This window comes from Mesorhizobium sp. YR577, from assembly GCF_900116595.1.
GTDB lineage: Bacteria > Pseudomonadota > Alphaproteobacteria > Rhizobiales > Rhizobiaceae > Mesorhizobium_M.
Window position 1 is genome coordinate 1 of record NZ_FPBI01000017.1, and the last position, 115343, is coordinate 115343.

Consider the following 115343-nt stretch of genomic DNA (forward strand, 5'->3'; position numbering starts at 1 on the left):
CGCTTTCAACCGGTGCGCCGCGCTTCGCCACGAGGTCGCCCACGCTAGGAAATGATATCACAACCGGAAAGAAAGCGCTTGTCGATCTCATCCGTATGTGAGGTCAATCGCCTTTGTGCATCCGGCCATGAGCCGAGTTGGCGCAGGCTATCCGGATTGGCTGAGCTCTCGATGCAATTCGTTGTGCGAGAAAGGAGCTACTCCATGGCGTCGATTCCAAGCCTGGTATCTCGGAAAATTTGGAATTGCCGCTAGGGCTATGGATCGCCGGCGGTGATCCATGCGCAATCCCAAAACCATTGCGTTTGGGCAACCATTGGGCGTGTCCGGCGTACTGCGGTTTGTAGGCGTGGGCTTCGGCCAGAGTTTGCAGCCATGGAATGTCCCAGCACTTCTCCACGCTGCAAGAAGTCCTTGATCAAACGCGGCATCCTCGGATGGGCTGATCGGAGGCAAAGAGCACGGGACTTTTTTGTATATCGAAAAGCAAGCCATGGGTGCGAGGAGCACCCATGGCCCAATTGGCCCGCTTGGGAGGTCGACGCGGCGATCTCAGCGATTGAGGTCGATCAGAATCTTCAGATGCTTGCCTGCTGGGTCGAGGAGGGCATCAAAGCCCTCCGTAATAACCTCGTCGAGAGAGACGATTTTCGTCACGACCTTGCGGGCCGGAATTTGGCCAGAGGCGATGAGTCGCATAACGCGGGGCCATATCTGACCCGGATAAGCCCAGGAACCCCTCAGGTCGATGTCCTTGTAGACGACATTGAACCAGTTGATTGGCGCCTCACCAGGATGCAGGCCGACCTGCACAACGATGCCGCGCTTGCGCACCGCATCGACACATGCCTGCAAGGCTTGCGTATTTCCCACACACTCAAGCGCGACGTCACAGCCCACCCCTCCTTCGGTCGCGGCGCGCACTACGTCACCGACCGACTCTTCCTTCGGGTTGATAGTCACGAGATCGGCAATGATGCTCTTCGCGATCTTGAGGCGGGTCGAGTTCGGGTCGGAGACGAAGAGTTGGACTGCACCGGCGGCACGGGCGGCAAGTAGCGTCAGGAGACCGATCGGGCCGGCGCCGGTCACCAGAACAGAATCGCCCTGCTTCACTCCTCCGCGGTCACATGCGTAAACCGCGACAGCTGTCGGTTCCACGAGGGCTGCATCCTCATCTGCCAGCTCCTCCGGAACTGCGTAAACGTTGTACCCTTTCAGAAGGGCCTTCTCCGCCATCCCGCCACTGATCCAGCTCAAACCGGCAAGGGCCATCATGTCCGACAGCTGGAAATTGCCGCGGTCCGTATAGTAGTCACCGCCTCGCGGCGTGATGAACGGCTGAACGGAAACACGGTCGCCTTCGCGCACATGCTTCACCTCCCGGCCAACTTTTCTGACGACGCCGCCGAACTCATGCCCGAGTACCTGCGGGCCATGCGCGCCCGTGAACGGATGCGGTTCCTTTGGCACGAAGATCGGCCCATAGGCGTATTCGTGGAGGTCAGTACCGCAAATCCCTGTAAAGCGGTTCTCGATCACTACTTCGTCCGCAGCCGGCTCTGTGGGGTTGTCGATGTCCTCTACCAGCAGCTTCTTCGCCGCATGGAATCGCAAAGCCTTCATTTGAGTTCCTCCCGTTAAGCTTATGTTGTTCTGCGTACCTGATCAGCAATTTTTCCACTCGGGTAGGCGCGTTGCACACCGGTGCGGGCATATGCTGCCGAAGGTCCTCGCTTCATAGGGCTCGGCTTGCCGAGGCAACAACTGTCTCTTGTGAGACAGTTTCGCACCCATCCCATGACGCGCTTGATCCAGTGGCATGACTCGGTCTGACGGGGAATCTTGTAGATCTAAAGTCGGCGACGAATTTCGTTCGCACGATAACGGGAGTAAATCGGAGGACATTTCGTATGATTGTGGAGGACTTCAATTCGCAGTCGCTTCTCGACCGCTTCCGGATGAGCATGCGTGCGACAGCGGCAAGCGTTTCCCTGGTCACTTCACGTGATGCGGACGGACATTACCACGGAATGGCGGTTACTAGCTGGGCGTCGATTTCCATGGATCCACCATCAATGCTGGTGGCTATAAATCGGTCAGCTTCCGTCCACGCCGTCGTATCGATGAGTCGACGCTTCAGCCTTAATCTGATGGGTGAGGTGCATGGCGACATCCTGGAGCGGTTTTCCCGCAGTGATATGCGCGAGGACCGTTTTACCGCCGAACACTGGCGCGAGGCCAGAGGCGGTCTACCAGTACTGCGTAATGCGCTCGCCTCCCAGTTGTGTACGGTCGAAGCCACGCACGATTATGGGACCCATACAATCTTCATTGGGCGCGTGGTCGACGTGATCCTGACCGACATTGCCGGCATGGCTGCGCCTCTTATCTGGATGAACGGTTCGCGCGCCACTCTCTCTAGACGCTGCGAAGCGTGACCAGCCTTGACCTACAACTCCAACCTTAAACCGCCCGCCCGGCGCAGAACAACACAGGGAGAACCATCTTGAAACTCGGTACATTTGCGATGCCTCTTCATCCGGCCAGCAGACCGCTGGTCGACATCATCAAGGAAAACACGGAAAAGATCATCCTTGCCGACCAACTCGGCTTCGAGGAAGCGTGGATCGGCGAGCATTTCTCTTGCGTCACCGAGCCGGTCACGTCGCCGATGATGTTTCTTGCCTCGCTCATCCCGCAGACGAAGAACATTAAGTTCGGTACCGGAGTGATTGCTCTTCCGAACCATCATCCTGCTATAGTGGCTGGCGAAGCAGCCCTGTTCGATCACATGTCGCAGGGACGTTTCATCTTTGGCGTCGGGCCCGGCGGACTCGCGTCGGACATGGAGCTTTTCGATAATCTTGATGCCGATGTTCGCAACGAACGCATGGCCGAATCCATCTCGACCATCCTCAAGATCTGGTCGCAGGATCCGCCCTACGACATCCCGGGAAAGCACTGGCCGATCAAGATTACGGACATGATCATTCCAGAGCTCGGTGTCGGCTATATGGGCAAGCCGTTCCAGAAGCCGCATCCACCAATAGCCCTTTCGTCGATGTCACCAGACAGTGGCAGCGTTGCATACGCCGCCAAGCGTGGCTGGATTCCGGTCACGGCGAACTTCACACCCGAGAGCACCGTAATCGGACACTGGAAGAAATACGTGGAAGGTTGTGAGGCCGCAGGACGCGAGCCCACCGGCAAAGACTGGACCGTTGCTCGTAACATTCTCATCGGCGAGAGCGATGCACAGGCGGAGGACTGGCTGCTCGATCCGAAGGGATCGAACTACTTTTACTTCGACTATCTGTGGGAGGTGTTGAAGCGCGCCGACTACACGATCGTCGCAAAGCCAGACATCAACATGAAGGACGAGGACGTCACGGTCGAGGACATCATCAAGGCGTCCGTGATCTACGGTTCGTCCAAGACGGTGGCGGAGAAGATCAACAGTCTGCGCGAACGATCCGGACAGTTCGGCACGTTGCTCATGGCCGCGCTCGACGGCAGTGGCGACAATCTTGAGCGTGAGCGTCAATCAATGCGTCGCCTCGCTCAGGAGGTTAGGCCGCTCTTGGCTGCCTAAGATCCACCATCGGCTGGGAGGTTCTAAAACTATGATCGGTGACTTCACTCCGGTAGTCGAACTGCCCTCCCTTCTCTCGACGCCGGGGGAAGGGAGAGTTCGACGGGCCATTTCTATTATCGCCGATGGTGGCATGGTTGTCGTCGTGGATGATGATACACGCGAAAACGAAGGTGATCTGATAGCCGCGGCGGGATGCATAAGCCCGGAGATGATAGCTTTCATGGTGAACCATTCAACCGGGATTGTGTGCGCAGCGATGGGAAACGATCGCGCTGATGCCTTGCTTTTGCCCCCGATGACGGCCAATAATGATGATCCACAGGGCACAGCATTCACTGTGTCCTGTGACGCAAAGAGTTGCGGTACCGGCGTGTCGGCAAGCGATCGCACCTTGACGCTTCGCGTCTTGGCTTCGGAACAGCCGGACCCTGCGGCTTTGCGCCGGCCGGGTCACATCTTTCCGCTAAGGGCTCGCAACGGTGGTGTGATGACCCGAGATGGGCACACAGAGGCAGCATTCGACTTGGCTCGCCTTGCAGGACAGGTTCCCATTGGCGTCCTTTGCGAACTGGTCAATTCCGATGGATCGATGATGCGTGGACTGCAAATCGATCGCTTTGCTCATCGTTTTAGGTTGCTCAAGATATCGGTAGCCGAGTTGATTGCATGGCGCCGGGAACATGACAGTTCAGCCGAGACGAACGTCATTTCCAGGACTGCGGTCGAGGAACTACAGACTTAGGCGTGGGCCCAGGAAAGCATTTCTGACCGATGGCTGTGGTGAATGCATACGATGCGCGGGATGAATCTCATTTGAGACAGCGAATTGGATCGTCTTGTCTCAACTGAGCCATAGGTCCCGCAGTCGGCACGTGACTATTGTAGTTCACTCGAACCTTTAAGCGGGTTCATTCAGGCAGATGCACAGCAGTCATGCAAACCAACGCCTCCTGCATACCTCACTTCCAACGGAATGAGTCCGAATTCGGCGAGAAGCTGCGAAAGGGACTTCGCGCTTCGGCGATCAGCGTTTCATTGCTCACGACAAGGGACAATGAAGGTGGATACCACGGATTGGCGGTGACCAATGCGGCGCCGTTTTCCACGGCTATGCCTACTATGATGGTCGCGGTCAGCCAATCGGCATCTTCGTATGCGACGATCCAGGACAGCCGCCTCTATTGTTTGAATCATATCACCAGCAATGATATGGCGATACTTGATCGCTTCTGCCGTAGTGACATGAGGTCGACGCGGTTCTCATCAAACGCTTGGCAACGCGGACTTCACGACCTTCCCTACCTCGAAACCGCAACGAGTAGCTTCTTCTGTAGCGTCATCGGCGCCCACGACTATGGGGATCATACAGTTTTTGTCGGACGGATCGAGGGTATCTGGCTCCGAGAACATAGTGAGGAGGATTTCGACCCAGTCATCTGGATCAACGGCGCGCCAAGGCGTTTGGCTGAGCGGGAATACGCATAAGTCGGCCTAGGGGCGACCGATTACAAGCAAAGACCCTTGATTGCTTTGGGAGGAGCAAGATGTGGAATTACAAAACGGACATAAATCCAGGGCGCGACCCTGTGATGGAGGAGATTGCACGACTAAGCCACTCTAGGGGACTTGACCAGAAAGTGACGCTCCCAACGGTCGTCGTCGATTCCTGGAAGCGCTGTCTGGCCGATTATCAGTTGGCTCCCGACCGTGTGCCGCGCGCAACAGTGCTTACGCACTCAGAAATGCACGATCTCTCCGATACCTATGGGGATCTGTTGTCCATAGCTGGTCCGGAAGTCGAGAAGCTGTTTCTGCGGCTTATTGACAGCGAGTATTTGGTCTCTCTCGCCTCGCCTCAGGGCGTCATGATGCTCTTCAGGTGCGACTATCAATTTCTGGGGGATATGTCGAACTTCGGCGTGCTGCCGGGATCCGTCTGGACGGAGGAGCGACAGGGGACGAACGGGGTCGGTACCGGCCTTCGCGTTGGAAAGCCTGTGACGATAGTCGGCACGCAACACTACGGTGCCGCAATCCAGTCGCTGACATGCCTCACTGCGCCGGTGCTTGGCAAATTCGGCGCAGTGGAGAGCATTCTTAACGTTACGACACCTCGTTCTGGCGACGACCGAACCAATCGCGTTGTCCAGGACATCGTCGAACGCACGGCCCGACGCATTGAGAACCGGTATTTCGACCGCCTTCATATGCGCAACCTTGTTCTCAGGTTGTCGCGGGACCGCGACTGCGCCGATATTGCGGAAGAAGGGCGCTTGGCGATCAACGAGGAGGGCATCGTGACCGCCACTACCTCATATGCGTCGACGCTCACCGGACAAACTGCTGAAGAATTGATCGGACTGTCGGCGGAAGAAGTGTTCGAACTTAAGGGGGGCTTCGCCCCCGTTCAGCCCAAGCGGCCGATCCAACTCCACATGAATGGTAGTGCGATTCACGCTACCGTGATACAGCCGCCAAGCCATTCGGAACGAATTCGTGCGATTAGTCCGACGGTCTCCGCGCGCGATTCAGACTTCACGCCGCCGCCGATTGTCGGTCGAAGCGATCAAACGTCTGAAGAGTTGCGGCTCGATCCGATGACCTTGATGGCGCTTGAGCGAGCTCAGAAGCTACTGGGAGCCGGGCTTCCGCTTGTTGTGGAAGGCGAGACCGGCACCGGCAAGACTACCTTTGCGCACATGGCTGCGCGTCGAAGATTCGGCAACGACTGCGTCATTTTCGTAGTCGACTGCGCCGCACCATCAGGGATGTCGATTGGGTCGCTTGCCGCGCATTCAATTGCTTCGATCGCATCCGGTGCCCTGATCCTCGATCGCCTGGATGAGCTGGACGTCAACGGTCAGGCGGAGTTGTTGTCAGTTATTGAAGACGATCGTCAGTTTGCCCAGCGACAGGTCAGCTTGATTTCGGTGACATCCGTCAATCTAGATCAATTGGCGCGGGAAGGCAGGTTGCGGACTGCGCTCCTCCATCGCCTAAAGGGCGGTTCAATCGAGCTCCAGCCGCTCAGAACATCTCCCGACCTGAATGGAGTGGTTATAGACCTCTTGGAGTTAGAGGCCTCTAAAGGCGGAAGCGCAGCAGTCCGGCTTGAAGAAGAGGCGCGATTGGTTCTGATGCACTATCACTGGCCAGGCAACGTCCGAGAACTCAGGCACGCACTGAGACACGCAGTAGCACTGGCCGATAGCAGAACCATAGGACTCGATCATCTCCCCGTCGATATTGTTTCGGAGATTGGACGAAAGGATCTTACAGCACGGTCGCAGGCTGAAGCGTCACGGATTGAAGCGGCACTGAGGTACAATGGAGGTAATGTCTCCCTGACCGCTCGACATCTTGGTGTATCCAGGGCGACCCTTTACCGAAAAATCCAAATCCAAAAGATGCGCGAAGAAGTATAGTGAACTGGAGCATCGAGTTGAACTCGACCGTGTATCTTCGGGTCCGCCGTAGCGTGGCAGAAACCCTCTGTTCGATATCGACCCCGAGGCGTTCCATTCACCGCTCAATGCCATGTCGCAACGCCTTCGAAAGGCCCGCTACAGATCGAGAACAAGCAACGGTTCTCTGGATCGCGAAACGCAGAGACACATGCGGTCGTTCGCGGCTTTTTCGCCGTCGGTCAGGAATTCGTCTCGATGGTCCGGCACGCCTTGCAATACGGTAGCAAGACAGGTGCCGCATATTCCCATCTCGCAGGATGTCTCCACCAGCACTCCTGCTCGACCCAGCGCTTGAAGGATGCTCTCTTCCGCTTCGACGCGTACGGTAGACCCGGTTTTGGTCAAGAAGACATCGAATGCACCATCGCCAGCGCTCGGCGTCGATGCTGAGAAATGCTCGACATGGACCGCAGCCGCCGGCCAGCCGCTAATTCCGGCGGCAATCTGCGCTCCGGAAATGAAAGCCGCCGGGCCGCAGATATAGCATTGCGCTCCAGCGGGCGGTCGGCTCAGGATATCCCGAAGCCGTTTTTCCGATTGGAGATGATCGAGACTAAGATGGAAGCTGGTGCTGCGATCCAGGGGCTCATTGCCAAGCAACTCGCGGAAAGCAACATGCTCCATCGAACGGGCGAAGCAATGAAGTTTGAAGGAACGCCCCGTCGCAACCAGATGCCGGGCCATCGACAATAGCGGGGTGATGCCGATACCTCCGGCGATAAGGACATCATGTGAGGAGCCTTCGATAAGGCTGAAATTGTCCCTCGGCGCGCCGATCTCGAGCATATCGCCGGTCGCGAGGGCGTGCATGGCAGCTGAGCCGCCGCGCGAGACCGCCTCAAGTTTGACCGCCAGAAGATAGACACTGGTAGTGCCAGGACCATTGCAAAGTGAATATTGCCGCGTCAGGCCCGACGGCAAGTGAATATCGACATGCGCTCCAGCGACAACCGCAGGCAGAGGTGAACCATCGATGCTTTCAAGCTCGAAAGAGCGTATCTCGGCGGTTTCCTTGCGAACCGACCGGACGCGGATGGGAATGCGGTTCATCCTTTGCTCCTCCTCCGCTCATTCTGCCGCGACAGCCATCGCCTGTCGCTCTGCCGTGATCTTCTTCTCCATGACGCGACGCCAACGGACGACACCGACATCGGTTTCCAGCATCACTGGCTTGAGCGCATCCGTCGAAGCCATCCGGATGTTTCGAAACTGAGCCCGGATCATCGGCTCGTCCTGCTGTTCGAAGGCAAAGCGCCGCAGGTCGGAAATCTTCTGGCGCGTCTCCTCTGTCTCCGAGCCGGAGCGGATGTTCCAGCGCGTAGCCGCAAAGTGATAGTGCGTGGTGGTGTCCGTTTCTGGCGTCAGGATATGAGTACCGAAATAACCGGTCCCCTCCTCCTTCGGGCAACCCGGAACGGTCACGCCAACGTCGAGCAGTAGGCAGCTCGGCAAATTCCAGCGGAAGTCGGTCCAGCAATCGACCGGCGCTCCATCCTGTCTGAACAGCATGTCGAACATACCAGGTGGCGGCACGCTGTGCGCATAGCGGATCACATTGATGGTATCGCCATCCTGTGTGATCGTCGTCGGCGCCGCGATCATCGGCTCATTGCCGAGAATGCCGTCATGCAGGAAACTGGTGTGGCTGCAGTCGAGCAGATTATCGACGATCAGATCATAAGGTACATCCATCACCATGTGATCGCGTCGGCTGATGCTCAATCCTTCGCTGGTGTCGTCAAGCTTGCTGAAATCGGGGACAAGCGAGGAATCCGCCGCCTGCTCGCCCATCCATATCCATATACCCGAGTGCCGCTCTACCAACGGATAGGCGCGAACCTTGGCCGCAGCAGGGATTTTGCCCGACGGATGTGGGTTGCGGACACAAACGCCGCCACCGTCGAATTCCAGGCCGTGGTAGCCACACACCACCCGGTCACCTTGAAGGCGGCCCATCGACAGGGGTGCGAAGCGATGCGGACAGCGATCATCCAGAGCCTTCACGGCGCCATCGGAGCTTCTGAACATGACCAGAGGCCGGTTCAGGATTACACGGGGAAACAGCTCGCCGGATTTGATATCGGCAGACCAGGCGGCGAAGTACCAGGTATTGAGAAGATATTCCATCAAAGCACCTTTTGGATGATATCGGCTGGCCACGGTGGCGGAACGGGCGGCCAGCACAGTGCAGGGCAGATGTGTCTCAGCTCGCGCCGGGCATCTTGCAATTTGCGACGTAAGGATCTTCGCCGCGCTCCAATGCCAGGCTGGGCTTGCTCATATGCCACTTGCCGTCCGGGCCGGCTTCGACCTCGAGCGCATAATAATTGTCGAGCGGCATGTGATTGCGGCCGAAGGTGAGCTTGCCACGCACTGACTTGAAGTTGGCTGCCTCAAGGGCGGCACGCAGACCGGCCTTGTTGTTCAGATCGCCTCCGACCGCCTCGACCGCGGACTTTATCAAGGGGATGACGTCGTAAGCGGCAGCTGCATAGTTGGATGGATCCCGACCATACTTCTTGCGGAATGCCGCGACGAAGACCCGGTTTTCCGGCGTATCGAGATCCGGGTACCAATAGTCGACCAGAACAGAACCGAGCGCGCCAGCCGCATTGCCTTTCTGAAGTGCCGGCAGTGCAATCTGGTCGAGCGTATAGACGCTGTAGAGATTCACCTTGTCCTTGAGGCCGGATTGTTCAAACTGGGTCATGAAGGCAGTCGCACGGCCGGGATAGAAGGCGAATAAGGCCTCGGCGCCGCTGGCCGCAACCTTGCTGAACTCGGCGGAGAAGTCGAGTTGGGGGTCGTCACCCCATTTGGTGAAATCCTGCCCGACGACCTCGCCCTTGAAGACGCTTTGCAGCCCCTTCACGACATCCTGCCCCGCAGCATAGTTCGGGGCCATGGTGTAAACCGTTTTTACACCGCGTCTATTCAATTCCTCACCGAGAGCCATGGACATCACATCGCCCTGGCCGCGCATGGTGTAGAAGTTGGGGTCACACAGCTTGCCGGCCATATCTGATGGTGCGGCGTTGGTGCTGATGACGATGGCCCCGGCATCGAGTGCGCTTTTGCGCGATGCCAGCAGGACATGCGACCAGATGTAACCAGTGATGAAGTCGACCTTGTCCTGCCGAACCAACTTCTCTGTCTTCTGTCGTCCTACATCCGGTTTCAGAGTGTCGTCCTCTACGATCAGTTCGATCGGCCGGCCAGCGATCTTGCCTCCCGCCTGCTCGATCGACAGATTTATCGCGTCCTGCACGTCGCGGCCGATGACGGCGGCAGGCGTTGTCAGTGTTGTGACCAGACCAATTTTGACGGGTTCTTCGGCCTGAGCAAGGCGCGAAAATGCAAGCAAGACGGCTGCAGCCGTCGCGCAAATACGGATCATGATTTTCTCCTCCCGGCCGGATTATAGGGGGCCGGCGACACCCTCCGGACCCTCCCGTCCGGATACAAATAAACATACCGCCTAGTCGGTATGTTTACAATAAAAAGATTCAAAACTATTCCCGTTTCGAGAGATTGAATGATTGACTGCAGGTTTGACAGCGCAGACAGACAAGGATGCTATATTCCCGCGGGACATCCTGCGCAGATGCGAGGGTCTGTTCCGGGAAAGCATACAGGATCGCATGCAGAAAAAGACACGACGGACCCAGGCAGAACGAAGCGCCAGCACGCGCGAGAAGATTCTTCAGGCCACCATCGATCTTCTGGTGGAACTTGGGAACGCGCGACTGACAACGGCGCTCGTCGATGAGCGTGCAGGTGTTTCGAGCGGTGCCAGGGCTCACCATTTCCGCAGCAAGGCTGATCTTGTGGTCGCTGCGACGAGCCATACCTATGAGCGCGCCGGCGAGCTTGGCCGGCAACGCGCTTTGTCCGCTCGTACTTCGCTTGAACCGCTGCGTGAATTTACGAAAGACTGCCTGTCGATCTATTTCGATTGGCCCTTCATTGCGGCCCTCGAAGTGGTGATGACGGCACGCAGCGATGAAGCCCTGATGACGCGGCTTCGCCCTGTTCTCGAACAATTCCACTCCGGCATGAAGGCGACATGGCTGGAAGCCTTGGTTGCCGCAGGCTACGAAACCGAACAGGCGGAAGAGGATCTCGCGCTGACCCTCAATCTCATTCGCGGAATGGCGGTCAACAAAATGTGGAAGAACGACGAGTCCACCTACACCGCTCTGCTCGATACCTGGTGCGCGGGTCGCGCAGCCGCCCGGCCAACTGCGCCTAAGATCGTTGCTCGAAAATCGTGACCTGGGACGACACGCCTTCTTAGGTTGGCGCAACATCGCCAACGACTACACGCTGAGGTACCCCTTGACGATAGCCTCATCCTGTTGCACGCGTTGCGCATTTCCAGACCAGACCACCCTTCCCTTTTCCACCACATAGAAAGTGTCTACTAGCGAGAGCAGCCGCTTAAGATGCTTGTCGATAACTACGATCGACTGGCCGAGTCCGCGCAACCGGGCGAGGCAACTCCAGATCTGGTCGCGCACTACGGGAGCCAGTCCCTCAGTTGCCTCGTCGAGAATCAGAAGCCGCGGATTTGTCATCAGTGCGCGACCGATCGCGAGCATCTGCTGTTCACCGCCGGACAGGAGGTTGGCATAGGATCCGGTTCGCTCCAGCAAGGCGGGGAAAAGCTCGTATACGCGGTCCGCGGTCCAGGCTTCGGTTTCGTTCCGCCGATTGGCTGCAGCGACCTTGAGATTTTCATGAACGGTAAGATTGGGAAAGACTTGGCGGCCCTCCGGAACAAGACCAAATCCGAGCCGGGCGACCCGCGCCGCCGACAATCCGTCAAGCCTTTGCCCGTCGAACTCGACTGTGCCATCCCACGCCGGCAATAGGCCCATCAGTGTTCGCACCGTGGTCGTCTTGCCCATGCCATTGCGGCCTAGCAGGCACACGACCTCGCCCGCGCCCACGTCGAACGACATATCGAAGAGAATTCGGCTCTTGTCATAACCACTCGTCAGGTTGCGCACTTTTAGCATCATGCGTCCTCCCCAAGATAGGCTTCTCGCACGCGGGCATCACTGCGCACCGTTTCGGGCGCGCCAACCGCAATCACTTCTCCGCGCACCAGCACCGTGACACGGTCAGCGAGTTCAAACACCGCCTCCATGTCATGCTCGACCAGCAGCACTGTCGTCCTTCCCTTGAGGCTCGCGAGGAAGCGTGTCATTGACCGGCTCTCTTCCGAGCCGAGCCCGGCCATGGGTTCGTCCAGCAGCAGCAGGGTCGGGTCGCCAACCAAGGCGATCGCAAGCTCCAGCATGCGCTGTTCACCATGGCTAAGATCGGCCACTTTACGCGACGTGTCGGCCTTCTCCATGCCGATGCGAGCCAGCGCCTCCGTCGCGCGTGCCGTCAAGTCGGCGTTTCGGTCCACCCGTCGCCAGAAACGGTAGGCGTGTCCATCCTTGGCAAGCAGCGCGAGGATCACGTTCTCCCCAACACTCAGGTCGCGCACCAGCGTGGTTATCTGGAAGGAGCGAGCCATTCCATGTCGCGCACGTTCGTAAACCGGGCGATGCGTGACGTCTCGCCCGTCGACAAGGATAGTACCGGAGCTGGGAGATATCTCGCCAAAGAGCTGGCTGATCAGTGTCGTTTTGCCGGCGCCATTCGGTCCGATAACCGCATGCAGTTCGCCTTTGAGCAATGTCATCGAGACATCACGTGTTGCATGAAGGCCGCCGAAATGCTTCTGGAGATTGCGAACTTCGAGGGCTGCGTTCATGCTCGCCTCCCACGGCTCAAAAACCCGACAAGGCCGCCCTTCGCGAAAAGCACGACAGCGATGAGGAACAGGCCGAACCAGAAGTGCCAATAGACGGTGAAGCCTCCGAGAAACTCCTCGATCAAGAGGAAAAGGAGTGCACCGACCACCGGACCGGAAACGGTTCCCACGCCGCCAACGATGATCATGAAGATCAGTTCGGCGGAACTCGTCCAGCTCATCGCGTCAGGCGTCACGAAACTGGTAAAGTTGGCGTCCAGAAAGCCGGCGATGCCGCAGACGACACCTGCTATGATATAAGCCACGAGGCGATAGCGATAAGGATTGAACCCGACAGCAGCCACGCGCCGTTCGTTGCCCTTTGCCGCCTGAAGCAGCAAGCCAAAATCGGAACTGCGGACGCGCGCAAATCCGAACATCACTACTGCCAGCACGACCAGAACGACGTAAAAGAGCGTGGTCTTATCCGACAGATCAAACGGAGCAGGGAAAGCGCTAGCGTAGTTGATAGTCAGCCCGTCGTCGCCTCCAAACTGGCGCAAACCGAGCATGGTGAAATAGAGCATCTGCGCGAAAGCCAGCGTGATCATGATGAAATGAACACCGCGTGTGCGTAGCGCAATGAGCCCGGCGATCAGGGCAAAGGCCGCACTCAAACCGACGGCGGCGAAGAGATGCAGCCAGCCGTTATCGATATCGAAATCGGCGAGGATGCCGACCGAATAGGCCCCGATCCCGAGAAAGGCTGCATGGCCAAGGCTGATGAGACCGCCAAGGCCAATGATGAAGTTCAGGCTCACCGCGGCAATGGCAAGGATCATCGCGCGCAGAAGCACATCGAGCCAGAATACGTGGCCGAAGGTCGATAGCAAGAATGGCGCAGCAGCAAGCAACACGAGAATTACAACGCCTGCGAGAACGTCTCGATCGATCGGTTTTCCTCTTGTCGCGGCGATCGCCGGACCGGATGGAACGGCCTGGACGCGTGAGGTTGTCTCGGCCATCAGATCACCTGTTCGCCGGCGGGAAAAGGCCCGAGGGCCGGAAGATCAGCACCAGTGTCATGGTGAGATAGATCAGGATGGAAGCCAGTGCTGGACCGGCAGAAGAGGCCACATCAGGCGAGAACAAGGCGCTCATCAGCGTCGGCAGATACGCCCTGCCGAGCGTGTCGATCAGCCCAACCGCCAAGGCGGCAATGAAGGCACCACTGATCGAGCCGATGCCACCCACGATTATGACCACAAGAGCGAGGATGACGACCTGATTGCCCATGCCTATGGAAGCGCCTGTGATGGGCGCCACCATAATACCAGCGATACCCGCCAGCACTGCGCCGATAGCGAATACCAGCGCAAACACCATGCGTGTTTCGATTCCGAGCGCCCGAGCCATCTCCTCGTTGGAAGCCGAGGCGCGTACCATCATGCCGACCCTTGTGCGTGCAATTACTTGCCAAAGTGCGAGAGCCACAATGGCGCCAATGCAGACCACAAAGAGACGGTATGTCGGCAGTGTCACGCCGCCGAGCGAGAGTTGGCCGCCAAGCCAGCCGGGCAAAGGGACCGAAAGCCCTTCCGGTCCCCAGAGATACTTCACGCCAGTGTCAAAGCACAGGATCAGGCCGAAGGTGGCAAGGACCTGATCGAGATGATCGCGCTTGTAGAGATGCCGCGCGATTGACCATTCGATCGCCAGCCCCACGATGAGCGTAACCGGGATAGCCACGATCAGGCCAAGAATAAAGGAGTCCAGTGCAATCGCGACAGTGGCGCTAACGTAGGCGCCGATCATGTAGAAGACGCCATGTGCGAGATTGATGAAGTCCATGATCCCGAAGACCAGCGACAGACCGGCCGCGAGAAGGAAAAGAATCAGGCCGAGTTGAACGCCGTTCAGTATCTGGTTGACGAACAGGATGGTATTCATTGCACTGCACTTGCCTCCCGTATCATGAGCGCCCTTCCCCTTCAGCCGTCGTTGCGGCAGGCGTCAACATACGGATCGGTCAGTCCGTCCATCTCGAGCCCGTCCGAGCGCAGGCTCCATACTCCCTGACTGTCGGCTGCAACTTCCAGGCTGCGGTAGCGGTCGATCGGAAAATGGTTGCGGCCAAGTGCGTAGCGACCGCGCACTGAATCGTAATCGGCCTTGACAAGAGCGGCGCGTACGGCATCCGTGGCCGAGATGTCCCCGCCGGCCTGCTCGACAGCAGCCTTCAGGTAGGGAATGAGATCATAAGCGGCAGCGGCGTAGTTGGATGGAATTCGGCCGTACTTGGCTTTGAAATCGGCAACGAAGCGCTTGTTGGCTTCCGTGTCGATATCAGGCGACCAGTAGTCGACCGTGCCTGTTCCAAGCACCGCATCCACCTTGGCCTCCTGAAGTTGGGGCAGCGCGATCTGATCCATCGTGTAGACGCTGTAGAGCTTGACCTTTTTGGCCAGTCCGGATTGCTCGAACTGACGCGCGAAAGCGGACGCCCGTCCGGGATAGAAAGCAAACAGTGCGTCGGCGCCGGATGCTGCAACCTTGGCAAACTCGGCGGAGAAATCGAGCTGCGGGTCGTCGCCCCATTTGGTGAAGTCGCGGCCCACCACTTCGCCGGCAAAGGTCCGCTCGACGCCGGCAGCCATATCGGTGCCGGCTGCATAGTTCGGAGCCATGACATAGAGGCGCTTGATCCCGCGTTCATTCATCACCTTGCCAAGCGCGATCGGCACCATGTCGTTCTGTCCGCGCAGCGAGAAGAAATTCGGATTGCACAGCTTGCCGGCCAGATCCGATGGACCAGCATTTGTACTGATGAGGAGTTTGCCGGAATTGAGAACGGTCTTGCGCGCCGCAAGTAGCACATTCGACCAGATGAAGCCTGCAACCACGTCGACATTGTCTTGTCGGATCAGCTTCTCCGCCTTCTGGCGACCGAGCTCGGGCTTGAGGCCATCATCCTCAAACAGAAGTTCGATCGGGTGACCAGCGATCGTGCCACCCACGTGATCGACGGCAAGCTTGACCGCATCCACCATGTCGTTGCCGATTGCGGCGGCCGGCGTCGTCAGCGTCGTAATGAAGCCTATCTTGATTGGCTCCGCCGCCTGAGCCGAGAATGTGAAGAATGTTGCCGCAAGTGCGGCTGCCATACGTTTCATATCTTCCTCCCGTTTTGTAGTTGTCAGGCGCGGACTGTCTCGCTGCCCAACTGATTGTCTGGTGTTGCGTGCTTGAAAGCCTCGATCTTGGTTAGGGCAGTTCCGGCAATCCTGATGCGGTAGGAACGTCGAGCTGCAGCGAAATTGTGCAGGATGAGCCGGCTCATGCGGCGCTCCGTGCCCGTCTTCCCGCAGAGGGGCCTGCGACGATGTCTATGGCGATCTCACCGAGACCATCGATGCCCCCTGTCACCTTGTCTCCGGCAACGATGGCGCCGACTCCGGCGGGTGTGCCCGTCATGATGATGTCGCCCCGCTTTAGCGACATCGAGCGCGACAGGATCGATATGATCTCAGGCACATTCCAGATCAGCTCAGACAGGTCCGCGCTTTGTCTGACCTTGCCGTTGACCGCGAGCCATATCCGGCCGCTGTCGGGATGGCCGACAGTGGCAACCGGGCGCAACGGTGCGCACGGGGCCGAGAGATCGAACGCCTTGCCCCAGTCCCACGGCCTCCCCTTGTCGCGTGCCTCCAACTGCAGGTCGCGCCGCGTGAGGTCGATGCCAACGCCATAGCCCCAGACATGATCAAGCGCAGCTGCCGCGGGAATGTCGCTGCCGTCACGTCCGATCGCAACCACAAGCTCGATCTCGTAGTGAAAGTCGCGGGTCTCCGGCGGATAGGGAATGGCGCTTCCGGTGTCCACAACCGCATCAGCCGGCTTGGTAAAGAAGAATGGCGCCTCGCGGTCCGGATCCTTGCCCATCTCGCGCGCGTGCGCCGCGTAGTTGCGACCGACGCAGAAAATGCGCCGAAGCGGGAAGCGGACTACCTCATTGTCGATAGCAAGGGATGCCGGCGCCGCCGGCTCGAAAACAAAGTTATTCATTGCGCTGCTCCTAGTATGACGCGCTGTCTGAGAGATCGATTTTGCGAAGCTGCTGCCGGTCTATCTTGCCGGTGCCGGTTTTTGGGAGTTCGTCGAGGAAAACGATGCTCCTCGGGTATTTGTAGGGAAGCAACGTCTTCTTGACATATTGCTTGAGGGTGTCTGCCATGTCTGCCGGCTGGCTGTCTTCATCGGGCACGACAAAGGCCTGCAGCGTCATCCGTCTGTCAGGCAGTTCGACAGCCATAACGGCGCATTCCCGGACGAGCGGATGATCGGCCAGGCACAGTTCCACTTCGAGCGGATAGACCCATTGACCAGACACTTTCACGAACTCGTCGGCCCTGCCGAGGAAGAAGTAGAAGCCGTCGCGGTCGCGTCGCATGCGATCGGACGTGTATATCCAACCATCGGCGCGCATCGTCTCGGTAGTCTTGTCAGGGCGGTTCCAATAGCAAGGCGCGTTGGAGTCGCCCCGTACCCAAAGTATCCCCTCCTCGCCGTCGGCAACTTCTCGCCCATCAGGATCGCGCAGGGAAATCTCATATCCCGGCACGCGTCGCCCGGCGGCCCCGGCTTTGCGCGCCTCTTTGGTGTTCGAGAGGTAGATGTGAAGCACCTCGGTCGAGCCGAGCCCCTCCACGATGTCATGTCCCGAAAGTGCTCGCCAAGCGTCAGCCACCTCGCCTGCCAGCACCTCTGCCGCCGAAAGGCACAGCGTCACGCTGGACAGGTCCGCAGCCATAGCTTCAGGCGCGTTGATAAGTGACGTATAAAGCGTCGGAAGGCCGAAGAAATGTGTCGGGCGATAATCCCGTATAGCGTCGAAAATCGGCTTCGGTTTTGGTTGACCGGGCACCAATATGCTGGTCGCCCCGACCGAAAACGGGAAAGTGAGTGAATTCCCGAGGCCATAGGCGAAGAATATCTTCGGCACCGAAAAGCAGATGTCATTGGGCGAAATTCCAAGCACATGCCGGCCGAAGGACTGCGCCGTATAGGCCATATCGTGCTGGAGGTGGACGATCCCTTTCGGACGCCCAGTCGACCCTGATGAATATTGCCAGAAAGCCATGTCGTCACGGCCCGTCGGCGCTGCATCGAGTGCGGAGGCCATGTGCTGCAGGAAGGCTGCAGATTTGATCGCAGGGACCGGACAATTTTCGGGCGTCTCGCCATTCACGATGACGATCTGCTCAAGCGATGTTCCCGCGCAGGCAATCTGATCAAAGCGCATGGCGAAGGCAGCGTCGGCTACGGCGATCCTCGCTTTTGAATCAGTCAGATAGAAATTCAGGAGATCAGCCGGCGTCAGCGTATTGATCAATAGTGGAACCAGCCCTGCCCGGAGCGCGCCGAAAAGAACAGCCGGATAGGCGGGACTATCGTCAAGAAACAGCAGCACCCTGTCGCCCTGGACCAACCCTGCGTCGAGCAGAGCGTTGCCGAACCGGCAGGCATCGGCGCAAAGTTCAGCGTATGTCCGCGAACCAGCAGGCCCGATCACTGCAGGGTGATGACCCCTGCCCCGCTCGAGATTGTCAAACAGGATAGCACTCGCATTGTAGCGCTCAGGAACAGAAAACCCGATTTCAGCGGCACCTGAAGTATCCCGCGGGACAAGGTCTTCAACCGGTCGCTCCGGCCATTCGTGACCGGTTGCTTGGACGTTCATCGAACCCTCCTTCATTCCGCCGCCGAGCGCGGACGCGCATCGCCGTAGCGGGCCATGAACCCAGGCGACATCGCCCGCAGACGATCATCATCGATCCGTCCGGAGCGCGTGATGTAGCTGTAGGCGAGATCGAGCGGCGAAAGCCGCATGTGCTCCGGGACATTCGCATACCAAGCTGCACTCTCGCGCGCCGCCCGTGCCAGCTTCTCCACGATCGGTCGCCGCTGCGCCTCGTAGTGCAGACAAGCGTCGCGGATGTCATCGGGATAAGCCTCGAGCGCCATAGCAAGTGCCAGCGAATCCTCCATCGCAAGTCGCGTCCCGGAGCCGATAGAATAATGCGCCGTGTGCAGCGCATCGCCGATCAAGACCATGTTGCCGTGAGACCAGCGGTTGCTCCACAGCCAAGGGAAGTTGCGCCAGTTCGATTTGTTGGCGACCAGCGAATGACCATCGAGCGTTTCGGCGAAGATCTGCTCGCAACGAGTCTTTGCGTCGTCCGCCCCCAGCCTGTCGAAGCCGGCCTTCAGCCAACTGGCGCGGTCGCACTCGACGATGAAGGTGCTCATTGCCGGCGAATAGCGATAGTGATGGGCGTTGAAGGTTCCGAACTCCGTCTCGACGAAGGTTTGCGTTAAGGTTTCGAAGTGCTTGGTCGTTCCGAACCATACGAATTTCTCGTCGAGATAGGACAGTGTTGTCTGGAAGTCGCCCTCGAAGGTCCGTCGTATCAGGGAATTCACCCCATCGGCTGCGACGATGAGATCGCATTCAGGAATATCCTCCACGGAGCGAAGCGTCGTGTTGAAGCGCATGTTCACGCCAACTCCGCGCGCCCGCTCCTGAAGCAGCAGCAAGAGTTCGAGCCGCCCGATGGCGGAGAAAGCCACACCGTCCAGAGCAACCCGCTCGCCGCGGTGAACGAGCGTGATGTCCGACCATGTCTCCATGCGTGCGGTGATGAGGTCGGCGGTTTCGGCGTCCTCGGCCCTCAGGAAATCCATGGCGCGGGCGGAGAAGACGACGCCGAAACCAAAGGTCGCACCTTCGGCGTTCTGTTCGAACACCGTGACTGTGTCTGCCGGATGCCGCGATTTCCAAAGATAGGCGAAATACAAGCCGCTCGGCCCACCACCGACGACGACGACCCGTTTCATACGCATCCTCCCAACGCGATTGTCTGAATGCAATCTATATATTTTTGCGTATAGTGCAATAGATTTTACAGTATGTAATTACGCTATACAATTTACCGGGCAGTTTTTCGTGGAGTGAGGCCAACAGCAACGGCCACCGCAGCGCTCGGCCGAAGCGACTTCGTCAATCAGGCCGTCACACGAGCTTGTGGATTCTAGGCCGTGGATCTGTAATTTGCAGAGCTTGGCGGTGTTTCCCTTGAGGGTTTCAAGGGTCTGTCCGCACTGATGGCTGCAAGCAGCGATCGTGCTGTATCGGGTTTCACAAGGCCGAACGTTGCATTGACTCGAAGCGGGCTTTCTGGCCCATCCGGTAACCTTCGCAGAGCGCTCGTCCCTGCGTTCCCTCTCGGGACACCGCTCTCGGATCAGCTTTCCGGCTTCACCGCTGGCAATCAGATTCTATCTCATCTCATGCTTCGAACAAAGTGCCGTCGCGCAGCATGGCGTGCATGATGACGGCATGCCAAGCTCAACCCGCGTGGCGTGCGCGTCGTATAGCGGTGAGCGCTGGACGGACGGATTGAGACAGCATGTGTGGTTCATTCGCCGTTAGCGACGGTGTCACTATGGGCGGCCATGCGAACGAAATCGAAATGGTCGCCCTGGCCCAGGGATCAAGATAGCGGGTGTCGCACTCACTGTTGATGACGGGTGGGTTGTCTCACGTCGTAGGCGCCCGCGAGCGCGACGATCGTCGCGGCGAGCGGCTCGGCCAGATCGTTGGCGAGCGAGGCGTCACCTTGGAAACGCCGGAGAGTTTCGCTGCTGCATCGGGCGCGGCCTTGGCGCCGGAGCCAGCGACCAGCACATGCACGTCGCTTCCCTGATGCTCGGCGATTTTCGCGGCGGCTGTCAGCGTCTTGGCGGTCTGGTCGGATACGTTGGTGATGTCGTGTTCTGCCAAAAGAAGAATAGTCATATCGTGATCTCCTTGAATTTCGCCGCTCAAAGCACGCCTGCGGACTTGAGGCTGGCGACCAGCTCCTCGACCGACTTGACCTTGACGCCGGCCTTTCGGCCCAACGGCTCTTCGGTCTTCAGCACCTTCAGCCTCGGAGCGGTGTCGACACTGAAGTCGGCCGGGCTCTTCTTCTCGAACGGCTTCTTCTTCGCCTTCATGATGTTCGGCAGCGAGGCGTAGCGTGGTTCGTTGAGGCGCAGGTCCGTGGTGACCACTGCGGGGAGTTTGACGTCGATCGTCTGCAGGCCGCCGTCGACTTCGCGCGTGACGGTCGCCCGACCCTCGCCAATTTCGATCCTGGAGGCGAAGGTCGCCTGTCCCGAGCCAAGGAGAGCGGCGAGCATCTGCCCGGTCTGGTTGCTATCGTCATCGATGGCCTGCTTGCCGAGGATGATCAGACCCGGCTGTTCGGCGTCCACGATGCCTTTGAGGGTCTTGGCCACGGCCAACGGCTCGACGACGTCATCGGTTTCCACGAGGATGGCGCGATCGGCGCCCATGGCGAGCGCGGTGCGCAGCGTCTCCTCGGCCTTGGCCGGAGCGATGGAGACGACGACGACTTCCCCGGCCTTGCCGGTCTCCTTCAGGCGCAGGGCCTCTTCGACGGCGATTTCGTCGAACGGGTTTATCGACATCTTGACGTTGGCGAGGTCGACACCCGAACCGTCCGGCTTGACCCGGACCTTGACGTTGTAGTCGACGACGCGTTTGACTGCGACGAGCAGCTTCATGAGCTTTTCCTTCCACTGCTGTTCACGGCGACATCTGGCCGCCGCGTGAGTTGATCATCCGCGAGTCGCGGGAACGCGTTCGTTCGGCAGCAGCTTCGACACCGTGCCGACAATGCCTTCGCGGAAAATCAGGACGCAGACGATGAAGGTCGCTCCCTGAATGGCCATGACCCACGAGCCGCTCTCGGCGAGATAGGTCTGCATGGCGACGATCATGAAGGCGCCGACGACGGGTCCGAAGGTCGTGCCGAGGCCTCCGATGAGGGTCATCAGGACGACCTCGCCCGACATCGTCCAGTGAACGTCGGTCAGCGAGGCGAGCTGGAACACCAGAGCCTTTGTCGAACCGGCAAGGCCGGCAATCGCGGCCGAAAGGACGAAGGCGAGAAGCTTGTAGCGATTGGCGTCGTAGCCGAGCGAAACGGCCCGGTTCTCATTGTCACAAATGGCCTTCAGCGTTTGTCCGAAGGGGGATTCGACGGCGCGGTGAAGAATGGCGAAGCCGATCAGGAATACTGCAACCACGAAACCATACATCGCCATCGTGTTGTTGAGGTCGATGACGCCGAAGAGGAAGCCGCGCGGTATCCCCTGCATGCCGTTTTCGCCGCCTGTGACCGGCGCCTGCACGGCAAAGAAATAGACCATCTGCGCCAGCGCCAGCGTGACCATGGCGAAGTAGATCCCATGGCGACGGATCGCCAGGGCGCCGACCACCAGACCGAGAAGGGCTCCGCCGGCAGTGCCGACGAGAACGCTGAGTTCCGGAGTGAGGCCGAGATCGCGCGCCGCATAGCCGCACAGATAGGCGGCCGATCCGAAAAAGGCGGCGTGCCCGAAGGATAGAAGCCCGCCATAGCCGATCAACAGATTGAAGGCGCAGGCAAAGAGCGCGAAGCACAAAGCCTTCATCAGGAAGACGGGATAGACGATGTAAGGCGCGACCGTAAGGACGATCGCCGCGACGACGAAGAGCGCGATCCTGCGGCTGAGGCCGCTATTTGCCTGACGGGGCACAGTGAGCGTGTTGACGGTGTTCATGCGGCCCTCCCGAACAGGCCAGTGGGCTTGAAGAGCAGCACGATGGCCATGACGACGAAGATGACGGTGTTGGACGCCTCGGGGTAAAAGACCTTGGTCAGCCCCTCGATCAGGCCAAGGCCGAAGCCAGCGACGATCGCGCCGACGATCGAGCCCATGCCGCCGATGACGACGACCGCGAAGACGATGATGATGATGTTGGAGCCCATGACCGGGCTGACCTGATAGATCGGCGCGGCCATGACACCGGCGAGCGCGGCAAGGCCAACACCGAACGCATAGGTCAGGGTGATCATCAGCGGCACGTTGATGCCGAAGGCCTGGACCAGCTTGGGGTTCTCGGTCGCGGCGCGCAGATAGGAGCCGAGCCGTGTCTTCTCGATCAGGAACCAGGTGGCGATGCAGATCACAATGGACGCGACCAGTACCCAGGCCCGATAGTTCGGCAGGAAGATGAAGCCGAGATTTTGCACGCCCTGCAGCTGATCCGGGATGGGGTAGGCAAGGCCCGAGATGCCGAACTGGTTGCGGAACACGCCTTCGATCAGGAGCGCCGTGCCGAACGTCAGAAGCAGGCCGTAGATGTGGTCGAGCTTGTAGATGCGGCGGAGCATATGTTGCTCCATCACGACAGCCAGCACGCCGACGATGAAGGGGGCGAGGATCAACGCACCCCAGTAATTGACGCCCAGATAGTTTAACAGGACCCATGCAGCGAAGGCGCCGAGCATGTAGAGCGCGCCATGCGCGAAGTTGATGATGTTGAGCAGGCCGAAGATTATCGCAAGACCTAGGCTTAGCAGCGCGTAGAACGAGCCGTTGATCAGGCCGATCAGGACCTGGCCGAAAAGCGCCTGCAGGGGAATGCCGAAGAGTGTCGTCATCCTGGCCTCCTACACGCCGAGGAAGGAGTGCAGGCGGTCTGCAACACCCGGATTGTTGAGGTCTTCCTTCGCCACCATGTCGACGACGCGGCCGTTTTCGATCACGTAGTGCCGATCGGCGATGCGACTGGCGAAGGGAAAGTTCTGCTCGACCAGCAGGATCGTGAAGCCGCGCTCCTTGAGGAGTCCGATCGCTATGCCGATCTGCTCGATGATGACCGGGGCAAGCCCCTCGGTCACTTCGTCGAGCAGGAGGAAATCGGCGCCGGTGCGCAGGATACGCGCCATGGCGAGCATCTGCTGTTCGCCGCCGGAGAGCTTGGTGCCCTGGCTGCCGGCGCGTTCCTTCAGGTTGGGGAAGAGGGTGTAGATCTCGTCCACCGTCATGCCGCCGGGTTTGATCGGCGGCGGCAGCAGCAGGTTCTCCGTGACGTCGAGGCTGGAAAAGATGCCGCGCTCCTCGGGCACGTAGCCGATGCCGAACCGGGCGATCTTGTGCGGGGGAAGCCTCGACAGGTCCGCGCCGTCGAAACGGATCTCGCCGCGACGCTCGACCAGGCCCATGATGGCGCGCAGCGTCGACGTCTTGCCCGCGCCGTTGCGCCCGAGCAGCGTCACGAGTTCGCCGCGCTCGACGTGGAGATCGATGCCATGCAGGACGTGGCTGTCGCCGTAGAAGGCGTTGAGCCCCTCGACACGCAATCGCTTTTCGCGATGAGGATCAAGCATGGACGCCTCCTATATAGGCTTCCCGAACGGCCGGGTTCTGGGAGACCGAGGCGTAATCGCCCTCCGCCAGGATGCTGCCGCGTGTCAGCACGGTGATGGTGTCGGAGAGATCGGAGACCACATCGAGATTGTGCTCGACCATCAGCACGGTGCGGCCTTCCGAGACACGGCGCACCAGCTCGGCGACACGGCAGATATCCTCGTGGCCAAGGCCCGCCATCGGCTCGTCGAGCAGCAGCAGTTCCGGATCGAGGGCGAGCGTGGTGGCAAGCTCGAGCACGCGCCGGCGTCCGTAGGATAGATCCCCGGCCAGCGTGTCGCGATTGGCTTCGAGGCCCACCCATTCGATGAGTTCATCCGCCCTTGCATGGAGCGGATAGAGCGAGCGCTTCGGCTTCCAGAAATGAAACGACGTGCCCAGTTTGCGCTGTAGCGCGACGCGCACATTCTCGATGACGGTCAGATGCGAAAAGATCGACGATATCTGAAACGAGCGGACCATGCCGAGCCGGGCCATCGCGGCCGGCCCGGTGCGGGTGACATCATGTCCGTTGAAAATGATTGAGCCTGCCGTCGGGGTGAGGAACTTCGTCAACAGATTGAAACAGGTCGTCTTGCCCGCGCCGTTCGGACCGATCAGCGCATGGATCGTATGGCGCCTGACATTCAGATCGACCTTGCGCACCGCGACGAAACCAAGGAATTCCATGGTCAGTCCGCGCGTCTCAAGAATGTTGTCTGTGTCTCCTCCCGGCTCGCGGGTTTTCATCTGCTCCATGGTCCTCCCCCAGGATTATTGTCGTTGTTTCAGACGCGCTCGATGATCATGGCGATGCCCTGCCCGACCCCGATGCACATGGTGCAGAGCGCGTAGCGGCCGCCGGTCGCCTCGAGCTGGTGGAGCGCGGTGGTCAGAAGCCGGGCGCCCGACATGCCAAGCGGATGGCCGAGCGCGATGGCGCCGCCATTCGGATTGACGTGCTCCGCGTCCTCGGACAGGCCGAGATCGCGGAGCACCGCGATGCCTTGGGAGGCGAAGGCTTCGTTCAGCTCGATCACATCCATCTGCGCCAGCGACAGCCTTGTCAGTGCAAGCACCTTGCGGGTTGCCGGTGCTGGGCCGATGCCAATGATGCGAGGAGCGACACCGGCCGTGGCCATGCCGACGATGCGGGCACGCGGCTTGAGGCCGTGCTTGATCGCCGCAAACTCTGTTGCGAGCAGTAGCGCGCAGGCGCCATCATTGACGCCGGAGGCGTTACCCGCGGTGACGGTGCCGTCCGGCCGCACCACGCCCTTCAGCTTCGCGAGCTGCTCGAGGGTGGTGTCGGGCCGCGGATGCTCGTCGGTGTCGATGACTTTGGGATCGCCCTTCTTCTGCGGAATCGTGACCGGCACGATCTCCCGGGCGAAACGTCCGGACGCGATCGCCTTGCCGGCGCGGGTCTGGCTGCGCAGCGCGAAGGCGTCCTGGTCCTCGCGCGAAATCTGAAAGTCCTGAGCGACATTCTCGGCCGTTTCCGGCATCGAATCGACGCCGTGCAGGGCCTTCATCGCGGCGTTGACGAAACGCCAGCCGATGGTGGTGTCCTCGACCTTCGCTGCGCGCGAGAAGGCGCTGTCGGCCTTGCCCATCACGAAGGGCGCGCGCGACATGCTCTCGACGCCGCCGGCAATCATCAACTCCGTCTCGCCGGACTTGATGGCGCGCGCGGCCGTGCCCACCGCATCCATGCCGGACCCGCAAAGCCGGTTGACGGTGGAGCCGGGAATTTCGACCGGCAGCTTGGCAAGGAGTGCAGCCATGCGCGCGACATTGCGGTTGTCCTCGCCGGCCTGGTTGGCGCATCCGAGGATCACATCGTCAATGGCCGCCCAGTCGACGCCGCCGTTTCGCGCAATGAGGGCGGCGATCGGGATCGCCGCAAGATCGTCGGCGCGAACGGAAGACAAGGCGCCGGCATAGCGGCCGACGGGCGTGCGGATGGCGTCGCAGATAAAAGCTTCGATCATGGTCTCAGGCCGCGGACGGCCTCCTCCTCGACGGCCCGAAGGCCGGGTTCAGTTTGAGGACGCCGTGGCATCCGGTTTCTTGGTCAGGGCCTGTCGAGCCTGGACGCGCCGGCGCAGGACTTGCGAGGCGCGGTAGCGGTCATCGCCATAGGCCGCCTGCAGCGCTTCGAGCGTCGCCAGGATGCGCGCCGGCCCGACCGCGTCGGCCCAGTCGAGCGGTCCGCGCGGATAGTTCACGCCGAGCGTCATCGCCCGGTCGATGTCGGTCGGAGAAGCGACACCCTGAAGGACGGCCTCGGCCGCTTCGTTGGCGAGCATCGCCAGCGTGCGCAGAACGACGAGGCCCGGGGCATCGTCGACAACCGACACTGCCTTGCCGAGCGACTGGAACAGCCCTGCCGCGGCCGCTGCAGCTCCTTCCAGGCCCTGGTCCGGCAGGGCGATCGCTATCCGCGACGCCGCGTGATAGTCGAGTGCAAGGTCGAACAGGACGAGGTCCGATGGCTCGCCTGCGCGAACGCGCGCCGTGGCCGTGCGCCCGTCGCTGAGCGCAAGCCTTGCGCCATAGATGCGGATGTAGCCGCCACCCTCCTGCCGGGTGACCTGGACTCCCGACTTCTGCAAGGCCTCGACGATCGGTTCGGCTGGGCCGAGGTCGCCCTCGACGCTGACGAGATCGGCATCGGGGCCTTGTTCAGCCGTGGCGGGTGCTGGCTTCTTCGCTTCAGGCCGATAGTCGTAGAAACCGCGACCGGTCTTCCGACCGAGCCAGCCTGCGGCAACAAGTTCCTGCTGGGTCAGAGAAGGACGGAAACGAGGATCGCCAAAATAGGCGTCGAAGACGGAGCGGGTGACGGCGGAGTTCACGTCATGGCCGATCAGGTCCATGAGTTCGAACGGTCCCATGCGGAAGCCGCCGGCGTCGCGCATAATGGCGTCGATGGTCGCGACATCGGCCGCGCCTTCCTCGAGCAGGCGCAAGCCCTCTGCATAGAACGGGCGCGCGACGCGATTGACGATGAAGCCGGGTGTCGAGGTGGCGTGGACCGGCTCCTTCTTCCAGGCGCGTGCGGTCTCGAACAGGATGTCGAGGACGGCACGGCTGGACGCCAGGCCGGAAACGATCTCCACGAGCTTCATGATCGGCGCCGGGTTGAAGAAATGCAGGCCGGCGACTCTTTCCGGTCGCTTCAGGCCCGCGGCGATCGCCGTCACCGACAGGGAGGAGGTGTTGGTGGCGAGGATCGCGTCTGCTGCGACGATCTCCTCCAGCGAAGCGAAGACGCTCCGCTTCACGTCGAGATTCTCGATGATCGCCTCGACGACAAGACGGGCGTCCTTAAGCGCGTCGAGTGAGGGCGCCACGACGAGGCGCCCGGCGATAGCCTCACGTTCTTGCGCTCCCAGCCGCCCCTTCTCGACCAGCTTGTCGAGACCCGCGAGCACCCCGGCCCGGCCCTTTTCGGCCGCCCCTTCCTTGGCGTCGAACAGCCGCACCAGGTGGCCCGCCTGGGCCGCGACCTGGGCAATCCCCGCGCCCATCGCGCCCGCGCCGATCACGGTAACAACGTCTGTCTTGGAAAGCGCGCTCATACCTGCGTCCTACCGATTGCGATCGACGCCCGGCCGCCTGTCCTGCCGCCGGCAACGAAATTGAGGGCTTCGGGAATGGCTTCGAAGGGGAACTGGCGAGCGATCCGCGGCTTGAGCAGGCCCTGCCGCCAGAGATCGAACAGTTCCGCCTGAGCCGCCTTCAGGCGGTCCGGCGCGCGACGGCGGTACTGGCTGAGGTCAAGCCCGAGAATTCCGATGTTCTTCAGGAGCAGGTAGTTGACCTTGACCGTCGGAATGTCGCCCGCCGCAAAGCCGATCACCACCAGACGCCCGCTCCACGCGGTTGCCCGCAGCGCAGCGGAGAGAAATTCCCCGCCGATCGGGTCGAGCACGACGTCGGCGCCCTGACCGTCGGTCGCCTCCAGAACCTGCGAACGCACGGCCTCGCGCAAATCCGGTCCCGAGAGGTCGATGGCGGCGTCCGCACCGGCGTCGAGAATGGCCTGCCGGTCGGCATCCGATCGGAAAGCTCCGAGCACCCGGGTCGCACCCAGCGCCCGGGCGATCTGGACGGCGGCGAGACCGACCGCGCCCCCGGCGCCTCCGACAAGCACGGTCTCGCCGCGCCTGAACCCGCCGCGCTCGACCAACGCGAAGTAAGCCGTGAGATAGGCACCGCACAGCAGGGCTGCCTGATCGAGCGGAACATCGTCAGGAACAGCGTAGAATTCGCCGACCTTGGCGATGGCCTGTTCGGCAAATCCACCATTCAGGACGTACGCGGCGAGGCGATCGCCGGCCTTGCAGCCGGTCACGCCGGCCCCGATGCTCCGGACCGTGCCGGCGAACTCCATGCCCGGCGTAAACGGAGCCGGTGGAATGTTCTGGTAGCGGCCGGAAACGACGAGCGTATCCACGAAGCCGACGCCCGCGGCCTCTACATCGACGACGATCTCATCCTGCCCCGGAACGAGGTCCGGCAGGTCTTCTATCTTCATGTCGTTGGGAGAACCAAGCTCCCATACACGGTAACTGCGCATGAGAACCCCCTAATTGGCCCATATATACAGGTGAGAATTTCCGAGAACGGGCGCGGGGCCCGGCTCTCCGTTGCTGCGAAACTGCGGAGCGATGGGAACCGGCAGCGCCGGAAGCTCGATTTCGCCGTTACCGGGCCCGCGATCAAACAATCCGCGGGCCTGGACATGGATGTCGGCGACGGCCTCTTCGAGGGTCGCCACGACCGAGCAGCAAACGTCGCGGCCTGCAAAGGCTGACTGCCACTCTGCTGCGGTTTTGCGTCGAACGATGTCCGCTATCGCCTCCATCGTATCGTTCATGGGGGCGTCTGGCGCGACGAGGTTCTCGGGAAGGGCGATGACCTTCGTGAATTCCGACCAGAATTTGTCCTCGATCGGAGCGGCCGCGATGAACCTGTCGTCGGCCGTACGAAAGATCTGGTAGCGGGGGGAGCCGCCGGTGACGAGATCGCTGCCGCTGGCAGGCCAGCCGCGCCCGGCAAATCCTGCGCTGAGACCCCAGGAAAGATAGGCGAACAAGTTCTCTGTCATCGCGATGTCGATGTGCGAGCCCTGGCCCGTCACATCACGCTGACGCAGCGCCAACAGGATGTTGATCATGGCCGGGAGAGCACCGCCGGCGATGTCGCCTGCGAGAAATGGCGGGAGTATTGGGGCGCCGTCATTTCCGTGCGACAGGCCAAGCAGACCGGCCTCAGCCTGGAAGTTCACGTCGTGACCGGCTTTTTGCGCTTTCGGCCCCGTCTGGCCCCAGCCGGTGATGGAGCAATAGATAAGGCGAGGATTGACCTTGCGCAGCTCATCATAGCCGAGACCGAGCCGCTCCATCACCCCGGGTCTGAACTGTTCGAGAAGCACGTCCGCCTTCTCGATCAGGGGCCGGAGCCTTTCCTTTGCGTCCGGCGATTTCAGATCGAGTGCGATCGATTCTTTTCCACGGTTGAGCATGGCAAAGAGGAGGCTTTCGCCGTCGATCACCGGTTCGTAGGAACGCATCGCGTCGCCACCATCCGGCCGTTCGATCTTGATGACGCGCGCCCCCGCCTGCGCCAGCATCAGGCTCGCCAACGGCCCGGGAAGGAGCGTGGAGAAATCAAGGACAAAAAGGTCGTTGAGTGGCGGCATTCGGTTCCCTCGAAAGCAAGCTGCCGATCAATTGTCGGCAAACTTCGGTGAGCGCTTTTCGATGAAAGCGGTGATGCCCTCCTGGGCGTCGCCGGACTGGAACGCGAGGGTCGAGATTTCCGCCTCGATCTTCAGCCCCTCATGGAGCGGCGTCGAAAGGGCGCGCTTCACAGCTTCGCGGGCATAGGACAGTGCCACGAGGCTGAAGCCGGAGAATTCTCGGGCAAAGGCGAATGCATCCGCCAACCGGTTCTCCTCGCTGACAAGGCGATGCACGAGGCCGATCGCCTGCGCCTCCTCCGCCCGAACCGTGCGGCCGGTCATGATCATTTCGAGCGCCCTTGCCTCGCCGACGACGCGCGGCAGCCGCTGGGTGCCGCCGTAGCCCGGCATCAGCCCGAGCTTGATTTCCGGAAGTGCTACCGCCGCGCGCGGCGTCGCCAGCCGGAAGGTCGAGGCAAGCGCCAGCTCCAGACCGCCGCCGAAGGCGTAGCCGTTGATGAGCGCGACCGAAGGGATACGTAGCGCGTCGAGCTTGGCGAAGGTCGCTTGGCCACGCTCGGCCTTGCGCTTCTTCGCGATAAGATCGATCCCGACCATCTCCTTGACATCGGCGCCGGCGCAAAATGCTTTTTCCCCGGCGCCGGTGATGATGAGCGCGCGCACATTCATCTCGCCTGCTTTGTCGATCGCCTCGGAAATCTCTCCGATCGTCTCGGCGTTCAGCGCATTGAGCGCCTCGGGACGATTGAGAGTGAGTACGGCGAATTCTTCCTGTTGCGTGAGTTCGACGGCCATGTGGTCCTCGCTGTTCGTTTGATTTCAGTTGGCCGCTTTGAGCAGTTCGCGGGCGATGACGAGCTGCTGGATCTGCGTTGTGCCTTCGAAGATGCGGAAGAGGCGGACGTCGCGGTAGAAGCGCTCGACCGGATATTCGGCCATGTAGCCGGCGCCGCCGAATATCTGCACGGCTCGGTCTGCGACGCGTCCAACCATCTCGGATGCGAACATTTTCGCACAGGCGGCCTGCCGGGTGACGTTCTCGCCGCGGTCGCGCCGCGCCGCCGCATCGAGGATCATGCAGCGCGCTGCGTAAGTATCGGCCTCACTGTCGGCCAGCATCGCCTGGATGAGCTGGAACTCGGCGATCGGCTGGCCGAACTGCTTGCGATCCTTCGCATAGGCGACCGATTCCTGGATCAGGCGATCGGCGATGCCGGCGCAAAGAGCCGCGATGTGAAGGCGCCCCTTGTCGAGCACCTTCATGGCGGTGCGAAAACCGTTGCCTTCCTGGTTGCCGAGCAACGCTGTGGCAGGCACGCGGCAGTCCTCGAAGATTACGTCACAGGTCAGTGCGCCGCGCTGACCCATTTTCTTGTCCGGCTGGCCGAGCTTAATGCCGGGCGTCCCCGCTTCGACGAGGAAACAAGAGATGGAATCGGCTTTGCGTTCCGGCGCGGTGCGCGCCATCACGCTGAACAGGCCGGCTGTCTGGGCGTTGGTGATGTAGCGCTTGGTGCCGTTCAGGATGTAGTGGTCGCCGTCCTTGCGCGCCGTGGTGCGCAGCGCCATCGCATCCGAGCCGGCGTCGGGCTCGGTCAGCGCGAAGGAGCCGATCAGGTCGCCGGACGCGAGTGCGGGAAGATATTTCTCTTTCTGCTCCTGCGATCCCGCGATGACGATCGACTGCGAACCGATGCCGATATTGGTGCCGGCGACGGAGCGGAAAGCGGGCGAGGCGCGCCCGAGTTCGAACACGACGCGGACCTCCTCCTCCATCGACAGGCCGAGACCGCCGAAATCTTCGGCGATCGAGATGCCAAAAAGTCCGAGCTCCTTCATTTCCCGAACGACGTCGTCGGGGATCGCATTCGTCTCGACGACCTCGACCTCGCGCGGGATCAGCCGCTCCGTCACGAGGCGGCTTACGGTCTCCAGGAGCAGATTGAAGGTGTCAGTATCCAGGGCCATCGGAGCCCTCCTTCCAAAATAAAAATCGACTTAGCGCGCGATGAGGTCGCGGCTGATGACCTGTCTTTGGATCTGGTTGGTGCCCTCCCAGATCTGGGTAATCTTCGCTTCCCGCATCAGGCGCTCGACACGGTTGCCGCGGACATAGCCGTGCCCTCCGAACACCTGGACGGCGTCCGTCGTCATCCGCATGGCGAGATCGGACGCCTTGACCTTGATCGTCGAGGCTTCGACGCTGATGTCGGAGACCCCCTGGTCGACCAGGCTGCCGACGTGATCGAGAAGGACACGGGCGGAGAGCAACTCGATGGCGAGATCGGCCAGCATGAAGGCGATCGCCTGATGGCCGATGATTTTCTTGCCGCCCTGCTGGCGCTCGTTCGCATAGGCGACGGCGTCGTTGAAGGCGGCCGACGCGATGCCGAGCGCCTGAGCCGCGACGCTCGGGCGCGACTTGTTGAGAACGTTGAGCATGATCTTCATGCCGTCGCCGGGATTGCCGAGAAGGTTGGCGCGCGGAATACGGCAGTCGGTGAAGGCGAGTTCGGCGGTGGAGGAAGCATTCACGCCCATCTTCGCTTCCAGACGAACCGTCTCGAAGCCGGGCGTGCCCTTCTCGATGATCACCGCCGAGACACCCTTGCCAGAGTCTTCGAGCTCGCTCCACTTGCCGAAGAGCAAGAGCACGTCGGCGACGTCGCCGGTGGTGATGAAGATCTTGCCGCCATTGACGACGATATCGTCGCCGTCAGGCTGGAATCGGGTACGGATGTTCGAGCCGTCGGAGCCGGCATGCGGCTCGGTGATGGCCATGGCGCCCAGCCCACCTTCGGCGATAATCGGCAGAAAGCGCTGCTTTTGTTCCTCCGTGCCGAATTCGAGGATCGGTTTGACGACGGCGCCGGTCGTCCCGAAAATGATCCCGGTCGATGCGCATGCCTCGGAGATGATCCGGACGATCTCGATGAAGCAGCGATAGCTGACCGGCGAGCCACCATACTCTTCGGGAACGAAGATACCGTTCAGACCGACTTCCTTGAAGACCCCGAAGTTCTCCCAGGGGAATTCCTTGTGCTCGTCGAGCCTGTCGGCGTTGGGCGCGAGCACTTCGGTGGCAAGCCGGGATACCTGCTCGATGACCATCGATTCTTCAGCAGACCAGTTTCGCGTCTGCTCGAAATGGGTGAACAGCTTCATATTCCAAAATCCAATCGTCGTTTGGGAATGCAGTCAGCACCGCCCGCGCCTCGACTGCGCGGGCGGCATTGCGCCCGCGTTCAGCGCAGCAAGGGGCATTCGCTCTCGGCGACGGGACGGAACGCCTGGTCGGCCGGGATCGTTGCGAGTTGCTTGTAGAGGTCCCAGGGGCCTTTCGACTCTTCGGGCTTCTTCACCTCGAAGAGGAACATGTTGTGCAGCTTCCGCCCGTCCTTGCGGATCGTGCCCTTCCCGAAGGCCTCGTCTTCCGTCGGAAGTTCTTCCATCTTGGCAACGACGGCCTTGCCATCGGCTTTCGACCCGGTGGCGGCGAGCGCCTTGAGGTAGTGGAGCGTCGACGCATAGGCGCCGGCATGGACCTGGCTCGGCATCTTTCCGCCGGCGCGCTCGGCGAAGCGCTTGGAGAAAGCGCGGGTGTTGTCGTTGAGATCCCAATAGAACGCTTCGGTAACAACGAGACCTTGCGAGGCCTTGATGCCGAGGCTGTGGACGTCGGTGATGAAAACAAGGAGACCGGCGAGCCTGATGCCGCTCGAGGTGAGGCCGAATTCGGCCGCCTGCTTCACGGCATTTATCGTGTCCGCTCCGGCATTGGCGAGGCCGATGACATTGGCGCCGGAAGACTGCGCCTGCAGCAAGAAGGAGGAAAAATCGGGGGTATTGATCGGATGGCGGGCTGCGCCCAGCACCTTGCCGCCGGCCGCTTGCACAAACCGGGAGGTGTCGCGCTCCATGGCGTGGCCGAACGCATAGTCGGCCGTTAGGAAGAACCATTTGTCGCCGCCGGAGCGGGCGAGCGCGTCACCGGTCCCCTTGCTCAGCGCGTAAGTATCATAGGTCCACTGGACGGTGTTCGTTGAACACGCCTTGTTGGTGATGTCGGAGCTTGCCGGGCCGGACGCGAGAAAGACCTTGTTGCTGTCGCTTGCCAACTTGACGACCGCTAGCGCAACGGCAGAACTCGCCGCATCGACGACGGCGGCGACGCCATCCTGGTCGAACCATTTGCGGACGACTGCCGAGCCTACGTCGGGCTTGTTCTGGTGGTCAGCGGAAATCACCTCGATCTTGAAATCGGGATGCGTCTTCTGGAATTCCTCCGCCGCCATCTGAGTGGCGATGACCGAACCCTTTCCCGACAGGTCGGCGTAAGGGCCGCTCAGATCGGTCAAGACGCCTAGCTTGACAGTCGTTTCGGCCCAGGCAGGGCCGTGACACGACATGAGTGCGCACGCGAGCAAAAGACCTTTCAGTTTCATTGCATTTCCTCCCTGGAAAAGCGCCACGTTGGGCCGCGATCGGCAGCCTATCGAAACGCGGCAGATAATGTCAATATGTTGATTGATTTTTGCTACGCGCCGATCGCTCAATTCAAAGCGCAAGACCGATGGAAATGCCTCGACAGGTCTTGTGTTGCCGTTAATTCGTGATCTTTTATCGCACTTTCACCGACCGGGCGCTCACGCATCGCGTGCGATCTAAAGCAAACATGTTGATATAAATTGGCAAATTTTCAGGGCGAGCGACTCCGTTGCTGCGCGACGGCGCGTCGCGTCAGGCAACAGCGCTCAACCTGTCAGGCGCCGAACCTCAAAGAACCCTGCGAGCGCTGGCGCGTGCGCACGGCAAGGTTTGATCGCTCCCATCGGCATGAGCGCGATGAACGCCCATCGATGGGCGGCCGGGTTTCGTTAAAACCCGACCGACGGCGCGCGTCATATGCCGAGATAGGCGCGCTGAACTTCCGGGCTCTTCGCCATTTCGGCGGCGGCGTCTTCGGCAACGATCGAGCCGCCTTCGAGAATGTAGGCATGATCCGCGATCGCCAGCGCAGTCTCGGCATTTTGCTCGACCAGCAGGATGTTGACTCCGGTTTCCGAGATCTGGCGGATGAGATCGGCGATCCGGTCGACAACCGCCGGCGCCAGCCCGATGGTCGGCTCGTCGAGGAGCAGGATGCGTGGAGCGCTCATGAGCGCCCGCGCCACTGCGATCATCTGCTGCTGTCCACCGCTGAAGGTTCCGGCGGGTGTCGACAGGCGATCGCGCAGTTCCGGAAAGAGCTCCAGCACGCGATCGAAGTCGCGCTTGACGGCAACCGAGTCGGAGCGGGCAAATGCCCCAAGCTCGAGGTTCTCGAGCAGCGTCATTTCACCGAAGAGCCGACGGCCCTCCGGAACAACGGACAGGCCCTTGGCGACCAGTCTGTCCGGCGGCAAGCCGGTGACATCCTCACCGAAGAGGTGCACCTTCCCCGATGTCGGTCGGACCAGCCCGCAGATCGTCTTGATCAGCGTCGACTTACCGGCGCCGTTGGCGCCGACGATCGTGACGACCTGCCCCTCTCGAACGGCCAGGTCAACGTTGACGATCGCGGGCACGACGCCGTAGCTCGCCGAGAGTTTGGATACCGATAGCGGCGTCGCGTCAGTGGTCATGGCGGTGCCCCAGGTAAGCGTCGATGACTTGTCTGTCGGCGCGGATCTGCGCGGGCGAGCCGGTCGCAAGATGCTGGCCATGGTGGAGGACGGTGATGCGGTCGCAGACCTTCATCACCGCCTTCATATTGTGCTCGACGAGCAGGACCGAGCTGCCGAACTCGTCACGGACGCGCTGCAGGACGGTGAGCGTGTTCGTCACCTCCGTCTGGTTGAGACCTGTCAGCGGCTCGTCGAGGCAGAGCAGCCGGGGCCGCGGGGCAAGGGCGATGCCAATTGACACGAGCCGCTGCAGGCCATGCGGGAGTGTCCCGGCCTCTTCCGAAAGATAGGCCGTCAGGCCGAGCATGGCAGCCGTCTCCTCCATCCTTTGCCGCCTTGCGGCGGCGTCCGAGACCCAGTGGATGGTGCCGAGCAGGATGTTGTCGCGAACTGTCATGCTGCGCATGAGACTGCCGTGCTGGAAGGTTCGCACGAGCCCCTTGCGACTGATCGTGAGCGGCGAGCGGCCGGTACAGTTCTCGCCGAAGACATAGAGATCACCAGCAGTCGGTTTGTAGAAACCGCTGATGAGATTGAACGTGGTGCTCTTGCCGGCCCCGTTCGGGCCGATGAGGCCGAGGATTTCGCGGGGGCGGATTTCGAGATCGAGCCCCGATACGGCGACCAGGCCGCCGAAGCGCTTGGTCAGTCCTTGCGTTTTCAGGATGGGTTGATCAGCGGTTTGCATACTGGCCCTCCTTCCTGGCGAGCTGCGGCAAACGCGGGCGGGTTGCCAGTCGACGGTAGAGGCCGACGATGCCCTTTGGCAGCAAAAGGACGGCAAGCACGATTGAAGCGCCGTAGAAGATATGCTCCTGACCGCCGAGGCCGAGCGCATAGCTGCCCAGAACGACTAGGAGGACCGTGCCGACGAGCGGACCAACGATGCTATCTTCTCCGCCCACTTTCACATAGGCAAGTGCGAACGCAGCAACGAGGAAGCTGAAGTCGCCGGGGCTGATGACGTTGTTGACGAAGGCGTGCAGCCCGCCGGCAATGCCGGCTGCGAAGGACGCTATGGCGAAGCAGGCGATCTTGCAGACCAGAATGTTGAGGCCGACGCTTCTCGCAATGTTCTCATTCTCGCGAATAGCGACCAGGATTCTGCCGAAGTCGGATCGCTCGATGATGTGGAACGCCAGGATCAGCACCCCGGAAATCGCCATCACGACGGTCGGCATCCACGCGTCGAGCGCGACCGGCGGAAAGATGCCGATCATGCCCGACGTTCCCCCGAGCGTGTCGCTCTTGGAATAGAGGATGCGGACGGCTTCGGTGAAGGCGAAGCCGATCAGCATGAAGTACGGGCCCCTGTTCCGGAGCGTCACCAACCCGAAGATGATGCTGCAGGCACAGGCAAGAAGACCGCCGAGTGCGAGGGCAACCAGGAACGGCCATCCGAGAATGGTCGTCGCCGCACCGGCACTGTAGGCGCCTATTCCGAAGAATGCGGCGGTCGCAAAGTTCAGCTCGCCAATCAGCATCACAAAGCGGAGGCTGACTGCGGTCAGCGCGGCAACGGCGATGAGGTTGACGACGCTGGCGATATACGGGTCGCGCACGAACAGCGTCGCCGCAACCGCGAGAGTGATCCCGGCGAGCCAGTGGGGTAATTTCAGATCATCCATGGCCGAGCAGTCCTTTCGGCCGCACCAGCAGGACGGCAATGACGAGAACGAAGATGGCGATGAGCGCGGAAGACGGGTCGAAGTAGAAGCCGCCGAGCGTCTCGATAGCGGCCACGAAAAGGCCGCCGAGGATAGCGCCGGGCACGCTGCCCAGACCGCCGACGATCACCGCGATGAAGCCCTTGATCAGATAATCGGCGCCGATCACCGGAGAGACGATCGAGACCGGCGCAATGAGGACGCCAGCAACAGCGGCAAGCGCTGTCGCGATCATGAAGCCGGCGAGCGCCATGCGATTGTAGGGCACGCCCTGCAGCATCGCCGCTTCGTGGTCGATGGACGCAGCCCGCAAGGCCTTGCCGAGCTTGGTGCGCGTCAAGGCCCAATAGAGCGCTCCGGTGATCGCGACGGCGGCGACGCACAGCGCGATGCGCTGGACGGTGACCGTTGCGCCGAGAATGACGACCGTGCCCGGAAGAACTTCCGGGACCGGCCGGACCGCCCCGCCGAAGACCTTCAGGAGCACACCATCGAGCAGCAGGACGAGGCCGATCGAGAGAATGAAGGATCCGACCATGTCCCGCTGGTAGAAGCGGAAGCCGAACACATAGGTGAGCAATCCAAGAGCCATCGCGGCGAGGATCGCGGCCAGGCCCGCCAGAAGATAGGCAGGGAGGACCGGCAGGCCGCTAGCGACCAGCCAGGGCATCGTATAGGCGACGATCAGCGCGGCGACGGCGAAGAGGTGGCCGTGCGCGAAGTTGACGATACGCATGACGCCGAAGATCAGCGTCAGACCGAGCGAGAAAAGAATGTAGACGGCGCCGATCTGCAGGCTCGTCAGGATAAGCTGTGTTGTTGTCTGCATCGCGAGGCAACCTCTCCCAGGGAGTGTGGATCAGTTGCCGGAGGCGGGAATGCGGCTCAGTTCAACGAGCTTCCCATCCTGGACCTGGGTGATGACGACCGGAAGCTGCATCTGCTGCTTCGAGCCGTAGTCCTTCATCCCTCCAAAACCGATCTCACCACCGTAGAACGTCCGGAAAGTGAGGTCGGGCAGAACCTTGGCGACCTCGCGCGGATCGATGCTCTGGGCCTTTTCGATGCCGGCCTTGATGGCGTAGACGGCGTCATAGGAGCCGATCTGGATCGCATTGATGGATTCACCGAGGACCGCCCGGGCTTCTTCGTTGACCTTCTTCTGATGATCGAAAACGCTCGGCCCTTCGAACGGGATCGCAGCGCCCATGTAGACGCCCTCTGCGGCGCGACCGGCCGTGGCCTGCAGGGCGTCGATGCCGGAACCAACCGGCATGACCTTCACGCCCTTCCAGCCGAGCACCTCGAGTTCACGCAGCAGCGCGCCGGCATCTGCAGGCGGCGTCGGGCCGACATCGATGATATCCGGGTTCAGCGAGGCAATACGTGCAGCCGTCGGCTGGAATTCGGTCGTGCCGCGTTCATAGAAGTCGCTGCCGACCACCTTGACGCCGACATCCTTCCAGGCCTTGTCCGCCACAACGGCCGTGTCGCGGCCCGTCGCATCGTTGGGATTGAACAGCAGGACCGTCTTTGCGTTGGGGTGCTTGCCGCTGACGAATTTCGACAGCGGCGGCAGAAGCTCGATCGGCGTATTGATCTGGGTGAAGGTCAGAGGGAATTTCGGTCCCTTGACGCTGGTGCCCCAGGCGGTCGTGAAGAGGACTACGCCCTGTCGCTCGGAGAGTGACTGCAGTGCCTGGACAGGAGCGGTGCCGATGCTTCCGCCGATGTATTTGACACCGTCACGGTTGAGCAGCGTCTGGGCAACGCGCGTTCCTTCGGCGGCGTTGTACTTATTGTCGTAGGACAGGCATTCGAAATTGTAAGTCTTGCCGCCGACCTTGGCGCCGCCGGCGGCGGCGATTTCCTGGGCAGCTTTCTTGCACAGGAAGTCGGAGCCCTTGCCCCAAAGCGCGGCAGCCCCCGACATCGGAACCGTCAGTCCGAGTTTGATGGTTTCCTGGGCCAATGCTGCCGGTGCTGCGGCAATCAGGCCTAGCGTAGAACCGAAAGCGAGTGATTTCACTACAGTAGCAATCGACATTCCATTTCCTCCGTTATCGATGGGCAGTTCCGGGGGCTGTCGTGGCTTTGCCCCTTCTTTCTCCCGGGCCGCCCAACGCCATCCCTGGCTGGCGCGATCCGGTTTCTGTTCGCTGACCAATGGGCGCGACTGCTCCTCCGCAGCCTGTCCACGGCTCCGCCTGCTTGCTCTTCGTGCGATGAGGAACGGCAATACCTTTGGCGTCGGCCATCAGCCGGGTTCGTCCCCGGGATGGCGCGGCGCTCAGGATGCTCGAAAATCTGACGATACGGGGCCGCTCTGGCCCTGCGACGGCACGCGTTCGCGAGCCCGAACGGATTTCACCCGTTTCATGCTGTTCCTCCCTCGGCATCCACGTTGGGACACTGTGCGAGACTATGAAGAAGGCGAAATGAATGTCAATATGTTGATTGATAGTTTTTTATTGACATCGCGATTGATTGTGCAGTGCGAAAACAAAGCCGGCGAAATCCCCGCTACCTGCGGGATTTGCACGGTATTTCTCGGCTGGAATCAAAATGTCTGCCTAGCGGTTCGGCACAAACTGAGCAAACATATTGACATATTGCCTCACCCTCGGTACGTCTTTCGTCACGATAGGTTCTGATCCGAACAGAACGTGGATTTCGGGAGGAAATGGTCCATGGGCGAGGCTCACTCCGCGCTCTTCAACCCTGTGCGCGTCGGCGCCGCAACATTGCCAAATCGGGTCGTGATGGGTTCGATGCATACGGGGCTGGAATGCCACCCCGAGCGCTTCAACGAGCTCGCCCGCTTCTACGCCGAACGCGCCAAGGGCGGCGTCGGCCTCATCGTCACCGGCGGTTTCGCGCCGACTTTCGCCGGGCGCATGAAGGACGAGCCGGGCACTTTCGAGCTCGAGAGCCAGGTCGAGGATCATCGCAAGATTGCCGATGCGGTTCACGCCGCCGGCGGAAGCATCCTGCTGCAGATCCTGCATGCGGGGCGCTACGGGTATCATCCCGCGATCGTCGCCCCCTCCGCGATCAAGTCGCCGATCAATCGCGACAGCCCGCGTGAGCTTTCGGCATCCGAGATCGAAGAGACGATTTCGGCCTACGCCAATACCGCCCGGCTTGCCATCGCGGCCGGTTATGACGGCGTCGAGATCATGGGTTCGGAAGGTTACCTGATCAGCCAGTTCCTCGCGACGCGCACCAACGCACGCGAAGACGAATGGGGTGGATCGCTCGAAAACCGCGCCCGGTTTCCGCTGTCTGTCGTCAGGGCGGTACGCGCAGCACTCGGTGACAAGGCCATCCTGTCCTACCGCATCTCTGCGCTGGAACTGATCGAAGGCGGCTTGAGCGATGACGAGACGGTCTGGCTCGCCGGCGAAGTCGAGAAAGCCGGCGCCGACTGTCTGTCGACGGGGATCGGCTGGCATGAATCGACGGTTCCCACCATTGCCGGCGTCGTTCCTCATGCCGCTTTCGCGGAAGCGACGCGACGCATCAAGGCGGCAGTTCGGATTCCCGTAACGGCGAGCAACCGCATCAACCTGCCCGAGGATGCCGAACGCCTGATCGCAGACGGCTCGGCCGACCTGATTTCGATGGCGCGGCCATTCCTGGCCGACGCTGCCTTCGTCAACAAGGTGAAGGAAGGTCACCCCGACCTGATCAACATTTGCATCGCCTGCAACCAGGCTTGCCTCGATCATTACTTCACCGACCAGGTGATCAGTTGCCTTGTCAATCCGCGCGCCGCGCGGGAAGGCGAGTTCTCTGATCTTCCCGCGGAACGGTCGAAGCGGATCGCCGTCGTCGGCGGTGGCGTCGCGGGGATTTCCGCAGCGCTAGAGGCCGGCCGGCGGGGACACGACGTCACGCTCTATGAGGCGGCGCCGGAAATTGGCGGGCAGTTCGTGCTGGCCGCGCGTGTTCCGGGCAAGGAAGATTACGGCCGGGCGATCGAAAGCTTCAAGCGTCAACTCGATGATGCCGGCGTCCACATCCGCACGGGGCAGCGCGTCAGCATCGACGCGCTCGGGCGCGAGAACTTCGATGACGTCATCGCCTCGACAGGAGTAGCCCCTCGCCTTCTCGACATTCCAGGCGGGGACGATCCGCGTGTCGTCGGTTACACCACCATCCTCGACGGATCGGTGAAGGCCGGAGAACGGGTCATCGTCATCGGCGCCGGCGGCATCGGTCATGATGTGGCGCTCTTCGTCGGGCTTGGCGACGATCACGAGCAACAGTCCGTCGATGCGTTCGAAGAGCGGTGGGGCTTCAAGGGAAAGCCGCGCCCTCACCTGTCACGACGCACTGTAACGATGCTCAAGCGCTCTCCGGGTTCCTTTGGCCGCACGCTCGGCAAGAGCACCGGCTGGATCCTGCGCAAGGAGTTGAAGGATCTCGGCGTCCGCCAGATCGGCGATGCGAAATATCTGAAGATCGATGCGGAGGGGCTTCACATCGAGGTCGAGGGCAAGGTGGAGGTGCTTGCTTTCGATACGCTCGTGGTCTGCGCCGGGCAGGAATCGGTCCGCGGCCTGGCCGATGAATTGGAGGCGCGTGGGCAGGCCGTGCATGTCATCGGCGGCGCCAAGCTCGCCGGCGAGCTCGATGCGAAGCGGGCAATCTACGAAGGCGCCCTGGTCGGGAACCAGGTCTGACCCCCGTCGAAACGCGGCGGCAGGATTTCGTCGGGCGGGGAACAGCAGCCGTGCTCCACCCCCGACGCTGAAGAAAGTGAAACTTTCAGGAGGAAAATGTGACACTGAATCTCGACGCGGATTTCCTAAAGCGACGGCCAGCCAACTACCGTCCCCTCACGCCGCTGAATTTTCTTTTGCGCGCGGCCGACGTGTTTCCGGACCGCGTGGCGATCATCCACGGCGACGAGCGCTACACCTGGCGCGAATACGCTCATCGCTGCAAGCAGCTCGCTTCGGCGCTCATGCGCACCGGTATTCGTAAGGGCGACGCGGTCGCGATCCTCTCGCCGAACACGCCGGCCATGCTTGAAGCCCATTTCGGCGTGCCCATGTCTGGCGGTCTCCTCAACACGCTGAACATCCGGCTCGACGCGGCCGCGATAGCCTTCATCCTCGAGCATTGCGAGGCCAAGGTCTTCCTCGTCGACAAGCAGTTCAGCAGCGTCGCCGGTGAGGCCCTTGCTCTGATGAAGAGCAAGCCGGTGGTCGTCGATATCGAGGACACGCTTGCCGAGGGCGGCGAGCGCATCGGCTACTACACCTATGAGGAATTTCTGAAGCGTGGTCACGCCGAGGAACCGACCTATTGGCCGGAAGACGAATTCGAAGCGCTGTCTCTGAACTACACCTCGGGCACCACAGGCAATCCCAAGGGCGTGCTCTATCATCACCGCGGCGCCTACCTCATCTCCCTCGGACAGCTTCTGCACCATAAGATGGATGCGGACTCCGTCTACCTGTGGACGCTGCCGATGTTTCACTGCAACGGCTGGTGCTTCTCCTGGGCGATCGCGGCCGTTGGCGGTACGCATGTCTGCCTGCGCAAGGTCGTTCCGGAAGACATCTTCGCGGCGATCGAAACCCACGGCGTGACGCATCTGTGCGGTGCGCCGACGGTGCTCGGCATGCTGATCGACAGCGGAAAAGCCGCAGGCCGGAAGCTGGATCGGCCTGTTGCGGTGATGACGGCAGGTGCTGCCCCGCCAGCCGCCGTGATCAAGGAGACCGAGGCTCTCGGCTTCGTCGTCCGTCACGTCTATGGCTCGACGGAGCTTCACAGCGTCACGACGCTTTGCGACTGGCACCGCGAGTGGGACGACCTGCCGGTCGATGAGCGATCGAAGAAGATGGCGCGTCAGGGCGTGAGGACCGCTGTGACCGACGCCATGATGGTGGCCGATCCCGTCACTCTGGAGCCCGTCCCGCACAATGGCGCGGCGATCGGTGAGGTCCTTTTCCGCGGCAGCTTCGGCATGAAGGGTTATCTCAAGAACCCCGAAGCCACCGAGGAGGCCTTTGCAGGTGGCTGGTATCACACCGGCGACCTCGCTGTGGTCCACGAAGACGGCTACATCGAGATCAAGGACCGAACCAAGGACATCATCATTTCCGGCGGCGAGAACATCTCGTCGATCGAGATCGAGGATGTGCTGTTCCAGCATCCGGTCGTCTCCTATGCCGCGGTCGTTGCCATGGCCAACGACCGCTGGGGTGAGCGCCCTTGCGCTTTCGTCGAACTCAAGCCCGGCAGTTCAAACCAGACGACCGAAAAGGAGCTGCTCGATTTTTGTCGCGCGCGTCTCGCCAAATACAAGGTGCCCGATCGCGTGATCTTTGGGCCGATCGAAAGAACGGCCACCGGGAAGGTGCAGAAATTCAGGCTGCGCCATCTCGTCCAGGAAACCGAAAAGAGCGCGTGACGCTCAAGAGTGGAGATTTTACATGAGAGGTTTGAAGGAGCGCGTCGCGGTCGTGACCGGCGCTGCGGGCGGTATCGGTCGCGCCATCTGCGAGCGGTTCGTCGATGAGCGCGTCAAGCTCGTCGCGGCCGACGTCAACGAGGCATCGCTTGCCGGGTTCGCCGAAGAGCTTCGCGCGCGCGGCGGGGATGTGCTGCCGCTGGCATTCGACATCACTGGTTACGAGGCCGTCGAGGCGGCCGTCGGCAAAGCGGTCGCCCATTTCGGCAAGATCGACATCTTGGTCAACAATGCTGGCTGGGATATTGCAAAGCCCTTCCTCGAAACCGAGCCCGAGCTGTGGGACAAGATCATCGCGATCAACCTGCGCGGTCCGCTCAACCTGCACAAGGCGGTGCTGCCGCATCTGATCGCCGCCGGCGGCGGCAAGGTCATCAACATCGCATCGGATGCCGGGCGCGTCGGCTCGTCGGGAGAATCCGTCTATGCCGCGTGCAAGGGCGGTTTGATTGCGTTCTCCAAGACCGTGGCGCGGGAGTGCGCGCGTGACAACGTCCGCGTCAACGTCGTGTGCCCCGGCCCGACCGACACTGCGCTGCTACGCTCCTTCGTCGGCGAGGGTGAATACGGGCAGAAGATCTACGACAAGCTTCAGAAGGCGATCCCGCTGAAGCGGCTCGGCCAGCCGGACGATATTCCGGGCATGATCGCCTTCTTCGCCAGCAGCGATGCGGATTTCATCACCGGCCAGGTCATCAGCGTGTCTGGTGGCCTGACGATGCACGGTTAAGGAGCGCGAGATGGATTACCAGGATATCACCTACGAGGTCCGCGAGGCCGCGGCCTGGATCACGATCAACCGGCCGGAAAAGTACAACGCCTTCCGGGGTCAGACCTGCGAAGAGCTGATCCATGCCATCAACAAGGCTGGCTGGGACAAGGAGATCGCAGCAATCGTCCTGACAGGCGCCGGCGCAAAGGCGTTCTGCACCGGCGGCGACCAGTCCGCTCATGACGGCGCCTATGACGGGCGCGGCACGATCGGTCTGCCGGTCGAGGAACTGCAGAGCCTGATCCGCGATGTGCCGAAGCCCGTGATTGCGCGCGTCAACGGCTTTGCGATCGGCGGCGGCAACGTGCTGGTCACCTGCTGCGATCTAGCCATCGCCTCGTCGACGGCCGTCTTCGGACAGGTCGGGCCCAAGGTCGGCTCCGTGGATCCGGGCTTCGGGACCGCACTTCTCGCCCGCGTCGTCGGCGAGAAGAAGGCGCGCGAGATCTGGATGCTGTGCCGTCGCTACCCGGCGGACCAGGCTCTTCAGATGGGTCTCGTCAACGCCGTCGTCCCTCCGGAAGAGCTCGACCAGGAGGTCGACCGTTGGTGCGCCGAGATCGCGGCGCTCAGCCCGACCGCGATCGCGATCGCCAAGAAGTCCTTCAACCTGGACTCCGAGTCGATCCGCGGGATTTCCGGGATGGGGATGCAGGCGCTCAGCCTGTTCTACCAGACCGAGGAATCGAGGGAGGGCGTGAAGGCTTTCCTCGAGAAGCGCGCCCCCAAGTTCCGCTGACGGGGCACACGGCCATCTGCCTCATTCAACGCGATGCAGGAAGGGTAATCGGCATGCAAACGATCGATATCGAGGGATCGTCGATCGAGTACGCCTGGTTCAGCCCCAAGGCCAAGGAGAGCGATCGGCCGCGACAGCCGCCGATCGTTTTCCTGCATCACGGCTTTGGTTGCGTTGCGGATTGGAAGGGCTTTCCGCAGAAGGTGTCGGACACCACGGGCCATCCTGCACTGGTCTATTCCCGCCTGGGATGCGGCGGCTCGTCGCCATCTCCCAAGCCTCATGACGGAAACTATCTTCACGAGGAGGCGCGGCAATTGCTGCCGCGCCTCCTCGATGCGCTCGGTGTCGACCAATGCCATCTTTATGGCCATAGCGATGGTGCGACGATCGCGCTCCTGTTCGCATCGGCGTTTCCTTGTCGGTCAATATCGGCCGTCGTCGAGGCGCCGCACGTCTTTGCGGAGCAGGTCACGCTCGATGGCGTTGCTGCGATGACCGAGCGGCTCGAGGTGGATCCGTCGCTGAGGCAGAAGCTCGCCCGCTATCACAGCGACCCTGTTGCCGCCTTCCAGGGATGGGCGCGCCCATGGTCGCTTCCGCAATTCCGCAACTGGACGATTGTCGGCGAACTTGACAAAATCAGCCTACCGTTGCTTGTGATTCAAGGCTCCGCTGATCCATTTGGCACAATGGAACATGCGCGCTTGATTGCCAGGTATGCTGGGCGGGCGGTGTCGATTCTGGAGCTCCCTGCGAGCGGCCACAATCCTCATATTGATGCTGAACAGCTCACCCTCGATGCGGTGGCCGAGTTCCTGCATGGTGTGGAGAATGATGCAGAATGCAGCGCTCGGCAAGACTTGTAGGATGTTCAAGCAGGTTTCTGCAGCTTCAGGTCTCGGATATAGTGGAAGACAGACGTTGTGAGCAATACAGATTTAAAGACCAGAAGGGCGCCGACGCTCCCACGGTATGATCTCGATGGAGTATCGAAACACGAAATGGCTGGACCGCACCGCACATCTGCTCCCGTTCGTCGTCGTCGACAGGCAAATGATCAGGCGGAGCCCATCGATCATGTCGCGCCGCAGCGGTCTTCGACGCGCAACGCCGGAAACGACCAGCTCAACAACCGCTTGTTCTTCCGGCTCTTCCAGCTGGGCAACGAATTGCAGCGGAAGTCGGTACAGCAACTCGGCATCACCACGGTGCAGTGGGCCCTCCTCGGCGCCCTCTCCCAGGGGAAGTTCGCGGACGGCATCCCGTTCGGGCAGCTCGGTGACTACCTCGTCGTGACGCGGCAGAATCTCGACAGTATGATCAAGCGACTCGAGCGGGATGGCCTTGTGCAGCGTGCAGCGGGTTACCGGCAACGGGGACAAGCGCGCTCGCCTCGTCCAGCTTACACCGTGTGGACAGAATTACTGGAACGAGACGCTTCAACGGATCTATCAGTTTTACGACCAGGCGACGTCCCACTTCTCGTTCGACGATCGCGTGGCATTTGTCCACTATATCAATCAGCTTCAGAAGGATCTCGGCAGTGTCGATCAGCCGCCGGAAGAGGTCCCCAAGCGAAACGGCAGCTGATCACCTGTCAATTGCGCAGGTCCCGATCCTATTGAATGAGAGGCTGCGGCACGGCCGCAGCCAGCCAGTGCGGTCAGCCCGACGCGGCCTGCAATCAGCGAAACCAATAATCTAAGCGGAGGAATTCGAATGGCAAAAGGCTACTGGATTGCATTGGTCGATATCGACGATATCGAGGCCTACAAGGCTTACGTGACGGCGAACGCGATCCCGTTCAGGAAATACGGCGCTCGCTTCATTGTGCGCGGCGGCGCTGCGAACAATGTCGAAGGAACGGTGCGATCCCGCACGGTGGTCATCGAATTCCCTGACTATCAAAGCGCGCTCGACTGCTACCACTCGCCCGATTACGCGCAAGCCAAGGCTCTCCGCGTCGACGTTTCAAAGGCGGATATCGTGGTTGCCGAAGGCTATGACGGTCCGCAGCCGGACCCGACCACGTCGACGCAGTAATGTCATCGGTTCAAGAGTAGCTTGGCCGAGGACGGCCAAGGCTCAATCGGCTCTCCCATGGAGAGAGCCGATTATTCGTTTTGCTATTGAGGCCCACTCACAAGGTGCCCCGCCGAAGATGGATACCACATGTTCGAATCGTGTACGGCGCGCTCTGAAGGCTGTCGTCATTCGACATCCGCTTGCGTTGCCAAGGGATGCCGCGCCGGTAGTGCCACCATCAGGCCCCATGAACCTCCATCGGAAGAGAAGGGTCCGCTGCCCATTCTTCGAGGGACGCGTCATAGACCGCAACATCCTGCTCGCCGAGCAAAGTCAGGGCCAGCGCATCGGCACAGGCAGCAATTCCTCCGCCGCAATACATCACCTTGCGGCCGGGGCGTAAAAGAACCTCCGAGAGCCGTTGCTGAAGAGCGGGAATTGATAGGAAGCGGCCGGAAGCAGGATCGACGAGGGAGGATGCGGGCACATTCAGGCTTCCGGGGATTCTGCCTGGACGGGCGTAGCTTTTGGTTTCTGTCGCTTTGAAGTCGCTCGCATCGAGGGCGTTGACGAGGCAGGCGCCGCCCTGTTCCACGAGGAGCCGCACTTCGCTCTTCCCGACAAAGAGTTCCGGCCGATCCCGCGGCACGAAGGCCGGAGCGGTGACTTTCTGAGACGGTTCGGCAGTCGTCGGCCGGCCTTCTGTGGTCCGGGCAGCAAATCCGTCGTCCAGAACGGCTGCCTGATCAAGCCCGTAGGAGCGCATCACCCACCAGAGACGAGACGCCCATACACCCGATGCGCGGTCATATATCACCACACGCGTCTCTGAGCCGATTCCCAGTCGCTGGACGGATGACGTGAATAGCGTAATGTCAGGCTGCGGAAAGCGACCGACGGGCGCCGAAAATTTCGATATCAGATCAGCGTAATGGGACCCGGGAATATCATGAGCCTCCCGGCTGTTCCCGACTGTCCACTTGCCACCGGCTACCGACTACCGACTACCGACTACCGACTACCGACTACCGACTACCGACTACCGAAGGTGGAGATATCAGGACGGTTGCGTCAAGGACGCCTGATTTCGGGATCATTGAGATGTCGGGCCAGCCACTCGGTGGAAACAAGCGGGGTGGGGTTCGTATTTTCCATGTTAATTCACGTCGCGTCCGTGTTTTGGTTTATCGGAGTGGTTTCGGCATTCGCTCGCGGGCTGTGGGAAAACATTTATCCACCTTTCAGCGGGAATAGATTGCCCGGCATGTGTCCTGGGGAAAGCGTCCGCCACCGGACATTCCCTCGAAAGCTGTGTTCGTAAAAGCAACGACCGTGAGCTCTTCACTCGGATCGGCAAACCAGGAACGACCATAGGCCCCGCCCCAACGCCAGGTCCCCTCGGATTCCGGAGTTCCGGCGATCGTTGGATCAAGCAGAACCGAAAAGTCTAAACCGTGACCCCAGCCCGGCCATCCGACGACTGGAAGCGCACCGATCTGGTTGCTGCTCATGTCGCGAACGCTCTCGGACGAGAGGATAGGTTCACCACCGAGGCGCAGAGTTTCCAGAAGTCGCACCGTATCGCCGGCGGTGCCAACCATACCCGCGCCCCCCGAAGGAAACGCGTCCTTGTCGAAAGTGCGGGCTGGTGACATCGCGACTTCCCCCAGGCCCGGCATTGTCGGGATCAGGTCATCTTCTTCCATCCGTCGCGGGCGCCGTTGACTGTCGGCATAGGCGATCGCCAATCGCTCGGGATCGTTCACGGTGAAGCCGGTGTCTGCGAGGTTCAATGGTTGTGTCACCAGAGCTTGAACCGCTTCAACCAGACTGGCGCCCGTCACCTTCTCGATCACGGCGCCGACAACATCGATAGACAGTGAATAGTTCCAGGCCGTGCCCGGTTCGAACAGCAGGGGAACCGAAGCCAGCCGGCGGATATTCTTTTCAAGTGTCAGGCTGCGGATTTCGGTGAATCGGGACAGCCATTTCAGCAACTCGCGGACACGCGTTTCGCTAAGTCGCGGACAGCGGGTTCGATCGAATTCCGCCTGCCTGGTTGCTGTTAGGAGTGATTGATTTCGTCTATTTCGACGCCGGTCAAGTGCGTTGGTTATGCGGTGGGCGTTGTGAACAATACGGTCTAAGATCGCATCAGCCAAAGTGGCCTCGCCGATCATCTCATGCCAGGCGGCCACGGTAATGGGCGACCGTCTTTGGCGACGCCAAAATGACGACCGCGCTGCTCGACCGCCTGACCCACCGTTGCCATATCCTGGAAACAGGAAACGACAGCTTCCGCTTCAAAGCCAGTTCGGCAGCCGCGGCACAAAAGAGAGGAGAAAAAGCCAATCCCTTGACCAAACCCTGATCAGAAAACCATACTCAGAGGTGGCTCACTTCTCGGTGGAAAAGCTGGCTCAGTTCCGCGTGGAAACCAACAAGAGGGCTTCAAAAAGCACTGCAGATTGACCACCAAGCCAGACGCGCTCTTCCGCCTAAAAGACCCGATGGCTATAGTCGGCGCCTGTTTCTACTCGGTGACAATCTCTGCGCTTCAAATACGTCACTTAAACAGGGAAGATCCATGTCTTCTTGATATTTTGCTACGGCAATTCAGCTTTCACGCGCTCAATTTCCTTGATACGAGCGAGATGGTCCATCTGGAAGGCTCGGTAGCTGGCAATATCAGCAACCGCTATACGCAACAACAGATCCGCGTCCCCTGCCATCAGATGGCATTCCGTCACTTCTGGGAGCTGCTGTATTGCGGACGCGACCCGTTCGATCGTTTCGCTGCGCTGATCTTTCAGCCAACGCAGGCGAAAACGGTCAGACCGGCACCGACCTTTTGCGCGTCGAGCAGCGCGGCATATCGTTCTATCACGCCCGCTTCCTCGAGCAATCGAATACGGCGATGGCACGGAGAGGCAGACAGTCCGACCTCACGCCGAGTCTTTCATCACAGGGTGGGAGCCCTGCGATAGGCCGATCAGCGACACACGTCGAGCTAGGCCGCGTGGATCGGCAAATCCTTGCGCGGCTGCAAGTGAATGGACGCATCAATTACGGGGAGCTGGAGCGAGCTCATATCGGCAACTCGGATGTCAATTTGATTTTCTGCATCGGGATCTCCGTCTTGACGCTTTGGACACCCTTGATCCGCGTGAGGTGGTTGATCTGGAACTGGCGATAATCATCAAGGTCGGCGGCAACAATGCGCAGGATAAAATCACAGTCGCCAGCCATCAGATGGCATTCAACGATCTGAGGCAGACGCTTAATCTCATCCGTGAAGTGGTCCACGGTATCAGCATCCTGGCTGGTCAGCCATATCCGTGCGAATACTGTCAGGCCCATACCGATCTTGGACGCATTGAGAAGCGCGACATAGCGCTCAATGATGCCCGCCTCCTCAAGCAACTTCACGCGGCGCAGACACGGGGACGGTGAGAGTCCGACCAATTCGGCGAGCTCGGTGTTTTGAATCCGGCCATCCTTTTGCAGCTCCCTGAGTATTCGCCGATCGACATCATCCAATTTGCTCAAGGTTCCCTCCTGCCGTACGCGAGGCATTGAATATCACGAATTCCACAATTCACTTATTCCAATGCCAAAATCAGTCCAAATTTGAGCATAATAGCCACCAAATGCCAAGCGACCTCATGTACGATTTAGTCAAGAGCGCGTTAAGAGTCGCCGAGGAGGGAACTGGTAATGGGAAATAATGGCATATTGACTTTCGATGTAGAGAAGCATCCGTATCCGGTCTCCACGGCGGAGCGGGATGTCTTGTTGCAGAATCCTGGATTCGGCAGGATTTTCACCGATCACATGGTGACAATCAGATACTCGGCAGCAAAGGGGTGGCATCACTGGAAGATCGAACCCCGCAAGGCGCTCGATCTTGATCCTGCGACCATCGCGCTCCATTACGCTCCTGAGATTTTTGAGGGGCTCAAGGCCTACCGCCTGCCCGATGGCGTCGAGGAAGACGACCTGTGCGCAACCCTCCCTCTGCCCTTCGGCCTGGGCGGCAAGGCTTGCTGCGTAGTTGCCGCCACATTTGGCCGCGCCAGTCCCGCCGGGCGCCGCGCGTGTGAAATTCTCCGAAACCCAAAGCGTGACGGCCGCAGCGCCACCTTTGAAATACGATGCGACAGGCGAGGCGATGACGCAGAACAGATATTCGGTGGCCGGCTTTGTCTCCAGAGCGACCTCGGTACCGATCATGAACGGTCGGAGATAAAGCGAAGCTCCCTCCGCGGACGGTATCCAGTCGCGGTCGATCCGAACCAGCCCGCGACAGGACTCCACGAAGAACTCTTCAGGCAGCGCCGCCATCGCGAGGCGGTCAGCGGAATTGCGGAAACGGCGTGCATTCGCGTCAGGGCGGAACAACGTCGCCCCGCCGTCGAGCGGCGCTGGGTGGAAGAGCTTGGCGGCATGAACATCTTTTTCGTGTTCGACGACGGCTCGCTTCAGACACCGCCGCCGACTGGAACGATCCTGCCGGGCATCACCCGCGACTCTCTTATTACGCTCGCCCGTGGCATGGGTCTGACGGTGCGGGAAGAGGCGTATGCGATCGACCAGTGGCAGGATGATGCTCGAAGCGGTGGGGTGACGGAAGCCTTCGCGTGCGGGACGGCCGCCGTAGTCACGCCGATCGGCAAGGTCAAGGGTCGCAGCCACGACTTCACGATCGCAGACGGCAATCCTGGCCTGATCACCCAGCGCCTCAAGGCGGCCCTGACCGATATCCAGTTCGGTCGCGCCCCCGACCCCCATAGCTGGCTCGACCGGCTGTTCTGAGCAGGCTTGGCCGCATCACTCCGATGCGCCTTGAGCATTCCGCAGGTCCGAAAACCGTCCAGCAAGCACCGATCTTTTGAGAGCTGCGGACGGTCAGCGTTTCGACATTTCGACAGTACCGAACACAGCAAAAAGAGGGAAGTCATGACACAAGAGGCCGTTGCTCTCCGAGAGAACCCTACGCAGAACAAGATCAAGGCTGCGCTCGACGATGCCTTTACGCGCACCGACGGACGAATTTTCCTTGGCGGTGTACAGGCTCTCGTCCGGTTGCCGATCATCCAGATTCAAAACGATCGTGTCCGCGGTCTCAACACCGCGGGATTCATCTCAGGCTATCGCGGCTCTCCCCTCGGGTCCTACGACGCCGCGCTGATGAAGGCGAAGAAATATCTCGATCCGTACGAGATCGTCGTTCGGCCGGCCGTTAACGAGGAGCTGGGGGCAACCGCGATCTGGGGCACGCAGCAACTGCACCTTTCTCCCGGTGCGAAGAAGGATGGCGTGTTCGGTATCTGGTATGGGAAGGGCCCGGGTGTCGATCGCTGCGCCGACGTCTTCAAGCACGGTAATGCGGCAGGCACGTCGAAGCATGGCGGTATCCTCTGTCTCGCCGGTGACGATCATGGCGGCAAGTCCTCACCTCTGCCGCATCAGAGTGACCAGGCGCTCATGGCGGCCATGATGCCGGTGCTCATTCCCTCGGGTCCTGACGAAATCGTCACCATGGGCCTGCTCGGCATCGGCATGTCGCGCTATTCGGGCGCCTGGGTTGGCATGAAGGTGATCGCCGACACCGTCGAGGCGAATGCCGTCGTCGACCTCGACGGGGAACGTCGCGAACTGATCCTGCCGACCGATTTCGAGATGCCGGCTGACGGTCTGAACCTGCGCTGGCCTGACGACCGCGTCAGCCAGGACCGCAGACTGCATCTTTACAAGCTGGACGCTGCGACGGCCTTCGGAAGGGCGAATGGGGTGGACCGGGTGACGCTCCAGTCGCCGCGCACGCGCCTCGGTATCGTCGCCTCGGGCAAGGCGCATGAAGAAGCGCTCGACGCGCTGACGCTGCTCGGCATCGACCGCGAGCTTGCCGCCAGGATCGGAATCTCCGTTCTGAAGATCGGCATGGCCTGGCCGCTCGATCCGGTGATGGTCGAGCGCTTTGTGCCGGGCGCCGAAGAAATCCTCGTCGTCGAGGAGCGTCGCGAGATCATCGAACATCAGATCAAGCAGCAGCTCTTCAATCAACGACGCGACACCTGGCCACGCGTGGTCGGCAAGACCAACGAGAAGGGCGAACTGCTGCTGCCGCGATACGGCGATCTCTCGGTCGAATTGATCGCGAGGACAATCGCCGCACGGCTTGAGATGATGGAAATCCCCGACGACATCATCGGTCGTATCCGCTCCCGCGCGGATGCCCTTTCCGGCCGCCGCAAGGACATGGCGCAATATGAGGCGCCGGTCTCTCGCCTGCCCTATTTCTGCGCCGGCTGCCCACACAACACCTCGACAAAGGTCCCCGAAGGAAGCCGCGGTCTCGCGGGCATCGGCTGTCACTGGATGGTCCAGTGGATGGACAGAAGCACCGAAACCTTCACCCATATGGGTTCGGAGGGCGTAACCTGGGTCGGCGCCTCTCCCTTCACCGACGAGAAGCACATCTTCGTCAATCTCGGCGACGGCACCTATTTCCATAGCGGCATTCTGGCGATCCGGCAGGCGGTCTCGGCGAACGCCAACGTCACCTACAAGATCCTGTTCAACGACGCCGTGGCCATGACCGGCGGTCAGGCGTTCGATGGGACTCTGAACGTACCGACGCTCTCGCATCAGGTGGCCGCCGAAGGTGTAAAAGAGATCTACCTCGTCTCCTCGAACCCGGAGGCGTTCGACAAGAACACCCTTGCGCCCGGTACCGTCGTCAAGCACCGCGACGAGTTGGATGCCGTGCAAAAGCACCTTCGCGAGGTGCCGGGATGCACCGTCATCATCTATGACCAGGGCTGTGCCACAGAGGTGCGCCGCAAGCGGGCAAGGGGCAAACTGCCCAAGCCGCAGGAGCTCCCATTCATCAACTCTGCAGTTTGCGAGGGATGCGGTGACTGCTCGGTGCAGAGCAATTGCGTTGCCATCGAGCCGCTCGAGACCGAGATGGGCCGCAAGCGCGAGATCAACCAGTCCGTCTGCAACGTCGATCTGTCCTGCCTCAAGGGTTTCTGCCCGTCTTTTGTTACGGTTGAAGGCGCAAGCCCGAAAAAGCCCGGCAGCACGAAAGGACCGGACGCGATTTTGCCGGAACCCATTATGCGAGCCGTGTCCCGTGAGCCGTTCAACATTGTTGTGACCGGTGTTGGTGGAACCGGCGTTCTGACGGTGGGCCATATTCTTGGCATGGCGGCGCATATCGACGGCTCCGCCTCCATGGTTCTCGACATGGCTGGCCTGGCGCAGAAGGGTGGCGCCGTCACCAACCATGTACGGATCTCGTCGGACGTGGAGGCAGTTCGCTCGCCACGCGTCGCAACCGGCGAGGCGGATCTTCTGATCGCCCCCGATATCGTTGTCGCGACCGCGGCGACGTCGATCGAGCTCTTCGACGAGACGCGCGCCTATGGCGTGGTCAATTCCCATGTCACCCCTGTTGCCGGCTTCATCGCCAACCGCGATTTCGACTTCCGTCAGCACCTGATGGTGAAGCGCCTGAGCGAGCGGCTGCACACGCCTGATTTCGTGGACTTCCAGCAGTTCGCCATGAAGACGCTGGGGAATGCGATCGCGGTGAATATGATGATGGTCGGCTATGCCTGGCAGAAAGGCGCCCTGCCGATCACGGAGGTGTCGATCCGTGACGCAATCACGCTGAATGGCGTCCAGGTCGACTTCAATCTTGCCGCCTTCGAATGGGGTCGCTTCGCGGCCGCCTATCCCGACCGCGTACAGGAAATGCTGACCGAAGGACGAAAAAAGCCTGTCGCCGAAATGAGCCTCGACGAGATCCTCGATCACCGCACGCGGCATCTGACAGGGTACCAGAATGCGAAGCTCGCCGCGAAATATCGTGAGCGGGTCGAGCGGATCCGTGCCGCGGAGCGCACCGTCTCCGACTCCGACCGCCTTATGAAGGCGGTGGCGATCCACTACGCCAACGTCCTTGCCTACAAGGACGAGTATGAGGTTGCCCGGCTTTACACCGCGCCCGAATTCCGCCGCGAGCTCGAGCAGACTTTCGACGGCAGGCCGACGCTCAAGTTCCATCTCTCGCCGCCGCTGCTCGCCCGCAAGGACCCGAACACGGGACGCCCCAAGAAAATCACGTTCGGTCCCTGGGCACTGTCCCTGTTCGGCGTGCTGGCGAAGGCCAAGTCGCTGAGGGGAACCCCGTTCGACGTGTTCGGCTACTCGACCGAGCGCAAGCATGAGCGCGAGCTCATCGCCCGCTACGAGGAGGCGCTGGATATGATCGCCGCTGGCCTCAAAAAGGAAAACCATGCTCAAGCGATCGCGCTCGCATCGGCACCGAGCGCCGTGCGCGGCTTCGGTCCGGTGAAGGAGCAGGGCTTCGAGAAGCTAAACAAGGATTGGCCGGATCTTCTGGCGAAGTTCCGCGAACCGCCGACCAGGTCCAACAGCGGCAAGCAAGACCTCGAAGCAATGTCGGCCTGATCAAGCGGCTCCGGGAGAGAATTGCCATGTCCAGATTGGCCCTGAAATCCAGCGACGGCATCGTTTTGCCGCCGTCCTTTTGCGCCTGGCTGTCAAAGACGAACGACCTGACAAGCCGTTTTGTCGCAGCTGGGCGCATCCCAGGCTTGATCAACATCGCCGGCGGCCTGCCGGCGCCGGAGACCTTCCCGAGTGCCGAGCTCGCGGAACTCGCTCGCGAGGTGATCCACGACTACCCTCACGAATGTCTCGGCTACGGCCCGACCGATGGCCTGCCCGAACTGCGAGACGCCATCGCCGCCCGGTTCAGCTCGGATGAACTGCATCTGCGCCGTGAGAATGTCCTGATCACCGCGAGCGGGACCCAGAGCCTCGACGTCATCGGCAAGACGCTGATCGAGCCCGGCGGCATCATTGCCGCTCAGTTCCCAAGCTATGTCGGTGCAATGGATGCCTGGCGGCCGCGTGAGCCGCATTATCGCGACGTGGTGTTCGCAGAAGGCGAAGACGATCTGGTGGCGTCTTTCGCCGGTGCGCAATTCGCCTACACCGTACCGAACTTCTCGAACCCGACCGGCAAGCTGGTGGATCTTCCTACGCGCGAGGCCATCGTCGATGCAGCCGAACGAACGGGCGTATGGCTGGTCGAAGACGATCCCTACGGGACCCTTCTTTATGACGGAGAACCACTGCCGACCCTGATCGAGCTTTCAGCGCGGCGGTCGCGAGGCGAGATTTACGATGGTCCGGTCATCTACATGGGCAGCTTCTCGAAGGAGCTGGTTCCCGGCCTGCGTATCGCCTGGATCATTGCGGCGCCGGAGGTGGTCCGTGCGCTCACAACCGCCAAACAGGGGACGGATCTCTGCTCGAGCGGCCTCACTCAGCGTATCGGGCTTGCCGCGATGCAGAACGGGCTGATCGAGCGCATGCGACCAGGTATCGTCGAGCTTTACCGAGAGCGTCGTGACGCCCTCTGCGCAGCCATGACCGAACACCTCGCCCAGTGGTTCGAATGGGAGGTGCCAGTTGGCGGCATGTTCGTATGGGCGACAGCGCGCGACGCCTGGATCGACACCGACCGGCTCGTCGGGGGCGGAATGGAGGCGGGCGTGCTCGTCGGCCCGAGCAGCGTGTTCGATCCGTGGGGCAAGAATCGTCACGCCATCCGTCTGAACTTCACGCTGAACCCACGCGACAAGCTCGCGGAAGGCGTTCGACGCCTCGCGGACGCTGTTCGGAGCATGGGAGAACAGCGGTAACGCGCACGCGCGGTCGGATGACCCAACAACCAGAAAAGCATCTCGCGCCCACACCGCGCGTCAATCCGAGAGAGGAAAAATCGTGGCCAAAGTCGTCGCCATTCACCGCGTTGGCGGTCCAGAGGTTCTATCCTACGAAGACGTCGAAGTGGGAGCGCCGGGACCGGACGAACTGCGGATCAAGCAGTCTCAGTGCGGCGTGAACTTCATCGATACCTACTTTCGCTCCGGTCTTTATCCAAAGCCCCTGCCCTTCATCATCGGACAGGAAGCGGTGGGGGAAATCGTGGAGCTTGGTTCAAACGTGTCCGGGTTCGCCGTCGGCGACAGGGTAACCTACTGGACGATGGAAGGCGGTGGATACGCTTCCGAACGGCTGATTTCGTCGGACATGGCCATCCGGGTGCCGGACTGGGTGAGTGACCAGGTTGCCGCAGCGCTGACGATGAAGGGCCTCACCGCCCAGATGCTTCTCCGACAGACTTACAAGGTAGGGCCGGGCACGGTCATGCTGGTTCATGCCGCCGCCGGCGGCGTCGGCACGATCCTGTCGCAATGGGGCGCATATCTCGGCGCGACTGTCATCGGAACGGTGGGATCTGAGGAGAAGATGCAGGTCGCCCGTGACAATGGCTGCGCCGAAGTGATCGATTATTCACGCGAAAACTTCGCACAGCGCGTCAGGGAAATCAACGGGGGTGAGCTTTGTGACGTCGTCTATGACGGTGTCGGCAAGACGACGGCGATCGGCTCGCTCGACAGCCTGAAGCCGCGCGGCATGTTCGTCAGTTACGGCAACGCTTCGGGGCCGGTTGAGAATTTCAGCATGCTTGAGCTGGCCAAACGCGGCTCGCTTTTCGCGACCCGGCCGATGATGCCTGACTATGCATCGACGCCGGCCAAGCGCGACGCGATGGTCGAAGAGTTCTTCGCGCTTCTGAAGGAAGGCGCAATCCTTCCCCCGCCGATCAAGGAGTTCGCCCTGAAGGACGCCGCCCAGGCGCATCGTGAGCTCGAGGGTCGTGCGGCGGGTTGTCTCGTCCTCGTCCCGTGAAAGCCAGGTAGAAAACGGCCATAACGGCGGAAGCGTCATCTTCAAAATCGAAGGAGGACATCAATGGCAAAAGGATATTGGATCGGTATGGTCGACGTCGACGACCCAGAGGCCTACAAGGCCTATGTCGCGGAGACCGCCAACACGTACAAGAAATATGGCGCCCGCTTCGTCGTTCGCGGCGGAACCGCGACGACGGTCGAGGGTAAAGCAAGATCCCGGATCGTCGTTGTCGAGTTCGCCAACTATGAGACGGCGCTGGCTGCGCGTAACTCTCCAGAATATGCAAAAGCCAAAGCGTTGCGGGAAAACATCTCGCAGGCGGATGTCGTCGTTGTCGAAGGCTATGAAGGCCCACAGCCGGACGACGTCTAGCAACAGCATCATCAGCGTATTCCCGCACGCGTGGCGAACATTCGCTGCCTTTCCGACAAGCCTTGTCCCGGCCCCTGAAATGATAGGTTGCGGGACAGAATCCCCTTTGCTGTCACCTTCAAAAGTCTGCGAATAGCCTAAGTCTCAGGGGAGAGCTCTGTGGATCACAATTGCCTGTTTTGCCGGATAGCTACGGGTGAAATAGCCTGTCATACCGTTTACGAGGACGAGAATGTCCTCGCCTTCCTGGACATTCATGCGATCCGGCAGGGTCACACTCTCATTATTCCGCGGCAGCACTACGCTTGGTTCGAGGAGCTCCCTGAAGCGCTTGCAAGCCGCATCATGATGATCAGCCAACCATTGGCAACCCAGATGAAAGGTCTTTATCCGGTCGAGCGCGTCGCCATGCTTTTACCGGCGTCCATGTGCAGCATGCCCATGCCCATGTGGTTCCCATGCACCATCAGCACGACATCACGTCGACAGCCTACCTGGATCAAGGGACAGGAGGCTTTTCGATGCCTCCTCAGCCGCCCACTGACGAACTCCAGGCGGTCGCGCACACAACCTGAGGGCACGACTGTCAGATGATTGAGACGCGCCCAGGATCCGGTTACTGCCGTAGATGAACCGGGGATCAGGTCGATGATGTCACGCCATAGTGTTGTTCGCGCCCAAACTGCGGACGAGATCATCGCCGTGCGCGACCTCATCCTGGAATATGTCGACGGGCTCGGAATCGATATTGCACGCACGGGCTTCGCTGCCGAGCGCGTGACTTTCCCGGGCAGCTACGCCCCCCAACAGGCGCACTTTTCCTTGCGCGTAGCGATCAAGGGGTGGGCGTCGGCTGCATCAGTCTGCACCGTCTGGATCAGCCTGGTGCCTGCGAGTTGAAGCGCCTCTATGTCCAGGCCGCGGCCCGGCGCGCCGGCGTCGGCCGCGCGCTGATCGAGGAGGCGATCGTGCATGCTGCAAGCCTCGGCTATCGCAAGGTCATGCTCGACAGCTTGCCGTCGATGACATCGGCCATCGCGCTCTACATATCGCTCGGCTTCCAATCGGTGGAGCCTTATTGGGATAATCTGGTGCCGGGTATTCTCTATTTCGGCAGGACGCTCTAACTCCGCCGTGGCGGCAGTGACTAGGCTTGGTCGGTCTGTCCCGATGCCAGCAGGCGGGAGCGGGCAGTAGCCGCCTCGACGGCCTCCGAGACCAGCCGTGGCCAGGCGTCTTCGGCCATCAAGATTCGTAGGGCCTGCTCCGTGGTGCCACCGGGGCTCGTAACGTCGGTTCGGAGCTGGGCGACATCCGCATCGCTGCTGGCCAGCAAGGCTCCTGAACCCGAAACCGTCACCCGCGCCATGCGCCGCGCAATCGCCGGCGGCAGTCCCTGCTCGACAGCGGCGGCCTCGAGCAGTTCTGCAAGGAGGTAGACATAGGCCGGACCACCTCCCGATATCGCGGTGGCAGGATCGAGAAGGCCCTCCTTTTCGACCCAGGCAACCTCGCCGACAGCGGCAAGCAGATTGTCACAGAGCTCGACTTGTTCCGGTGTTACATCCTTCGCCGCGAATGCACAGATAAAGCCCTGTCGGATAGCCGCAGGCGTGTTGGGCATAGCCCGGACCACCGGTGCCGCAGATCCCAGCATCTCACACATGCCCGCGGTCGTGATACCCGCCATGATCGACAGGAAGATCGTGTCGCCGCCGACGAAATGCGCGTAGTGCGGAATGATCTCGGGTGCGAACTGTGGCTTCGTAGCGAAGACGACCACCGACGGGACGAATTCCTCGGGAACTTCGGAGATGTCGCGACAGGCCGTAAGGCGTGCCCTGGTGGCAGGCAGTTGAACTGCGCGCGGCGTCACGACGACGGCTTCTTCAAGGCCGTGATCAAGCACTCCCGAAAGCAATGCACCTCCCATTTTGCCGCACCCAACCAGCAGTATGCGAGGGAAATTCTCCATCATGTTCTTTGACCTTCAACTCAACGCTACTGGATATGCCGGAAAGGACAGCTGCGGGCGCAGCCAGCCGCCACCATCCGCATCTACGAATTAGCACTCTCGCGGCCGTCAGCGGATAATGTCTTTGCATTGTGCTGGCCGCACACTGCGCAGCCGTCGCATCAGTGGACGGTGCCGACATATACCGAAATGGTGATGATCGATAGAAGCGTCGAGACAATGATTGTGCGCGACGTGGTCGAAACATCTCTGTGATGATACTCGGCAAGCATATATGAACCCGTACCGGTCGGAAGAGCTGCCAGGAGCACAGCAGCATTTGTAAACAGCGGCGACAGTTGGAAGACAAACGTTGCTAGCAGGAAAGCGAGGAGCGGCTGCAACAAAAGCTTGCAACTGACAAGAAAAGCCGTAGCGCCCCGCGTAGGCGCCGGCGCCTTTTCCCGCCCTGTGAGAAAAAGGCCGAGAACCACCAGGGCACACGGCGAAGCAGCGCCACCCATAAGCTTGAGATATGTCTCGACGGTTGCCGGAACAGCCACCCCCGTAAGCGGGAACAATGCGCCGAGAGCTGGGGCAACAAGCAGAGGGTTTTTTATGAGCGACTTTCCGACCTTGATGATGAGATGGCGCGGATGGCGCTCCGTCTGCAGGCCTATTTCAACTATTATGATCGTGACGGCGAAGATCACGCACATGGTGATGATCGCCGCGATGGTTGTCGGAATAAGCGCATCTTTCCCAAGCGCGTAAAGCGCGATCGGAAAACCCATGAAACCGACATTGGGATAACCGGCATTCAAGCCTTCGATCGCAGCGTCTGCCAGATGTCCTTGTCGGCTCAGGCTGACAAACAGAGCGAAGGCGGTGCTGACAAGGCCACTGATTGCGAAGACGGCAATGAAGCCCGGCTGCCATAGATCGTGCCATTTCGAATTGGCGACAACATCAAATAGCAGCGCCGGCAATGCCAGCCACCCTCATCACGACCGCGCGGTTGAACGACGTCGATCCCAAGGCCTGGCTCGCCGATGTCCTTGCACGCATCGCCGACCTTCCGGCCTCGCGCCTGCATGAATTGCTGCCGTGGCAGTGGAAGGAAAAGACGACAGCTATCGTAAACAAAGCTCGAAACAGCGCCTCCGACCGCTCCAGGCCCTCATCCGTCAGGACCAGCGACTTCGACTTGTTCACCGGGTCGGCGATCATGCCCTTCTTGTGAAGGCGATCGGTCGTTGCCCAGTCGAAACCCTTCCATGCGCAACGCTCGTTATGAAGCGTCAACCACAATAGCGCCAGGACGGCATCGTCGATCTTGTCTTCATCGATATCCATTCCTGACGTTACGACGCGCGGCAACCGAAATCCCGCGGCCGTCATCGGATGCGTACGTTGCTGCTCCATTACTCGATTTGGCAGTCAGAGGCACAGGCCGTAGTGACGTTGATTGGAATTGATCCAAAAACTACCAAGCCCGGATCATTATCCGGTCGATAGTGGAACTAACTTGAAGCTGTCTCTTGGTAGCTGTGTGCCTGTCATCTCAAGAATTGTTTCCCGCTAACGCAAGGCAATCCACGCCCCGTTCCGCTTTGATGAAGCAACACAGGCTTCCACAAAGACGACGCCCTTCACGCCATCATCGACGGTCGGATAAATGACGGCCTTATCAACGGGGCCGCCCTTCTTCCTGGCATGGATGGCTCTCGCAGCTTCCGTGTAGATCGTCGCAAAAGCCTCCAGATAACCCTCAGGGTGCCCTGACGGGATACGGCTAACACGGTTTGCCGCCGCACCTGCGCCAGCGCCATTGCGAGTGATGAGCCGCTTCTGTTCGCCGAACGGAGTGAAACACACGTGGTTCGGGTTCTCTTGGATCCATTCGATGCCGCCCTTGGTGCCGTAGACGCGCAGCCGAAGACCATTTTCATTGCCCGGTGCGACCTGGCTGCACCAGAGCATGCCCTTGGCCCCACCCTCGAAACGCAGCAACACATGGGCGTTGTCGTCGAGCCGGCGGCCTTCGACAAAGCTGTCGAGATCGGCGGCAAGGCTGTCCAGCGTCAACCCGGTCACGAACGTGGCTAGGTGATAGGCATGCGTACCGATATCTCCGGTCGAGCCGCCCGCGCCCGACTGGGCGGGATCGGTACGCCAGATGGCACCCTTTGCACCGGTCTGCTCGACGGCTTCCGTCAACCAATCCTGCGAATATTCCACCTGAACGACGCGCAGCGTGCCGAGATCGCCGTTGGCGATCATCTCGCGCGCCTGCCGCACCATCGGATAACCGGTGTAGTTATGGGTGATGATGAACAGGGAGCCGCTTTTAGCCGCCACCCTTTTCAGCTTTTTGGCATCCGCAAGATTGGAGGTGAGCGGCTTGTCGCAAATGACGTGGATGCCCCGACGCAGGAATTCCTTCGCCGCCTCGTAGTGCACATGGTTGGGCGTAACGATCGACACCGCCTCGATGCCGTCCTTCAGGCGCGCCTCGCGGATCGCCATGTCCTTGTAGGAGCCATAGGTGCGCGATGGATCGAGCCCTAGTTCACGGCCGGAGGTGAGCGCCTTTTCCGGGGTCGACGAGAGCGCGCCTGCGACGAGATCGAACTGATCGTCCAGCCGTGCCGCTATGCGATGAACCGCGCCGATGAAGGCGCCAGAACCGCCACCGACCATGCCGAGCCGGATGCGCGGCTCACGCCCCCTTTCTTGCTTGCCTTCGATCGCCACGCTGAATTCTCCTTAAAGTCCCAGCATTCGCCGGTTGGCCGCCTCGTCTGTACCGCCGCTGGCAAAATCGTCGAACGTCTTTTCGGTGACCCGGATGATATGCGCCTTGACAAAATCCGCGCCCTCGCGGGCACCGTCCTCGGAATTCTTCAGCGCGCATTCCCATTCAACCACGGCCCAGCCATCGAAATCGTTTGCCGCCATCTTCGAGAAGACCGAACCGAAATCGACTTGGCCATCGCCCGGCGAACGGAAGCGGCCGGCACGGTTCACCCAGCCCTGGTAACCGCCATAAACGCCCTGATGGCCGGTCGGGTTGAACTCCGCGTCCTTGACGTGGAACATCTTGATCCGGTCCTTGTAGATGTCGATGTGGTCGAGATAGTCGAGGCACTGCAACACATAGTGCGACGGGTCGTAGAGCATGTTGGCGCGCTTATGGTTCTTCACGCGCTCCAGGAACATCTCGAAGGTGATGCCGTCATGCAAGTCTTCGCCTGGATGGATTTCATAGCAAACGTCGACGCCGCAATCCTCCGCATGGTTGAGGATAGGCATCCAGCGGCGGGCGAGCTCATCGAACGCAGTTTCGACGAGACCGGCCGGCCGCTGCGGCCACGGATAAAGATAGGGCCAGGCCAGCGCGCCGGAAAAGGTCGCGTGCGCCTTGATGCCGAGGTTCTTCGAGACCGTCAATGCCATTTTCACCTGCTCGACCGCCCACTCCTGCCGCGTCTTCGGATTGCCGCGTACTTCGGGAGCAGCAAAACCGTCGAAGGCTTCGTCATAGGCTGGGTGCACGGCGACGAGCTGGCCTTGCAGATGAGTTGAAAGCTCGGTCACCTCAACGCCGTTCTGATGCGCAACGCCGGCAAACTCATCGCAATAGTCTTTTGAGGTGGCCGCCTTCTTCAAATCGATGAGCTGGCCGGCCCAGGTTGGCACCTGCACGCCAATATAGCCCTTTTCGGCCGCCCATTTGGTGATTGCGTCCCAGGTGTTGAATGGCGCGGCATCGCCCGCAAACTGACCGAGAAAAATGGCGGGGCCCTTGATCGTCTTCATGAATTTCGTCCTTTTTTGTTTCTCAGGATGTCACAGCCATTTTTTTACGGTAGCGTCTAATGGCAGCGAGCCAATTTTCGCAATGAGCTAAAACCACGATGACCGGCAAAGAGCTGAACGGAAAGCACGCGACAAGCCGTTTCCATCGAAACCTAAGCGTGTCTCTGGATCATTTCCTTTATACAATCCACCGCAAGTTTGTGGTCATCAAGATGTGGTAGACCACTCACGCCAACAGAGCCGACAAATGCACCCTTGAGAATTAGAGGAACACCGCCACCACTCGCGGCATAGTCGCCCACAGGCAGTCGAAAGCGGGCATTGAAATCATAGCCTTGATGCTCTGCCTCCACACGAACGGCCAGCGAACTACGATGAAAGCGATGGACGACAGCGCATTTGCGGCGGACCCAGTCGAAATTGTCGATTGTTGCGCCTCGCGCCAAGGTGGCAAATACGATGTCGTTTCCGTGCCGGATCTCGATGGCAACGGGCAGGCCCTCCGACTGAGCGCGCTGGCGGATGCGACTGCCAAGTTCCCAGGCTAGGTCATAATCAAAGCTGGAAAGTTCAAGGGTTTTTTGCTCTTCTAGCAAGCCAGCGAGGTCAAGGGCCGTTTCCGTCACATTAAACTCCGGTGGTTAAATGAGATTTGATTTAGGCTCGTTTTGGCCCGACAGGGCGATACGGTTGGCCTAGTCGCCCGCTTGATTTCAAGTTCGAACTTCACAAATAATCGATGCGCGAAATTTAGCCCTGCGCATGGATAAACTCCTTGAGAACATCTTCGCCCTTTCCCGGCGGAAGCGGAGCGGGCCGCGAGCATTGGCTGACAATGTCGATATGACGTCGACTCCGGTGGGACTGTTCTAATGATTCCAAAACCTCCAGGACGTGGTAGGCCAGCTCGACACTCGCTCGGTGCGGGCGGTTTTCGCGGATCGCGATCGCCATGTCGATGAGACCTACAGCCCGGTAGTCGGCCACTTCCTGGCCAAAGATGGTCGTCCGATTTGATTGCCCAAAGGCAAAGTGTGAAATCGGGACCGGGCCCCACTCGGCGCTACGCAGAGCGATTTCGGGGTTGCCCCCGAAATAGTTCGGGTCGGGGTTCTGCAGGCTGCCTTCCGTGCCGTAGATTTCCAGGCGCGGCCGTTTGCTGCTCCAGATGTCCCATGACATGGTGAGAGACACATTGGCGCCCGACGCGAACAACAGATTGCCGTTAAGCGTCGTCGGAACACCGACATCGAAGACCGTGCCGTTGAGCTTCTCACTCGTAATGGTCCGCTGGTCGAAAGCACGGCTGGTGATGGCCGAGACCGTGGCGACAGGCCCAAGCAGATTGACGAGCTGAGTGATGTAGTAGGGACCTACATCGGCATGAGGCCCGCCGCCGGGCTGGTAGAAGAAGCGCGGATCCGGATGCCAATGCTCCATGCCGCGCGAAGCAATCACCACGCTGCCGCCCACGACGCGACCGATGCGGCCTTCATCGACAATCTGCCGGCATGCCTGGTGTGAGGCGCCGAAAAACGTATCCGGCGCGCATCCTATGCGCAGGCCCCGCGTCAGCGCCATCTTGAGAACGGCGTCGGCTTCGCTTAGCGAGGCGGAGAGCGGCTTTTCCGAATAGGCGTGCTTTCCTGCCCGAAGAATGTCAAGGTCAACCGGCGCATGGGCGGTTGGTATGGTCAGGTTGATCACGATCTCGATTTCGGGATCAGAGAGCAGTTCGGCTATAGTCATGGCCTGGCATCCGAATTCGGCTGCACGTTCAGCCGCGGCCTCCGAACGTATGTCGGCGATGGCCTTCACCTTCACAAAACGAGAGCGGGCAGCGCCTTTCAAGTAGGCGCCGCTGATCACGCCCGCTCCAATGATGCCTATGACGACCGGTTCCATTGCAGTGCCTCCATGCCTTTAACAATTTGGTTCAAAATTCTCATCAATGTGCTTCTGAATGAGCGGATAGCGTGGGGCTTGGCGTAACGGCGGGGTCAAGTCGCCAGCATTGCCATATCGGCAACAATCCGGTCGGTCAGGACATCGAATTGCGTGTCAACGGCCCCTTTCGCGCCAAGCCTCTGTTTGAGGAAGCGGATCGGCTCCGCCAGCACGACGTCTAGATCTGTCTCACAATAGAAATCGCCGGCAACCCGCTTGATCTTCGTATTGTCGAACAGGGTCGTCAGCGTCTTGTCGCCGAACAGTGGTCCCTTCCAATCCGAGTTGTAACGGACCAACACGTCGCTCGGCACATGCACGATCTCGGTCTCGACCCCGAGCGCGCGTCCGATGGTCGAGTATATGGCGTCCCATGTGAAGCCGACATCGGAGGTAATGTGAAAATCCTCGCCGATCGCCGCCGGATTGCCGAACAACCCGACGAAGGGCTTTGCAAAATCCTCCGAACGGGTCAGCGTCCATAGCGACGTTCCATCGCCTGCTACGATTACCGGCTTGCCTGCCAGCATACGCAAAGCCACGCTGTCGCCTTCGTTCATCATCGTCGGCAGACCGATCCGTACCGTGTGGCTCGGACGGACGTTGGTCCATGGCAGATCGGCAGCACCTTTCATCATCTTCTCGCTGGCAATCTTCGCCTGGCTATAGGGCCAATAAGGATTGCCAACCGTCATGTCTTCGGTAACCAGGTACTGGAAGGGCGTCTTGCGGTAGACCGAGGCCGACGAGATGAACACGTATTGACGCGTTCTTCCTGAGAAAGTTTGGATGTCGCGTTCCAGCAGGTCCGTCGTGCGCGCGAGGAACTGCGCTACCACGTCCCAATCCTGCTGCCCAAGCCTCGCATAGGCTTCAGCATCATTTGTGTCGCCAAGTATACGTTCGGCACCTTCGGGTAGCGGCTCTCCCCTTTGGCCCCGGTTGAACACAAAGACCCGATGTCCAGCTTCCACGGCACACCTAACGCAGGGCAGCGAGATCTGGCCGGTGCCGCCGACGAACAAGACTTTTAGTGCCATGTCATTCCTCAATCGGTTTGAAGAGTCCAGTTAGAACCCGGAACTAGTCCAGAAAACCCTGGCAGCATTCGATGTCGTCGCGCAGTTGGTTAAGTCCGTAGGGTAGCGGGGCGGCGAATTCCAGCTGCCGTAGCACCAAGCGCCACATCAACCGCGCGCTGCGCTCGAACCGGGGCGGACACTCCTCGATCGCTCCCTGCGTCGCAACCCTGATGCGCGCGGGACGCGCCGACGCGCCTCCCGGGATCACGGCCTCCAGACGCATGGTCAGGCTGACCACCCGAGCGTCGAGACGGGCTGGGCCTCTCCCTAGCTCCGCCGACAGGACGTTGCCGCCATTCTGCATGGTGTAACCGCTCGGGGTACGCGCCAAGCTGCTCGGGCCATGGAATTCCGCACCCATCGCGCGAAGCACCGCAACCTGCTCCAGAAGCACCTCCCTGATTTCGCCGTCCTCGATGCACGCATAGCTTTCACAGAAGACCGGCGTTGCGACGGATTGCTTACCAGCGTTCCAGAGCTTTGGCAGGAAGGAGAAGACAGGACAGACAGGTAGTTCGAGGGCGCTCAGGCTGTCCAGTTCGTCAAGGGTGGTCTTCCATGGATCGGCCAGCACAACCAGACGTACGCCCGAGCTTTCGAGAGCCGCCAGATCCACGCGGCCGCCGACTGCAAGCGCTATCTCACCCTGGTCTCGATCCGACCATGCGAGGCTCAGGGGAAGCATCGCGACCGCGCCATCATGCATTCTTCGACACTTGCCGCCGGCCATATCCACGACGCTGAACGGGGACTTCATGATCGGCAATCCATGAGGCCATGCGAGGCTTCCACCAGGTCTAGCGCGAAGGAAAAATCATCGAACACCGTCTCATTGGATATGGGTTGCGGAGCGCCGCCATCAACTACTTCATGGATTGTGCGCCAGAGGACTTGGTAGCCATTTTCCTCGAAATGAAAGACGCGCTCTGAATTCCTGCCGATCAGGCGGGCGCGGGAGGATCCGCCGAGCACGTAGGAAGGGGTGAATGCCACCTCAAGCGTATGTTCATGTCCGATAACCGTTAGAGACCAACGCGACGACCATTGCCCAGGCGTAAGCGCCGTCATGACCGTGCGGGTGTTCTCATGGGAAACGTTCAACGCATAACCATAGGGAAGCACGCTATGAACATTGTACATCGTGCCCGCCTGCGGATAGAAGTCGCGGATGAGCGGAATGTCGTGAATGGCCAAGCCAAGAAGTGCCGATTTCAGCATGTGCCGCCTATATTCCGGTGTATCGGCCTGTGGCTCCCGCTTGGCCGCGGGTGTCATGAAGAGCTCGGTGGACTGTTCGATGAAGACCGAATTGGCGGGCAGGCAGATCGAGGATTGGACGAGGCTCGCCTTCTCTCCGCGTTCACTCCACTCGCTCCGAACCGCGTGGTAGGCGGGATCGTAGGCATGCATCGTTCCGACGAACAGGGCGACGCCGTGCCGGCGTACGGCATCTTTGATGGCATCTTTCTCCTCGCGGTTCCAGGCCAGAGGCTTCTCGCAGAGGATCGCCTTCTTGCCTGCGGCACATGCGGCCAAGATCTGTTCGGCGTGGAGCCCGTTGGGGCTGCAAATTACGATGATCGCAACGTCTGGATCCTCGAGAACGGGTGCTATGTTGGTCGAAGGGATGGCATTCGCGCGGCCGGCGACGTTTTCGGCCACGTCCGGATCCACATCCATGATCCATCGCACCACGAACCGGTCGGCAAGGGTGGCCAGCGTCGGCAAGTGGATAGCCTGCGTAACCTGGCCTGCTCCCAGAATACCAATCCCGACGCGACCCGTCATGAGCGCAGCCGTGTTTCCAGCTTACTGCGCATCCACTGGCCCGCAACCCGCGCGCTTTCGGCAACGGTCGGCTGATCGGCGATATCTACCTCCACGACGAACCAGCCGCCGAAGCCGGACAACGCCGCCATCGCGCCGTCGAGATCGATGGAGCCCCGCCCCGGCTCGGTCCAGATCCCCGCGGCACCTGCTTCCTGGTAACTTTTGCCCTTCGCCTTGATCGCCTCTGCGACCTGGCGGCGATAATCCTTGACATGCACGGCGCCGATACGGTCGGCGTGGCGGGTGAGGAAAGGCTCGAGGTCGAAGTCAGCCCAGCTCATATGCCCTGTGTCCGGGCCGATCAGCAGCACGTCACGGCCAACGCACCGCAGAACGAATTCGGTCTCCGCCTCGGTCTCGATACGCGTTCCAACGTGAGGATGGAGGCAGGGTATCACCCCCTCGGCCGCCATGACTGCAGCCACCTTGCCGATTCCCTCCGCTATGGCAGACAAAACCTTTTCGTCGCGGTTGACGCCCTGGGCGGGCGTCTCGTTTCTTTCGGGCAAAATGCCCCGGACTTCGGCGAGAAATATTCGGTCGAGGCCGAGCTTGGCGTGGTCCGCGACCAGCTTGCGGGCGGTCTCCATCGTCTTGGGAAGTGCATCTCGATCGCTGAAATCCGCAGCGAAATATCCTGGCGCGGGCACCAACCCGTATTCGGCAAGCAGATCGAGATAGGCAGCGGGCGTGCTGCCCGCAGGAATGTCTGCATGGATTCCATCGTAGCCGGATTGTTTTACGACTTCCAGTATTTCGCGAAGCGGTGGTGCTAGCTCTGGTTTGTAACCTTCACGGGTCAGCATAAAGGGAAGCGGGTTGTAAGCCATGTGGCTGGACATAGAAGGTCTCTCGTTTGGTTGCGAGGATCGGACATTAGCCCGATCAGACTAAGAAGGTCGGATGATCACTCTACGCGATTTCCCGTCTCGGCATCGAACAGATGCGCCCGGTTCGCGAACGGCTTGAGATGGAGGGTGTCGCCCGGCGAGACCTGTAGGCGCTCGTGGAACATCCCGATCAACTCGTCGTTCGAAATGCGCAAGTTGACCTGGGTTTCGGAGCCGGTGGGCTCGGTCACGGCAACCTCCCCAGAGAACGATCCGCGCGTACCAGCCTTAACAATCTCCAGATGCTCCGGGCGCAGGCCAAGCAGAACCTTGCGTCCGTGTGTGGCCCGCAGGTGCGGGACATCGATCCTGGTGCCGGCATCGGAAACGAACACGCCCAATTCGGCCATCGAACCCTTGATCAGATTCATGCCGGGCGAGCCGATGAAGCTAGCCACGAACAGGTTCGCGGGTTTGTCGTAGAGCTCTAGCGGCGGCCCGATCTGCTCGACATTGCCGCTGTTCATCACCACGATCCTGTCAGCCATAGTCATAGCCTCAACCTGGTCGTGGGTGACGTAGACGATCGTCGTTCCGAGCCTCTGGTGCAGTTCCTTGATCTCGCTTCGCATCTGGACGCGAAGTTTCGCGTCGAGATTGCTTAGGGGCTCGTCGAAGAGGAATACTGCAGGATCTCGAACGATGGCTCGGCCCATCGCAACCCGCTGACGTTGGCCGCCTGACAACTGTTTCGGCGTCCGGTCCAAAAGCTCAGTGAGCGCCAGAATTTCGGCTGCCTTGTTTACCGCCGCATCGATTTCGGAACGCGGTTTGCGCTTCAACTTCAGCGAAAAGCCCATGTTTTCTGCCACGGTCATATGCGGGTAAAGCGCATAAGACTGGAACACCATGGCGATGTCCCGATCCTTTGGAGCGAGATCGTTGACTACCTTCTGGTCAATTTTCATTGTGCCACCGGTGATCGATTCCAGCCCGGCGATCATCCGCAAAAGCGTTGATTTTCCACATCCCGACGGCCCGACTAGGATGACGAATTCCCCGTCTTTAACGTCGATGTTGACGCCGTGGAGCACTGGCAACGAGCCGTAGCTTTTCTTGACGGACTGAATGGAAAGAGATGCCATGTGACTAACCTTTCACGCCGCCGGCGACGGCGCCGTGCGCGATGAATTTCTGGACGAACATGAAAAGGACGAGGGTCGGCAACATCATGAGTGTCGCCGCTGCCATAAGGCTTCCCCAGTCGGTGGAGAACTGGTCCATGAACATTCTGATGCCAACCGGCAGGGTCATTGAATTCGTGGTCCTGAGGAAAACGTTGGCAACGAAGAATTCGTTGTAGGAGAACAGGAAGGCGAAGATCGATGTCGCGGCAATGCCCGGACCCGAAAGGGGCAGAACGATCCGTAGGAATGCTTCGATCGGGCCGCATCCGTCGATGAGCGCTGCTTCCTCCAGTTCACGCGGAATGGTGTCGAAATAGCTGCGCGCCATCCAGGTGATAAAGGGTAGGTTGACCATGGCGTAGACGATGATGACGGAGAGCGGATTGTTGATCAAACCAATCGGCTGAAAAATCAGGAACAACGGAATGAGCGCCAAAATGATGGGAAACATCTGGACTGCAAAAAGTGCGGTGGAATATCCCTGCAACAGCCCATTGCGATAGCGTGACAAAGCATAGCCGCCTAGCACCGCGGCCGATACACTCACCACGGTTGCCCCCAATGAGACGATCATCGAGTTCCGGAAATACTGGAAGAACGGGGTCTGCGTCAGTCCGCGATAGTTCTCAAGCGAAAACACCGCAGGGATTACGCTGCGCGACAACAACATCTGCTCAGTTGTCTGGAACGAGTTGAGCACCATCAGGATGATCGGCAGGTTCAGTAAAATGGCGATGACGAACATCAGGGCCGAAAGAGACCAGCGCTTCAGGGGAGTACTCTCGTTCACGGCTTCAGTTCCTGCGCTGGAGACGGAGCAGGAAGAACACAAGCACCATCAAGATGAACAAGGTGACGAAAGACGTGGCGGCGCCCATGCCTACGTCGTTTCGCGCGAATGTGTAGCGATAGGCCAAAACGATGAGGTTTTCGGTTGCGTTCGCCGGTCCGCCTTGGGTGAGCAGCCACGGGGTGTCGAAATCGTTAACCGTCCAGATGGTCATCAGCAGGCAGAGCACGATCGATATGTTCTTGATCTGCGGCACCGTTACGGCGCGGAAAGACTGCCATTTAGTCGCGCCGTCGATGGCTGCAGCCTCATAGAGACTGCGATCGATACTCTGCAATGCGGCGAGCAGCGACAGCATCATAAAGGGAAAGCTGCGCCAGATCTTGATGACGATAACTAGCGTGATCGCCCAGGCACTGTCGGACAGGAAATAGACAGGGCTTGCCCCGAAGAACGTGATGATCTGGTTGAACAGGGCCTTGTCGTCCGCCACCATCCACCGCCAGGCGACGATCGACACCAGCGAAGGCACGATCCACGGCAGGAGCAGCAGGACACGAAACATGGCTCTTCCCGGCATGTCCTTTTGCATGAGGAGGGCAAGACCGAGGCCCAGCAGATAGCACCCGACGATATTGAAGAATGCGAAGATCAGGCTGAATTGCAGCGAGTGATAGAATGCGGGGGACGTCAAAAGCTTGACGTAATTAGTGAACCCGACGAAGTGCCCCGTTTTCATCAGCGACCCGTTGGTGAAGCTGAAATAGAAGCCCTGCACCATCGGATAGGCGATGACCAGCGTCAGGAGTAGGATGGACGGGGTCAACAAGATGGCGGGAGTGACGAATTCTGGCGTGGCCATCTGCCTGGCGCGGGCGCGCCAGGTTCCGGCTTCAACTTGATCAAGTGCCACAGGGTTACTTTCCCAAGACTTCTTCGAGGTGCGATTGCGCAGAATCAAGCGGCGCTTCCAGCGGCTGACCCTGCCAGATCGATTGAACGAGACTCCACAGGAAGCCGTCGCCGTCAATCGTGTTAAGCAGAGGGAATGTGCCGCCCTTTATCTGCGAAAGGGTCTTCGCTCCAGTCATATAGTTGTCCAGAACGAACTTGATGTCTGGATCGTTGGTGAAGTAGGGATTACTGGCGATCGACTGCCGGGCCGGCAGATTGTTGACATGCCCCTCGGTCCACAGGCTCATTGCGTTGTCGGACCACCACTTCATGAAGGCCATGGTCTCCTTTGGGTACTGAGTCTGCTTGTAGGCCATGATGTTGTTGACGAAGTAGAGGCCCTGGATATCGCCGTGGGGGCCTTTCAGAGGAGGTAGAATGCCGATCTTGGACTTGGCCTCGCCAGCCTGGCTTGCCGCAGTTGCTCCAGCGAGTACGAAGGTCGCTTCACCGCGAAAGAACGCACCGAGCGCGTCGTTATTCGTGTAACCAGCGCTGGCAGGATTGACTGACCCGTCCTTCACCATATCCGCCAGGATCTGGAGCCCTTCCTTGCTGCGTTCGCTGGTGAGACCTGCTGTACCGTCCTTGTTGAAGAGACCGCCGCCGTTGGCGATAGCAATATGGGTTATCCAATGTGCGCCGGAAGCATCGCCAGCCGCTACAAGTCCGAATTTTCCGTTGCCAGTCGTCGCTTTTGCCGCTTGTCGAAGCTCGTCAAAAGTGGTGGGCGGTTTGATGCCAGCCGCCTCCAAGATATCTTTGCGGTATAAAACAACCTTGACATTAAGCGCCCAGGGTAGCCCGACATAGTGATCGTCGTATTTCATCGCGTCGAGTGTCGAGGCTTCGAATTCAGAATTACCGATTTCCTTGACGACATCGTCGACCGGCAGGATAGAGCCCTGATCGTAGAACTGGACGGCCTGAAAGCCCCCGCCCGTCGATATATCCGGTGCGCTGCCCGAGGCGATCGCCGTGACATATGTTTCGTACCAGTTGGACCACGGAACGGACCGATAGACGACCTGAACGTCGGGATGTTCTTTGTTGTAGCGTTCGACCAAGGCCTGCCCCGCAGCGGGATAGGCCTTGTCACCCCAATTCATGTCCCAGAAATTCAGAGTAACCTGCTGTGCCGCTACCGGCACGACGGTCATTGATATGACCCCGGCCGCAACGGCGAACGTCAACGCGCGCCATCTCGTTACGCGGGCGTAGAATGCTATCAAATCCATGCTCTATTCCTCCCAAGAAAACACGCTGTAGATGCAACGAATCGCGAAACGACCGGTGCTGATTTGAAAAACTCTCACTGCGGTGAGAACGCTACGCCTCCTACGTAACGTGATCGGAGACATAGCGATTTGCGCTCCCCGACCTCCCCTCTCTACATTGAACTAGACGATGTGGTTACGTCATCACATTTCGGCGCTCTTTACAAGATATTTCCATAATCTACAAAGGCTTTCACTATTTGCAATCCCTGCATCGTGCACTAGATGCAATTGCAGGTAGAGTTGCAATTGCTACCTAACCTTCCTGGGTGACGATGGCGCCAATGAAACTTCCATCTATCGCCGAAGATACATGAAGCACATTGAATTCAGGCCGCCCCTTCACGAGAATGAAAGGGGCAAACGGAACACTCCGGTCTCCGACGCTACGCATGTTTTTAACTCAAGCACATCAAAGACCGACTCCACAGAGATTAATCGCCTGCTTTGTAGCCGCGCATACCGCGAATGGCTTTGTACTGCATGGAATCCTTGCTCATCTGCATCAATTCAATGCGGTTACCGTCGGGGTCACGAATCCAACATTGCCTGTTCCCATCGAGTCCAACACCGATGAATGGTTGTTCGACTTCAATTAGAGCACGGCCCCCTCCTGGGGTGTCAGCCCATTTGCTGGACTTTCCGCCCCGAGCAACGAACTCTTTCATAGTGACCTCGAGGTCCTCAACTGTGAGGCAGAAGTGATTGAGCCCGTTTGATTCGTTTTGCGGCGCAGTATCACCCTCGGCATTCGGGAACAACTCGATATATTGCGTGTCGGTAACCCGCAAGTAGATGAGAAAAAGGCTACCGTCGGGGTGATGCAGACGCATCAGTTCTGGCATATTCAGTATATTGGTATAGAAGGCCAACGATCGGTCGATGTTCTTCACCCTAACCGCGATGTGAGCCAGAGACTCGAAATTCAGCATGTAGTTTCCCTTGAGTTCACGAAGAGGTGCGGTCGCCCCTTTAACCGAGTGCAATGTCCAACAGTCGAGCCTAATCACATGCAATCCACCCCCCGGAAGGGCATGAGGGAGCACTCACGTCGGAGTCGAGGAGAGCTTCTCCACTGGTAAATCACCGAGCGCCCATCAAACGTCAACCTTCGCCACCTGCATCGCGATGGCAGAGTCTATCTCACTAGACTCGCAAGACGGACCACCAGTCGGTTTAAATACCCAGATTCACGACATTTCGAGATTTGGTCATTTCGGCGAGAAGGGCGCTTTTTGCACAGTACCCGCTTCGACTGCATTTAATTTCCTCCTCTCAAAAACAGCTCTGAGAACCAGCCCTACCGTAACGACCTTCGGAATAAATGTCAATATATTGTTATATATTTTTGGTGTTCAAATTCGTGATAAAATGGGTGGATATTCGAAAACCCATACATGACGTTGGTTTCAGAACCTTGCCTTGTATGGCCGGCCAGCTGGAATTGCGCGCTCCTTCAGAAATTTAGGCAAATATCTTGCAATATTTTAATTGTCTGGAGCCCGCGCGGAGGTGCAAAGCTGGCCGGCGAGCTGGATGCGAAGCGTGCGATGTTTGAAGGTGCCCGGGTCGGCAATCAGATTTGAACGGGCGGACGGAGGCCTCAGGTCACCGCATGCCGTTCTTCGTACCGCATCCCAGCAAGCAGAAAGGTGGATCAGTCAGGAGACATATGTGACACTTAATCTCGATGCAGGTTTTCTACAGAAGAGCTGGCGAATTTTCGGGCGCTGACGCCATCGAATTTCCTGTCGCACGACGGATGTCTTTCCGCATCTCAAGCCGGACGGTCTTTGGACCGATCGAACGTACCGGCACAGGCAAAGTGCAGAAATTCAAGCTGCGTAGCCTTATTCAGAAAACGTACAGGGCGCATAGCGCTCGGAAATGGAGAAAGTGCATGCGAGGACTCAAAGGGCGCGTAGCCATTGTCACCGGCGCCGCCGGCGGCATCGGTCGAGCGATATGCGAGCGATTTGTCGATGAGGGAATCAAGCTCGTCGCTGCCGATATCGACGAGGAAGGACTGAACGAGCTCGCCGATCAATTGCGTGGACGCGGGGGCAACGTTGTGCCTTTGGCTTTCGATATTACCCGGTTCGAGAACGTCATGGTTGCGGTGTCGCGCGCAGCGGAGCATTTCGGAAAGATCGAAGTCCTCGTCAACAATGCTGGGTGGGATATTGCCAAGCCTTTTCTCGATACTGGACCGGAACTCTGGGACAAGATCATCGCGATCAACCTGCACGGGCCGCTCAACCTGCACAAGGCGGCACTGCCGCACCTAATCTCTGCCGGCGGTGGCAGGATCGTCAACATAGCGTCGGATGCAGGCCGGGTTGGTTCCTCGGGCGAGTCCGTCTGCTCGGCATGCAAAGGCGGCCTGATTGCCTTCTCAAAGACGGTTGCTCGTGAATGCGCGCGCGATAATGTGAGGGTCAATGTGGTCTGCCCCGATCCGACCGACACGGCGCTTCTCCGTTCCTTCGTCGGTGAAGGCGAGTATGGCCAGAAAATCTACGACAAACTTCAAAAGGCAATCCCTCTAAAGCGTTTGGGTCAACCGGAGGATCTTCCAGGTATGATCGCCTTTTTCGCCAGCAGCGACGCAGATTTTATCACTGGCCAGGTGATCAGCGTTTCCGGCGGCTTAACGATGCACGGATAAGGAACAGTACATGGACTACCGAGATATAACCTATGAAGTACGCGAGGCGGCCGCCTGGATCACCATTAATCGGCCGGAGAAGTACAATGCTTTTCGTGGGCAAACCTGTGAAGAGCTCATCCACGCGTTTAACAAAGCCGGATGGGACAGGGCTATTGTCGCAATTGAAGGCGTTCTGCACTGGCGGCGACCAATCAGCGCATGACGGTGCCTATGACGGGCGCGGTACTATCGGCCTTCCGGTCGAAGAACTTCAGAGCCTCATTCGGGATGTGCCCAAGCCCGTAATCGCGCGCGTCAACGGCTTCGCCATCGGCGGTGGGAACGTGCTCGTGACATGTTGCGATCTCGCCATAGCCTCGTCGAATGCCGTGTTCGGGCAGGTAGGACCAAAGGTCGGGTCAGTCGATCCCGGCTTCGGGACCGCGCTTCTTGCTCGCGGGGTCGGCGAGAAGAAGGCGCGCGAAATCTGGATGCTGTGCCGCCGCTACTCCGCCGAGCAGGCCCTGCAGATGGGACTTATCAACGCTATCGTCTCACCGGAACGGCTTGACGAAGAGGTCGATCGCTGGTGTGCGGAAATTGCCGCGCTTAGTCCGACGGCCATCGCGATCGCGAAGAAATCGTTCAATCTCGACTCTGAATCTATCCGCGGGATTTCTGGTATTGGTATGCAGGCACTGAGCCTGTTCTATCAGACCGACGAATCAAAGGAAGGTGTGAATGCCTTCCTTGAGAAGCGTCCTCCTAAGTTCCGTTGACGAGACAGATGTCGCCATCTGCCCGAAGCGAAGCGAAGAAGAGCGATCGGTTGCAGACTGGGCGGCATTGCCTGACAAGGTCACAAAGATAACACTATCCAGCGATGGCCTTTACCAGTCTGGGATGCGCAGGCTCTTCACCCTGCGCAAGCCTCGCGCCGAAAACTAGATGAGGAAGAGCGATTCTTCCTTGCGTGCGAAGCTGGCCAGATATCATCGTGACCCGGTCGGTGCGTTCGAGGGATAGTGGCAACCCTGTCTGCTGCCGCAGTAACGTGACCAAACGATCGTCGCCGCGTTTGACAAACTCCGCCCTCCGCTGCCTGCGATTCAAGGCTCCGCCGATCCGTTCGGAACAATCGAGCATGCTCGAAGATCTCCATCGATCCTGGAGTTCCTCGCGAGCGATCATAATTCACACGTAAGCGCGGAAATAGTCACTCTAGAACGTGGTGGTCGAATTTCTGTGTTTCGTGGATAATGCTGCTGGAGACGGCTGGAATGAATCAATTTAAGTATTTGCGGAAATTTCTTCCGCAAGTTGTAGATGACGGATTATAATGGATGGTGAGGCTAAAGATGAAGACAACGCTGGAGATCGAAAGGGCGGCAGCCCTTCGACGGCTGAAAATTGACGCGGTATCGGATAAAAAAATGGACGATAAGCATAGCACACCTCCGCCGACCCGTCGTCAGCAATCGTCAAAGGATATTCACGACTCCGTTGACGAGATCGCTACCGAGCAATCGGTGAAGCGCAACGCTGGGAACGATCAGCTCAACAACCGGATGTTCTTCCGGCTTTTCCAGCTCGGTAACGAGCTGCAGCGGCAAGCCGTCCAGCAACTGGGCATCACGACTGTGCAATGGGCGGTTCTGGGAGCACTTTCTCAAGAGAAGTTCGCCTCAGGTATCCCATTCGGCCAGCTCGGAGACTATCTAGTCGTCACACGGCAGAACCTCGATGGCGTCATTAAGCGCCTTGAGCGGGACGGTCTTGTACAGCGTGTCACCGGAAATGGCGATAAACGAGCGCGCCTCGTCCAGCTTACGCCTCGCGGCCGCACATATTGGAAGGAGACGCTCAAGCGAATCTATCAGTTTTACGATCAAGCGTCCGCCCACTTCTCTTTCGATGATCGCATAGCTTTCGTTCACTACCTCAATGCCCTTCAAAAGGATCTGACAACGATCGAGCTGCCGAAAGCCAGCCTGCCAAAGAGGTATATGTCCTCAGCTTTGACAAACTGACTGCTCCACCCTTCGAGAAGTCGTTGCGATCGCGGTCGTCGCAATTGTGACTGCGACGACGGAAACATGTTAGCCGGTGAGAAACGGTCTTTTCGGCAAGGACAAATGCGTTGCATCTAAGTTTATTTGGCCCATTCAAACACTTAAAGCGTTCGCGAGAATGTGTCTGACCAGAATGTTGAGGCGGCCTTATGCGTTACGGCCGTCAGTATCTCCTTGCCGATCGCAGGGTCGATGCGGGAAGCGCCAAAAGTCATGCATCGCGGTTTGGCCAACATCTGGTTGATACGTTCGCAGCGGTAATAAGGGTGGCCTGGAGGGCGTCCCGAATAGACAACGCCCAACCGTCTTCCACACCGGCCGCAGGTGAGCAGGCCTGCGAGCAACGCTCGACCTCCACGGCCGGACTTGATTCCGCCTTGGATCCTGCAATTAGAGTTGAATCGTGAGTGTGGTTCCACCGGCGTCACTGTCGATTGTGACTCGACCTCGATGGTTCGCGACGATTTGCTTCACCAAGCTCAGCCCGAGTCCAGCGCCCTTGCTTCGGGGCGTTACTCGGTAGAAGGGCTCGAAGACAAGTTCCTGCTGATCCGCAGGTATCCCTTTGCCCTGGTCCGCGACGACGACCTGACCCTCTGCCGTGATCGAAACCGAGATCATCCCCGAGTTGCCGCCGTGATCGATCGCGTTGCGCACCAGATTGCTAATCGCGCGCGGCAAGGCAGATGGACTTCCCTTTCTTTCGAACTTGTCGACTTCACTCTCAAAGGAGATCTCATAACCAGCCGCAATTGCCAGAGGTGCGAGATCGGCAACCACCGTGCGGGCGATATCGACGAGATCGACCGTTTCGTGGAGGTCATTCACTTGATCGTTACGCTCGAAATCGAGCAGTTGTTCTGCTGTCGCGCCCAGACGTGCGACGTCGTCCATCAAACGTCGCCGCTCTTGGCCGTCCGATATTCCTTCGATCCGGGTCTGCATAATGGCGATCGGTGTTCTGAGTTCATGTGCGGCATCGATCAGAAAGCGCTGCCTTGCCTGGAACTGCTCTTCAAGACGCTCAAGAATGCTATTAAAGGCAACGATCAGCGGCACAACCTCCTTCGGCACGTCCTCGACGGGAAGACGCGACCCGGCCCGGCGAGGATCGATGTCAGGCGCCTTTCGAACCACGGAGTTCAGGCCAGCGAGCGCGTGGCGAACGATACGTGGCACGGTAAGGAAAACTGCCGGCAGCGTCATCACCAGAAGCGGAAAGTAGATAGGATAGGTCTTCGTCAGCATGGTCAGAAACGTCGCACTTCTGCTTGTGTTTCCGCCATACATTACTCTGACCTCCCCCAGTGGGGTTCCAATGCTGTCGATCGAGGCGACTTCATCGATATCTGTAGCTCCGCGTATGTCGGCATCTTTCATCAGCCGGACGTAGCGCGACATTTCGGCGTAAGGTGCGGGCACCACGCCATATGAGGTCATCATACCGTCACGGGTGGCAACCACGAACCAGAGCCTGTCATTTTCTGACTTGAAAGCGCGTAGGGCCGGGCTCTCCACTATAGAAAGCCGCCCCTGCTTATCACGTTTCAATGCCTCGTTGAGCGCTACGGTCAACTTGTCCTGCAACCCGACAGTCGGCGACAGGATCATCGCACCGTAGACACAAAGACCCACAATCACCGCTGCCACGACAGCGACGAAAACAAGGCTGAGCTGCCAGCTCAGTTTCCACCAGAGGGATGGGTTCGAGTTCGTCACCGAGGCCATCATTCCTCCTTCAGGAGATATCCGACGCCGCGGATGTTGTGAATGGTGACCCCGGCCGAAACGTCCTGAAGGCGCTTGCGCAGCCGCGAAATATGCGCATCGAGCGCATTCGACTGGATTTCTTCCTCGTAGTTGTAGACGGCCGCTTCAAGCGTCGATCGAAGCACGGTCTTGTCTTTTCGCTTGGCCAGCGCAACGAGGACCAGAAGCTCGCGCCGGGGGAGTTCGAGCGGAGCGGAATCGATGGTCACATTCAGATGCAAAGGATCAATCACCATTTGCCCGACCGTGATCTGCGGTTCCGCAAGATTGGCCGGCCGTCTGAGGACCGCGCGTACCCGCGCCAACAGCTCTTCGACCAGGAACGGTTTTCCGAGATAGTCGTCAGCGCCTATATCCAGACCTTCGACACGTTCAATCGGCTCGTTTCTCGCCGTGAGCACAATGATCGGCGTTTCGACGCCTGCTCGCCTCAGTTTCGGAATGAATGTCAGCCCCTCTCCGTCGGGAAGGCGCCGGTCGAGTAGGATCGCATCGTAGGTGTTCTGGCGCGTCAACTCACAGGCATCCGCAAGCTGCATCGTGTGGTCGGTAACGATGCCGCGTTTACTCAGCGCCGCCGACAACGCATCCGCCAGTTCCTTTTCATCCTCGATCAGCAGAAGCCTCATACCATGTTCCTTTCGATTTCTCTTTCTACTGCGATAGTTGCGGCAGCATTGCGGACAGGAAGGCGAGATCAGGTAATGCTGCTGCAATTCTAGACGACTACCCAGACGAACAATGCCGGAATGGCAGACCACGGTCCACCTGTGGCCATGTCGAGTTCGACGGAGAAGGATGTTCGTGATGGCAACTAAATGGCCTCTCAGATTGACCAAGGCGGGGATAATCCTTGGCAGCTGTGGTCTCGCCATCATGTATCTCGGTCCGGCCCGCGGAACTGTCGACGTAAACGAACGCGTCAAGGGAATTGTGGAGGCAACATCTGTAGTCCAGGGCAGCAAACCGCTTCAACTGAACCACGCGGAGATCACCAATGTCGCGATCACTTCCATGGTGGAGCGGCTGCGTGTCAGCGGTGAACTTCAGCCGATCAACCGGGTGGTAATGCGCGCCAAGACCGCAGGCAAAATCGTAGAACTCGGCGTTCGGGAGGGACATCCGGTAAAAGCCGGTGAGATCCTTGTGCGCTTCGAGACGGACGACCTCCAATCGACGCTCCTGCAGCGTGAGAGTGACCGCGATGCCGCCGAGGCCGAACTTATGCTGGCGATGCAGGCCCTGAACAGGTTCGAGCAACTGGCCGCAAAAAATGTCTCTTCGAAGGAGCAACTCGAAAGGGCAAAGAGCGACGTCGCCTCGAACATTTCAAAAGTCCGGAGCCTTTCGGCACAAGTGGATATCGCCCGGGTCAATCTGCGTGACGCGGAAGTCCTCGCTCCCTTTGATGGTATTGTTGCAGGCCGCGCTGTCGAGGCGGGTTCGCGCGTCAGCGCGGATGCCGAACTCCTGACCGTGGTCGATACGAGCGCTCTCGAGGCGAAAGTGCTGGTCTCAACCCGTGACATCCCACGCGTCGCGGTGGGCCAGACGACCGAGCTTCAGATCGATGGCATGGAAGGGCAAACAATCAGCGGCAAGGTCGCCCGCATCAATCCGGTGGCAGAAAGCGGCACGCGCTTTGTGCCGGTCTACCTGCAACTTCTCATTCCCGATAGGCGCCTATGGGGCGGAATGTTCGCAACCGGGTCGATCCTCGTCCGTGAGAAGGCTGACGCACTCATGGTCCCGGCCATATCCGTGCGAAAGGACGAGATAGGCGACTATGTGCTCAAGCTGAAGGACGGCTATCTTCAACGCCAGCCTGTGACCGTGGGGCCGGCATGGAACGGCGGCAGTCTTATCCAGATTGCTGCCGGTCTAACCGACGGCGACACGATCGTCATCGTCCCTCTCCCGGAACTGCAGCCGAACCTCGCCGTGACCGTGACCGGGGAAGGCTGACATGTTCCTGACCCGGATTTCCGTCACATATCCTGTTTTCACTACCATGATGATGGTCGCCCTGCTGGTGATGGGCATTTTTTCGTTCCAGCGACTGGGACTGGACCAGTATCCGAACGTTGATGTCCCGATTGTTGTCGTGATGACGACCTATCCGGGCGCAACGCCGGAGACCGTGGAAACGGAGGTCACTCGCCCGGTCGAGGACGCTCTTAACGCGATCAGCGGGCTGGATGAGATCACGTCAACCTCTTATGAGGGGCGTTCCGTTGTCACGGCCAAGTTCAAGCTTGAGGTCCAAGGCGCGGTCGCAGCACAGGATGTGCGCGACAAAGTCGCGGCCATCGAAGCCAAATTCCCCGATGACGTCGACAAACCGATCGTCTCACGCTTCAATCCGTCGGACCAACCTATTCTCTCCGTCGCCATCAGTTCCACATCCTTGGACCTCCCTGTCCTGACGACAATTGCCGATCAGCGCGTCGTTCGTCAGTTGACAACAATCTCAGGCGTCGGACAGGCTACCCTGGTCGGTGGCCAGAAGCGACAGATCGACGTCAATATCGATGATACGCGCATGCGTGCGCTCGGTGTTGGCATCAACGAGGTGATCAACGTCGTTCGCACCGGCAATCAGAACAGCCCCGCCGGAAACGTTATCAGCAACTTCTCTGAGCGCACCATACAGGTACAGGGCCGTGTCGATCAGCCCGAAGACCTGCTCGACATGATCGTGGCGCGGCGCGGCGGCGGGCCTATCTATCTTCGCGATGTCGCAACTGTTTCTTATGGTGCAGCCGATGCTGAGAGCCTCGCGGTCTACAATGGCGAAACGGCGCTTGCGATCGATATCGTCAAGGTTCAGGACGCCAACACCGTTCAGGTCGTCGCCGACGTCAAGAAACGCCTCGAGCAACTCAATACCGAATTGGCTTCGCAAAATGTCCGGCTGCGTGTCGTCACCGATGCCTCTACGGCCATCGAGGAGTCGGTCAGCCAGGTACAGGCAACATTGATCGAGGGTGCCGCACTCGCCGTCGCCATCGTTTTCCTGTTTCTCAACTCCTGGCGCAGTACGGTCATCACCGGCCTAACGCTTCCTATCGCCATGCTCGGCACGCTTGCGGTCATCAGCTTTCTTGGCTTCACGCTCAATACGCTGAGCCTCTTGGCCCTAACGCTGTCGATCGGCATCCTGGTGGACGATGCGATCGTGGTGCGCGAAAACATCACCCGCCATCTTCACATGGGTAAGTCGCATCTCCAGGCCGCGCTCGACGGCACGAATGAGATCGGACTTGCCGTGATCGCAACGACGGCGACGATAGTTGCGGTCTTCCTGCCTGTCGCCTTCATGGACGGCATTGTCGGACGCTTCTTCTACGAATTCGGCGTAACGGTGTCGGCTGCCGTTCTTATCTCCCTCTTCGTCGCATTCACGCTCGATCCGATGCTGTCGAGTGTCTGGTACGATCCGGATGCACATCGTGACGCCAAGCGAGGACCAATCGGGCGCATGATCGCGCGTTTCGATCACGGCTTCGAATGGCTCGCCAACCAGTATCGGCACGTGATCGCTTGGACGCTGCGCTATCGGCTCGTCACGCTGCTGGTAACGATTAGTATCTTTTGCGGTAGTCTGCTCATGGTTCCACTGGTAGGCACCGAGTTTGTCCCCAATGCTGATGAAGGTCGCTTCCAGATCAACGTAACGACGCCGGGCGGGTCTTCGCTCGACTATACGGCCATGAAAGTCCGTCAGGTCGAAAACGCTCTTCGGGAGTTTCCGGAGGTGTCGACCATCTACTCGACGGTCAATACCGGCAACTCTGTCGGAAAGCACCGCGCAGCCGTGCTGGTCAGGCTGGTACCGATCGATCAGCGCAAACGGACACCCGTCATGCTCGCCGATCCCATCCGCGAGCGTCTCTCGGTAATACCGGGCATCGAGATCGCCATCGTGCAGGAAGGCCTTGGCGGCGGCGACAGCCCGATCCAGTTGAGCGTTCTTGGAGACGACCGGACCGTTCTCGAAAAGATCGCCTCTGATCTCGCGGACGACATGCAAAAGATCCCACGCATGGTGGATGTAAATTCGAGCGCCAAGGAAGTGACCTCCATTCTCTCGGTGCGCCTGAAGCGCGAAGCCGCTAGCGATCTCGGTATTGCGAGATCCGACCTTGCCGCCTCGCTCTCGCCTCTCATTGGCGGTGAAGACGTCACCAACTGGACTGACGCCAGCGGCGAAACCTACGATGTCTTCGTTCGCCTAGCGCAGGAACAGCGATCCGATACGGTCGCGATCAGCGATTTGATGATAACGACGGGACGAAATGACGCCAGCGGCGCTACCGTCATGGTGCGTCTCGATCAGGTAGCGGATATCAAAGCTATTCAGGGCGCCTCTGAAATCCGCCGCTTCGACATGCTTCGCGAGGTATTGGTCTCGGCCGATGTCTCGGGTCGCGCGCTTGGTGACGTGACCAGCGAGTTGCAGAAAATGATCGCCAACCGCGATCTGCCCGACGGCTATCACATCCGCTTCGGCGGCGAGTCCAAGAACATGCAGGAGACGATGGGGCACATGATCACGGCACTCGCCATGGCGGTGATCTTCATCTACATCGTGCTCGCTTCGCAGTTCGGCAGTTTCGCGCAGCCAATCGCCATCATGGCGGCACTTCCGTTGTCGCTGGTCGGCGTCCTTCTCGGCCTCATGGTAGCCGGCAGCACAATCAATATGTTCTCGCTGATCGGCTTTATCATGCTGATGGGCCTCGTCACGAAGAATGGCATCCTCCTTGTCGACTTCGCCAACAAGGAGCGCCAGCGCGGTCTCTCGCTCAACGACGCGCTGATCAGCGCCGGTGCCATCCGCTTCCGGCCGATCGTCATGACCACGCTTGCGATGATCTTCGGCATGATACCGCTCGGCATGGCGGTTGGTGGGGGTGGTGCCCAGCGCGCGCCGATGGCGCATGCAGTCATTGGTGGTCTAATAAGCTCCACCATCCTGACCTTGATTGTCGTTCCCATGATTCTGTCCTACATCGACAGCATAACGAGGCGTCTGGCACGCTTCATGCCGAAGGCTCCCGATGATCACGGCGTCGAGACAGCGCGTTCGCAAAATTGACGCACTCGATCCCATCACGAGCGGCTCGAGGTTGTCATATTCCCTGATTGATCCGCGCTACCTATGAGGGCGCGTCAGAAGACAACGGACGCAATCTGGCGACCGCTCTCGCCCCAGATGCCGAGTGAACCGTGGACGAAGGTTTCCCATACCTCGGAACCTATGTTGTCGCGGAGGCAATCATCGCCGGCGTCTTCCGGCGCCTATTCCGGCACTTGCAAGGCGACGGACAAGACCATGCGCGCCGCTTTAGCCCACCTCTACGAGGTGACGGAGGGTAGCATTACGCAGTATGTGGACACGCTGATGGTCCAGCGGGCCTTGCCTGACGCTTGACCAGAGGTGCTCTCGGCAGCCGCCAAACCGCACTCGCCGTTTTAGATCGGCCTGGCACTATTCCATTTTCCGCTGCCAGCCAAGTCGAGCAGAATTTCATGGCACAGTGCCTCGACCGAAAGAACTGCCTTTGTGATCGGCCGGTCTGCCGGCCTGACAAGATGCACGGCGCGCTTCAGGCCAGGTTTGGCAATGTTCCATGCCTGCAACTGCCCATTGTTCACTTCTTGGACAATAGCGTTGAATGGCAGGATCAAGTAACCGACACCTGCCTCCACAAGCCCTTTGATATTGCCATAGGAATCCACCTCGATCACCGAGTCGAGTGAAATAGAGTGACTTGCCGCCTCCCGCTCGAGCAGTTCGCGCAGGCCGTGGCTCGAACTTGGCAAAATGAATGGAAGGCGGGCAATGTCAGCGTAGGTCACATCCCCTGGCGGCAGCTGCCCAAGATCGCCGACAGTCTTGACGGGCCTAAAAGCCAGAGTGTCTCGGTCAATACGGGCGTCGAAATCAAACTGCGATCGTCTACCGGGAAGCTACAGGAAGGCCGACCTACGGCGCTAATCTTCCGCGAGTAGAAGATCAATGTTCATCAAGCTGGCTGCCCAAACGGAGCTGATTTTCTTTCTACCTTATCGATGAACGCGAAGCAGGGACGACCGCTGCACCATTTTGGCTGTGACACACATTATAAGCCTGTACTGCACCCCAACCCGATCTGGACAAATGGTCGTCGAAGACAACCATTTGTATCGACGTCAGGAAGAACGGATACCAGGCGGTGCCGGGGATGGCCCGTGCGGTGGTACTCGATTGCCCTAGAACTTGTACGAAACGCCAAGCATTGCGAATGGCTGGACGTCGTCCTTGACGATGGGGCTATCTTTAGCATCTCCCATCAGGAAGCCGGCGCCGGCGGCACCTGTAACGAGCCAGTTTTTGGTCATCATATAGGTCACGGAAGCCTTGAAATCGACGCGCTTGACGCCTGCCTTGGCGTCGTATTGCGCCAGACCTGAGCTGGCAGACTGCGCGGAAGTAACACCGAAATAAGATTCCATATACTTGTCATCGGCCCAAGTGCCGGAAACATCGGCCGTAAAGATAAAGCGCTCGTATCGATGCGATGCCCTCGCGCCGAACGTGCCTTGCAGGCCGTCGCTGCCGCCAATGGTCTTGTTCAGAGCAGCGTAAACCTCGAAAGGTCCCGCTTCGTAGCTGATGATACCACCGACGACGCCTCCGGCGTCGATATCGCCGAGACCACGCAGATAGTCGGAGTCGTCTTCCTTGCGTCCGAGGTCATAGCCGCCCCTCGCTGATAGCGTGAACCCCTCCCAACTGAAAACGTCGTACGTGATGCCCGTGGTTTCGAGATGCAGCCTGTCTCCGATCGTGGCCGAGATCAATGGAAACGGTTTGACTTCAAACTTGTCGGAGCCTTCGTACTCCGGTAAATAGATTCCACCGGCGCCGATCGTCACCTTCCAGTTGGCCAGAGTGTCGCGAAAGTCGCCATATCGTTGGCTGTCGAACTCTGCTGCCGGTGCCACTGCTGCGTCAACCGTTCCAATATCCGCGCCAAAAGCCGCGACGGGAAACAGCATGAAGGCAGTGGCGAGGGCCATGCTATGTGTCGCCATCTTGCGGGCTTTCGCATTGCTGCCGGAGCCCGATAGGCATCTGGTAGCTGCACCAAGTGGTCGCCCTCGCACATATTGTCGCGTGTATTGGCTCATCTAGTCGAACTCCTTATTTGGATCAGCGGCAGAACAGTTTGCGCATGCCTTGTTTCCCATGTCCGTTGGGACAGAACCTTGGTAAGGAAACAAACAAGGTTCCCCGATCACCAGTTTTCATCTTCCAGCACGTCATGATTTCTTCCGTTGAACGAAGGCCGCGCTGCCGGTGCAACGGGAACAGCACGAAGTTCGCTCGTCGGATCTACCGATGCTCACGCCCCTCGAGCCTTCGTCGCCGACGGCTTCGTAACGGACAGTGCAAGGGTAAGGATTGCCGCAACATTACAAGCCGCTTTGGGCGGCAGTGAAAAGCAAGCCGTTGTGGGGAAGTGGACGGTGCCAAGTCGAGCCCGAAACCACCAACCTCAACTACCCTGACAATTGCCTTCTCGTTTGCAACGCAGCCCTATTACAAACAACCCGTTTCTATTCTGGCGACAAAACCACCATTGATCCCGATTTGTTTCAGGATAATGTGTCAACATACCCAATCCAATAGGAATTCGGGAATGAGGTTGCAGCTATCGATGTTGATCTGATCACCGCTACGATCCGCCACTGCTCCCCTGCCCGCAACGATTGCTCAAAGCCCAGTGGAACTCCTAAGGCCCTTAAATCAAACCTGACCTGTAAATTCTCGGAGTGATGCTGGAATTCAGTGTGACAGCGTTGAAAATTGCGACCCGTGTCTTTTGTGTTTCGTCAAGCGCGGCGCTGTAGCAGTCTGGAGCCTGACAGTACAATGCACTTATGGAGCGCAGCATGAACACAATGAAAGCAGTCGTAGTCCGGTCGCCTGGCGAACCGGATGTCCTCAAGATAGAAGAATGGCCAGTCCCTGTTCCGGCAGCCGGCGAGGTTCGGATTGCCGTAAAAGCCTTCGGCCTGAACCGGTCTGAACTGTTCACGCGCCAGGGACATTCGCCGAGCGTTACTTTTCCCCGTGTGCTTGGGATCGAAGCTGTCGGCATCATCGACAATGCCCCGGATGGAGAGTTTGCCAAGGGTGACATCGTCGCTACCGTAATGGGCGGAATGGGACGAAAATTCGATGGAGGCTATGCGCAGTACACATGCGTGCCGGCCGTTAACGTGGTGAAAATCGAGACAGATCTTCCCTGGGAGATCCTCGGAGCACTGCCTGAAATGCTTCAGACCGCTTGGGGTGCTTTGTTTTCTTCCCTGAAACTGTGTCACGGAGAACGCTTGCTCATCCGCGGAGGGACCACATCCGTGGGTATGGCGGCGATTGCACTGGCTCGACGTCAAGGCGCCGATGTGACCGCGACGACACGCCGGCAAAGCCGGAGCGAAAGTCTCGAGCGGCTCGGCGCGCATCGTGTCATAGTAGATGATGGGACAGTCGCCTCGAAAGGGTTTCGCTTCGACAAGGTTCTCGAACTGGTCGGAACGACGACACTTGAGGATTCACTCCAATGCGCCTCTCGCGGTGGTGTGGTTTCCATGGCGGGTATTGTGGGGAACAAATGGACCATCGATGCCTTCGCGCCGATGGATGCTATTCCGAACCGCGTCTCGCTAGCCAGCTATAGTGGCGATACGGAGGACTTTGTCGAGATGCCGTTCCAGTCTCTCGTGGACGATGTCGCATCCGGGGTGCTCCCCATCAAGATTGGACGTGTTTTTGCCTTTCACGATATTGTGGACGCCCATCATTGCATGGAGAGCAACGCCGCGGAGGGAAAAATCGTCGTGCTGACTTAGTCATCCCGCCGACCGCTCCTGGTAATGGCCTGCAATTTCTGGATTGCTCCAGGATTTCCTCAATTTGGAACCCGCATTTTCCGGACCAAAGCGCGAGCGAGGTTGGATCGGCGTTGCTCTCAAATGAGCCTGACAAGAATAGGCATGAAACCCCAGAGCTGGAGATACTCGATAAAATCGAATGCCGGCTTGGCAAGGAAGAAGATCAAACCGTCCTTCAAGGTCGTGTAGAGACGATCTGTCGAAGCGAATACGGTCGGCTCGTCACGATAAAGGCGAAACGACGGCCAGAAGCGAGGAACTCTCAGGCAATATGCATTAAAGGGAGCTCCGAAACGATCTTTCAGGAACGCCTCCTCGCGTAACGCTACGAAGTAAAAGACTGCGACGGTACCGATTGCGAATATAACTGCCAAAACAATGCTGCCTGACTGCGCGCCGGCACCCAACGCGGCTAGGGCAGAAAACACATAGAGTGGATTTCTGGTGATCGAATACGGCCCAGTCTCTATAAGCTCAACGCCCTTCCTTTTGCCTATGTAAAGCATGCACCAAAGCCGTCCTAAAATACCTGCAACTATGAACCAGAGGCCGAAAGCTTCGATGTAACTTCGCCGTAGCTCGCTTCCCGATGCCCCAACGACGATTGTTGCCATGAAAATAACTATTACTAAAATGAACAACACTAAGCGACGGTTGCGCTGGAACTTTGCGAGAGATATTTCTTTTTTCATCTAAGATATTGTCTGTTTAAGTTCTTGCATTTTCTAGAAACTTGGCAAAATAAATTGATTTATCCAATATCAAAACGGATTAATCTATGATTGGTTTATAATGTATTTTGACTGAAACCATTGTTCTCTGGATATAACACTGAGAATAAAGAAGAATATTCTCCTACACTCTGCACACGCGCCCTACATCTTGCGGATCTAGTTGGCTTTGCCGGCCAGAGACGTTGCCTGTATCGGAGTTCAAAAAGCAGTGCCCCTTTAGCTCTTGACTGCTATCAATCGTCGATCAGTCCATTCGGATAGCGCACTCACCCGCGCTGAACGGATATTTTAGCCCGATGGAATAGAGAGGCTCGGTTCCTTCAGCGCGACAAGCCTCCAAGAAAACTCGCCACCGAAGTAGACCCCTGCCGTAGGCGTTGCCGCCTACGAACACCGGAGCATCGCTCTGGATTGAGTTTGCGCCGCGCCTATATAACGCAGCACCCCGAGAGCCACATCGACTGAATCTGTTTCGACCGCTAGGCTCCAAGGCGATGCCTGCCTGATAATTTTTTTGTCTCCAGAGCCACTAATCACATGACGAAGACTGCGAGCGAAGGATTGCCGCAACATTACCTGCCACGAAAGCAGGATTAAAATACGGCGTAAGCATTACGAGGTCGATTGGGACGAGTGGCGACGGAACTACGCGCTGCGGACGTGCCCAGCTTGCGAACGACGAGGTCGCTGTCCTCCAAGAACAAATGTGGACCCGTATCGCAAGGTTGAAAACCCGGCCGGCCTTCCGAACGGCCGGCAATGCCTATATCAATTATCGCCAGGCGGCGGTCGGCCTTATTTTTTTGGCCTGATTACCGCCCTCCCTGGAATTGTCTTACAAAATGTCCTTCGGAAACCTGGATTAGGGGCTCTTGGACTGCTTTGTAGTCCACCGATCGCAAAGCGCTCGATGGCTCGCCCACATCGATAATGTGCTTTAAGGATCGCCTCTTCGGGTCCGGTAGCGGCACCGCGGCAAGAAGCTTCCGAGTGTAGGGATGACCTGGCTGATTGAAAATGTTCTCGCGCGGACCGATCTCTACGATCTCGCCGAGATACATAACCGCCACGCGATGACTGATACGTTCTACGACAGCCATGTCATGCGAAATGAATAAATAGGAAATGCCGAGGTCTCTTTGGAGGTCCATGAGTAGATTGACGATCTGCGCTTTGACCGAAACATCGAGCGCGGAAACGGACTCATCCGCAACAATAACCTTAGGGGAAAGCGCTAGAGCTCTGGCAATGCAGATTCGCTGCCGCTGGCCGCCTGAGAATTGATGAGGTAACCGATCCGCCATACTAGCCTCCAGACCCACTTGCACAAGCAACCCGGCTACGAGACGGCGTGCCTGTGCAAGGTCGCCCAATCCATGCGTCAAGTATGGTTCTGCGATGGCCTGCCCGACGGTACGGCGCGGACTAAGGCTTGCAAAGGGATCCTGAAAAATCATCTGGATATCTCGTCGCGCCTCACGCAGCTCCCTTTGAGAGAGGGACATCAGTTCTCGGCCAAGGAGCCTGACGCTGCCCTCATTGGGCTGGACTAACCTCATCAGGCCCCGACCGGTGGTGGATTTTCCGCAGCCGGACTCGCCAACGATCGACAATGTCTCTCCGGGCAGCAGGTCGAACGAAACCTTTTCAACCGCGTGAACGCGGTTGGACACCCCACGAAACCAGCCCGTTTTGATGTCGAATCGGACGCACAGATCCTGCACCTCGAGGACTGCCGGGCTTGTGCGACGGATCGTATCGACAGGAAGGTCGGCTGTCGTTTCCCCCGTGGCTGCATCGACGACAGTAAACTTTCGGGGATTTGCTACGTTTCGCATGGAACCCAGTCTAGGGACCGCATTGAGAAGCATTCGTGTGTAAGCATGCTCCGCCTGCCGAAAGATCTTCTCGGTGGTTCCGGTCTCGACGATATCACCGCGCAGCATCACGGCAGTCCGCTCTGCCATCTCGGCCACTACCCCCATATCATGGGTAATGAAGATGACGGACATGCCCTCCTCTGCCTGGATCTCCTTGATTAAACTAAGGATTTGAGCCTGGATCGTCACATCGAGCGCTGTCGTCGGTTCATCGGCGATCAGCAATTGCGGACGGCAAGCCAAGGCCATTGCAATCATTGCCCGTTGTCTCATGCCGCCAGAAAAATTGTGAGGATACTCGTCATAGCGAGTTCGAGCCGAAGGAATACGAACCCTGTCCATGAGGCGCAGCGCCTCGGCTTTGATCTGAGGTGACGTCGACGCCTTGTTGTGTAAAGCAATGGCCTCCGAGATTTGCTTTCCAATTGGTATAAGCGGATTAAGGCTGGTCATGGCCTCTTGAAAAATCATCGAGATATCGTTGCCGCGTACCGTGCGCATTTCCGTTTCTGCAAGCGTCAGAAGGTTGCGCCCTGCGAGCATGACCTCACCATCGATGCGGGCGGCCTCCGGCGAAAGCAATCGCATGATTGAATATCCTGTCACGCTCTTGCCAGAGCCCGACTCCCCGACCAGCGCGAGCGTCTCGCCGGCGCCGACATCGAAGGAGATGCCTTTCACCACGTCCATCCAGTTGCCCTGCTGGCGGAATGATGTGCGAAGATTGCGAACGGACAAAGTCGTCGACGCGCCCAATTCAGGTTCTCCGGACGGCGCTTTCGACATTGGGATGATTTGCATTGCTTCCTCCAAAAATCCTCGACGTTCAACCGGATAACGGCTGACGCACCTCATGATCCTGCTCGCCCAGCCCTTGCCCGCCCAACCGGACGCGCTGCCCGGGAGTCAGGAATCTGGGCGGCGTCATTCCCACGCCAATGCCAGCGGGCGTGCCAGTCGCAATGATGTCGCCCGGCAGAAGCGTCATGAACTGCGAAATATACGCGACCAGATAATCCACTCCGAAGATCATATCGGCCGTCGTACTTTCTTGAACGCGTTCGCCATCGACCTCCAACCACAGGTTGACGCTTTGCGGATCAGGCAAGACCGACGCCGGAACGAAAAAGGGGCCGATAGGGCCGAAACTGTCGTGTCCGCGACCCTTGCTGCTGTCGCCGCCCCTTTTCAACTGGAGTTCGCGATCGGCGAGGTCATTGACGAGGCAGTAGCCGGCAACATGCGATCTCGCCTCACCCTCCTGTATGTATTTAGCTCTGCTCCCTATGATCACTCCGAGTTCAACCTCCCAATCGGTAGAGGAAGCCGTTCGTGGCAGCTCGATATCGTCATAGGGACCGCAGATCGCCGACAGTGCTTTCATGGCAATCGCTGGTTCAGATGGAATGTTTTGGTTCAAGGCCCTTGCATTGCCGTGATAGTTCAAACCGATGCAGATAAATTTGCCTGAACCTCCTACACATGGGCCGATCCTCTCCCCCACAGGAACAAGCGGCAAGCTTTCCGGATCGACTTCAGAAAGCCGCTGTAGCGAGCCGGGCGACAGCGCGGAGCCGGTGAGGTCGGTAATGTAACCGGACAGGTCCCGGAGGCGCCCCGATGCATCCATCAGGCCCGGCTTTTCGGCTCCTGCCAAACCAAAGCGAGCAAATCGCAGCATGGGTCCTACCGTTCACCAGAGTTGGGATCCAATACGTCGCGTGCCGCATCGCCGATCAAGTTGATCGCCAGGACCACCATAGTAATGGCAAAACCAGCTCCTATGATCGGCCAAGGCGACCCGAAGATGTTGCTCAGGCCATCACGAATGATGTTGCCCCAGCTTGGGTTCGGTGGCTGCGTCCCGATACCGAGAAAGCTCAGCGCCGCCTCTACGCGGATGGCTGAGGCAATCCACAGCGTCCATAGAAGGACGATTGACGCTGAGATGTTTGGGATTACATGGCGCAGGATGATGATCGGCGTCTTGACCCCGATTGCGATCGACGCCTCGATATAGGGCTCCTGCCGTACGGCCAGGGTCGACGCCCTTGCGACACGGGCAAAGCCCGGTACGAATGCGATCGTCAGAACGATAACGACATTCCAGAAGCCACCACCCAGAGCCGCCGAGATAATGATGGCGAGCAACAGTTCTGGAAAAGCCATCAAGAGATCGATCATCTTCGAAACAACTCGATCGGTGATGCCGCCGAAATAGCCTGCGGCGACCCCGAGCGCGGTACCGATGACAGCGGCGAAGGCAGGCGAGATCAGTCCAAAGGTCAGGGACGTTCTCGACCCGTAGATCAAACGAGAGAAAACATCCCGGCCGAACTGGTCGGTCCCCAGCCAATTCGAGGCCGAGGGGTATTTGTTGATCGCCAAGAAGCTTTGCTTCAGCGGGTCATACGGAGCGATATAGGGGGCAAAAACCGCGAGGATGACGAATGCGAGGATAACGATGAATGCAATCGTCGTGGAGATCTTCTCAAAGACAATTCTCTTAAAGATGGACGCCTTGGCTCTGGGCTCAAGCGCTCCGGCGGCTTGGATTGTCGCCATGATCAGCTCCTGATCCGAGGGTCGATGACTGTGTAGAGCAGATCGACAAGCAGGTTGACGACAACGACGAAGAGCGCAAAGATCACGATCGTTCCTTGAATCAAGGGATAGTCCCGCTCGGCTATGGCTTTGATCAAGGCAGACCCTAGGCCGGGTCGATTGAACACCAGCTCAATCGCGACCGCGCCGGAAAGCGTGGAGAGCAGGCTCAACCCCAGCCCCGTCACAACTGGCAACAGGGCATTGCGCAAAGCATGCTTGTAGATCACGTGGTTTTCCGGCGCACCTTTGGCGCGAGCTGTCCGGATGTAGTCTTTAGACAAAACCTCGAGCACCGATGTCCGCGTCAGTCTACCAAGGAACGCCACCTTCAAGATCGCTAGCGTGACGGCCGGAAGAACCAGATGATGGAGTTGGTCAAAAAAGCCCTGCCCCCCGCCGTTGATCGGAAAAAGCTGAAGCTTCAATGCAAACACGATCAGGAGCATCGCGCCGAGATAGAAGTCCGGAATGGCGTATCCGAGCAACGAGAAGGCACGCATGGCGTTGTCCGGCAGCTTGTTCTTGCGGACAGCTGCGATGACACCGAACGGGATTCCGAAGAGCACGCCAAGCAGCGTTGCGGCAAGTGCAAGTGAGATCGTATACGGGAGGTTGTAGGCCACGACGGCCGCGACGCTCTCCTTGGAAATCAGGGATACGCCGAAGTCCAGCCGAACGACATCCCAGAAAAATAGGAAATACTGCTGCCAGAGAGGCGCATCAAGGCCGGTCTCCGCCCGGAACAACGCAAGTTGTTCCGGGGTTGCATAGTCGCCGAGAGCAACCAGAGCCGGGTCTCCCGGCAATATCCTCAACGCGATAAAAACGAGTGTGAGGACGAGCCAAAGAGTTGGTACGGCATCCATTAGCTTATTAATTAGCACGCCGAACATCGTCTATCCTTCGACGCGCTTTGCATGGCGCAGTGGCCAGTAGGCCGGTCCTGCTGTCACCTTGAAACCGATATCGACGCGCGGATTGCGCGCCACGACATACGAAAGCGTCACGATACCCATGCACGGCAGATCCTTCAGTACCTGCTTTTCCATATCCTGGACGAGCGTCAATCGCTTATCGAGATCCGGTTCTGCGATCGCTTTCTCCATCAGAGCGTCGATGCCGGGTATCGCGGTGCCGTAGTGACTATAGTTCTCGCCGCCGCTGCCATCGGCCACGGTGTCGCTGGACGACAGGAGTTGATCCGCGAAGGGTTGGGTGGGAACCGGCGGATAGCTGACCGAACGCAGGATGAGGGTGTTCTTGTCCTTGCGGTTGTCGGAGTGGTACGTCGCGTGATCTATGATCTTCATGTCGAGCTGAATCCCCACGGCGCGAAGTTGCTCCTGGATCATCAACATGATCGAAGCGTAATCTTCTCGCTGGCTGATATAACAGGGGATGGTCAGGCCGTCACCGAAGCCGGCTTCCGCGAGAAGGGCAGATGCCTTTTCTGGATCACTTTTATACTGCAACTCTGCCGGTAGGTCCGCTTCCCTGACTGAGCCTGGAAACTGCGAGGCGATGATGCCAACCATGGGTGTCGATGTCTCACCGAACGCCGCCGCAATGGCCGAGGTGTCGATCGCATAGCGGATTGCCTGGCGCACCTTGAGCTCCGCAAGCGGTCCCTTCTTGAGGTTGATATTTAGGGTATTGAGACTGCCCGGCGCTGTTGCGTCGAAGACTGTCGTGCTTGACTGCTGCCGCATCGTTGCAATCCAGCCGGGTGCACGCACGCCTTCGATCATATCGACATCGCCCGATGCAAAGGCAAGCGTCCTTGCCGTTGTATCGGCGATATAGCGCACGTGAAGATTGGCCGTTTTGGCCTTGCCTTCGAAGTAGTCGGGGAAGGCGATCAGCTTGAGACCGCTTGCTGTATCCATGCTCTCGAACTGGAACGGTCCAGTGCCAACCGGATTGGCATTGAACCCTTCCCCGCGCTCCTCGAATGCCTTCTTGCAGAGAATAGACGCGGACTGGTGCGATACACAGGTTCCGTTGAAAAGCGGATCGGGTTGTTTCAGCTTGATAACGATCGTTGACGCATCTGGGGATTCAACAGATTCGATATTCTTGTAGAAGATCTTGGAAAGCGTATTTATCTTCGGATCGAGATGTCGACGAAACGTGAAGAGTACGTCGTCCGTGGTCAGTTCGCCATAGTTCTCGTGGAATTTCACGCCTTTGCGGAGCTTGTAGGTCCAAGTCTTCGCGTCCTGCGAGGACGTCCAGCTCTCCGCGAGGGCCGGTTGGAACTCTTCCGGCTTCGTCGCCCAGCCGCCGTCTGGATGCTTGACGAGGCGATCGAAGATTTGGACGACCATCCAGTTGTCCGCTCCGTTGAGCGATGGAGATTGCGGATTGAGTCCGTTTGAGGATCTGGCCGCAAAGGCGATGGAGATCGTATCCTCCGTGGCCTGTGCCCGGGCGGAATTTGAAACGCCCCCCAGCATGGCAGTTGTGAGTCCTGCTGCGGTTGTTCCCAGAAATTTTCTGCGGCTGATAGTCATTTTTTCCTCCCAAAAAGTGAACTAGACTGAAACCGGCAGGCGCCGGGATTCGAATTCCTCTTCGTTGATCTGCACCCCCAATCCCGGACTGTCGGGTACCTCGAAACAACCGTTGTCGGGCATTGATGGATTGACGAAGACCGGCTCTCCCCGCTCCCATTGATCTGCAAGCTCGACCGGCTTGGCGAGATGCATAAGAGTGCTAAGAACATGAATGTTGGCCAGGTGACCAACGACGGGTTGTGTCTGATGCGGGACCAGCTCGACGCCGTGCGCGCGCGCGAGCGCAGCGCACTGCATCATGCCGGTAATCCCGCCCATCTTAACTATATCCGGCTGCACCATCCGCACGCCGACTTCGATCAGGTCTTTTAGACTCTGCAGTGTATATGTCTGCTCACCAGCCGACACAGTGATATCCAGCCGCTGGGCCACCTCGCCCATGGCCTGTAGATTGTAATGCTGAACAGGCTCTTCGAACCAGGCGTAGCCGAGTTGTTCAAGCTCACGTCCGACCCGGATGGCGCCGCCGACGGAATAGCCGTTATTGGCGTCGAAGCCGATCTCGAAATCATCGCCAAGAAGCTTCCTGACCGCCCGGGCCTTTTCGATGTCGCCCTTGATATCGACATCCTGCCGCGTTCGGTCACCGTCCCAGCGGATTTTGACCGCGGACGACTTCTCCTTCTCGACGCGAGCGGCCACGGCGCGAACGACCTCGTCCACAGTGCGAGCGGCGTTTCCTCCGACGGAACTGTAACACGGCAGTCGGGTTGTCCATGCTCCGCCGAGAAGCTTGTAAATTGGCTGCTCGAAGTGTTTTCCCTTCAAATCCCATAGCGCTATGTCAAGGGCCGCCAGCGCGCCCGTCACGATGCCATCCGGACCGAGCTTGATGCATTTGTGTAGCAATGTGTCCAGCAGCACAGCGTGGTCCAGGCTATCCTTGCCCAGAAGATAGGGAGCCATGTCGCGCGCGATGACGACGAGCGAGGAATATCCTCCCTGCATGGGAGACACTTCGCCGAGGCCGAAGACACCGTCCTCGGTCACGACGCGAACGAATGCGCTTTTTGGCATCCAACCCTTACCATCACCCATCGCGAGCTGGCAGATATCGATCTTTGCTATCTTCAAAGCGAGTCCTCCCCTGACCCTGTTATGTGATCACCAACTTACGGCAATGTATTTGGGCTCGCAGAACTCAAGGATCCCATGATGGGCGCCTTCGCGTCCTAAACCGCTCTGCTTGGTGCCGCCGAAAGGTGCCGCCGGATCGGAGACGATACCGCGGTTGAGCCCGACCATACCGCTGTCCATTCGCTCCGACACCCGAAGACCTCGAGCGAGGTCCTTGGTGTAGACATAGGAGATCAGCCCATACTCGGTGCCGTTTGCCAGATCGATTACCTCGTCCTCCGTTTCGAACGTGGTGATCGCAGCGATTGGTCCGAATATCTCCTCCGACGTAATGTTCGACAGGGGTGAAACATCGGAAAGCACGGTGGGCTCGAAGAAATAACCGCTGCGATCCAGGCCCGAGCCGCCGGCGAGCACTTTGGCGCCGCGTACCTTGGCATCCTCGACAAGAGCACGAATACGGTCGACCGCCGCCTGGTTAATAAGTGGCCCACATTGGGTGCTGCAGTCATATCCCACCCCGACATTCATCGATCCCATGCGCTCAACCAGTTTTTGCGAGAAGGTCGATGCGATTCCGGACTGCACATAGAAGCGGTTCGCCGCAGTGCAGGCCTCACCGCCATTGCGCATCTTCGCGATCATCGCGCCCTCGATGGCCGCATCGAGATCTGCGTCGTCAAAGACGATGAAAGGCGCGTTTCCACCGAGCTCCATCGAACAAGAGACTACTGTGTTTGCGGCCTCACGGAGCAACACGCGTCCGACTTCCGTTGATCCTGTGAAGGAAAGTTTCCGCACGCGCGGATCATTGAGCATTGCACTGACGGTCGGACCGGATCGCGCAGTGGCAATGACATTAACGACTCCATCTGGGACGCCCGCCTCGGAATAGAGCGCAGCAAGTGCAAAGGCGGTGAGCGGCGTTTCTGTCGCGGGCTTCAATACGCAGGTGCAGCCTGCTGCGAGCGCCGGTGCAATCTTGCGCGTCGCCATGGCTGCAGGGAAATTCCAAGGGGTTACAAGAACGGCAACACCAATCGGCTGGTGCTGAACGATGATCTTGTTGGCGCCTGAGGGAGCCGTCGATATCTCCCCATTCAGCCGCACCGCCTCTTCGGAAAACCAGCGGAAAAACTCGGCGGCATAGGAGACCTCGCCATGGGCATCGCCCAACGCTTTGCCATTTTCCAGACTGATGAGTTCTGCAAGCATGTCCTTGTGCTCCACCATCAGCTCAAAGCAGCGACGCAGGATTTCCGAACGCTTTCGGGGTGCCGTCGCCGCCCAGCCCTTGGCCGCCTTGTGCGCGGCTGTAACCGCATCCATTGCATCGTCGATGCTGGCGTTGGCCACCTTGGCAATGACTTGGCCGGTCGACGGATCATAAACATCGATCGGATCACCGCCGGCGCCCTCGCGCCATGTGCCGCCGATGAATAATCCGGTGGGAATGGTCGCGATGTCGAAGCTCAACGTCGACGACAGTCTTGTTTGAACGGTCATGTCAGCCTGCCTTTCTTTGATCTTGCCGCCCGGCGAGTGCCAATCGGTCGCCGACAAACGCCGCCTTGACGAGCAACTCCATGGACGGTCCATCCATCGGCCGCGGATTATTTTTAATGAGACGCGCACTTCCAAGCGCCTGTTCGACTACGGTAGGCAGTTGCTCGGGACCGACGCCGAGATCGGCAAGTGATTTTGGGATGCCAATCTCTTCGAAGAGCGCAGCGACGGCGTCGATGGCTGCATCAGCGGCCTGAGCCGAAACCTCATCCGGCGACGTCGGCACACCGAGCGCAGCGCCGATTCTAACCAGTTCAGCCGTGCACCAATCGCGGTTGAACTGCATGACGTAAGGCATCATCACAGCGACGCCAGTGCCATGTGGCGTATGGGTCATGGCACCCACAGGATATTGGACAGCGTGCGCGGCGGCCGTCCCGGCGGTTCCAAAAGCGAGACCAGCCGCCATTGCGCCAAACATCAGGCGCTCTCTCGCGATGAGATCTCCTCCGTCAGTGACGGCGGCTTTCAGACTTGCTCCGATGTGCTCCACTGCCTGCAACGCGTAATAATCGCTGAAGGCGTTCTTCCCGATGAAGACATGATCGTGAACCAGTGTCGCGGCCGGCTCGCGCCTCGCGGTGGTAAATGCCTCGATCGCATGCGTCAAAGCATCCGCACCCGAGACCGCAGTCAATGATGCAGGACAAGTATAGGTGAGTTCTGGATCACAAATCGCAGTCTGAGCGATCAGATATGGACTCGCTATGCCGATTTTGACAGCACGGTCGGGATCAGTGAGCACGGCAACTGGGGTCACCTCCGATCCGGTCCCCGAGGTCGTCGGCAGGCAAATCAGTGGCAAGATCGGGCCCGGAACTTTGAATTCGCCATAATAGTTCGCCGGTTTTCCACCATGCGCCAAGAGCAATGCGATGACCTTTGCCGCGTCCAGGCAACTGCCTCCACCAATCCCCACCACGCAGTCGGCGCCAAAAGAACGCCCAGCTTCGACACCTAGCGCAATGCACTCGACGGGCAATTCGGCGATGACACCGGCAAAGACCTTGGTCTGGCAGCCATTGGTCTGAATAGCGTCGATCAAATCGCGAAATGCATTATCAGCGTTTAGACGCTCATCTGTAATGACGAGGATTCGCTGGCCGGCGCGTCCTGCAAATTTTGGAAGGGACTTACGTTGCCCGACACCGAATACGATGTTGTTAGGAGAGCGAATGGCACCGAAAAGAGACACGTTCAATCCTCACATTGTCCAGATCAAGCAACCGCGGAGACGCCCGCGAGCCTAAGAAGGCTTTCGTAGACTTCGCCGACGATGGGGACACCTTCGCGCAGCCGACGATCTCGGCATTGTCGTCCTCGCTCGCCGGGTATCAACACGGCATCGAAGCCTGCGGCTGGTTCCATCTGGCGGATAGCCTGCAGATAGGCGGAAAGGTCGCGGCGAGGCCCCGGCATGACAATGATGAGATCGCCCTTGTTACAAATCCGCGTGTCGTCCAACGTGCCGCTGACTTCGCGGCCGATCGCCGAAGCAGCAAGACCGCTGACCAGCAACTCGAATGCCAGCCCAAGCGCATAGCCCTTGGCCTGCCCGAAAGGCGCAATCGCCCCCTTTTTGGCAGCCTCTGCGTCCGATGTCGGGTTTCCGTTTTCATCAAGAGCCCAATGGTCCGGCATGGCGGCCTTGCGATGCGCGTGATCGTAAATCTCGCCCATTGACACTACGCTTGTCGCCGTATCCATGACGAAAGGGCCGCTGTCGGTCGGTATGCCTATTGCGATCGGATTGGTTCCAATCATCGCTTTGCGGGCACCCCAGGGATGCACGAGCGCCTCACTCGTCGATAAGACCACAAGCGAAAATCCGAGAAGTGCGGCCTTTTCCGCATACCAAGCCAACATGCCGATGTGGTTTGAATTGGTTATCGCGGCGGCAGCAATACCGGTTTTCCTGGCGCGATCGATCAATGCCTCCAGAGCAGCATTGGCAACCACTGGCCCCAGCCCTCTCTGCCCGTCGACGGACAGAAAACCCTCAGACAGCCAAGTATGGGCGCCGGTCGCGATTGGATCGGCAACGTTGTTGGAGACCCTGGATACGATCCGGGACAGACGGAGAAGCCCGTGCGAAGCTACGCCGCGTAACTCGGCTTCCATAAGCAGATCCGCCTGCAGAGCAGCATGTGAACCGGGAACACCCACCCGTTCCAGCGCCGCTTCAGCCAGCTTTCTGATGAAATTCGAATCTCGCACCTGCACAATATAAAATCCTATCGGATATCTGATTGATGTTGGCAACCCTAGCTGATAGATTGACAGCGTCAAGCATCTTTTTGAAGTGGGGATTTTATTGATGAAAGATACCAGCGTTTCCGACACTGACCTTCTCCGGCGACCAACAAGTCTCGGGAACGAAGTGTATGAGGCGTTGTACGCGCAACTTATGTCTCTGAAGATCCCTCCGGGCGGTCGTATATCCGTCGATAGCCTGGTAAGATCCTTGGGTGTTTCACAAACACCGATCCGCGAAGCTCTATCTCGCCTTGAGGCACAGGGACTCGTGATCAAGACACATCTTGTCGGTTATCGTGCGGCCGAACAAATGGATCGCATGCAACTTGAGCAGTTGTATGAATTGCGGCTACTTCTGGAGCCCTTTGCGGCCGGACGAATGGCGGCACGACGGGACGCCGGAATGGTCGCGGAACTAAAGGCGCTCGACGCGGAAATGCGAAGCGAGGACAAAATACATTCACGGACATCCTATGGGGAATTCGCCAAACGGGATGCTGCCTTTCATAATTTCATCGCCCGCTCGTGCGGAAATCAGCTTGTCTTTGACAGCCTTCAGCGCGTCCACACGCATGTCCATTTATTCCGTTTGTATTTTCATGCACGGGCTACGACCGATGCGAACCGAGAGCATGAAGAGATGATAGGAGCGATCGAAGACGGCGATTGCGCGGGAGCGGAAGATGCTATGAAACGTCACATTGAGCGCTCAAAAATGCGGTTCATGAGTGCATTCGAAGACAGCTAGCAATACCCCGCGACCTCGCCTTTCTCCTGGAAGAGCGCACTCTCCCCTACTCGATTTTCAAGGTCCTCAACCAACTCGGACGGATGGAAGCCCCTTCAGCGCCGAGTGGTCCGTCATGACCTGGCTTTACCACAAGTGGGTTAGCGAGGAGCCGTTGGCGGCGGTCGGCGACCTGCTCGGTACGGACTGGTACCAAGAATTTTTACGTTTCGTCGCTCTCCAGGCGATGTTCGCGTCGAAAAATATGGTTTTATTGGTTTGCGCATGTGGCTCGCATGTCAACGCCACCCTCTGCAACCCAATCGAACCATAATCACTGCGACGTGCAAAACGTACTGCGGCGCCGAGATCTTGACACTCGGTTACTAACAACGGCGGCCCCTGCCGTCATGGACTTGAAGCCGCCACATCAGCTTGGGTTCGACGGAATACCGATTTTAGCGCTATAAAGTTTCATATAAAAAAGATTGACATCATATATGATATCAATAGCTTCTAAGCGCTGCTCAAAAATTGAGCGGTATATTTACGATGAGGACCCGACATCATCAACCCTTGCAGGGGGTATTACGCTTCCGCTGCCCATATAGCGGTTGTTCGAAGGTGATATGATTTTTGGAGGAAAAATGACTGGAAAGAGACTTGAAGGCCGAGTAGCCATCATCACGGGCGGCGGCGGCGGCATCGGCTCGGCGGCCGGGCGCCTGTTCTGCAGGGAGGGCGCCAAGGTTGCTCTCGTCGATGTGGATCGGGAGGTCGTCGATACGGCGGTAGACGGCATTCGCCAAAGCATCCCCGATGCGGATGTGGCTGGCTTCGTTGCAGACCTCGGAGAGGAAAGCGCCGCTCAGGTTGTAGTGGACAAGATTCTTCAGGCCTTCGGCGGCATCGATATCCTCGTCAACAATGTCGGTATCCGTCGATACGACGCCTTGGCCGATGCCTCATGGGATAAATGGGACGCCATCGTGCGGGTGAATTTGTTGAGCTTTGTCTCGATGTCCAGGGCAGTAATGCCGACGATGAGGCAGAGCGGCCGGGGCAGTATCATAAACGTATCGTCGACATATGCTGTTTATGGCCGCAAAGGACTGGGTGCTTACGATGCCACCAAGTCGGCCGTCCTCTCGCTGACACGAACGCTTGCCTACGAGGAAGGTGCGCATGGCATTCGCGCCAATTCCATCTGCCCTGGATTTACCCGCACGCCTTTTCACGTCAAACGCCTGGGCGAGGCGCAGGTGAACGAACTAGTGCCACCCTGCGTATTGCAGCGCTGGGCAGAACCGGAGGAACTGGCATACCCTATGCTTTGGCTTGCATCCGACGAAGCATCCTATGTCACGGCAGCTAACTTCATGATTGACGGCGGCCTCCCAACTTGATGCTCTGCGCTTTCCATGGAAATGCCTGACTTAGGTCGTCCTGGTGATATGGCGCCTGCGTCTTGGCGCCGTATCGAACCCGATGGCTTTTTGGGGTACGCCCAAGACATCGATGTCGCCCGAACCTTCCCTCCAGCCCATTCGTTCCGACAGTGCCTTGGCTGATCTGCTGAGGGCCTTTTCGACATCCGCGATTGTTTTACGATCCGGTTGGTCTAGACGCTCCGCATAGGGGACGGTCAACGCTGCGACTGCTCGGTTCCGAGTGTCGAGGATGGGGAAGCTTATCGCATGCAGGCCTTTCACCTGGATGCTCACGATCGATTCATATCCGTGCTCTCTGATGGTTTCGAGTATCGGATGTATCTCCACGCCGGCATGCTCGGGACGCTGACGCAAGGCCTCGCGAATGCGAAGATTGGTTGTTTCGGCATCTTGAAAAGCGAGAAGCACGCGACCAGACGCCGAAACAAGGACGTCCAGGAGTGCTCCTACCCGGATGCTAAATCCCACCCAACTGGGATTGTCCACTTTGGCAATGACCACCTGCTGCCCCTGATTGTAGACCGTGAGATGACATGCCTGTTCGATCTCGGAGGAAAGTTCCTGCATGATCGGCGCAGCCTCGGACAAGAGCCTGTTTGTTGGGGGATTGCTGTGAGCAAGCTCAAACAGCTTTGTAGTTATGGAATAGGTTTCGCCGATGCTGGCGACGTAGTTGCGATTCACCAGGCAGGCCAACATCCGATAGATTTCGCTTACGCTTCGCCCCAGGCGCTCGGCGATCTCTATCTGGGAGAGTCCGATATTGCTGCCACACAGTGTTTCCAGGATATCCAGACCCTTTTCGAGGGCCGGAGCGGAATAAGCCGGACCAGTAGGCTTTGCTGCTGAATTGTCCGGCGTCTCGGTGGTCTTGTTAGGCGTTTTCATCATCCCATCCGTTTGGCCAACGAACCCATCTTCGCTTGACCTCGGTTTTGCATCAGAATTGGCGACCTCGCAACAGTCTGGCCTATCCTGCTCAACGAACGCGTACGAGTTTCATATATAATTTCTTGACTTAATATGTGAAATACTGTTCTGTTAGCGATAGGGAGTGAGGAGGAAGGGGGAAGGCCTGCAGAGGTAGGGTCTTCTCTGTGAGCGCACTAAGCTGTGCTCATCGCACTTGTTCATCATTGCTGAGGACGATTGACGCAAGTCAGCCGCTGAGTTTGCTCAGTGGCGTGGGGAGATGCGCTCTGATGAGCGCTTGAGTGGGAGGAGGAAAAATCCCGTGATACGATCAGCATTTGTAATGTTAACTCTTCTGCTTTCGGTGGGCTTGGCCAACGCGCAGACCACCCAACCTGTAAAGATCGGTGTTCTGAACGATCAAAGCGGAATTTACGCCGATCTGGCCGGCCCTGGTTCGGTCGTCGCGGCCAAATTGGCTGTCGAGGATGCTGGCGGAGAAGTATTGGGCCGCCCGATTGAAATCATGGTCGCCGATCACCAGGGAAAGCCGGATATCGGAGCAAACCTGGCTCGCCAATGGTACGACGTTGATGGCGTATCTGCAATCGTGGACTTGCCAGTATCTTCGATCGCGCTTGCAGTGCAGCAGGTGGCGCGTGAGAAGAATAAGATCGTTTTGTTCTCCAGCGCCAGCAGCTCGGATTTGCTTGGCAAGTCTTGCGCGCCGACCAGCTTCCAATGGACCTTCAACACAGCCTCATCTGCCAGAAGCACCGCAACGGCCATTCTCAAGGACGGTGGGGACTCTTGGTATTTCGTTGCCGCCGACTATGCTTTCGGCCACGCGATGGTGCGCGACTCGACCGAGGTGATTACAAAGAGCGGCGGTAAAGTCGTCGGCACGGCATGGCATCCCTTAGGAACCACTGACTTCGCTTCCTATCTGCTGCAAGCACAGAGTTCGGGAGCGAATGTCGTGGCCTTTGTCAGCGGTGGTTCCGACTTCATCAACGTGGTGAAACAGGCCAACGAGTTCGGCATCGCCGACGGGGGTCAGAAGATCGTTTCGATGCAAACCTTCCTATCGGACGTCCACAGCATCGGCCTGCCTATCGCGAAGAACCTCACACTGACATCTGCTTTTTACCACGATCTTGACGACGAGACCAAAGCCTGGTCGAAACGCTTCGCCGCCCAGATGAACGGCCGCATGCCTACCATGGCGCAGGCAGGCGTCTATAGCGCAGTCCGCCATTACATTAAGGGCGTTGCAAAGGCGGGCTCGACCGATTCGGCTGCTGTGGCTGCTGCAATGCGAGGGATTCCGGTCGAGGACATGATGACCCATGGCGCGAAAATTCGCGATGATGGATGGGTCATGCGCGATCTCTATCTCTTCCGGGTAAAGACCCCCGAAGAATCCAAGGCACCCTGGGACTATTACAGCTTCATCTCGAAGATTAGTGCCGAAGATGCGGCGCCACCGCGCCTGACGAGTTGCACGCTGGGCGGCTAGTGATTGTGAGAGGACCGTCGGCGTGCGGTGGGCGGTCCTTTCACGAAATTTAACAGCGCAAATGAGCAACGTCCATGGATACGAATGTCTCGAACGACATCCTGGTTGCTGAAAATCTCAGGATGGAATTCAAAGGTTTTCACGCCCTCAATGGCATCAACCTCACCGTGCGGAGCGGTACTATCCACGCTCTGATCGGACCAAATGGTGCCGGCAAAACAACCTGCTTCAACCTTCTCACGAAGTTTCTCACACCTACCGGCGGTACGATCCACTACAAAGGTCGCGATATCACGAGGATGAAACCGTCAGGCGTCGCCCGCCTCGGTCTGGTACGATCCTTTCAAATCTCCGCCGTCTTTCCTAACCTAACTGTAAAGGAAAACGTTCGCATCGCGCTGCAACGGCGCACTCGAGGCGACTCTTTCGATTTTTGGCGCTCGGAAAAAGTTCTGCTGAGCCTCAATGAAGAAGCTTCCACGCTCATGGAGGCAGTCGGCCTCTCCGCATTTTTTGACACACAGGCAAAAGAACTTTCCTACGGCCGCAAACGGGCATTGGAAATCGCCACCACCCTTGCCCTAGACCCTGACATGCTGCTGCTCGACGAACCCATGGCAGGCATGAGCCACGAGGATGTCGACCGGACTGCTGAATTGATCCGCCGCGTCTCCAAAAACAGGACGATCCTCATGGTCGAGCACAACCTTTCGGTGGTTGCGTCTCTTTCCGACCGCATCACGGTGCTCGCTCGTGGCCAGGTTCTGGCGGAAGGCGATTACAAGAGCGTTTCAAAAGATCCACGTGTCATAGAGGCTTACATCGGAGCAGGTCATGGCTGAAATATCTGGTCATCAGTGCAAGGTTCTGCCCCTCTCAGACGCTCGATCCATGCTGCGCGTTGAGGGGCTCGAGGGATGGTATGGGGAAAGCCACGTCCTGCATGGCGTCTCGTTCGACGTGCGTCCCGGTGAGGTTGTCACGCTTCTGGGACGCAACGGCGCCGGAAAGACCACAACGTTGCGCGCTATCATGGGAATCTTGAGCAAGCGAAAGGGGTCCATTCAGTTCGACACTTCCGAAACAATTCGACTGTCGTCACGGCATATCGCCCGGCTTGGTCTGGCTTATGTCCCCGAAGAACGTGGAATTTTCTCCAGCCTGTCGGTCTATGAAAACCTAATGCTTCCGCCAGTTCTGCGCCCTGGCGGTGTCTCGATCGACCAGATTTACGAGCTCTTTCCCAACTTGAAGGAGCGTTCCAGAAGCCAGGGAACCAAGCTGTCCGGCGGCGAGCAGCAGATGCTTGCGATAGCTCGCGTCCTCCGGACGGGTGCGAAAGTCGTGCTTCTTGATGAGCCAACCGAGGGCCTGGCCCCGGTCATCGTTCAGCAGATCGGGAAAACCCTGACCAGGTTGAAGGATGAAGGATACACGATGGTGCTTGTGGAACAGAATTTCCGATTTGCTCAAACGGTGGCCGACCGACATTTCGTCGTAGAACACGGCAAGATCGTGGACATGATTCCGAATGCTGATCTCGATGCAAACATCAACAAGCTGCACAGCTATCTGGGGCTCTGACCATGCTCACCATCTTGGGTATATCTGGCAATGCGCTCTTCGGGCAGCTTCTGATCGGACTGATCAACGGGTCATTCTACGCGATTTTGTCGCTGGGCCTGGCAATCATTTTCGGGTTGTTGAACATTATCAATTTCACGCACGGGGCGCAGTATATGATGGGTGCCTTCCTTGCCTGGATGCTGCTCAACTACCTCGGATTAGGCTATTGGTGGGCGCTTCTGCTCGCGCCGATCATCGTCGGCATTTTCGGCATCATCCTCGAGCGTTTGCTCATTTCGAGGCTCTATCACCTGGATCACCTCTACGGCCTGCTCCTGACCTTCGGCATCTCTCTTATCGTTCAGGGCCTGTTTCGTAACGAATACGGCGTTTCGGGCCTACCTTATGCCATGCCGCAGGAGCTAGCCGGCGGGCAGAAGCTCCCATTCATGTATTTGCCGAACTATCGAGGATGGGTCATCGCAGTTTCTATCGTCGTATGCCTGGCGACATGGCTTGTGATCGAAAAAACGAAGCTTGGTGCCTATCTGCGCGCTGCAACCGAAAACCCGACACTCGTGCAGGCGTTCGGCATTAACGTGCCGCTCCTCCTGACCACTACTTATGGTTTCGGCGTTGCCCTGGCAGCTTTTGCTGGCGTTCTGGCCGCCCCCTTGTATTCAGTCAACCCGAACATGGGTGCCGATCTCATCATCGTAGTGTTTGCGGTCGTGGTAATCGGCGGCATGGGATCTATCCTCGGGTCTATCCTCACGGGATTCGCGCTCGGTCTGCTCGAAGGCCTCACGAAGGTCTTTTATCCGGAGGCATCGTCGACCGTGATCTTCGTGGTCATGATCATTGTCCTGCTGGTCAAGCCTGCCGGGCTATTCGGCCGCAGCGTTTAAACACTCATTGTTTCGGATAAATTCAAATGATTCAGTCTCCTACGACCGCAAGTGACGCACCCAAATCGATAATTGTCCGTCTTCCCGAAACAAGGAACCTGAAAACCATTCATCTGGTTGTCTTTCTGCTGATCGCCGCCGCCCTGGTCGTACTGCCATTCTTTCTCTACCCAGTATTCATCATGAAGGTCCTATGTTTCGCAATCTACGCGCTGGCCTTCAATCTGCTCCTCGGCTACGGGGGCCTCCTCTCCTTCGGTCACGCCGCCTATTTCGGAATGGCCAGCTATCTTTGTGCTTACGCCGCAAAGAACTGGGGGTTTTCACCGGAGCTCGCGATCCTTACCGGATGCGTGGTCGGCGCGGTTCTTGGCCTGATTGCTGGCAGCATCGCAATTCGCAGGCAGGGCATCTATTTTGCCATGATCACGCTCGCGCTTGCTCAACTCGTCTACTTCCTGTGCGTGCAAGCGCCTTTCACCGGCGGCGAGGATGGCATTCAGGCCGTTCCGCGTGGTCATTTGTTTGGACTTGTTGATCTGGCGGACGATCGAGCGCTCTACGTCGTCGTCGCGGTTATCTTCTTCTGTGCGCTGCTTCTGATCTATCGCGTGATCCATTCGCCCTTCGGTCAGGCCCTGAAGGCGATAAGGGACAATGAAGCGCGTGCTATATCGCTCGGTTATGATGCTGACCGTTACAAGCTTGCGGTCTTTGTCCTGTCGGCAAGTCTTACGGGGCTTGCTGGCGCGACCAAAGCAATCGTTTTCCAGCTCGCCTCTCTGACCGACGTGCATTGGTCCATGTCCGGCGAGGTCGTGCTGATGACGCTTGTCGGCGGAATGGGGACGATATTCGGCCCGATCGTGGGAGCCTTCATCATCACCGCCATGGCGAACTATCTGGCACCGTTCGGAGCATGGGTTACGGTAATCCAGGGCGTAGTCTTTGTCGTCTGCGTCTTGCTTTTCCGCGATGGCATCATCGGCCTGCTGGGTCGCAAGACGAAAACCTCCCTCTGACACACCTCTCTGGATAGCGGTTGGTCGAACACAAGCCGGCCGCGTCTGGATATGCCGAACAGCAGATCAGATTTGGTAGAGGCCCCCTACTCCTAGTACCACATTCATTTCGGCTGCGGTCGCAGCAAGAGCCGTTTGGACCGCAGAAACTGAAAGACGCTGGCTGTCGTCCAGACGCGCGACGTAGGGAACTGTCAAAGCGGCAGTTGCATGGCCGTTCAGGTCGAAGATCGGATAGCTGATCGCGTGAACTCCGCTGAACTGATTGCTTTTCATGTTCGCAAAGCCCTGCGAGCGAATGATGCGAAATGCGTCCTTGTGGCCGCCCAACTGCTGCGGCGACATTCCGGGGCAAAGCTGCCTCAGCAGACGATCCACCTCGGTCTCGTCTTGGAAAGACATGAGAACACGTCCTGAGGCGGACTTGAGAATGTCCAGCTTGCTCCCGAGCTTTATGCTGAAGCCGACGCCTTCCGGCGTATCGATCTGGGCAATAACGAGCTGGCTGGTACCGTTCAGCACGGTCAGATGGCACGACTGTCCTGACCGTTGCGAGAGCGCCCGCATGCGCGGTGCCGCTTCGTTCAGGAGACGCTTCGTCGGCGGGAAGCTGTGCGATAATTCGAAGAGTCGAGTGCTCAGAATGAATGTGTCGCCCACCTGCACGATATATGCGCGGCGCACGAGACAATCGATCATGCGGAAGATTTCTCCCACGGATCGGCCCAACCGCTCGGCCATGTCCTTTCGGGTCAGCCCGTGTTCTTGTTTCGAGAGGAGTTCGAGAATATCGAGCCCCTTCTCCAGAGCGGGCGCGGTATATAAGCGTGCGTCACCGACCACTGGTTGGACATCAGCGCTCCTGCTAGCGATATCATTCATGGAAGGTCACCGGTCTTCCAAACCAGAGCATTGTCTAGCGTCGCCATGGCATCAGACAACCGCCTCGATCTCAAGCGCGAGACGACCTGCGTCGTCAAAAGCGCGCAGCATCCAGGCATTGTCCTGTGCATCGGCGACAAGATAGAGTGGCCGAGATGCAAAAAACGGCGACATGTGTTTTGCCGTGAAGGCAGAGAAAGATTGGCCGTGCTTCACTCTTAGATGCTCCGTTAGCAGTAATGTCACCAGACCTCCGTTCACGACGAGGTCGGGAAACCCTTCGGTGTCGCAGGCAAATGCACGATCCCAGTGAATCCGATGCGAATTGAAGCCAAGCGCCGAATACTGAAACAGCAGCATGTCGTCTGGAGTGACTGCGGCTGCATCAGCGATGGGCGGCACTGCTTGACCTTCCGCCATCTTTCGGGCGCCGGTTTGGGCGCTCATGAGGAGATATGTCTGCGTCTCGGCTAGGACGGGTCCAACTTTTTCAGAGATCAGATTATGGGCGATCGTCACGACCGCCATCGGTCCGTTCGCCGTCTCCTTTTGCGAAACCTTTTCGACGTAACTTTCCCGCTGCAGCGTCTCTCCGATAGTGATATCGCCGAAGTACTGGACGCGGCGACCGCCGAGTAGAAGCCGGGGAAGACCGAGGTCTGGCAGAGGCACTCCCAACCCCGGAAATCCATCGCCTCGTAATGCGCCTCGCGGAGTGTCGGCCCCGAAAAGGATGAACTGCCAGCCCCGGGGAAGACGGTCGCCTTCCCCATAAACATCCTGGTCCAGATTGAGCATTGCAGCCACACGACGAACCGTTGCAATCGCGCAGGTTTCACTTCGGCGGATGCTTTCGGTCCTCAATCCGGATGTTCCTTGCTGCGTCATGGGTGATGTCCTCTGCGTTGTCGAGGCAGCCGGTGGACACGAACGATACTCACGCCCACGAATCTACCCCTGAAGTTCTACTGTTTAATCCGAAGACATGTTTAACGGGCATCGTCGTCCAGCTTGGAGAGTAAACTCCAACCTATTCCGAACGATTGAGGTCGAAATCCCGGGTTTCAGGGCTCATGAGAAGGGCGACGAACGAAACCATGATGATGATGACGCACATGGCCGTGATGATCCACACCTCGCCGCCGAACTTCTGCATCAACCACGCCGCGACAAAGGGAGTCGGGCCGGCGAAGAGCAGGTTGGCGCCGGTGTAGGCGAGCGCCGAACCGGAATAGCGGACCGCCGTCGGGAAATGCTCGGCGAAGAAGGATGGCAGGATGCCGCTCTGCGCCTGGATGCTGCCGGTAAAAACAGCCATCGCGAGGAAGATTAGAAAGGCGTTACCCGTACTAAGCATCGGGAAGTAGAAGATTGCGATTGCCAGCATGATCAGGGAAGTGACGATCAGAGGGGGCTTGCGTCCGAACCGGTCGCTGGCTGCACCTCCGATGCAGGTTGTGAAGATTGCCACGACATTGGCTGCCATCAGGCACATGAATGCCGTCTGGTTCGACACACCGATCGTCTTCGTCAGATAGCTGATCGAAAAAACCGTCACGACGTAGTAGCAGGAGGCTGGGGCCGCCCAAAACAAGAGCAGACGCAGAATGGCGCGACCGTGGCTTTTCAGCACGGATCTTTTCACTGCTGCCTCGCCATGGGCGGGATTCGCGCGTTCTTCCTTTTCCTTCAACTTCTGGAAGGCCGGGGTTTCGTCAACCTTGAACCGGATGTAGACGCCAAGGACGACCAGCAGAACACTCATCAGGAACGGAATACGCCAGCCCAAACTCGTGAACTGCTCCGCAGTCATCAGGGTCGTGATGATAAACAGCAGGCCATTGGCCAAGACCTGGCTTGCAGGCGCCGCCATGTTGGTGAACGCACCGAAAAGCCCGCGTCGGTCGGACGGCGCATGCTCCATGGCGAAGAGCTGCGCACCGGTCGATTCACCGCCAAGAGCAAACCCTTGGATGAAGCGCAGGAGCACGATCAGAATCGGCGCCCAAATTCCAATGCTGGCATAGGTAGGCATGATTCCGATCAGGAACGATGCGATGCCCATCAGGATGAATGTGAACAGAAGGATGTTCTTGCGGCCAAGACGATCTCCGAGGATGCCCATCACGATACCGCCGGCGGGGCGCGCGAAGAAGCCGACGCCGAACGTGGCAAATGACGCAAGTAGGGCGCTGTTCTCGTCCATGGTTGGAAAGAAGAGCCCCGGCAGCACGGTCGCTGAAATCGCGCCATAGGCTGTGAAGTCCAGCCACTCCAAAGCGGAGCCGAGTGCACTGCTGACTGCGGCTTTTCGCGCCATCGGGGTGACCGCCGTGCGTTCGCTAGGGGAATGTAACGTACTGATATTGTTATCGGTTGCGGCCAAGGCTTTTTCTCCTCCTCATAGCCTGATGCTTCCGCGCCCTCCTTGGAAGGCAGGCGCCTCATCACCTCAAGATGTCACGTGTTGTGATGCGTCTCCCTTTGCCATTCAGCAAATGTCCTACCCTCGTTGGCGAGGCGAACAAGCAAAGCCGACGGCTCAGATCCTGTGCCGCCGATACGGGTAGCTTCTTCGACTTCCGCCAGTATTGCGGAAAGTCCGAACTGGTCTGTGGCGAACATCGGCCCACCTCTCAGCTGCGGGAAACCGTAGCCGTTGACGAAAACGAGATCGATGTCGGAAGCCCGAGCGCTGATCCGCTCCTCCAGAACCTTCGCGCCCTCGTTTGCCATGACAGCAAGGATGCGCTTCTGGATATCTTGAGGCGTGAAGGAACGCTTTCGAACCTCTCGTCTCTTGCGTTCAGCTTCGATGATGTCCGCGACTGCGGGCGACGGAAGTCGTTTTCCATCGACATAGTCGTACCAGCCTCCGCCCGTCTTGCGTCCGAGCCGGTCGGCTTCGCACAACAGGTCCGGAAGGGAGACATAGCGTTCACCCGGATCGCGCGTCGCTGCCCTGCGTTTGCGCATAGCCCAGGCGATGTCGAGACCGGACATGTCGGAAACTGCGAAGGGGCCCATGGCAAATCCGAAAGCTTGCAGCGCCTCGTCAATTTCCTGAGGTGAAGCACCGTCTTCGACGAGGTACTCCGCATGCCGGCGGTAGATCGCGAAGATCCTGTTGCCGATGAAACCGTCGCAGACCCGCGCGACGATCGGTAGTTTTCCAATCCTGCGCGCCAAGGACAGCGCAGTCGCCAGAACGGCCGGAGCGGTTTTGTCAGCCTGGACAACTTCCAGCAACCGCATGACGTGCGCTGGCGAGAAAAAGTGAAGGCCGACCACATCGGCCGCGCGCCCTGCCTGTTCAGCGATGAGATTGACGTCCAGGTAGGATGTGTTCGTCGCGAGAACGGCATCGGGTTTCGCGAGGAGATTCAATTTCTGAAAAATCGAGCTCTTCACAGCGAGATCTTCGAAGGCTGCCTCGATGACGAGATCCGCGTCCTTAACAACACCCCAGTTCTCGGTCACCTGCAAGCGACTTAGAATCTCTGCTGATTTCGTCTCTGAAATCCTGCCGCTTTTTTGCTGTGACTGCAGAATGCCGGCGATACGCTCGCGCCCAGCCTTCGCGGTTTCGGTCGTCTGCTCCAGAACAATCACGGGCAGACCTGCTGTAGCCAGACTAACAGCAATACCCGAACCCATCGTGCCGGCACCAACGACGGCAGCCAGGTCAACTGTTTTGGGCTCGACCCCTTCGAGGTCGGGAACCGTCTCAGCCCATGCTTCCGCGCGCTTCAGATATTGAAGGGCCTTAGCTTCTTCCGAATGCCGAAGGCGCTGATGAATTTCGTGCTCTTGCAGCAGTCCTTCGTCGAAACTTGACGAGGCCGCGGCCGCGATCAGCGTAGCGGTCTGCGTGGCCGCAGTGACTCCTTTCGCGCGCTTGACAGCGCTGTCGAGGCTCCTCTTCTCCGCGTCAGCGTTCCCCGAAACGACGGCGCGCTGCGACAGTCGGCTCTTGCCCCCCGATTCAGAAAACCCGAGCGCGGCTTCAATAACGTCGCACTCAACTCTATCGAACAGCCCGGTCTCGGTAGCCTCGCGGGCAGTTAAAGGCCGCGAGGCAACCAGATCGATCGCATTAGCGATGCCGATCAGCCGGGGCAGCCTCTGCGTTGCACCGGCACTGGGAGTCTGCCCTAGCATGAGGCCAGGCAGGC

104 protein-coding genes and 6 pseudogenes (1 of these 110 running past the window's edge) are annotated in these 115343 nt (G+C 58.9%); 35 read left to right on the forward strand and 75 right to left on the reverse strand.

The features are described from left to right. Positions 1–552: 552 nt before the first annotated feature. The gene (locus BM413_RS22710; protein WP_091917143.1) at positions 553–1626 is read right to left on the reverse strand and encodes a 2,3-butanediol dehydrogenase; all 1074 of its coding nucleotides are present in this window, start codon (positions 1624–1626) and stop codon (positions 553–555) included. A gap of 287 nt (positions 1627–1913) precedes the next feature. Here BM413_RS22710 and BM413_RS22715 point away from each other — a divergent pair, with 287 nt between their 5' ends. The 5 genes from BM413_RS22715 (at position 1914) to BM413_RS22735 (ending at position 7023) form a co-directional block, all read left to right on the forward strand. Further along, complete coding sequence (locus tag BM413_RS22715) at positions 1914–2441, forward strand: flavin reductase family protein (protein WP_091917144.1); 528 nt, start codon at positions 1914–1916, stop codon at positions 2439–2441. 68 nt (positions 2442–2509) lie between these two features. Next, complete coding sequence (locus BM413_RS22720) at positions 2510–3595, forward strand: LLM class flavin-dependent oxidoreductase (RefSeq protein ID WP_091917145.1); 1086 nt, start codon at positions 2510–2512, stop codon at positions 3593–3595. A 31-nt stretch (positions 3596–3626) separates the two neighbouring features. Next, positions 3627–4340: a 3,4-dihydroxy-2-butanone-4-phosphate synthase gene (gene ribB / locus BM413_RS22725; RefSeq protein WP_091917146.1), complete on the forward strand. Its 714-nt coding sequence runs from the start codon at positions 3627–3629 to the stop codon at positions 4338–4340. Between the two features lie 191 nt (positions 4341–4531). Then, on the forward strand, positions 4532–5083 hold the full coding sequence (locus BM413_RS22730; protein WP_091917147.1) for a flavin reductase family protein: 552 nt from the start codon (positions 4532–4534) through the stop codon (positions 5081–5083). Positions 5084–5142: 59 nt separating this feature from the next. Further along, positions 5143–7023 (forward strand): sigma-54-dependent Fis family transcriptional regulator, encoded by a 1881-nt coding sequence (locus BM413_RS22735; RefSeq protein WP_091917148.1) that lies wholly within the window; start codon positions 5143–5145, stop codon positions 7021–7023. 138 nt (positions 7024–7161) lie between these two features. Here BM413_RS22735 and BM413_RS22740 read toward each other — a convergent pair whose 3' ends face one another. The 3 genes from BM413_RS22740 to BM413_RS22750 all read right to left on the reverse strand — a co-directional run bounded on the left by BM413_RS22740 (position 7162) and on the right by BM413_RS22750 (position 10462). Further along, positions 7162–7986 carry a PDR/VanB family oxidoreductase gene (locus tag BM413_RS22740; RefSeq protein ID WP_210188957.1) on the reverse strand — a complete coding sequence of 275 codons (825 nt, stop codon included), beginning with the start codon at positions 7984–7986 and terminating at the stop codon, positions 7162–7164. Between the two features lie 147 nt (positions 7987–8133). Next, positions 8134–9192 carry an aromatic ring-hydroxylating oxygenase subunit alpha gene (locus tag BM413_RS22745; RefSeq protein WP_091917150.1) on the reverse strand — a complete coding sequence of 353 codons (1059 nt, stop codon included), beginning with the start codon at positions 9190–9192 and terminating at the stop codon, positions 8134–8136. 76 nt (positions 9193–9268) lie between these two features. Continuing rightward, positions 9269–10462, reverse strand: a complete 1194-nt coding sequence (locus BM413_RS22750; protein WP_091917151.1) for an ABC transporter substrate-binding protein — start codon at positions 10460–10462, stop codon at positions 9269–9271. Positions 10463–10706: 244 nt separating this feature from the next. Here BM413_RS22750 and BM413_RS22755 point away from each other — a divergent pair, with 244 nt between their 5' ends. Further along, a complete protein-coding gene (locus BM413_RS22755; protein WP_091917152.1) occupies positions 10707–11339 on the forward strand; it encodes a TetR/AcrR family transcriptional regulator in 633 nt (210 codons plus the stop codon). A 45-nt stretch (positions 11340–11384) separates the two neighbouring features. Here the strand turns inward: BM413_RS22755 and BM413_RS22760 are convergent, their stop codons facing one another. The 28 genes and pseudogenes from BM413_RS22760 to BM413_RS22890 all read right to left on the reverse strand — a co-directional run bounded on the left by BM413_RS22760 (position 11385) and on the right by BM413_RS22890 (position 39214). Further along, positions 11385–12089 (reverse strand): ABC transporter ATP-binding protein, encoded by a 705-nt coding sequence (locus tag BM413_RS22760; RefSeq protein WP_348272921.1) that lies wholly within the window; start codon positions 12087–12089, stop codon positions 11385–11387. Beyond that, positions 12086–12835 carry an ABC transporter ATP-binding protein gene (locus BM413_RS22765; RefSeq protein WP_091917153.1) on the reverse strand — a complete coding sequence of 250 codons (750 nt, stop codon included), beginning with the start codon at positions 12833–12835 and terminating at the stop codon, positions 12086–12088. The genes BM413_RS22760 and BM413_RS22765 overlap by 4 nt, the downstream gene beginning before the upstream one ends. Continuing rightward, positions 12832–13839 carry a branched-chain amino acid ABC transporter permease gene (locus BM413_RS22770; RefSeq protein WP_091917154.1) on the reverse strand — a complete coding sequence of 336 codons (1008 nt, stop codon included), beginning with the start codon at positions 13837–13839 and terminating at the stop codon, positions 12832–12834. The genes BM413_RS22765 and BM413_RS22770 overlap by 4 nt, the downstream gene beginning before the upstream one ends. Positions 13840–13843: 4 nt before the next feature. Continuing rightward, entirely contained in the window at positions 13844–14764 is a 921-nt protein-coding gene (locus tag BM413_RS22775; protein WP_091917155.1) for a branched-chain amino acid ABC transporter permease, read from the reverse strand. Between the two features lie 41 nt (positions 14765–14805). Beyond that, positions 14806–15987, reverse strand: coding sequence for an ABC transporter substrate-binding protein (locus BM413_RS22780; protein WP_091917156.1), 1182 nt, complete (start codon positions 15985–15987; stop codon positions 14806–14808). Between the two features lie 23 nt (positions 15988–16010). Beyond that, positions 16011–16154: a hypothetical protein gene (locus BM413_RS33230; protein ID WP_175544408.1), complete on the reverse strand. Its 144-nt coding sequence runs from the start codon at positions 16152–16154 to the stop codon at positions 16011–16013. Further along, entirely contained in the window at positions 16151–16879 is a 729-nt protein-coding gene (locus tag BM413_RS22785) for a fumarylacetoacetate hydrolase family protein (protein ID WP_091917157.1), read from the reverse strand. Before BM413_RS22785 ends, BM413_RS33230 begins: the two co-directional genes overlap by 4 nt. A gap of 10 nt (positions 16880–16889) precedes the next feature. Then, positions 16890–18554 carry a benzoate-CoA ligase family protein gene (locus tag BM413_RS22790; RefSeq protein WP_091917235.1) on the reverse strand — a complete coding sequence of 555 codons (1665 nt, stop codon included), beginning with the start codon at positions 18552–18554 and terminating at the stop codon, positions 16890–16892. Between the two features lie 11 nt (positions 18555–18565). After that, the gene (locus tag BM413_RS22795) at positions 18566–19711 is read right to left on the reverse strand and encodes an FAD-dependent monooxygenase (RefSeq protein ID WP_091917158.1); all 1146 of its coding nucleotides are present in this window, start codon (positions 19709–19711) and stop codon (positions 18566–18568) included. Positions 19712–20418: 707 nt separating this feature from the next. Next, a pseudogene (locus BM413_RS22800) lies at positions 20419–20672 on the reverse strand (electron transfer flavoprotein subunit alpha/FixB family protein); the annotation flags it as partial. 26 nt (positions 20673–20698) lie between these two features. Then, on the reverse strand, positions 20699–21445 hold the full coding sequence (locus BM413_RS22805; protein ID WP_091917159.1) for an electron transfer flavoprotein subunit beta/FixA family protein: 747 nt from the start codon (positions 21443–21445) through the stop codon (positions 20699–20701). Positions 21446–21499: 54 nt separating this feature from the next. Further along, entirely contained in the window at positions 21500–22486 is a 987-nt protein-coding gene (locus tag BM413_RS22810; protein WP_091917160.1) for a branched-chain amino acid ABC transporter permease, read from the reverse strand. Further along, positions 22483–23370 (reverse strand): branched-chain amino acid ABC transporter permease, encoded by an 888-nt coding sequence (locus BM413_RS22815; protein ID WP_091917161.1) that lies wholly within the window; start codon positions 23368–23370, stop codon positions 22483–22485. The genes BM413_RS22810 and BM413_RS22815 overlap by 4 nt, the downstream gene beginning before the upstream one ends. A gap of 9 nt (positions 23371–23379) precedes the next feature. Further along, positions 23380–24099, reverse strand: a complete 720-nt coding sequence (locus tag BM413_RS22820; RefSeq protein WP_091917162.1) for an ABC transporter ATP-binding protein — start codon at positions 24097–24099, stop codon at positions 23380–23382. After that, the gene (locus BM413_RS22825; protein WP_091917163.1) at positions 24092–24877 is read right to left on the reverse strand and encodes an ABC transporter ATP-binding protein; all 786 of its coding nucleotides are present in this window, start codon (positions 24875–24877) and stop codon (positions 24092–24094) included. The genes BM413_RS22820 and BM413_RS22825 overlap by 8 nt, the downstream gene beginning before the upstream one ends. 29 nt (positions 24878–24906) lie before the next feature. Next, entirely contained in the window at positions 24907–26112 is a 1206-nt protein-coding gene (gene pcaF, locus BM413_RS22830) for a 3-oxoadipyl-CoA thiolase (protein ID WP_175544409.1), read from the reverse strand. A 48-nt stretch (positions 26113–26160) separates the two neighbouring features. Further along, a complete protein-coding gene (gene paaH / locus BM413_RS22835; RefSeq protein ID WP_091917164.1) occupies positions 26161–27705 on the reverse strand; it encodes a 3-hydroxyacyl-CoA dehydrogenase PaaH in 1545 nt (514 codons plus the stop codon). After that, positions 27702–28706, reverse strand: coding sequence for an NADPH:quinone oxidoreductase family protein (locus tag BM413_RS22840; RefSeq protein ID WP_244537974.1), 1005 nt, complete (start codon positions 28704–28706; stop codon positions 27702–27704). The genes paaH and BM413_RS22840 overlap by 4 nt, the downstream gene beginning before the upstream one ends. Before the next feature lie 9 nt (positions 28707–28715). After that, a complete protein-coding gene (locus tag BM413_RS22845) occupies positions 28716–29831 on the reverse strand; it encodes a CaiB/BaiF CoA transferase family protein (RefSeq protein ID WP_091917166.1) in 1116 nt (371 codons plus the stop codon). 27 nt (positions 29832–29858) lie between these two features. Then, complete coding sequence (locus tag BM413_RS22850) at positions 29859–30629, reverse strand: enoyl-CoA hydratase/isomerase family protein (protein ID WP_091917167.1); 771 nt, start codon at positions 30627–30629, stop codon at positions 29859–29861. Positions 30630–30653: 24 nt separating this feature from the next. Then, positions 30654–31802 (reverse strand): acyl-CoA dehydrogenase family protein, encoded by a 1149-nt coding sequence (locus tag BM413_RS22855; protein ID WP_091917168.1) that lies wholly within the window; start codon positions 31800–31802, stop codon positions 30654–30656. Positions 31803–31832: 30 nt separating this feature from the next. Continuing rightward, positions 31833–32999, reverse strand: a complete 1167-nt coding sequence (locus BM413_RS22860) for an acyl-CoA dehydrogenase family protein (protein ID WP_091917169.1) — start codon at positions 32997–32999, stop codon at positions 31833–31835. An 80-nt stretch (positions 33000–33079) separates the two neighbouring features. Continuing rightward, positions 33080–34279, reverse strand: a complete 1200-nt coding sequence (locus BM413_RS22865; RefSeq protein WP_091917170.1) for an ABC transporter substrate-binding protein — start codon at positions 34277–34279, stop codon at positions 33080–33082. 456 nt (positions 34280–34735) lie between these two features. After that, positions 34736–35458 (reverse strand): ABC transporter ATP-binding protein, encoded by a 723-nt coding sequence (locus BM413_RS22870; protein ID WP_091917171.1) that lies wholly within the window; start codon positions 35456–35458, stop codon positions 34736–34738. Continuing rightward, positions 35448–36188: an ABC transporter ATP-binding protein gene (locus tag BM413_RS22875; RefSeq protein WP_091917172.1), complete on the reverse strand. Its 741-nt coding sequence runs from the start codon at positions 36186–36188 to the stop codon at positions 35448–35450. Before BM413_RS22875 ends, BM413_RS22870 begins: the two co-directional genes overlap by 11 nt. Beyond that, entirely contained in the window at positions 36175–37128 is a 954-nt protein-coding gene (locus BM413_RS22880; RefSeq protein ID WP_091917173.1) for a branched-chain amino acid ABC transporter permease, read from the reverse strand. Before BM413_RS22880 ends, BM413_RS22875 begins: the two co-directional genes overlap by 14 nt. Next, entirely contained in the window at positions 37121–37996 is an 876-nt protein-coding gene (locus tag BM413_RS22885; protein WP_091917174.1) for a branched-chain amino acid ABC transporter permease, read from the reverse strand. Before BM413_RS22885 ends, BM413_RS22880 begins: the two co-directional genes overlap by 8 nt. Positions 37997–38026: 30 nt before the next feature. Then, positions 38027–39214, reverse strand: coding sequence for an ABC transporter substrate-binding protein (locus BM413_RS22890; RefSeq protein ID WP_091917175.1), 1188 nt, complete (start codon positions 39212–39214; stop codon positions 38027–38029). A gap of 643 nt (positions 39215–39857) precedes the next feature. On the opposite strand from BM413_RS22890, the gene BM413_RS22895 reads away from it, so the two are divergent. The 5 genes from BM413_RS22895 to BM413_RS22915 all read left to right on the forward strand — a co-directional run bounded on the left by BM413_RS22895 (position 39858) and on the right by BM413_RS22915 (position 46037). Continuing rightward, positions 39858–41855, forward strand: coding sequence for an NADPH-dependent 2,4-dienoyl-CoA reductase (locus BM413_RS22895; protein ID WP_091917176.1), 1998 nt, complete (start codon positions 39858–39860; stop codon positions 41853–41855). Between the two features lie 98 nt (positions 41856–41953). Beyond that, complete coding sequence (locus tag BM413_RS22900) at positions 41954–43597, forward strand: AMP-binding protein (protein WP_091917177.1); 1644 nt, start codon at positions 41954–41956, stop codon at positions 43595–43597. A gap of 22 nt (positions 43598–43619) precedes the next feature. Further along, a complete protein-coding gene (locus BM413_RS22905; protein WP_091917178.1) occupies positions 43620–44387 on the forward strand; it encodes a glucose 1-dehydrogenase in 768 nt (255 codons plus the stop codon). A gap of 10 nt (positions 44388–44397) precedes the next feature. Further along, complete coding sequence (locus tag BM413_RS22910) at positions 44398–45168, forward strand: enoyl-CoA hydratase-related protein (protein WP_091917179.1); 771 nt, start codon at positions 44398–44400, stop codon at positions 45166–45168. 53 nt (positions 45169–45221) lie between these two features. After that, positions 45222–46037: an alpha/beta fold hydrolase gene (locus BM413_RS22915; RefSeq protein WP_091917180.1), complete on the forward strand. Its 816-nt coding sequence runs from the start codon at positions 45222–45224 to the stop codon at positions 46035–46037. Positions 46038–46109: 72 nt separating this feature from the next. Here the strand turns inward: BM413_RS22915 and BM413_RS33235 are convergent, their stop codons facing one another. Further along, the gene (locus BM413_RS33235; RefSeq protein WP_175544410.1) at positions 46110–46553 is read right to left on the reverse strand and encodes a hypothetical protein; all 444 of its coding nucleotides are present in this window, start codon (positions 46551–46553) and stop codon (positions 46110–46112) included. A gap of 337 nt (positions 46554–46890) precedes the next feature. Between BM413_RS33235 and BM413_RS22925 the strand changes: the two genes are divergently transcribed. Further along, a complete protein-coding gene (locus BM413_RS22925; protein WP_091917181.1) occupies positions 46891–47214 on the forward strand; it encodes a DUF1330 domain-containing protein in 324 nt (107 codons plus the stop codon). 220 nt (positions 47215–47434) lie between these two features. On the opposite strand, the gene BM413_RS22930 is transcribed toward BM413_RS22925, so the two are convergent. The 3 genes and pseudogenes from BM413_RS22930 to BM413_RS33705 all read right to left on the reverse strand — a co-directional run. Beyond that, a complete protein-coding gene (locus tag BM413_RS22930) occupies positions 47435–48016 on the reverse strand; it encodes a sulfurtransferase (protein ID WP_139238641.1) in 582 nt (193 codons plus the stop codon). A gap of 421 nt (positions 48017–48437) precedes the next feature. Further along, the gene (locus BM413_RS22935) at positions 48438–49193 is read right to left on the reverse strand and encodes a serine hydrolase domain-containing protein (RefSeq protein ID WP_244537991.1); all 756 of its coding nucleotides are present in this window, start codon (positions 49191–49193) and stop codon (positions 48438–48440) included. 117 nt (positions 49194–49310) lie between these two features. Further along, positions 49311–49385: pseudogene (locus tag BM413_RS33705) on the reverse strand (ATP-binding protein); the annotation flags it as partial. A 14-nt stretch (positions 49386–49399) separates the two neighbouring features. Here BM413_RS33705 and BM413_RS22940 point away from each other — a divergent pair. Then, positions 49400–49567: pseudogene (locus tag BM413_RS22940) on the forward strand (ATP-binding protein); the annotation flags it as partial. A gap of 235 nt (positions 49568–49802) precedes the next feature. Here the strand turns inward: BM413_RS22940 and BM413_RS34030 are convergent. The 3 genes from BM413_RS34030 to BM413_RS33710 form a co-directional block, all read right to left on the reverse strand. Next, positions 49803–50120, reverse strand: a complete 318-nt coding sequence (locus tag BM413_RS34030; protein ID WP_280141850.1) for an Lrp/AsnC ligand binding domain-containing protein — start codon at positions 50118–50120, stop codon at positions 49803–49805. A gap of 163 nt (positions 50121–50283) precedes the next feature. After that, positions 50284–50736 (reverse strand): Lrp/AsnC family transcriptional regulator, encoded by a 453-nt coding sequence (locus tag BM413_RS22950; protein ID WP_348272928.1) that lies wholly within the window; start codon positions 50734–50736, stop codon positions 50284–50286. 138 nt (positions 50737–50874) lie between these two features. Beyond that, positions 50875–51540: a branched-chain amino acid aminotransferase family protein gene (locus BM413_RS33710; protein WP_244537992.1), complete on the reverse strand. Its 666-nt coding sequence runs from the start codon at positions 51538–51540 to the stop codon at positions 50875–50877. An 84-nt stretch (positions 51541–51624) separates the two neighbouring features. On the opposite strand from BM413_RS33710, the gene BM413_RS22960 reads away from it, so the two are divergent. The 7 genes from BM413_RS22960 to BM413_RS22990 all read left to right on the forward strand — a co-directional run bounded on the left by BM413_RS22960 (position 51625) and on the right by BM413_RS22990 (position 59498). Beyond that, a complete protein-coding gene (locus BM413_RS22960) occupies positions 51625–52011 on the forward strand; it encodes an aminotransferase class IV (protein ID WP_280141851.1) in 387 nt (128 codons plus the stop codon). Between the two features lie 144 nt (positions 52012–52155). Further along, a complete protein-coding gene (locus BM413_RS22965) occupies positions 52156–55680 on the forward strand; it encodes an indolepyruvate ferredoxin oxidoreductase family protein (RefSeq protein ID WP_091917185.1) in 3525 nt (1174 codons plus the stop codon). Between the two features lie 26 nt (positions 55681–55706). Then, complete coding sequence (locus tag BM413_RS22970) at positions 55707–56942, forward strand: aminotransferase-like domain-containing protein (protein WP_091917186.1); 1236 nt, start codon at positions 55707–55709, stop codon at positions 56940–56942. An 82-nt stretch (positions 56943–57024) separates the two neighbouring features. Continuing rightward, a complete protein-coding gene (locus tag BM413_RS22975; protein WP_091917187.1) occupies positions 57025–57996 on the forward strand; it encodes a quinone oxidoreductase family protein in 972 nt (323 codons plus the stop codon). 63 nt (positions 57997–58059) lie between these two features. Then, the gene (locus BM413_RS22980; protein ID WP_091917188.1) at positions 58060–58371 is read left to right on the forward strand and encodes a DUF1330 domain-containing protein; all 312 of its coding nucleotides are present in this window, start codon (positions 58060–58062) and stop codon (positions 58369–58371) included. Between the two features lie 648 nt (positions 58372–59019). Continuing rightward, positions 59020–59271 carry a hypothetical protein gene (locus BM413_RS34115; protein WP_348272923.1) on the forward strand — a complete coding sequence of 84 codons (252 nt, stop codon included), beginning with the start codon at positions 59020–59022 and terminating at the stop codon, positions 59269–59271. Continuing rightward, positions 59214–59498 (forward strand): GNAT family N-acetyltransferase, encoded by a 285-nt coding sequence (locus BM413_RS22990; protein ID WP_348272924.1) that lies wholly within the window; start codon positions 59214–59216, stop codon positions 59496–59498. The genes BM413_RS34115 and BM413_RS22990 overlap by 58 nt, the downstream gene beginning before the upstream one ends. Positions 59499–59518: 20 nt before the next feature. Here the strand turns inward: BM413_RS22990 and proC are convergent, their stop codons facing one another. Beyond that, on the reverse strand, positions 59519–60349 hold the full coding sequence (proC, locus tag BM413_RS22995; RefSeq protein WP_091917190.1) for a pyrroline-5-carboxylate reductase: 831 nt from the start codon (positions 60347–60349) through the stop codon (positions 59519–59521). Between the two features lie 158 nt (positions 60350–60507). Then, positions 60508–61314, reverse strand: a complete 807-nt coding sequence (locus tag BM413_RS23000) for an AEC family transporter (RefSeq protein WP_348272925.1) — start codon at positions 61312–61314, stop codon at positions 60508–60510. Here BM413_RS23000 and BM413_RS23005 point away from each other — a divergent pair. After that, positions 61311–61445: pseudogene (locus tag BM413_RS23005) on the forward strand (transposase domain-containing protein); the annotation flags it as partial. The gene BM413_RS23000 and the pseudogene BM413_RS23005 overlap by 4 nt on opposite strands. Positions 61446–61462: 17 nt before the next feature. On the opposite strand, the pseudogene BM413_RS23010 reads toward BM413_RS23005, so the two are convergent. From BM413_RS23010 to BM413_RS23075, 14 genes and pseudogenes are all read right to left on the reverse strand, one after another. Next, positions 61463–61681: pseudogene (locus tag BM413_RS23010) on the reverse strand (DUF6429 family protein); the annotation flags it as partial. Between the two features lie 225 nt (positions 61682–61906). Next, entirely contained in the window at positions 61907–63082 is a 1176-nt protein-coding gene (locus BM413_RS23015; RefSeq protein ID WP_091917192.1) for a Gfo/Idh/MocA family protein, read from the reverse strand. A 12-nt stretch (positions 63083–63094) separates the two neighbouring features. Then, positions 63095–64147, reverse strand: coding sequence for a sugar phosphate isomerase/epimerase family protein (locus BM413_RS23020; protein ID WP_091917193.1), 1053 nt, complete (start codon positions 64145–64147; stop codon positions 63095–63097). 152 nt (positions 64148–64299) lie between these two features. Then, positions 64300–64773, reverse strand: coding sequence for a heme-degrading domain-containing protein (locus BM413_RS23025; protein ID WP_091917194.1), 474 nt, complete (start codon positions 64771–64773; stop codon positions 64300–64302). Positions 64774–64897: 124 nt separating this feature from the next. Next, entirely contained in the window at positions 64898–66052 is a 1155-nt protein-coding gene (locus tag BM413_RS23030) for a Gfo/Idh/MocA family protein (RefSeq protein ID WP_091917195.1), read from the reverse strand. A gap of 95 nt (positions 66053–66147) precedes the next feature. Further along, entirely contained in the window at positions 66148–67119 is a 972-nt protein-coding gene (locus BM413_RS23035) for an NAD-dependent epimerase/dehydratase family protein (protein ID WP_244537981.1), read from the reverse strand. Positions 67120–67177: 58 nt separating this feature from the next. Then, a complete protein-coding gene (locus BM413_RS23040; RefSeq protein ID WP_091917197.1) occupies positions 67178–67933 on the reverse strand; it encodes a hypothetical protein in 756 nt (251 codons plus the stop codon). Continuing rightward, positions 67930–68964, reverse strand: coding sequence for a Gfo/Idh/MocA family protein (locus BM413_RS23045; RefSeq protein WP_091917198.1), 1035 nt, complete (start codon positions 68962–68964; stop codon positions 67930–67932). Before BM413_RS23045 ends, BM413_RS23040 begins: the two co-directional genes overlap by 4 nt. Further along, the gene (locus tag BM413_RS23050; RefSeq protein WP_091917199.1) at positions 68961–69848 is read right to left on the reverse strand and encodes a sugar phosphate isomerase/epimerase family protein; all 888 of its coding nucleotides are present in this window, start codon (positions 69846–69848) and stop codon (positions 68961–68963) included. Before BM413_RS23050 ends, BM413_RS23045 begins: the two co-directional genes overlap by 4 nt. Before the next feature lie 65 nt (positions 69849–69913). Next, a complete protein-coding gene (gene ugpC, locus BM413_RS23055) occupies positions 69914–70981 on the reverse strand; it encodes an ABC transporter ATP-binding protein (protein WP_091917200.1) in 1068 nt (355 codons plus the stop codon). A 4-nt stretch (positions 70982–70985) separates the two neighbouring features. Continuing rightward, a complete protein-coding gene (locus BM413_RS23060) occupies positions 70986–71813 on the reverse strand; it encodes a carbohydrate ABC transporter permease (RefSeq protein WP_244537982.1) in 828 nt (275 codons plus the stop codon). Positions 71814–71817: 4 nt separating this feature from the next. Then, positions 71818–72774 carry a carbohydrate ABC transporter permease gene (locus BM413_RS23065; protein WP_244537983.1) on the reverse strand — a complete coding sequence of 319 codons (957 nt, stop codon included), beginning with the start codon at positions 72772–72774 and terminating at the stop codon, positions 71818–71820. Then, positions 72731–74005 (reverse strand): ABC transporter substrate-binding protein, encoded by a 1275-nt coding sequence (locus BM413_RS23070; RefSeq protein ID WP_091917202.1) that lies wholly within the window; start codon positions 74003–74005, stop codon positions 72731–72733. Before BM413_RS23070 ends, BM413_RS23065 begins: the two co-directional genes overlap by 44 nt. A gap of 473 nt (positions 74006–74478) precedes the next feature. After that, on the reverse strand, positions 74479–74976 hold the full coding sequence (locus tag BM413_RS23075) for a VOC family protein (protein WP_091917203.1): 498 nt from the start codon (positions 74974–74976) through the stop codon (positions 74479–74481). Positions 74977–75944: 968 nt separating this feature from the next. Between BM413_RS23075 and BM413_RS23080 the strand changes: the two genes are divergently transcribed. The 3 genes and pseudogenes from BM413_RS23080 (at position 75945) to BM413_RS23095 (ending at position 78724) form a co-directional block, all read left to right on the forward strand. Continuing rightward, complete coding sequence (locus BM413_RS23080) at positions 75945–76712, forward strand: glucose 1-dehydrogenase (protein ID WP_091917204.1); 768 nt, start codon at positions 75945–75947, stop codon at positions 76710–76712. Between the two features lie 10 nt (positions 76713–76722). After that, positions 76723–77473: pseudogene (locus BM413_RS23085) on the forward strand (enoyl-CoA hydratase-related protein). Positions 77474–78052: 579 nt separating this feature from the next. Then, on the forward strand, positions 78053–78724 hold the full coding sequence (locus BM413_RS23095) for a MarR family winged helix-turn-helix transcriptional regulator (RefSeq protein ID WP_244537984.1): 672 nt from the start codon (positions 78053–78055) through the stop codon (positions 78722–78724). 143 nt (positions 78725–78867) lie between these two features. Here the strand turns inward: BM413_RS23095 and BM413_RS33430 are convergent, their stop codons facing one another. The 3 genes from BM413_RS33430 to BM413_RS23110 are packed head-to-tail and all read right to left on the reverse strand — an operon-like array spanning position 78868 to position 81165. Beyond that, positions 78868–79194: a recombinase zinc ribbon domain-containing protein gene (locus tag BM413_RS33430; protein WP_348272926.1), complete on the reverse strand. Its 327-nt coding sequence runs from the start codon at positions 79192–79194 to the stop codon at positions 78868–78870. Continuing rightward, positions 79157–80494: a sensor histidine kinase gene (locus tag BM413_RS23105; RefSeq protein WP_091917206.1), complete on the reverse strand. Its 1338-nt coding sequence runs from the start codon at positions 80492–80494 to the stop codon at positions 79157–79159. The genes BM413_RS33430 and BM413_RS23105 overlap by 38 nt, the downstream gene beginning before the upstream one ends. Beyond that, the gene (locus BM413_RS23110; protein WP_091917207.1) at positions 80494–81165 is read right to left on the reverse strand and encodes a response regulator transcription factor; all 672 of its coding nucleotides are present in this window, start codon (positions 81163–81165) and stop codon (positions 80494–80496) included. The genes BM413_RS23105 and BM413_RS23110 overlap by 1 nt, the downstream gene beginning before the upstream one ends. A gap of 178 nt (positions 81166–81343) precedes the next feature. Here BM413_RS23110 and BM413_RS23115 point away from each other — a divergent pair, with 178 nt between their 5' ends. Together BM413_RS23115 and BM413_RS23120 are read left to right on the forward strand one after the other, a co-directional pair. Further along, positions 81344–82501, forward strand: coding sequence for an efflux RND transporter periplasmic adaptor subunit (locus BM413_RS23115; RefSeq protein WP_091917239.1), 1158 nt, complete (start codon positions 81344–81346; stop codon positions 82499–82501). A gap of 1 nt (position 82502) precedes the next feature. Next, positions 82503–85637, forward strand: a complete 3135-nt coding sequence (locus BM413_RS23120; protein WP_091917208.1) for an efflux RND transporter permease subunit — start codon at positions 82503–82505, stop codon at positions 85635–85637. A gap of 377 nt (positions 85638–86014) precedes the next feature. Here the strand turns inward: BM413_RS23120 and BM413_RS23130 are convergent, their stop codons facing one another. Both BM413_RS23130 and BM413_RS23135 read right to left on the reverse strand, forming a co-directional pair. After that, positions 86015–86401, reverse strand: coding sequence for a LysR substrate-binding domain-containing protein (locus BM413_RS23130; protein WP_175544411.1), 387 nt, complete (start codon positions 86399–86401; stop codon positions 86015–86017). A gap of 393 nt (positions 86402–86794) precedes the next feature. Further along, complete coding sequence (locus tag BM413_RS23135; protein ID WP_244537985.1) at positions 86795–87604, reverse strand: MipA/OmpV family protein; 810 nt, start codon at positions 87602–87604, stop codon at positions 86795–86797. A gap of 876 nt (positions 87605–88480) precedes the next feature. Here BM413_RS23135 and BM413_RS23140 point away from each other — a divergent pair. After that, on the forward strand, positions 88481–89443 hold the full coding sequence (locus BM413_RS23140; RefSeq protein ID WP_210188959.1) for a zinc-binding alcohol dehydrogenase family protein: 963 nt from the start codon (positions 88481–88483) through the stop codon (positions 89441–89443). Positions 89444–89562: 119 nt separating this feature from the next. Here BM413_RS23140 and BM413_RS23145 read toward each other — a convergent pair whose 3' ends face one another. The 10 genes from BM413_RS23145 to BM413_RS23190 all read right to left on the reverse strand — a co-directional run bounded on the left by BM413_RS23145 (position 89563) and on the right by BM413_RS23190 (position 102268). Then, positions 89563–90177: a methyltransferase family protein gene (locus BM413_RS23145; protein ID WP_091917211.1), complete on the reverse strand. Its 615-nt coding sequence runs from the start codon at positions 90175–90177 to the stop codon at positions 89563–89565. Positions 90178–91031: 854 nt separating this feature from the next. Continuing rightward, the gene (locus BM413_RS23150; protein ID WP_091917241.1) at positions 91032–92885 is read right to left on the reverse strand and encodes an ABC transporter ATP-binding protein; all 1854 of its coding nucleotides are present in this window, start codon (positions 92883–92885) and stop codon (positions 91032–91034) included. Between the two features lie 40 nt (positions 92886–92925). Further along, positions 92926–93780: a fumarylacetoacetate hydrolase family protein gene (locus BM413_RS23155; RefSeq protein ID WP_348272927.1), complete on the reverse strand. Its 855-nt coding sequence runs from the start codon at positions 93778–93780 to the stop codon at positions 92926–92928. Between the two features lie 5 nt (positions 93781–93785). Beyond that, the gene (locus BM413_RS23160; RefSeq protein WP_091917212.1) at positions 93786–94664 is read right to left on the reverse strand and encodes an ABC transporter permease; all 879 of its coding nucleotides are present in this window, start codon (positions 94662–94664) and stop codon (positions 93786–93788) included. Positions 94665–94666: 2 nt separating this feature from the next. After that, positions 94667–95599 carry an ABC transporter permease gene (locus BM413_RS23165; protein ID WP_091917213.1) on the reverse strand — a complete coding sequence of 311 codons (933 nt, stop codon included), beginning with the start codon at positions 95597–95599 and terminating at the stop codon, positions 94667–94669. Positions 95600–95602: 3 nt separating this feature from the next. Next, complete coding sequence (locus BM413_RS23170) at positions 95603–97219, reverse strand: ABC transporter substrate-binding protein (protein ID WP_091917214.1); 1617 nt, start codon at positions 97217–97219, stop codon at positions 95603–95605. Between the two features lie 21 nt (positions 97220–97240). After that, entirely contained in the window at positions 97241–98356 is a 1116-nt protein-coding gene (locus tag BM413_RS23175) for a mandelate racemase/muconate lactonizing enzyme family protein (RefSeq protein WP_091917215.1), read from the reverse strand. A 30-nt stretch (positions 98357–98386) separates the two neighbouring features. Next, a complete protein-coding gene (locus BM413_RS23180) occupies positions 98387–99865 on the reverse strand; it encodes an NAD-dependent succinate-semialdehyde dehydrogenase (protein ID WP_091917243.1) in 1479 nt (492 codons plus the stop codon). 1 nt (position 99866) lies between these two features. Further along, entirely contained in the window at positions 99867–101120 is a 1254-nt protein-coding gene (locus tag BM413_RS23185) for an iron-containing alcohol dehydrogenase (protein WP_091917216.1), read from the reverse strand. Positions 101121–101143: 23 nt separating this feature from the next. Beyond that, positions 101144–102268 (reverse strand): Ldh family oxidoreductase, encoded by a 1125-nt coding sequence (locus BM413_RS23190; protein WP_244537986.1) that lies wholly within the window; start codon positions 102266–102268, stop codon positions 101144–101146. On the opposite strand from BM413_RS23190, the gene BM413_RS23195 reads away from it, so the two are divergent. The 3 genes from BM413_RS23195 (at position 102243) to BM413_RS23205 (ending at position 104314) form a co-directional block, all read left to right on the forward strand. Continuing rightward, positions 102243–102929: a GntR family transcriptional regulator gene (locus tag BM413_RS23195; RefSeq protein ID WP_091917217.1), complete on the forward strand. Its 687-nt coding sequence runs from the start codon at positions 102243–102245 to the stop codon at positions 102927–102929. The genes BM413_RS23190 and BM413_RS23195 overlap by 26 nt on opposite strands. Positions 102930–103044: 115 nt before the next feature. Beyond that, positions 103045–103242, forward strand: a complete 198-nt coding sequence (locus BM413_RS23200) for a hypothetical protein (protein WP_091917218.1) — start codon at positions 103045–103047, stop codon at positions 103240–103242. A 313-nt stretch (positions 103243–103555) separates the two neighbouring features. Further along, the gene (locus BM413_RS23205) at positions 103556–104314 is read left to right on the forward strand and encodes an SDR family NAD(P)-dependent oxidoreductase (protein WP_091917219.1); all 759 of its coding nucleotides are present in this window, start codon (positions 103556–103558) and stop codon (positions 104312–104314) included. Between the two features lie 30 nt (positions 104315–104344). On the opposite strand, the gene BM413_RS23210 is transcribed toward BM413_RS23205, so the two are convergent. Continuing rightward, positions 104345–105247 carry an IclR family transcriptional regulator gene (locus BM413_RS23210; RefSeq protein WP_091917245.1) on the reverse strand — a complete coding sequence of 301 codons (903 nt, stop codon included), beginning with the start codon at positions 105245–105247 and terminating at the stop codon, positions 104345–104347. Positions 105248–105614: 367 nt separating this feature from the next. Here BM413_RS23210 and BM413_RS23215 point away from each other — a divergent pair, with 367 nt between their 5' ends. The 5 genes from BM413_RS23215 (at position 105615) to BM413_RS23235 (ending at position 110286) form a co-directional block, all read left to right on the forward strand. Beyond that, positions 105615–106790 (forward strand): ABC transporter substrate-binding protein, encoded by a 1176-nt coding sequence (locus BM413_RS23215; RefSeq protein WP_091917220.1) that lies wholly within the window; start codon positions 105615–105617, stop codon positions 106788–106790. Between the two features lie 74 nt (positions 106791–106864). Next, positions 106865–107632, forward strand: a complete 768-nt coding sequence (locus BM413_RS23220) for an ABC transporter ATP-binding protein (RefSeq protein ID WP_091917221.1) — start codon at positions 106865–106867, stop codon at positions 107630–107632. Continuing rightward, positions 107625–108374: an ABC transporter ATP-binding protein gene (locus BM413_RS23225; RefSeq protein ID WP_091917222.1), complete on the forward strand. Its 750-nt coding sequence runs from the start codon at positions 107625–107627 to the stop codon at positions 108372–108374. Before BM413_RS23220 ends, BM413_RS23225 begins: the two co-directional genes overlap by 8 nt. A gap of 2 nt (positions 108375–108376) precedes the next feature. Further along, positions 108377–109264, forward strand: coding sequence for a branched-chain amino acid ABC transporter permease (locus BM413_RS23230; RefSeq protein WP_091917223.1), 888 nt, complete (start codon positions 108377–108379; stop codon positions 109262–109264). Positions 109265–109290: 26 nt separating this feature from the next. Continuing rightward, on the forward strand, positions 109291–110286 hold the full coding sequence (locus BM413_RS23235) for a branched-chain amino acid ABC transporter permease (protein WP_091917224.1): 996 nt from the start codon (positions 109291–109293) through the stop codon (positions 110284–110286). A 66-nt stretch (positions 110287–110352) separates the two neighbouring features. Here BM413_RS23235 and BM413_RS23240 read toward each other — a convergent pair whose 3' ends face one another. The 4 genes from BM413_RS23240 to BM413_RS23255 all read right to left on the reverse strand — a co-directional run. Continuing rightward, the gene (locus tag BM413_RS23240) at positions 110353–111168 is read right to left on the reverse strand and encodes an IclR family transcriptional regulator (RefSeq protein WP_091917225.1); all 816 of its coding nucleotides are present in this window, start codon (positions 111166–111168) and stop codon (positions 110353–110355) included. A 51-nt stretch (positions 111169–111219) separates the two neighbouring features. Further along, the gene (locus BM413_RS23245) at positions 111220–112056 is read right to left on the reverse strand and encodes an FAS1-like dehydratase domain-containing protein (RefSeq protein ID WP_091917226.1); all 837 of its coding nucleotides are present in this window, start codon (positions 112054–112056) and stop codon (positions 111220–111222) included. 142 nt (positions 112057–112198) lie between these two features. Next, positions 112199–113554, reverse strand: coding sequence for an MFS transporter (locus BM413_RS23250; RefSeq protein WP_210188961.1), 1356 nt, complete (start codon positions 113552–113554; stop codon positions 112199–112201). Between the two features lie 74 nt (positions 113555–113628). Further along, positions 113629–115343, reverse strand: the 3' portion of a protein-coding gene (locus BM413_RS23255; RefSeq protein ID WP_244537987.1) for a 3-hydroxyacyl-CoA dehydrogenase NAD-binding domain-containing protein. Its footprint extends 376 nt past the window's final position; the window shows 1715 of its 2091 coding nt (coding positions 377–2091); the start codon falls outside the window, past its right edge; it ends in the stop codon at positions 113629–113631.

What these genes read in the sequence shown, in the direction of transcription:
- BM413_RS22710 (WP_091917143.1), bottom strand. Translation starts at nt 1,626, where the DNA reads ATGAAGGCTTTGCGATTCCATGCGGCGAAGAAGCTGCTGGTAGAGGAC.
- BM413_RS22715 (WP_091917144.1), top strand. Translation starts at nt 1,914, where the DNA reads ATGATTGTGGAGGACTTCAATTCGCAGTCGCTTCTCGACCGCTTCCGG.
- ribB (WP_091917146.1), top strand. Translation starts at nt 3,627, where the DNA reads ATGATCGGTGACTTCACTCCGGTAGTCGAACTGCCCTCCCTTCTCTCG.
- BM413_RS22730 (WP_091917147.1), top strand. Translation starts at nt 4,532, where the DNA reads ATGCAAACCAACGCCTCCTGCATACCTCACTTCCAACGGAATGAGTCC.
- BM413_RS22735 (WP_091917148.1), top strand. Translation starts at nt 5,143, where the DNA reads ATGTGGAATTACAAAACGGACATAAATCCAGGGCGCGACCCTGTGATG.
- BM413_RS22745 (WP_091917150.1), bottom strand. Translation starts at nt 9,192, where the DNA reads ATGGAATATCTTCTCAATACCTGGTACTTCGCCGCCTGGTCTGCCGAT.
- BM413_RS22750 (WP_091917151.1), bottom strand. Translation starts at nt 10,462, where the DNA reads ATGATCCGTATTTGCGCGACGGCTGCAGCCGTCTTGCTTGCATTTTCG.
- BM413_RS22755 (WP_091917152.1), top strand. Translation starts at nt 10,707, where the DNA reads ATGCAGAAAAAGACACGACGGACCCAGGCAGAACGAAGCGCCAGCACG.
- BM413_RS22760 (WP_348272921.1), bottom strand. Translation starts at nt 12,089, where the DNA reads ATGATGCTAAAAGTGCGCAACCTGACGAGTGGTTATGACAAGAGCCGA.
- BM413_RS22765 (WP_091917153.1), bottom strand. Translation starts at nt 12,835, where the DNA reads ATGAACGCAGCCCTCGAAGTTCGCAATCTCCAGAAGCATTTCGGCGGC.
- BM413_RS22770 (WP_091917154.1), bottom strand. Translation starts at nt 13,839, where the DNA reads ATGGCCGAGACAACCTCACGCGTCCAGGCCGTTCCATCCGGTCCGGCG.
- BM413_RS22775 (WP_091917155.1), bottom strand. Translation starts at nt 14,764, where the DNA reads ATGAATACCATCCTGTTCGTCAACCAGATACTGAACGGCGTTCAACTC.
- BM413_RS22780 (WP_091917156.1), bottom strand. Translation starts at nt 15,987, where the DNA reads ATGAAACGTATGGCAGCCGCACTTGCGGCAACATTCTTCACATTCTCG.
- BM413_RS33230 (WP_175544408.1), bottom strand. Translation starts at nt 16,154, where the DNA reads ATGAGCCGGCTCATCCTGCACAATTTCGCTGCAGCTCGACGTTCCTAC.
- BM413_RS22785 (WP_091917157.1), bottom strand. Translation starts at nt 16,879, where the DNA reads ATGAATAACTTTGTTTTCGAGCCGGCGGCGCCGGCATCCCTTGCTATC.
- BM413_RS22790 (WP_091917235.1), bottom strand. Translation starts at nt 18,554, where the DNA reads ATGAACGTCCAAGCAACCGGTCACGAATGGCCGGAGCGACCGGTTGAA.
- BM413_RS22795 (WP_091917158.1), bottom strand. Translation starts at nt 19,711, where the DNA reads ATGAAACGGGTCGTCGTCGTCGGTGGTGGGCCGAGCGGCTTGTATTTC.
- BM413_RS22805 (WP_091917159.1), bottom strand. Translation starts at nt 21,445, where the DNA reads ATGAAGCTGCTCGTCGCAGTCAAACGCGTCGTCGACTACAACGTCAAG.
- BM413_RS22810 (WP_091917160.1), bottom strand. Translation starts at nt 22,486, where the DNA reads ATGAACACCGTCAACACGCTCACTGTGCCCCGTCAGGCAAATAGCGGC.
- BM413_RS22815 (WP_091917161.1), bottom strand. Translation starts at nt 23,370, where the DNA reads ATGACGACACTCTTCGGCATTCCCCTGCAGGCGCTTTTCGGCCAGGTC.
- BM413_RS22820 (WP_091917162.1), bottom strand. Translation starts at nt 24,099, where the DNA reads ATGCTTGATCCTCATCGCGAAAAGCGATTGCGTGTCGAGGGGCTCAAC.
- BM413_RS22825 (WP_091917163.1), bottom strand. Translation starts at nt 24,877, where the DNA reads ATGGAGCAGATGAAAACCCGCGAGCCGGGAGGAGACACAGACAACATT.
- pcaF (WP_175544409.1), bottom strand. Translation starts at nt 26,112, where the DNA reads ATGATCGAAGCTTTTATCTGCGACGCCATCCGCACGCCCGTCGGCCGC.
- paaH (WP_091917164.1), bottom strand. Translation starts at nt 27,705, where the DNA reads ATGAGCGCGCTTTCCAAGACAGACGTTGTTACCGTGATCGGCGCGGGC.
- BM413_RS22840 (WP_244537974.1), bottom strand. Translation starts at nt 28,706, where the DNA reads ATGCGCAGTTACCGTGTATGGGAGCTTGGTTCTCCCAACGACATGAAG.
- BM413_RS22845 (WP_091917166.1), bottom strand. Translation starts at nt 29,831, where the DNA reads ATGCCGCCACTCAACGACCTTTTTGTCCTTGATTTCTCCACGCTCCTT.
- BM413_RS22850 (WP_091917167.1), bottom strand. Translation starts at nt 30,629, where the DNA reads ATGGCCGTCGAACTCACGCAACAGGAAGAATTCGCCGTACTCACTCTC.
- BM413_RS22855 (WP_091917168.1), bottom strand. Translation starts at nt 31,802, where the DNA reads ATGGCCCTGGATACTGACACCTTCAATCTGCTCCTGGAGACCGTAAGC.
- BM413_RS22860 (WP_091917169.1), bottom strand. Translation starts at nt 32,999, where the DNA reads ATGAAGCTGTTCACCCATTTCGAGCAGACGCGAAACTGGTCTGCTGAA.
- BM413_RS22865 (WP_091917170.1), bottom strand. Translation starts at nt 34,279, where the DNA reads ATGAAACTGAAAGGTCTTTTGCTCGCGTGCGCACTCATGTCGTGTCAC.
- BM413_RS22870 (WP_091917171.1), bottom strand. Translation starts at nt 35,458, where the DNA reads ATGACCACTGACGCGACGCCGCTATCGGTATCCAAACTCTCGGCGAGC.
- BM413_RS22875 (WP_091917172.1), bottom strand. Translation starts at nt 36,188, where the DNA reads ATGCAAACCGCTGATCAACCCATCCTGAAAACGCAAGGACTGACCAAG.
- BM413_RS22880 (WP_091917173.1), bottom strand. Translation starts at nt 37,128, where the DNA reads ATGGATGATCTGAAATTACCCCACTGGCTCGCCGGGATCACTCTCGCG.
- BM413_RS22885 (WP_091917174.1), bottom strand. Translation starts at nt 37,996, where the DNA reads ATGCAGACAACAACACAGCTTATCCTGACGAGCCTGCAGATCGGCGCC.
- BM413_RS22890 (WP_091917175.1), bottom strand. Translation starts at nt 39,214, where the DNA reads ATGTCGATTGCTACTGTAGTGAAATCACTCGCTTTCGGTTCTACGCTA.
- BM413_RS22895 (WP_091917176.1), top strand. Translation starts at nt 39,858, where the DNA reads ATGGGCGAGGCTCACTCCGCGCTCTTCAACCCTGTGCGCGTCGGCGCC.
- BM413_RS22905 (WP_091917178.1), top strand. Translation starts at nt 43,620, where the DNA reads ATGAGAGGTTTGAAGGAGCGCGTCGCGGTCGTGACCGGCGCTGCGGGC.
- BM413_RS22910 (WP_091917179.1), top strand. Translation starts at nt 44,398, where the DNA reads ATGGATTACCAGGATATCACCTACGAGGTCCGCGAGGCCGCGGCCTGG.
- BM413_RS22915 (WP_091917180.1), top strand. Translation starts at nt 45,222, where the DNA reads ATGCAAACGATCGATATCGAGGGATCGTCGATCGAGTACGCCTGGTTC.
- BM413_RS22925 (WP_091917181.1), top strand. Translation starts at nt 46,891, where the DNA reads ATGGCAAAAGGCTACTGGATTGCATTGGTCGATATCGACGATATCGAG.
- BM413_RS33710 (WP_244537992.1), bottom strand. Translation starts at nt 51,540, where the DNA reads ATGGCGGCGCTGCCTGAAGAGTTCTTCGTGGAGTCCTGTCGCGGGCTG.
- BM413_RS22965 (WP_091917185.1), top strand. Translation starts at nt 52,156, where the DNA reads ATGACACAAGAGGCCGTTGCTCTCCGAGAGAACCCTACGCAGAACAAG.
- BM413_RS22970 (WP_091917186.1), top strand. Translation starts at nt 55,707, where the DNA reads ATGTCCAGATTGGCCCTGAAATCCAGCGACGGCATCGTTTTGCCGCCG.
- BM413_RS22980 (WP_091917188.1), top strand. Translation starts at nt 58,060, where the DNA reads ATGGCAAAAGGATATTGGATCGGTATGGTCGACGTCGACGACCCAGAG.
- BM413_RS34115 (WP_348272923.1), top strand. Translation starts at nt 59,020, where the DNA reads ATGATGTCACGCCATAGTGTTGTTCGCGCCCAAACTGCGGACGAGATC.
- proC (WP_091917190.1), bottom strand. Translation starts at nt 60,349, where the DNA reads ATGATGGAGAATTTCCCTCGCATACTGCTGGTTGGGTGCGGCAAAATG.
- BM413_RS23020 (WP_091917193.1), bottom strand. Translation starts at nt 64,147, where the DNA reads ATGAAGACGATCAAGGGCCCCGCCATTTTTCTCGGTCAGTTTGCGGGC.
- BM413_RS23030 (WP_091917195.1), bottom strand. Translation starts at nt 66,052, where the DNA reads ATGGAACCGGTCGTCATAGGCATCATTGGAGCGGGCGTGATCAGCGGC.
- BM413_RS23040 (WP_091917197.1), bottom strand. Translation starts at nt 67,933, where the DNA reads ATGAAGTCCCCGTTCAGCGTCGTGGATATGGCCGGCGGCAAGTGTCGA.
- BM413_RS23045 (WP_091917198.1), bottom strand. Translation starts at nt 68,964, where the DNA reads ATGACGGGTCGCGTCGGGATTGGTATTCTGGGAGCAGGCCAGGTTACG.
- BM413_RS23050 (WP_091917199.1), bottom strand. Translation starts at nt 69,848, where the DNA reads ATGTCCAGCCACATGGCTTACAACCCGCTTCCCTTTATGCTGACCCGT.
- ugpC (WP_091917200.1), bottom strand. Translation starts at nt 70,981, where the DNA reads ATGGCATCTCTTTCCATTCAGTCCGTCAAGAAAAGCTACGGCTCGTTG.
- BM413_RS23070 (WP_091917202.1), bottom strand. Translation starts at nt 74,005, where the DNA reads ATGGATTTGATAGCATTCTACGCCCGCGTAACGAGATGGCGCGCGTTG.
- BM413_RS23075 (WP_091917203.1), bottom strand. Translation starts at nt 74,976, where the DNA reads ATGCTGAATTTCGAGTCTCTGGCTCACATCGCGGTTAGGGTGAAGAAC.
- BM413_RS23080 (WP_091917204.1), top strand. Translation starts at nt 75,945, where the DNA reads ATGCGAGGACTCAAAGGGCGCGTAGCCATTGTCACCGGCGCCGCCGGC.
- BM413_RS23095 (WP_244537984.1), top strand. Translation starts at nt 78,053, where the DNA reads ATGAAGACAACGCTGGAGATCGAAAGGGCGGCAGCCCTTCGACGGCTG.
- BM413_RS23105 (WP_091917206.1), bottom strand. Translation starts at nt 80,494, where the DNA reads ATGGCCTCGGTGACGAACTCGAACCCATCCCTCTGGTGGAAACTGAGC.
- BM413_RS23110 (WP_091917207.1), bottom strand. Translation starts at nt 81,165, where the DNA reads ATGAGGCTTCTGCTGATCGAGGATGAAAAGGAACTGGCGGATGCGTTG.
- BM413_RS23115 (WP_091917239.1), top strand. Translation starts at nt 81,344, where the DNA reads ATGGCAACTAAATGGCCTCTCAGATTGACCAAGGCGGGGATAATCCTT.
- BM413_RS23120 (WP_091917208.1), top strand. Translation starts at nt 82,503, where the DNA reads ATGTTCCTGACCCGGATTTCCGTCACATATCCTGTTTTCACTACCATG.
- BM413_RS23135 (WP_244537985.1), bottom strand. Translation starts at nt 87,604, where the DNA reads ATGGCCCTCGCCACTGCCTTCATGCTGTTTCCCGTCGCGGCTTTTGGC.
- BM413_RS23140 (WP_210188959.1), top strand. Translation starts at nt 88,481, where the DNA reads ATGAACACAATGAAAGCAGTCGTAGTCCGGTCGCCTGGCGAACCGGAT.
- BM413_RS23145 (WP_091917211.1), bottom strand. Translation starts at nt 90,177, where the DNA reads ATGAAAAAAGAAATATCTCTCGCAAAGTTCCAGCGCAACCGTCGCTTA.
- BM413_RS23150 (WP_091917241.1), bottom strand. Translation starts at nt 92,885, where the DNA reads ATGTCGAAAGCGCCGTCCGGAGAACCTGAATTGGGCGCGTCGACGACT.
- BM413_RS23155 (WP_348272927.1), bottom strand. Translation starts at nt 93,780, where the DNA reads ATGCTGCGATTTGCTCGCTTTGGTTTGGCAGGAGCCGAAAAGCCGGGC.
- BM413_RS23160 (WP_091917212.1), bottom strand. Translation starts at nt 94,664, where the DNA reads ATGGCGACAATCCAAGCCGCCGGAGCGCTTGAGCCCAGAGCCAAGGCG.
- BM413_RS23165 (WP_091917213.1), bottom strand. Translation starts at nt 95,599, where the DNA reads ATGTTCGGCGTGCTAATTAATAAGCTAATGGATGCCGTACCAACTCTT.
- BM413_RS23170 (WP_091917214.1), bottom strand. Translation starts at nt 97,219, where the DNA reads ATGACTATCAGCCGCAGAAAATTTCTGGGAACAACCGCAGCAGGACTC.
- BM413_RS23180 (WP_091917243.1), bottom strand. Translation starts at nt 99,865, where the DNA reads ATGACCGTTCAAACAAGACTGTCGTCGACGTTGAGCTTCGACATCGCG.
- BM413_RS23195 (WP_091917217.1), top strand. Translation starts at nt 102,243, where the DNA reads ATGAAAGATACCAGCGTTTCCGACACTGACCTTCTCCGGCGACCAACA.
- BM413_RS23200 (WP_091917218.1), top strand. Translation starts at nt 103,045, where the DNA reads ATGACCTGGCTTTACCACAAGTGGGTTAGCGAGGAGCCGTTGGCGGCG.
- BM413_RS23205 (WP_091917219.1), top strand. Translation starts at nt 103,556, where the DNA reads ATGACTGGAAAGAGACTTGAAGGCCGAGTAGCCATCATCACGGGCGGC.
- BM413_RS23210 (WP_091917245.1), bottom strand. Translation starts at nt 105,247, where the DNA reads ATGAAAACGCCTAACAAGACCACCGAGACGCCGGACAATTCAGCAGCA.
- BM413_RS23215 (WP_091917220.1), top strand. Translation starts at nt 105,615, where the DNA reads ATGTTAACTCTTCTGCTTTCGGTGGGCTTGGCCAACGCGCAGACCACC.
- BM413_RS23220 (WP_091917221.1), top strand. Translation starts at nt 106,865, where the DNA reads ATGGATACGAATGTCTCGAACGACATCCTGGTTGCTGAAAATCTCAGG.
- BM413_RS23225 (WP_091917222.1), top strand. Translation starts at nt 107,625, where the DNA reads ATGGCTGAAATATCTGGTCATCAGTGCAAGGTTCTGCCCCTCTCAGAC.
- BM413_RS23230 (WP_091917223.1), top strand. Translation starts at nt 108,377, where the DNA reads ATGCTCACCATCTTGGGTATATCTGGCAATGCGCTCTTCGGGCAGCTT.
- BM413_RS23235 (WP_091917224.1), top strand. Translation starts at nt 109,291, where the DNA reads ATGATTCAGTCTCCTACGACCGCAAGTGACGCACCCAAATCGATAATT.
- BM413_RS23240 (WP_091917225.1), bottom strand. Translation starts at nt 111,168, where the DNA reads ATGAATGATATCGCTAGCAGGAGCGCTGATGTCCAACCAGTGGTCGGT.
- BM413_RS23245 (WP_091917226.1), bottom strand. Translation starts at nt 112,056, where the DNA reads ATGACGCAGCAAGGAACATCCGGATTGAGGACCGAAAGCATCCGCCGA.